The organism is Pseudonocardia sp. ICBG601 (genome assembly GCF_020496245.1).
The window spans coordinates 2,880,548-2,995,890 of record NZ_JAHLJA010000148.1 but is presented as its reverse complement, the minus strand read 5'-3'; the positions used below and the strand labels follow the sequence as shown (position 1 = coordinate 2,995,890).

Genomic DNA, 115,343 nt, shown 5'->3' with positions numbered 1-115,343 from the left:
GCCAGGGTGGCGACGACGGTCCGGGACAGGCCCAGCAGCCGGGACAGCCCGGCGTCGATCCGCATGCCGTCCAGCCCGTCGGGCACCGGCATGCTGCGTACCTCACCCACGTTCGCGACTCCCGTCGATCTCGATGCCGCGCACGGCCATCAGCACCAGCAGGATGCCGCCGCACACGATGCCGGTGTCGGCGATGTTGAACACGGGGAAGACGCTCCCGTCCGGGGAGAAGAAGGCCAGCATGTCCACGACGTGCCCGCGCATCGGTCCGGGTGCGCGGAAGAACCGGTCGACCAGGTTGCCCAGCGCACCGCCGAGGACCAGGCCGAGCCCGATCGCCCAGCCGGTCGAGGCGAGCCGCCGCGCGATCCGGATGATCACGCCGACGACGACCACGGCGACGATCGTCAGCACCCAGGTGTAGCCGGTGGCCATGGACCAGGCGGCGCCCGGGTTGCGCAGCAGCGTGAGGTAGAAGAACCCGTCGATCACGGTGACCGGCCGCTGCCCCTCGAGCGTGGCGACGGCGGCGATCTTGGTGACGAGGTCGAGCGCCAGCCACACCGTGGCGATGCCCGCCAGCAGCGCCACACCGCGCCGTCGTACGGCGGGGTCGATCGGCGCGGTGGGGGGTGGGGGGTCGGCACTCACACCCCTGATTATGCGGGTCGCCCCGACACCGCCGACCGGCCGGTCAGCCGCCCCGCCCGCTCGGCCGGCCCCTGCCCTCGTGCCAGCGGACCAGCTTGCCGCCACGGTCGACGTCGCGGATCCGCTGCTCGGTGTCCTCCCGGTTGTCCCGGGTGCTGACGACGAGGAACTGGTCACCCTCGCGCAGCCGGGTGTCCCCGCCCGGGGAGAACGCCTCGGCGTCGCGCACGACCAGGCTGACCGTGGCCCCGCGGGGCAGCCGCAGCTCGCGCAGGTAGACCCCGTGCAGCCGGGACCCGGGGGGCACCTTCACCTGCAGGAGCTCGGCGTCGACCTCGTCGAGCGGTGCGGCGTCGACCTCGACGCCGCGGGTGTCGGTGCGCGAGACCACCCCGAGCAGCCGTGCCACCCACGGCAGGCTGGTGCCCTGGACCAGGGTGAGCAGCACGACCAGCACGAACACGACGTCGACCAGCCGTTCGTTCTGCCCGCCGCCCTCGGTGACCGCGACGAGGGCGAGCACGATCGGCACGGCTCCGCGCAGCCCCGCCCAGGACAGGAACGCCTGCTCGCGCCAGGGCACCCGGAACGGCAGTGCGGCGGCGGCCACCGACAGCGGCCGCGCGGCGAGCAGGACGACCGCGGCGCAGATCAGCGCGGGCACCACGGCCGCGGGCAGCCGCTCGGGCACCGCGTACAGGCCGAGCAGCACGAACAGCCCGATCTGGGCGATCCACCCGGTGCCCTCGGCGAAGGAGACGACGCCGCTGCGGTGCGGCAGGCGGGCGTTGCCCAGCACCAGCGCGGCGCAGTAGGTGGCGAGCAGCCCCGAGGCGTGCACGCCCTGCCCGGCGGCGAAGGCCAGCAGGCAGGACGCGATCGCCGCGAGCGGGTACAGACCGGTCGACGGCAGCGCGGCGCGGCGCAGCGTCCACGCCGAGCCCAGCCCGAGCAGCACGCCGACGACGGCGCCCGCGACGAGCTCGTAGACGATCAGCAGCGGCGTCGTCCAGCTGATGGCCTCGGTCCCGGCCAGGACGACGACGGCGATCACCACCGGCGCGTCGTTCATCCCGGACTCGAGCTCCAGGGTCCCGGCGAGGCGTTGCGGAACGGCGACCCCGCGCAGCACGGAGAACACCGCGGCGGCGTCGGTGGAGGACAGCACCGCGCCCCACAGCAGCGCGGTGCGCCACTCCAGGTCGAGCAGCAGGTGCAGCAGCCCGCCCGCGACGGCGATCGACACCAGCACCGACAGCGTCGACAGCAGCAGCCCGAGCCCGAGCGCGGGCCGCACCGCCGACCAGCGGGTGGTGAGCCCGCCCTCGGTGAGGATCAGCACGAGCGCGGTGAGGCCGAGGGACTCGGTGAGGCCGGTGTCGTCGAACGGGATGCCCAGCACGGACTCGCCGAGCAGCACGCCGATGCCCAGGTAGAGCAGCAGCGACGGCAGGCCGAGCCGCACCGAGACGCGCACCGCGAGCACGCCGAGCAGCAGCACCCCCGCGGAGATGCCGAGCAGCAGTTCCAGACTCACCGGGGCCCCCTGCTCAGGGCGACCAGGTCAGGGTGACGGCGTCGGTGCGCCGCGGCGGGAGGTCCACCAGCGCGGCGGCGACCTCCCCGACGCGGTCGGCGGGCAGGCAGAGCCGGCGGGTGACCCAGGCGGCGTCGTGCGGCAGGAGGGCCGCCCGGGTCCAGGTCAGGACCTCCGGGTCGACGCCCTGCTGTTCGCGCAGCACCGCGACGGCGTCGTCGTGGGTCGCCGACGGCGGCCGGACCACATCGTGGAAGCGCACCCACAGCGGGTCCAGCCAGGCCAGCGGGTGCTCGGTCAGCATCTCGACCACGACGCCGCCGATCCCGCCCCGGGTGCGGACGGCGCCTGTCAGCGCGGCGAGGAACGGGGGCAGGTCGACGACGTTGTGCAGCACGTGGTGGCAGACGACGACGTCGTGCCGCCCGGCGTCGGCGGCCGCATCGGGCCAGCTGCCGTGCACGGTGCCGTGGGGCAGGTCCCGGGCGCGGGCCGCCGCGGTGAACACCGCCAGCATGTCGGCCTGCCGGTCGACGCCGACCACCCGCGCCACCGGCGACGGCTCGGGCCACGCCGCGCCGAACGCGGCGTCCCCGCCCCCGCAGCCGACGTCGAGCACCGACGCCCCGGCGCAGGTCCACGCGGCGGCACGCTCGGCGATCGCCCGCGCGACCCGGTGCGACGGCGTGACGGCCGGCTCCGCCGGCGGGGTGAAGTCGGCGGGGTCGTGGGTCCACGGGTCGGCGGGGGCGTGGCGGAGGACGCGGTCGGGGATCCCGCGGCCGGTCTGGCGTTCCCACCACCGTTCCGCCGCGTCACCCATGGGGTGAGGATAGGGCCCGGTGGTTCTGCGGAGTCCCGGCCGGTCCCGGTCGGCCAGACTGCCCCCGTGCCCGATCGATCCCGTCCGCCCCGGTGGTGGCTGCCGCTCGTCGTCGCCGTCGCGGTCGTCCCCACCGCGCTGGTGCTGTGGTCGCAGCACGAGCCGCTGCCGTCACCGGCCGAGGGCGCGGCGCTGCTGGTCGAGGCGGCGACGGGCCGGGAGCACTCCGGCGTCACCGCCGACTGCCGGGTCCTGGACGGTGACGACCCGGTCCTCGGCTGCCGGATGCGCGACGACGAGGGCCGCCACGGCTGGGGCACCGTGCGCGTCGACGAGACGTGGGTGGAGGGCTCCCGCGGGCGCACCCCGCAGGACGTCGTGCGGACCCGCTGGGACTTCCCGGTGTCCGCCGACGGCGTCGCGGAGCTGGACGTGGTCGTCCCCGGCGTCGGCCCCGGCCCGACCGGGACCGACACGCTGGCCGGGGTCCTGATGTCCGCCGTGCGCGACCCGCTGCGCGCCGCGGGCCACGACGCGGTGCTCCTGACCCCGCGCTGCCCGCCGGTGCCCGAGGGCGCGACGGTCGCGTGCCGGGTCGACGGGGTCCCGGCGACCGTCGAGGTCACCCGGGTCTCCGGCGCCGACCACCGCGTCCGTCTCACGGTGACACCCCGCCCCTGAGCGGTGGTCGGCGCCGGTACCGGTCAGGCGCGGGCGACCGCGGCCGACAGCGTGACCGACGCGCCGTCGGGGCCGACGACCTGCCCGCTCGACGCGCCGTCCCCGGCGGCGCCGTAGGCGACCGAGGTCGCCAGCACCTCCCCGGCGACGAACGCCTCGTGGGTCCGGACGGCGTCGAGCACCGCGTCGGGCCCGTCGAGGGTCAGCGCGATCCGGTCGGACACGTCCAGGCCCGCGTCGCGGCGGGCCTGCTGCACGACACGCACGACGTCGCGGGCGGTGCCCTCCGCGGCCAGCTCCGGCGTCACCGTGGTGTCGAGGACGACGAGCCCCGCGTTCCCGGGCAGGGCCTGGGTCCGCTCCGGGTCGGCGGCGACGAGCTTCTCGGTGAACTCGCCCGGCTGCAGCGCGATCCCCGCGGCGACGACGGTGTCGCCCTCCTGGGTCCACTCCCCCGCCTTGACCGCGCGGATACAGGTCTGGACGTCCTTGCCCAGGCGCGGTCCGGCGACCCGGGCGTTGACGGCGATCTCGAACCGGCCGTGCGTGGCGACGTCGTCGGTCAGCTCGACCGAGCGGACGTTGACCTCGTCGGCGAGCAGCCCGGTGAAGTCCTCCAGCGCCTTGGCGTCGGTCGCGGCGACGGTGAGCGCGGGCAGCGGCTGGCGCACCCGCACCTTCGCGGACTTGCGCAGCGACAGCGCCGCGCTCGCGACCTGCCGGATCCGGTCCATCCCGGCGACGAGGTCGGCGTCGTGGGGCAGCCCGGCTCCGGCCTCGCGGTGCGAGACCGACGGGTCGGACCCGGCGGGCCAGTCGGTGAGGTGCACCGACCGCTCCCCCGTGAGACCGCGCCAGACGGCCTCGGTGGTCAGCGGCAGCAGCGGCGCCGCGACCCGGCAGGTCACCTCCAGAACGGTGTGCAGGGTGTCGACGGCGTCGCGGCGCACCGCGTCGTCGCTCGACCAGAACCGCTCGCGGGACCGGCGCACGTACCAGTTGGTGAGGGTCTCGGCGTGGTCGCGGATCCGGTCGCAGGCCCCGGCGATGTCGTAGGCGTCCATGGCCGCGGTGACGCCGTCGACGAGGTCGGCGGTCTTGGCCAGCACGTACCGGTCGAGTACGTGCGGGCTGTCGGTGCGGAACGTGCCGCGCTCCCCGCCGGCGTAGAGCGACAGGAAGTACCAGGTGTTCCACAGCGGCAGGATCGCCTGGCGGACGCCCTCGCGGATGCCCTGCTCGGTGACGACGAGGTTGCCGCCGCGCAGGATCGGGCTCGCCATGAGGAACCACCGCATGGCGTCGCTGCCGTCGCGGTCGAAGACCTCGTTGACGTCGGGGTAGTTCTTGCGCGACTTGGACATCTTCGCGCCGTCGTCGCCCAGGACGATGCCGTGCGCGACGCAGTTGCGGAACGCGGGCCGGTCGAACAGGGCGGTGGCCAGCACGTGCAGCGTGTAGAACCAGCCGCGGGTCTGGCCGTTGTACTCGACGATGAAGTCGCCCGGGTAGTGGTGCTCGAACCAGTCGCGGTTCTCGAACGGGTAGTGGACCTGCGCGAACGGCATCGAGCCGGACTCGAACCAGCAGTCGAGCACCTCCGGCACCCGGCGCATGGTCGAGCTGCCGGTGGGGTCGTCCGGGTTGGGCCGGGTCAGCTGGTCGACGTAGGGCCGGTGCAGGTCGGTCGGGCGCACGCCGAAGTCGCGCTCGATCTCGTCGAGCGAGCCGTAGACGTCGGTGCGCGGGTAGCGCGGGTCGTCGGACTGCCACACCGGGATCGGGCTGCCCCAGTAGCGGTTGCGGGAGATGCCCCAGTCGCGGGCGCCCTCCAGCCACTTGCCGAACTGGCCGTCGCGCACGTGCGCGGGCGTCCAGTCGATCTCCTGGTTGAGCTCGACCATCCGGTCCCGGAACCGGGTGACGCGCACGAACCAGGAGTCGACGGCGCGCTGGATCAGCGCGTTGCCGCAGCGCCAGCAGTGCGGGTACGGGTGGTCGTAGGTCTCGTGGCGCAGCAGGACGCCCTGCGCGTGCGCGTTGCCGTCCTTGAGGTCGCGGATGACCTGCGGGTTCGCGTCGAACACCTGCATGCCGGCGTAGGGCGGGACCTCGGTGGTGAACTCGCCGCGGGAGTCGACCGGGTTGACGACCTCGATGCCGGCCGCGTCGGTGACCTCCTTGTCCTCCTCACCGAAGGCGGGGGCGATGTGGACCAGCCCGGTGCCGTCCTCGGTGGTGACGTAGTCCGCGGCCAGCACGCGGTGGGCGTTCTCGCGGCCGGTGAAGAAGTCGAACGGCGGGGTGTAGCCCGCGCCGAGCAGGTCGGACCCCTTCACCCGCGCCAGGACCGGCGGCTCCTCCCCCAGCTCGCGGGCGTACGCGGCGACCCGGGCCTCCGCGAGCAGCCAGCGCTCGGAGTCCGCCTCCACCACCACGTAGTCGACGTCGGGGTGCACGGCCATGGCGAGGTTCGACGGCAGGGTCCACGGGGTCGTCGTCCAGACCAGGGCGAGGACGCCGTCGGTCTCCGGGCGGTCCGGCGTCGACAGGCGCAGCCCGACGGTGACGGCCGGGTCCTGCCGGTCCAGGTAGACGTCGTCCATCTTGGTCTCGGTGGCGCTCAGCGGCGTCTCGCAGCGCCAGCAGTACCAGAGCACCCGGAAGCCGGAGTAGACGAGCCCCTTGTCCCACAACGACTTGAACGCCCAGAGGACGGACTCCATGTAGTCCAGGTCCAGGGTCTTGTAGTCGTTGTCGAAGTCGACCCAGCGGGCCTGGCGGGTCACGTAGTCGCGCCACTCGCCGGTGTAGCGCAGCACGGAGGTGCGGCACGCCTCGTTGAACGCGGCGACGCCCATCTCATCGATCTCGGACTTGTGCTTGATGCCGAGCTGGTTCTCGGTCTCGACCTCGGCGGGCAGGCCGTGGGTGTCCCAGCCGAAGCGGCGCTCGACCCGGTGGCCGCGCATGGTGCGGTACCGCGGGACGACGTCCTTGACGTAGCCGGTCAGCAGGTGGCCGTAGTGCGGCAGACCGTTGGCGAAGGGCGGGCCGTCGTAGAAGACGTACTCGTCGGCCCCGTTCTCGCCGGCGGGGCGCCGGTCGACGGAGGCGCGGAAGGTGTCGTCGGTGTCCCACGACGCGAGCACGTCCTGCTCGAGCGTCGGGAACGACGGGTGCGCCGGGACGTCGGGATAGCCGCTCACGTGTGTCGCTCCTCGTGCGTGCTCTCGCTTCGCACGGGGACGACGACGGCTCTGGAGAGCCGTGCCGCGGTACCACCCCGCTTGCCCGTGCACGGGTGCACGGGCCTCTCGTTCGACGGCGATGACGGGCCGCACCCGTCCGGTTCTACTCCGGCCGGGGGCCGTTTCTTCCGGAGGCTCCCCGGTGATGGCCGGATCGGTGCCTGTGGAACCAGGGTAGCGCGCAGCCGCGCCCCGTTATTCCGTGGGGCGCGCCGCGCCGCTGGTCAGCGGGCCTGGGCGGGGTGGCGCTCGCCGAGGGTCCGGTTCGGTGCGCACCAGCCGCACGGGGTGAACCCGAGCTCGACGGCCTCGCTGACGGGCAGCGGGATCACCGGGCGTCCGGTGAGCGCGCGGCAGGTCTGCACGTGGTAGCGGGGGTGTTCGTCGATGACGAGCACCTCGTCGGGCAGGCGCGCGGCGAGTGCAGCGAGGGTCGGGTCGCGCGGCTCCTCCGGGGAGTCGCCGTCCGTCCCGGTGGGCGCGTCGGCCCCGGCGGTGTCGGCCGGGGTGCCGTTCGTGTCCGCGCCGGATCCGGCGGGCGTGCCCGCGGGTGTCCCGGCCCGGGTGTCGTCGGCCGGGGCCCCGGAGCCCGCGGCCGCGGCGCCCGCGGGCACGGCGGCGTCGGGAAGGCCCGCACCGGACGGGCTGCCCCCGCCCGGACCACCGGGTGCGCCCGCGGCGCGGGTCGCCGTGGTGGCGTCGGCCGCTCCGGGGGTGCGGGTCGCCGTGGTGGCGTCCGCCGCTCCGGGCGTGCGGGTCGCGGTGGTCGCGTCCGCCGCTCCCGGGACGTGGTCCGCCGTGGTCGCGTCCGCCGCTCCCGGAGCGCCGTTCGCGGTGGTCGCGTCCGCCGCTCCCGGGGTACGGGTCGCGGTGGTCGTGTCGGAGGGGCCGGACCGGCCCTCCGGGATGTCCGGCCGGTCGGATCCGGCGGCGGGCGGGGTGCCCGTGCCGGTGCCTCCCGTGCCGTCGGCGCCCGAGCCGGTACCCGACCCCGAGCCGAAGCCCGGGTCGTCGGCACCGTCGTGGGCACCGGAGCGTGCTGCCGGGTCGGCGCCCGACCCGCCGTCGCGTCCGGCTGCCACGGCACCGGCCGCCCCGGCGGCGACCGCGCCTGCGGCTGCCGCCGGCACGGCCGACGTCGTGCCGGCGGCGCCGGTTCCGGTCGGCCGCGAGTCGGTCGCCCGCGTCGTCGCCTCGGCGAGCGGCTCCGCGGTGCCGGGTTCGGCGGGGCCGGACCGTGCCGGGTCGCCGCCACGACCCGCACCGCCCTCCCCGTCCGGTCCCGCCGACGCGTCCGGTCCCGCCGGGGCGCCCGCGTGCGACGCGGCCACCCCACTCGGGTCGGCCGCGTCCTCGGCCCCGGAATCGGTCACCGTGCGTGACGAAAGTCCACCCGATCGAGATGCGCCGGGCGGTCCCTCCGCAGAGCCGGACGGCCTGACGACCGGCATCTGGATGGTCTGGTCGGTCGCGTTCTGCGCCGCCTCGGGCGTACCCGAGGCCGCGCCGCTGTCCGGCCGGACGACCGGCAGGACCTGCGTCGCGGGCTCCATGTCGGCGCCGTAGCGCGCCTCCATGTCGGCCCGGTCGGCCCGGTCCGGCGCCGCGGGGGCACCGGTGCCACGACCGGAGGCGTCGGCCTCCGCCCGGTCACCGGCCTTCACCGCGGCACGGGTCTGCCACCAGTCGTAGGCGAGCACCAGGCCCGCGATCAGGCTGATGACCACCGATGTCCACGCCAGTGCCACCACGTGCAGGAACCATCCTGCGAGCAGCAGCACCAGCGCGATGACCACGAGGATCAGGACCAGCACCAGCATCGGCGAACTCCGTCGGTCGGCAGCGGCACCTGTCCGCTACCCGGTCGTCGTCGGTCGTCCCCGGCGCCTCGGCGGCGCCGTGGGGCGGTCAGCTCCCGGTGTCGGCCCGCTGGCCGTACCCGGAGGCGGCGTACCCGCCGTTCGAGCCCGACCTGGTGGCACCGGTGCCGTCCGACGGGGCAGCGGAACCGCGACCCTCCAGGTCACGCAGCTGCGACTCCAGGTAGGTCTTCAGGCGGGTGCGGTACTCCCGCTCGAAGGTCCGGAGCTCGTCGATCTTCTTCTCCAGAACGGACTTGTCGCGCTGGATGGCGCCCATGATCTCGTTCTGCTTGCGCTCGGCCTCACTGACCAGGCCGGACGCCTTCTCGCGCGACTGGCGCTCGAGCGTCTCGGCCCGCGTGCGGGCGTCGTTGAGCATGGTCTCGGCACGCGAGCGCGCGTCGTTGACCAGGCCGTCGGCCTTCGTCCGGGCGTCCGACAGGAGCTGCTCGGACTTGTTCCGGGCGTCCGACAGCATCGTGTCGGCCTCGTTCTTGGCCTCCGCGGTCAGGCGGTCCGCCATCTCCTGGGCGAGGCCCAGGACCTTGGCGGCCTGCACGTGGTGGTCACCGCCGTCGGCATCGGCGGGGCCGGCACCGGCCAGCTGCGGAGCGGGAGCACCCGCACCACGGCCCATCGGCGACGGGGAGGCGGCCAGGGCCTGGGTCTGCGCCGGAGCCGGCTGGCTCCGTGCCTCCTCCAGGTCGGCCTCGGCATCGCCGAGACGCTGCTCCAGCTGCGCGACCTGGTCGCGCAGGTCGTCGTTCTCCCCGATCAGCCGGGCCAGTTCGGCCTCGACCAGATCGAGGAAGGCGTCGACCTCGTCCTCGTTGTAACCCCGCTTCCCGATCGGGGGTTTGCTGAACGCGACGTTATGAACGTCGGCGGGCGTCAGCGGCATCGGATCACCTCATGCGGTCCTCGGCGGCACTCCCGGGTGACTGGGGCTCATCCCAGGAGCTGTGATCTGACGGCGCTCATCGAGATGAACACCACCAGCAACAGAACCATAATCGACAGGTCCAGTCCTACGCCTCCGATACGGACCACGGGGATCACTCTCCGCAGCAACTTGACCGGAGGGTCGGTCACGGTGAAGACGACCTCGAGCGCCACGGCGGGCGCTCCGGCGGGTCGCCACTGGCGCGCGAACGACCGGACCATCTCGACGACGATGCGGGCCGCGAGCAGCAGCCAGAAGAAGAACAGGATGTAGTAGATCAGCGTCAGGATCGGGTCGGCCACGACTCAATCCTGTCGGAAAGCTCCGCGCTCGGCGAGCCTCCGCGCGTCGTCCGCGGAGACCTCGACGTCGGCCGGGGTGAGAAGGAACACCCGGTCGGTGACCTTGTCGATGCTCCCGCGCAGGGCGAACGCCAGGCCCGCGGCGAAGTCCACCAGGCGTTTCGCGGCGGCGCCGTCCAGATCCGTGAGGTTCATGATGACGGGCACACCGTCGCGGTAGCGCTCGCCGATGGTGCGGGCCTCGTTGTAGCTGCGGGGGTGCAGCGTCGTGATCGACGCCGGTCCCGCGGCGGCCCGGTCGCGCTGCTCCGGCACCGGCGCGGGGGCCACGACGGGCTCGCTCCGCTCCTCGCGTGCCGGGCCCCGGAGGGTCTCCGGGTCCATCGCCAGCGCCCCGCGGACGGCCGCTCCGGCGCCCCCTCCGAGGGGGGTGGGAAGGCTCCCGCGCTCCGGGACCAGCCCGAGCGTCTCCCGCTCGCCGCGTGGATCCTGCCGCACGGCGCGCGCCGGACGGAGGGTCTCCCGCGCCGGGCGGGCGCCCCATCCGTCCTCGTAGCGGACCGCGGTCTCGTAGCGGTCGTCGTCGTAGGACGCCTGGTCGGCGAACCGACCGGCCCCGGCGGACCAACGGTCACCGCGCGGGCCGGCGTGGTGCTCGTGGCCGCCCCGGTAGTGATCCGGTTCGTCCACATAGTCCATCTCGTCGGCCGGGACCATGCCGAAGTACGCCTTCAGCCGGTACATCGCGCTCATCCGCTGTCCCCTCGCAGTACTGCTCGACTCCGTACGCGTCCCAACCGCACGCGCACCCCGCGTTCTGGCGACGGTCTCGCCGACGGTGCGGTGTCCGCCACCTGCTCAGTACCCACACCCACCAGCGATTACTCGGAGGCTATCCGCCGATCCCCCACAAGGGCCGTACCGACACGCACCACCGTCGATCCGTGACCGATCGCCGACTCCAGGTCCCCGCTCATCCCGGCCGACAGGACCGTCGCCCCGGGGTGCCGCCCGACGGTCTCCCGGTGCGCCTCGGCGATCCGCTCGAACGCCGCATCGGGCTCCCAGCCCAGCGGCGCGACGGCCATCAGCCCGGCCAGTTCCAGCCCCGGCAGCTCCGTGACCAGGTCCGTCAGCTCGACGAGCCCCTCCGGGGCGACGCCGCCGCGGTCGGCGTCGCCGTCGACGCTGTACTGCACGAGCACCGGCAGCGGGCCGCCGCGCTCCCCCGCGTCGCGGGCCTTCGCGACCTCCTTGTCGATCGCGCGGGCCAGCCGGGGCGAGTCGACGGAGTCGATCCGTGTCACCCACGGGAGCACCGTCCGTACCTTGTTCCGCTGCAGCCCGCCGACGAAGAACCAGTCCGACACGGCGTCCGGGCGCAGCGCCCGGACCTCGTCCACCTTGGACGCCGCCTCCTGCGCGCGGTTCTCGGCGAAGGCGTCCAGCCCGAGGTCGACCAGCGCGGCCACGTCGGCGGCCGGGATCGTCTTGGTGACGGCGAGCAGCCCGACCTCGGAGGGGTCGCGGCCGGCGGCGCGGCAGGCGTCGGCCACCCGCTCGCGGACGGCGGCCAGTCGGTCGGTCAGTTCGCCGACACGGTCGGCGGTGGGGGTGCGGGGATCGGACACGGCGTCCATCGTTCCCGCCCGCGGGGGCGCCCGCGAGCCCCGCGTGGCGTGGATCGCCGGACCGGGGTGCCGGTCAGCGCGGGTCGAGCCAGGTGAGGGCGGCCTGGCGGCCGCAGCGGCCGTCGCGCCGGTGGCTGAACAGGTCCGGGTCCTCGACGGTGCAGCGCGGGTCGGTCGCGACCTTCGTGACGCCGAGGTCGGCGAGGCGGCGGGTGAGCCCGGCGCGCAGGTCCAGGCCGGCGGTGCCGGTGCGGGTGGTGGACGCGCTGCCCGGCAGAGCGGCGTCGACCTCGGCGCGCATGGCCGGGGGGACCTCGTAGCAGCGGCCGCAGACCGACGGCCCGAGCAGGACCTCCAGCCGTGCGGGCTGCGCGCCCAGTGCGGTCATCTCGGTCACGACGGCGTCGACGACGCCCGCCGCCGCGCCGACGCGGCCCGCGTGGGCCGCCCCGACGACGCCGGCGACCGGGTCGCCGAGCAGCACCGGCACGCAGTCGGCCGCGAGCACCGCGACACCGAGCAGCGGCACGTCGGTGACGACGGCGTCGACGTCGGCGATGTCCGGGGCGACGCCACCGGTGCCGGGGCGGGCCCGCGGGGGCTCGCGCAGCACGGCGACGTCGCGGCCGTGGACCTGGTTCAGGAACACCAGCCCGTACAGGCCGAGCTCACGCACGACGCGGGCCCGGTTCCCGGTCACCGCGGCCGGGTCGTCCCCGACCCCGGACGACAGGTTGAACGAGGTGAACGGGCCCTCGGACCGGCCACCGGCCCGGGTGGTGGTGACCCGGCGGATCCGCGCGCGGCGGGTGCCGCCCGCGCGGGCCGCCGTGGCCGGTGTCGGTGAGTCCGGCACGCAGGTCAGCGCCGCATGAACGGCGGGACGTCCACCTCGTCCTCGACCGGCTCGGCCGGACGCGCCGCGGGGTTCCCGCCGACGGTCCCGTGCTGGGCCGGGGCCGACGTCGGCGAGGCCGGCGCGGACATCGGACCGCTCGGGACGGACGCGCCGTCGCCGCCGTGGTGCTGGGTGTCGCCCTGGCGCGGTGCCGGGGCGGTGGGCTGCGCGGGCGGCAGCGTCCCGGTGCGCTCCGGGGCGTGCGCCGTGGCGGGCAGGTGCGGCGTCGACGGCGTGGTGGCCGTGGTCGCCGCCCAGCGGGCCTGCCCCTGCGGGGCCTGCCCACCGGCCTGCTGCTGGTGCGGCTGGGTCTGCTCGACCTGCTGCGGCGGCGCGGCCTGCGGTGCGGGCTCGGCGGCCTTCTGGGTGGGGCGGTTGAACACCGACGGCTCGAGCTTCTTGTGGGTCGGCGTGCCGCCCTCGAAACCGGCCGCTATCACGGTGACCCGCACCTCGTCGCCGAGCGAGTCGTCGATCACGGTGCCGAAGATGATGTTCGCCTCGGGGTGCGCGGCCTCCTGGACCAGCGACGCCGCCTCGTGGATCTCGAACAGGCCGAGGTCCGAGCCGCCCGCGATCGACAGCAGCACGCCCTGCGCGCCGTCCATCGACGCCTCGAGCAGCGGCGAGTTGATCGCCTTCTCGGCGGCCTGCACCGCGCGGCCCTCGCCGCGTGCGGACCCTATTCCCATCAGCGCCGACCCGGCCCCGGACATGACCGACTTGACGTCGGCGAAGTCGAGGTTGATCAGGCCGGGGGTGGTGATCAGGTTGGTGATGCCCTGGACACCGGAGAGGAGCACCTCGTCGGCGGAGCGGAAGGCGTCCATCAGCGAGACGCCGACGTCGCCGAGCTGCAGCAGCCGGTCGTTCGGGATGACGATGAGGGTGTCGCACTCGTTGCGGAGCGCCTGGATGCCCTCCTCGGCCTGCCCGGCGCGACGGCGCCCCTCGAAGGTGAACGGGCGGGTGACGACACCGATGGTCAGCGCGCCGAGCTTGCGGGCGATCGACGCGACGACGGGTGCGCCGCCGGTGCCGGTGCCGCCGCCCTCGCCCGCGGTGACGAAGACCATGTCGGCCCCCTTGAGGACCTCCTCGATCTCCTCGGCGTGGTCCTCGGCGGCCTTGCCCCCGACCTCGGGGTTGGCGCCGGCACCGAGGCCGCGGGTCAGCTCACGACCGATGTCGAGCTTCACGTCGGCGTCGGACATGAGGAGGGCCTGGGCGTCGGTGTTCACCGCGATGAACTCGACGCCCTTGAGGCCGACCTCGATCATCCGGTTGACGGCGTTGACGCCGCCGCCACCGATGCCGACCACCTTGATCACTGCCAGGTAGTTGTGCGGGGGCGTCATGCGCGGCACCTTCCAGTCGCTCGGGGTCCGGGGTTCGGGTGGGTCAAGCTCCGGGTGCCCCGGGCCTTCGGGTGCGCACGCTAAGTGGATTGCGGTGCCCGGGTCCAGCAGGCGCGCCGCACGACGACAACACCCCGCCCGGGTGGTTCGACCTCGCCGCCGGTGGAAACCCGCACGGTCGTCGGACGGTCACCCCCCGCAACCATCGGGCCGGGTGCGGCGGGTCAGCGCTGCCGGACGGTGACCAGCGACGGGCTGGAGACGTCGTAGACGGCGCCCTCGCGCTGCAGCACCGGCCCGAGGACCCGGGCCCGGGCGGCGGCCTGGTCGGTGTCCGACCACGGGCCCCACAGGACGCGCCGGTCCTCGGTGAGCCCCAGCTCGAAGGTGGATCCGCCCCCGCCGAGGGACAGCGTCTGCACCTGGTCGCGGACCGGGACCGGCAGTGCCTGCAGGACGCCGACCGCGGCGAGGGTGGCGGGGTCGTCCGGGGCGACGCGCGGCAGCTGGAGCCGGGGCAGCTGGACGTCGGGCGGGGCGTCGCGGTAGACGAACCCGGTGACGTCGACGAGCTTCGGTCCGTCCGGGGTGTCGAGCAGCGCGGCCGGGGTGCGTTCGGTCACGGCCACCACCAGGGTGTCCGGCCAGGACCGGTCGACCTCCACCGCGGCGACGCCCGGGATGGCCGACACGCGGGCGGCGACGCCGTCGGTGTCGACCGCGGCGAGCGGCACACCGGTCTGGTCGCCCGCGGCGTCCTCGACGTCGCGGACGGGGATCTGGCGGGTGCCGTCGACCCGCACGGTGGCCACCGGGGGGCCGTACCGGCCCAGCGCCCACCAGCCGGCCGCGGACACCCCGAGGAGCACGACGGCGGCGGTGGCCAGCAGGGCGACGAGGCGACGGCGCCGGTAGCGCGGGTCGCGGCTGCGGGACCGTTCGGCCGCGCGGGCCGCCGTGCGCTCCCGGACCGCGGCGGCCGCGCCGCGTCCGCTCCCCCGGCCCGCCGGTTCGGCCGCCTCGCCGGTGTCGGCGGCCCGGTCGTCGGCGTCCTCGGGGTCGTCGGGCTCGTCGTGGCCGTCGGCGGCGGGGGTCCCGGCGGCGGCACGGCGTTCGGCGGCGCGGCGCTCCCGGATGCGACGGGCGCGCTCGGCGGCGCGCCGCTCCTGCTCGGGGTCACGGCGGCCCGGCGAACGGGCACCGTCCCGGGCCCGGTCGTCGCCGGTGTCCTGCTCGTCGCTGCTCATCGTGCCCCCGCTGTGCCGCCGCCGTGTCGCGCGCTCACCCCTCGCCGGCGAGCTCCCGCAGGATCTCCGGCCCGAGCGCGGTGACGTCACCGGCGCCCATGGTGATCACGACGTCGCCGTCGGTCGCCAGCGCGGCGATCGCCGCGGGTGTCCGCTCCCACGAGGGGGCTCGGTGCACCCGCCCGGCCGGCAACGTCACCGCGTCGGTGATGAGCGCCGGACCGACGCCGGGTTCGGGATCCTCCCGGGCACCGTAGACGTCGAGCACCATCACCTCGTCCGCCAGCGACAGCGACGCGCCGAACTCGGCGGCGAACAGCCGGGTGCGCGAGTACAGGTGCGGCTGGAACGCGACCAGGACGCGGCCGCGCCGCCCGTCGCGGACCGGCGCGGCCTCGCGGGCGGCGCGCAGGGTGGCGGCGACCTCGGTGGGGTGGTGGGCGTAGTCGTCGTAGACCGACACGCCGCGGGCGCGGCCCTTGAACTCGAACCGGCGCTGCACTCCGCCGAACCCGGCGAGACCCTCCAGCAGCACGGCCGGGTCGGTCCCGACGGCGACGCCGGCGAGGAACGCGCCGAGCGCGTTGAGGACCATGTGCTCGCCCGGGACACCGAGGGTGAGCACGTGCTCGGCGTCGCCGGTGCGGAACCGTGCGCGGCAGCCGGTGCCGTCCGGGGTGAACTCGAGCAGCCGGGCGTCGTGCGGGCCGGTCGCGGTGCGGCCGTAGCGCAGCACGGTGACGCCCGACCTCTCCGCCCGTACCGCGACCTCGGCGGACCCCGGGTCGTCGGCGCAGGCGACGAGGGTGGCGCCGGGGACGAGCCGTTCCAGGAACCGCTCGAACACCGCCCGGTAGGCGGCCTCGTCGCCGTGGTGGTCGAGGTGGTCGGGCTCGACGTTGGTGACGATCGCGACCGACGGGGCGAACGCGGTGAACGAGCCGTCGCTCTCGTCGGCCTCGACGACGAACACGTCGCCGCTGCCGTGGTGGGCGCCCGATCCGGACACCGACAGGTCGCCGCCGATGGCGAACGACGGGTCGGCCCCGGCGTGCTGCAGGGCGACGGTGACCATCGACGTCGTCGAGGTCTTGCCGTGCGTCCCGGCGACGGCGACCAGCCGCCGTCCCTCGGTGAGCGCGGCCAGTGCGACCGCCCGGTGGACGACGTCGTAGCCGCGCTCGCGGGCGGCGGCCAGCTCCGGGTTGGTCTCCCGGATCGCGGTGGAGACGACCACGGTGGGCGGGGTCTCGCCGTCGTGGCGCAGGTGGCCGGCGTCGTGCCCGGTCTCGACGCGGGCGCCGAGCGCGCGCAGCGCGGTGACCGTGCGGGAGTCCCGCGCGTCGGACCCGGAGACGGTGGCCCCGCGGGCGAGCAGGATCCGCGCGATCCCGCTCATCCCGGCGCCGCCGATCCCGATGAGGTGGACGTGGTCGGAGAGCACGCTCACCGGCCCGCCACCTCCATGACGATGCGGGCGATCTTCTCGTCGGCCTCGCCGTGCCCGGCGGCGCGGGCGCGGCGGCCCATCGCGAGGGCCAGGTCGGGGTCGGTGAGCATCGGCATCAGTTCGTCGATCGCGCGTTCGCCGTTCATGTCCTCGTCCTGCACGAGCTTGCCGCCCCCGGCCTCGACGACCGGGCGGGCGTTGAGCGCCTGCTCACCGTTGCCGTGCGGCAGCGGCACGTACACCGCGGGCAGCCCGACGGCGGTGAGCTCCGCGACGGTGGTCATGCCCGACCGGCCGAGGACGACGTCCGCGGCGGCGTAGGCGAGGTCCATCCGCTCGATGTAGGGCACCGGCACGTAGCCGGGCCGCGGATCGGCGGGGGTGCCGTTCTTCCCGTACGCGTGCAGGACCGAGATGCCCCGCTCGGTGAAGGCGGGCAGGGACTCGGCGACCGCGTCGTTCAGGGTCCGGGCGCCCTGGGAGCCGCCGAAGACCAGCAGCACCGGGCCGTGCGGCGGCAGGTTGAAGTACGTCCGGGCCTCCGGCCGCAGCGACGCCCGGTCCAGGGTGGTGATCGAGCGGCGCAGCGGCATCCCGACCACCTCCTCGTTCGCGAGCCCGGTGCCGGGCACCGCGACGCAGACGGCGGAGGCGAACCGCGCACCGACCTTGTTCGCGAGCCCGGCGCGGGCGTTGGCCTCGTGCACGACGATCGGCACCCGGCCGCGGGCGCCGAGGTAGGCGGGCAGCGAGACGAACCCGCCGAACCCGACGACGACGTCGGCCTCGGCCGCCTCGAGCACCTCCCGGACCCGCTTCACCGCGCCCCGGACGTTGCCGGGGAGCTTGAACAGGTCGGCGGTGGGCTTGCGGGGCAGCGGCACCGGCGGGATCAGCTCGAGCGGGTAGCCGCGCGCCGGGATCAGCTGGGTGTCGAGGCCCTTCTCGGTACCGAGCGCGGTGACCCGGGCGCCCGGGACGAGCCGCCGGATCGCGTCGGCGACGGCCAGCGCGGGCTCGATGTGCCCGGCCGACCCACCACCGGCGACGACGACCGACAGGCCGCCCCGCACCGGCGCCGGCGCCTGTTCCCCCGCGGGTCGCGTGGTGGCGGGGCCGAAGGTGCGGGTCGCGTCGGGGCCCGTGGGTCCGGGCACGCCGGGACCGGGCACGCCGTCGCCCTGCGGGTTCTGCTGCGGGCCGTTCGGCTGGGGGCCGGGTCCCTGGGGGCCGGGTCCCTGAGGGCCGGGTCCCTGGAGGCCGTGGGGCTGCGGGCCGCCGGGGCCCTGGGGGTCACCCGGGCCCTGCGGTCCGGGTGCGACCGGGCCACCGGGGCCCTGCCGGCCGGGTGCACCGGGGCCGCCGGGGCCGTACGGCCCGGGGGTGCCGGGGGCGGCCGGACCGAACCCGCCCGGGCCGACCGGGCGGAACGGGCCGGTTCCCGCGGGACCCGGGCGGCCGGGGCCCGCGTACCCGGGCCCCTGACGTGCGGGGCCCTGCTGACCCGGCGCCTGCGGACCGGGACCCTGCGGACCCGGGCCGGCGGTACCGGGGCCCTGCTGTCCGGGGCCCTGCGCTCCGGGGCCCTGCTGTCCGAGACCCTGCTGCCCGGGGGCGGCGGGGTGGTGCGGGCCGGTGCCGGTCAGGGCGTTCGGGCCCGCCGGGCCGGGACGCCCGAACTGCTGCGGGCCGGGACCACCGGGGAGCGGGCCGGGGCCGTGCGGACCGGCGCCGGGACGTCCGGGCGCGTACGGACCGGGGGCGAACCTGCCGTGCGGCGGGACCGGGCCACGGGGGCCGGTCGCCGACAGCGCGCCCGGCTCGGGCCCGCTCTGCGGACCGGTGGCGGTGACGCCGGCGTGCTCACGCTCGCCGGGCTGCGCCGGGCGCTGCTGGGCCGACGGGGGCCGGGCCTGCTGCCACCCGGTGCCCGACGGCCCGTCCGCCGAGGCGGCGGCCGGGAGCCCGGCGGCGTCGCCCGCGGGGTGCGCGACGGTCGGCGGCTCGCCGGCCGCCTGCTCGCGGCGGGCCGGGGTGGATCCGGTGGACTCCGGACCCAGGGTCGCCGGGCCGGGCCGCCGGGGCTCCTGCGGGCCGGGCTGCTGCGGGGTGGCCCGACCGGGGTCGGTCGCCGTGGGGTCCTCGGCCGCTGCGGTGCCCCGGCCGTCGGCGACGGGCTGCGGGCCGGTCCCGGCGTCCGGTCCGGTCGTGTCGACCGGGTCCGGGCCGGTGGCGGCGTCGCTGCGGCCGCCGGGGGCCCGGGTGCCGTCGGTACCGGCGCCGGAGGGCGCAGCACCGTTCACGCCGGCGCCGTGCGGGGCCGCCGCGTGCGGTCCGGTGGTGTGCGGCGTGGCGACGGTGGGTCCGGTGTCCGTCGTCGGCGCGCCGGGGACGTGCGGCCCCGGACCGGCGGGTGCGGGGCCGTCCTCCCCCGGGCCGGTGCGCGGCACGCCGTTCATCGGGGCGCCGGTCGAGCCGTGGTCCGCGGGCGCCGGGCCGCTGCGTGCGGCGCTCCCGCGGGGGGTGAACAGGTCGTCGGCCGCGCCGGGACGCGACGGCATCGCTCCGGGCGGCACCGGTCCCCCGGGCCGGCGGCGCGGCAGGCCGCCCGGCTGCTGTCCGGCGTCGTCGGCGGAGCGCGGTGCGCCGTTCAGGCCGCGCGGCCCACCGTCGGGGACGACGCCGTCCGGGCCGTGGGACACGCCGTTCGGGCCCTGCGGAACGCCCTGGTCCCCGCCCTCGGCGGCGCCGCGCGGGACACCGTTGTGCGGGACACCGTTGTGCGGGGCGCCGTTCTGGGGGGCGCCGTTCTGGGGGGCGCCGTTCTGCGGGGTCCCGTTGCGCGGGACACCGTTGTGCGGGGCGTCGTGGCGGTCGGCACCGTTGCGCGCGACGCCGTTCCGCGGGACGTCGGTGCGCGGGCCGTCGTGACGGTCGGCGCCGTCGGGCCCGAGGTCCTCGTGCGCGGCGCCGTTCGCCGGCCGGGCCGCGCCGCGGTCGCCGTGCGCGACGCCGTTCGTCCCCTGCGGCCCGTCCCCGCTGCGCGGGGCGGCGCCCGGGCGGCGGGACTGCGCGTGCGGGTCCCACCCGGTACCGGGCAGCCGCTGCGGACCACGCGGACCCGGCTCCGCGGAGGGCTGCGACGCGGGGACCTGCGCCGACGGGGACTCCGGAGCAGCGGAGGCACCGAACAGGTCGGCACCCGACGGGGACTCCGTGGGCCAGGCCGGGCGACCGCCCGTGCCACCCGCCCCGTCCGGGCCGCCGAAGACCACACCGTCCGGCCGGACCTCGTGGGGCCCGGGAGCACGGCCGCCCATGGTCGGACGCCGGCCGGGCTCCCGGCCCGAGCCGGTGCCGTCGTTCCCGCCGGTCTGATCCGTACCCGTCACGCTCTCGTGCCCCTTGCGTCGTCCGTCGTGTCCGCTCCCACTCCGGTGGGAGCGCCCTAACGCGCCGCCCACCGCGACACCGGTGCCGGTGCGCGGTAGGGCTGCGGCAACGGGAGGCGCAGCAGCTTCGCCAGCCGCCCCTGCCCGTCCTTCCGGAGTGCGGCGACCGCCTCCGGCTCGTGCCGGGCCGCGTTCGTGAGCAGCCCGAACAGGAACATGGTCACCACCAGCGAGGTACCGCCGGAGGAGATCAGCGGGAGCTGCAGCCCGGTCACCGGCAGCAGTCCCACGACGTACCCGATGTTGATCGACGCCTGCACGACCAGGCCCGCCGTCGACGTCGCGACGACGATCCGCAGCCACGGGTCGGTGTTGCGGGCGGCGATCCGCATGCCGGTGTAGGCCAGCGTCGCGAAGAGCGCGAGTACCGCACCCGCCCCGACCAGGCCCAGCTCCTCGCCGATGATCGCGAAGATGAAGTCGTTGTGGGCGTTGGGCAGGTAGTCCCACTTCGCCCGGCCCTGGCCGAGGCCGACGCCGAACAGGCCGCCGTCGGCGAGCGCGTAGAGCGCCTGCGTCGCCTGGTAGGCGGGGCCCAGCGGGTCCGCCGACGACGACAGGAACGCCGTGATCCGGCTGGCCCGGTACCCGGCGGTCAGCCCGAGGATCACCGCGCCGGCCAGGCCGCCGCCCGCGATCAGCGCGAGCAGCTTCACCGGGGCGCCGCCGAAGTACAGCAGCGCGAACATGATGATCCCGACCGAGATCGTCATGCCGAGGTCGGGCTCCAGCACGAGCAGCGTGAAGATCACCAACGTCACCGGGACGACCGGGTTGAGGGCGTGCTTCCAGCGGTGCATCACCGCGCGGCGGGCGGCGAGCACGTGGGCGCCCCACAACGTCAGCGCGATCTTCACGCCCTCCGACGGCTGCAGCGAGACCGGGCCGAACGCGAACCAGGACCGGGCGCCGCCGCGCAGCGCGCCGATCCCCGGGATCAGCACCAGGACCAGCGCGACCAGGCCGATGATCAGCAGCACCGGTGCCGCGGCGCGCAGGCGGCGCGGGGGGACCCGCAGGCCCACGTAGAACAGCACCAGCCCGACCGCGCAGAACATCAGCTGCCGGGTGAACACCGAGTACGACGAGCCGTCGCCGACCGACGACGCCGACAGCACCATCACCAGCCCGAACAGCGTCAGCAGCCCGAAGACGCCGAGGATCAGGTGCAGCGAGGTCAGCGGGCGGCGCAGCCAGCGCCGCAGCCGCCGCACGGCCCCGCGGGTGCCGGTGACGGCGGCCTGGCCGAGCGTGCGGTCCGGCGCGGCCGGGCTCACCGGGACACCCCGGCGGCGGCCAGGCCGGCGACGGCGGCGGCGAACGCGTCGCCGCGGTGGGCGTAGTCGCGGAACTGGTCCATCGAGGCGGCGGCCGGGGCGAGCAGCACGACGTCGCCGGGGCGGGCCAGGCCGGACGCGCGGCGGACCGCGGCCGGCATCGGGTCCTGCAGGTCGGAGGGCGCCATCGGACCATCGTGTCCCGGCGCGACCTCCTCGACCGGGAGGCCGGGCGCGTGTCGCGTCAGCGCCTCGACGATCAGTGTCCGGTCCGTCCCGATCACGACGATCCCCGCCAGCCGGTCGGCGTGCGCGGCGGCGAGCAGGCCGAGCTCGGCCGGGTCGACGCCCTTGAGCAGCCCGCCGACCACCCAGACGGCGCGGGCACCGGGCCGCCGGGCGGCGACGGCGGCCAGCGCGGCCCCGGCGGCGTGCGGGTTGGTCGCCTTGGAGTCGTCGAGGTAGGTGACACCGGCGTGCTCGCCGGCCGGGGCGCTGCGGTGCGGGCCGGGGGTGAACGCCGCCAGGGCGGCGCCGATGTGCTCCGGGTCGACACCGTGTGCGCGGGCCAGCGCGGCGGCGGCGAGCGCGTCGGTGACCCCGGGCGGCCCCGGGGGGACGACGGCGTCGGCGTCGAGCAGCGCCCCGCCGCCGAACGCGCGGTCGGTCAGCACCCCGTCGGCGACGCCGAGCTGGTCCGGTCCGGGCGGGCCGAGGGTGACCCCCACGCGTCGCGGCGCCGGGGACTCCCCGAGCAGCCGTGCGGCCACCGGGTCGTCGATCCCCCCGACCGCGACGTCGCCCAGCAGCGCGCGCGCCTTGGCCGCGGCGTAGGCGTCCATCCCGCCGTGCCAGTCCAGGTGGTCCTCGGCGACGTTGAGCACCACGCCCGCGGCCGGGCGCACCGACGGCGACCAGTGCAGCTGGAAGCTCGACAGCTCGACCGCGAGCACCGCGTGGCCCGCCGCGACCGCGGTGACCACCGGGTGGCCGATGTTGCCGCAGGCGACGGCGTCGACCCCGGCGCGCGCGAGGATGGCGGCGAGCATCTCGGTGGTGGTGGTCTTGCCGTTGGTGCCGGTCACGACCAGCCACGACGGCGGTGTGCCGCGCAGCGCGCCGAGCCGCCAGGCGAGCTCGGGCTCCCCGATGACCTCGACGCCGAGCCCGGCGGCCTCGGCGACCAGCGGGTGGTCCGGCCGGCGCCCGGGCGAGGTGACGACGGTGCGGACCCCCTCGGGGATCCCGCCGCCACGCCACGGCTCGACGCCGTCGGGCAGCGCGGACAGCGCGTCGGCGCGGTCGTCGGACAGGAGCACCCGGGCCCCCGCGTCCACCAGGGCCGTCGCGGCCGCGAGACCGGAGACGCCGGCCCCCGCGACCAGGACGGGGTCCCCGCCGAACGGGCCGCTCACCCGGAACCCGACATGGACAGCCACTCGGAGTAGAAGATGCCCAGCCCCATCGCCGCGCAGATCGCGGCGAGCAGCCAGAACCGGATGATGACGGTCGTCTCGGCCCATCCGGCGAGCTCGAAGTGGTGGTGGAACGGCGCCATCCGGAACAGCCGGCGACGCGAGGTGCGGAACACGATGATCTGCAGCGACACCGACAGCGCCTCGACGACGAACACGCCGCCGATGACGACGAGCAGCAGCTCGGTGCGGGTCACCATGGACAGCCCGGCGAGCAGGCCGCCCAGCGCGAGGGACCCGGTGTCGCCCATGAAGATGCGGGCCGGGGCGGCGTTCCACCAGAGGAACCCGATGCAGCCGCCCATCGCGGCGGCGGCGACCAGGCCGACGTCGAGCGGGTCGCGGACCTCGTAGCAGCCCGCGGTCGCGGCGATCGCGCAGTTGTTGCGGAACTGCCAGAACGCGATGATCACGTAGGTGCCGAGCACCATCGCGGCGGTACCGGCGGCCAGGCCGTCGAGGCCGTCGGTGAGGTTCACCGCGTTCGACCAGGCGGCGACGATCAGGTTGCACAGCAGCACGAACCCGACGACGCCGAAGCTCAGCACCGTGATGTCGCGGACGAACGACAGGCTCTCCGAGGCGGGGGCGAGGTTGCGCTCGTTCACGAAGCGCACCGCGAGCACACCGAAGATCGTCGCGGTCAGGACCTGGCCGACGATCTTGGAGGTCTTGTTCAGGCCGAGGTTGCGCTGGCGGCGGATCTTGAGGAAGTCGTCGAGGAACCCGACGACGCCCAGCGCGGTGGTCAGGAACAGCACCAGCAGCGCCGAGGCCGTGATCGGCTCCCGGGTGAACGCGTGCGAGCCCAGGTAGCCCACCCAGATGGCGAGCAGGATCGCGACACCGCCCATCGTCGGCGTACCGCGCTTGGACTGGTGGCTCTGCGGGCCCTCCTCGCGGATCTCCTGCCCGAAGCCCTGCCGCGCGAAGAAACGGATCAGGTACGGGGTGAGCAGGATCGACACCGCGAGCGCGAGACCCGCGGCCAGGAACAGGCCCCTCACCGGCACACCAGTCCTTCGGTCGTCAGCAGGCCGGCGGCGAGCCGCTCCAGCCCGGCGCTGCGGGAGGCCTTGACCAGCACGACGTCGCCGGGCCGGGTCCGCTCCCGCAGCAGGGTCAGGGCGGCGGGCACGTCGGCGACGTGCTCGGCGCCGGGCCCGTAGTCGGGTGCGCCGACGGCGACCACCCGGGCCCCGGCGGCGCGGGCGTTCTCCGCGGCCGCGGCGTGCTCGGCGGCCGCGCCGTCCCCGATCTCGGCCATCGGGCCGAGCACCGCCCAGGCCCGGCGTTCCGGACCGGCGATCTGCCCGAGCGCGGCGATCGCGGCGCGGACGGACTCGGGGTTGGCGTTGTAGGCGTCGTTGACGACGGTCACCCCGTCGGCGCGGTCGGTGACCTCCATCCGCCAGCGCGACGCCGGCGTCGCGGCGGACAGCGCCGCCGCGATCCCGTCCGGGGTGCCGCCCAGCTCGAGGGCGACCGCGGCGGCGGCGAGGGCGTTGGAGACCTGGTGCTCCCCCACCAGCCGCAGCGCGACGTCGGCCGACCCGGCCGGGGTGACCAGCCGGAACGACGCCCGGCCCGCGGTCAGGGCGACGTCGGTGGCCCGCACGTGCGCGTCCGCCGCGCGGCCGAAGGTGACGACCCGGGCGGGGGTGCGGGTCGCCATGGCGGCGACCAGCTCGTCGTCGGCGTTGAGGACGGCGACGCCGCCCCGGCCGCCGGGCAGGTCACCCGGCGGCAGCGCCTCGACGAGCTCGCCCTTGGCCGTGGCGATCGCGGCGCGGGACCCGAACTCGCCGAGGTGGGCGGAGCCGACGTTGAGCACGACCCCGATCCGCGGCGGCGCGACCGCGCACAGCGCGGCGATGTGGCCGATCCCGCGGGCGGAGAACTCCAGCACGAGGTTGCGGGTGCCGGCGTCGGCGCGCAGCGCGGTGTACGGCGTGCCGAGCTCGTTGTTGAACGACTCCGGCGGCGCGACGGTCGGCCCCAGCGGGGACAGCACCGCGGCCAGCAGGTCCTTGGTGGAGGTCTTGCCCGCCGACCCGGTCACGCCGACGACGGCGAGCCCCGGCAGGGCCCCCAGCACGTGCCGGGCGAGGCGGCCCAGCCCGGCCAGGACGGCGGCGCCGGTCCCGTCGGGGTCGACCGCGCCGAGGTAGGTGTGGCTGTCGCGGACCTCGACCGGCGGCACGACGACCGCGGGGGCGTCGACCTCGCGGCCCGCCAGCACCGCGGTCGCACCGCGGGTGACGGCCTGCGCGGCGAAGTCGTGGCCGTCGGCCCGCTCCCCCGGCAGCGCGAGGAACAGCCCGCCCGGCCCGATCCGCCGGGAGTCGAACTCGACGGCGGTGACCGGCGCGGCGGCGGTCTCCTCGTCGATGCGGTGCAAGCGGCCGCCGGTCACGGCCGCGATCTCCGCCGGCGTCATCTCGATCATCGCCCGCTCGCCTCCACCGGTCCGATCCGTCCTCCTGCCCGTGCGCGGTCCGTGCCGGGTGCCGGCACGCCCTGCCCCGTCGCCCCGCGGCGCGTCACGTCGCCGCCCGGATCGCCGCCACCAGCTCGTCGGTGTCGTCGAACGGGTACTTGACGCCGTTGATCTCCTGGCCGGCCTCGTGGCCCTTGCCGGCGACCACCACCGCGTCGCCCGGGCGGGCCGAGCGGACCGCGTAGACGATCGCGCTGCGCCGGTCGCCGATCTCGATGACGTCACCGCGGGCGGGCTCGCCGAACGCGCCGTCGAGCATCGCGCGGCGGATCGCGCCGGGCTCTTCGCTGCGGGGGTTGTCGTCGGTCACGACGAGCACGTCGGACCGGATCGCGGCGGCGGCGCCCATCAGCGGGCGCTTGCCGGTGTCGCGGTCCCCGCCGCAGCCGAGCACGGTGATCACCCGTGCGTGCGGGCGGACCTGGCGGCGCAGCGCGTCCAGCAGCGCGGCGACGGCGGCCGGCTTGTGCGCGTAGTCGACCACGCCCAGCCAGGGCTGACCGGCGTCGACGCGCTGCATCCGGCCCGGCACCGACGCCCGGGCGAACCCGGCCGCGGCCACCTCGGGGTCGATCCCGTCGGAGTCGAGCACGGCCAGCGCGACGAGCGCGTTCGCGACGTTGTAGCGGCCGGGCAGGCTCAGCGTGACCGGCACCGCGAGCCCGCCGGGGCCGACCGCGGTGAAGGTCTGGGTGCCGTCGGGGTGCGCGGTGAGGTCACGGACCGTCCAGGTGGCGTGCGCGCCGCGCGGGTCGGAGGAGACGGTGACCGCGTCCCGGTGGCGGGCCGCCAGCCGGCGGCCCCACTCGTCGTCGACGCAGACGACGCCGTGCCGCGCGGCCTCCACGCCCGCCCCGCCGCCGTCGAACAGCCGGGCCTTGGCCTCGAAGTAGTCGGTCATCGTGGGGTGGAAGTCCAGGTGGTCCTGGGACAGGTTGGTGAAGGCACCGGCGGTGAACCGGGACCCGCCGACCCGGCCGAGCGCGAGCGCGTGGCTGGAGACCTCCATGGCCACGTCGGTCACGCCGGCCTCGACCATGACCGCGAACAGCGCCTGCAGGTCCGGCGCCTCGGGGGTGGTGAACGCGCTGGGCAGCGCCCGGGCCGGGTGGCCGGGGACCTGGACCCGGGTCCGCACGGTGCCGAGCAGTCCGGTGGCCCGCCCGGCGGCGGTCAGGCCCGCCTCCAGCAGGTGCGCGACGGTGGTCTTGCCCGAGGTGCCGGTCACCCCGAGCACCCGCAGGCGGGCGGTGGGCTCGCCGTAGACGGCGGCCGAGACCGGGCCGAGGACCTCGCGCGGGTTCGGGTGCACCAGCACCGGGAGCCGGGAGTGCCGGATCTCGGCGCGGTCCGCGCCCGCGGCGTCGGTGAGGATCGCGCCGGCGCCGGCGGCGATGGCCTGCGCGGCGAAGTCGGCGCCGTGGGCGCGGGCGCCGGGCAGCGCCGCGAACAGGTCGCCGGGGCGCACCGAGCCCGCCCGCAGGGTGGCGCCGGTGACGGTGTGCGGTCCGGCCGCGGGGTCGAGCAGCGGGCCGGGCCCGCTGCCCGCGGTGCGCGGGTTCAGCTCGGCGCCGGCGAGCCGCCCGAGCAGGGCGACGTCGACCGGGCGCACCTGCGACGGGCGGTCCGGCAGCGACTCGAGGGATCCCGCCACGTCACCCGTCCCCGTCCGGTCGCCCTGCACACCACCCGGCCCGCCACCGAGCGCGGATCCGCCGGTGCTCCGGGAGCGGGCGGTGGCTGCGGTGTGGAGGTCGGGCACAGGGCCGGAGGTTACCGACCGGCGCGGGCCGCCCCTCGTCCCGGTCAGGCGCCCGCGACCGCTCGCGGAGGCGGTCGCGGCGGGCGGCGGAACGTCGACCGGCACACGGCCGTCCGACGAGCCGGATACGGCCATCCGGCGCAGGTTCCGGGCCGGTGGGCGGCTCGTCGGGCGGGGTGCACGGCGGCCCGGCCGGCACCCGTACGGGTGAGCAGCGGCCGGGACCGTCCGACGCAGCCGGACCGCACCCGGCCGCGCCGTCACCTGATCTGCAGGGTCTGCACCGGCTGCGGCACGGTCTGGACCGGCACGGCGTCGCGCTGGGCCAGGTAGGAGGCGATGTCGTGGAACAGCGGCGCCGCGCTCGTCCCGCCCTTCGGGGCGTCGAGCATGATCCCGATCACGAACCGCGGGTCCTGGGCCGGGAGCATCCCGGCGAAGGTGATCCAGTACTGGGAGCGCGAGTAGGCCCCGGTCGCCGGGTCCACCTGCTGGGCGGTGCCGGTCTTGCCCGCCACCTCGTAGCCGGGCACCGCGGCGGCGGGCCCGGTGCCGGACTGGCCGTGCGCCTTCTGGGTGACGGCGGTGAGCATCGTCCGCAGCGTCTGTGCGGTCTGCGGCGACATCACCTGCACCGGCTCGGGGGCCTCGGTCGGCACCCGGACGCCGTCCGGGCCGGTCGTCGCGGCGATGATCCGCGGCGGGATGCGGACGCCGTCGTTGGCGATGGCCTGGTACATCCCGGCCATCTGCAGCACGGTCATCGACAGGCCCTGCCCGATCGGCAGGTTGCCGAAGGTGGAGCCGGACCAGGTCGCGCGGGCCGGGACCCGCCCGCCGCTCTCGCCGGGCAGCCCGACACCGGTCTTCTGCCCGATGCCCATCTTCGCGAGCATGTCCGAGAAGCGGTCCTCGCCGACCTTCTGCGCGGTCATCAGGGTGCCGACGTTGGAGGACTTCGCCAGCACACCGGTCAGCGTGTAGTGGTCGACGCCGTGCTCCCAGGCGTCCTTGATCGTGCGGTCGGCGACCTCGATGCTGCCGGGCACGTCCAGCACGTCGTCGGGCTTGGCGACGCCGGCCTCCAGCGCGGCGGCCATGGTGACGACCTTGTTGACCGAGCCGGGCTCGAACGGCGTGGTGACGCCCTTGTTGCCCAGCGAGTTCGGGTCCGCGGACAGCAGCTGGGCCGGGTCGAACGAGGTGTTGTCGGCGAGTGCGAGCACCTGCCCGGTGGCCCGGTCGAGGACGACGGCCGAGCCGCTGCGCGCGCCGGAGCGGCCCGCGTAGTCGGCCAGCATCCGCTGCACCTGGAACTGCAGGTCGGAGTCGATCGTCAGCTGCACGTCGGAGCCGGACACCGCGGCCTGCTCGGAGCGCACGCTGCCGGGGATGACGGTGCCGCTGCCCTCGGCGGTGTCGGCGATCTGGAAGCCGTCGCGACCGGCGAGCAGCCCGTCGTCGGAGGACTCCAGGCCGATCCGGCCGATCAGCTTCTGCGCGTCGGCGCTCCAGGTCGCGGCGCCGATGATGTTCGAGGCCAGCGTCCCGTTGGGGTACTGGCGCGCCTCGCGGCTCTCCTCGGCGATCTCCGGGAACTCCGTGCGCAGGTCACGGGCGGGCCCGGGGTCGACCGCGGTGGCCATCACGACGTAGCCGCGGTCGCTGTTCAGCGCCCGCTTCAGCTCCTCGGGGTCGCCGTGGGTCACCGCGGCGACGGCGTCGGCCATCCGGTTCTTGTAGGCGACCGCGTCCGCGCCCTTGGTGGAGTTGATCAGGCGCGGGTTGGTGACGAGCGCCTTGGACTCGGTGGAGAACGCCAGCACCGCGCCGTTGCGGTCACTGATCGCGCCGCGCTCGGCCGGGATGACGATCCGGCTGGCGCGCTGCTTCTCCGCGTCCGCGGTCAGCGTGCCCGCCTGCACCGTCTGGACGACCACGAGCTTCGCCCCGGACACCAGCAGCAGGGCGGCCAGTGCCACCCAGGCCAGGCGCAGCCGGAACCGCGGGTCGTCGGCCGGGGACCGGCGCCGACCGCCCCGCGGACCCTGCCCCCGCGGCCGGGGGCGCGGCGGCGCGTAGACCATCAGTTCCCGCCCGCCGCCCGGGTGTCGGCCGGGACCTCGTGCTCGGTGCCCTCACCGGCACCGGCGGCGCCACCCGCGGCGGCGCCCGGAGCGGCGTCACCGCCCTCGGCGGCCGGGTCGGTGGTGGCCGCGCCCGGCTGCTGCGCCTGCGGCGCGGGCGGGGCCTGCGGGGCCGGTGCGTCGGCGGCGGGCGGGGCGGGCGGCGCCGCGGCGACGGCGGCACTCGGCTCCCCGACGACGTCGACGCGTCCGTCCGGTGCGACGACCAGGCGTGCCGGGTCGGTCACCCGGACCATGCCCTGGGCCGCGGCGCGGTCGGCGAGCGAGCCGGGGCTCTGCAGCACCGTGACCTCCTTGCGGAGCGCCTCGGACTGCTCGGTGAGCGACGCGGTCCGCTCCCGGGCCGCCTGCAGCGAGTAGGAGTCGGCCGCCGCGGCGGTCGACAGCCACAGCGTCGCGATCAGGCCCGAGACCAGCAGGACCATCACGACCAGCACGAACTTCGCGCGGCCGGTGTTCTCCCTGGCCGCGCTGCGGCGGCGCTGGTCGGCCACCCGTCGGGCGTCGCCGGGGCCGCGCTGGGCCGGGATCCGCGGGGGTGCCGCGGTACGACGGCTCTGGCGGGTGTCGGGCCGCGCCCGGCCACCGCCCGGGGTGCCCGGGCGCTCGATGACGGGTGTGCTCATCGGGGGGTCCTGCCTCTCCGCCGTGCCGGTACTGCCTGCGTGCTCGGGTCCGTGCCACGGGTGCTCACGGCCCGTCCTCCACGCGTTCCGCCGCGCGCAGCCGCACCGGGGCGGCCCGCGGGTTGCGGGCGATCTCGGAGTCGGACGCCTGCTCGGAGCCCCGGCTGAGCAGCCGGAACTCCGGTCCGTGTCCGGGAAGCTCCACCGGCAGGTCCACCGGGGTCCGCGAGCGGACGCGCTCGGCGAGCACGCGCTTGGTGATCCGGTCCTCCAGCGAGTGGTAGGACAGGACGACGATCCGCCCGCCCGGGGCGAGCGCGTCCAGCGCCGCGGGCAGCGCGTCGCGCAGCACCTCGAGCTCGCGGTTCACCTCGATGCGCAGGGCCTGGAAGGTCCGCTTCGCCGGGTGCCCGCCGGTGCGCCGGGACGCGGCCGGGACCACGCCGTAGAGCAGCTCGACGAGCTCGGTGCTGCGGGTGAACGGGCGCTTCTCCCGGGTCCGGACGATCGCGTTGGCGATCGGTCCGGCGAACCGCTCCTCGCCGTACTCCCGCAGGATCCGGCGCAGCTCGCCGGCGGTGTAGGAGTTCAGGACGTCGGCGGCGGTCGGCCCGGTGGTCGGGTCCATCCGCATGTCGAGGTCGGCGTCGCGGGAGTAGGAGAAGCCACGGGCGTCCTCGTCGAGCTGGAGCGAGGACACGCCCAGGTCGAACAGGATGCCGTCGGCGGCGGGCACGCCCGCCTGCTCCAGCGCGCCGGCGACGTCGTCGTAGACGGTGTGCACCCGGTGCAGCCGGTCGGCGTAGGCGGTGAGCCTGCGGCCCGCGAGCTCGAGGGCCTGCGGGTCGCGGTCCATGCCGACGACAGTCAGCCGGGGGTGCGCGGCCAGCAGCGCCGCCGCGTGGCCGCCCATGCCGAGGGTGGCGTCCACGTAGACGGCGTCGCGGTCGCGCAGGGCGGGGTCGAGCAGCTCGGAGACGCGCTCCAGCAGGACCGGGGTGTGCCGGTCACCGGGCGCGCGCTCGTCGCGCGGGGTGGCGCCGTCGCCGGAAGTACCGTCCACGTCCCACCCCCCGGTGCGCCGTCCGTCCCCGTGTGGTGCGTGCGTGTCGTGCGGGCCGCCCGTCCGGCGGCCGTCCCCGGTCCCGGCCACGGGGGCCGGGACCGGGAGGGTCGATGTCCGTGGGTGTGGCGTGCCGGCTCCCACAACCGGTTCGCTCCACGCCCGAAGACGCGCGGGCTCCACCTCGCCACCCGAACTCCCCAGTCGGGGTGAGCGCCGGCGCCGTCCCCACCCGGGGGCCGTGCCGACCGGACCTGGCACCGGGGAAGGTGTGCCAGGGCCGGGCGATCACGGCACCCGGGTCGGGGCGGCGACGGTGGTGTCGTCCGCTGTCGGTCGTGCTGTCCTGCTCAGGTACTGCCGCCGTCCGTCGTCCCGCCCGCCAGCGGAACTCAGAACAGCCCGGGCAGAACCTCCTCCTGGGCCTTGGCGAACTCGTCCTCGTGCCGCTCCTGGTACTCCTGCCAGGCCTGCGCGTCCCAGATCTCGGCGCGCGTGAACGCGCCGATCACCACGCAGTCCTTGGACAGTCCGGCGTACCGGCGCAGCTCGGACTGGATCGCGATCCGGCCCTGGCCGTCGGGGTTCTGCTCGTCGGTGCCCGAGAAGAGGTTCCGCTGGAACACCCGCGCCGACTCGTTCGTCAGCGGAGCCGCGGCGATCTTGCGCGCCATCTCGGTGAAGGCGTCACGGGTGAACACGTAGAGGCAGTGGTCCTGCCCTTTCGTGATCATGCAGCCGCCTCGCAACTCGTCGCGGAATTTTGCGGGCAGCGTGAGCCGCCCCTTGTCGTCCAGCTTCGGGGTGTAGGTGCCGAGGAACACCGACCCCACCTCCACCTGGGACCCCTGTTCGCCCCAGCGATCACCACACTACCCCACACTCACCCACCGTCAACCCGAGACGGGTGGATCTTCGACCGTTCATCCGATGTTTTCGCAGGTCAGAGACGGTGGGGGACGGTGGGGGCGCGCGACGCGCCACCCGGTCGCGCGACGCCCGGAGGCCGTTTCCGGCCGCTCCGGCCGCACCTGCGCCCCACCGCTCCCCCACCGGCGTCGTCCCTGGTCAGGGACGGTTCCCGGGCCGATCGGGTCGTCCGGGGTGGGGACGGGTGGGGAGCCGGTGGGGGGACCGTGGGGAGCCCGGGTGGGGGGCGGTGGGGGGACCGGCGGACGCGCGGTGGGGCGGCGTGGGGAACCACCGTGGGGCGCCGCGGGGAGGCGGCGTGGGGGACGCCCCGCCGGGGCAGCCGGGCGGGCCCCCGGAGCGCGTCGCGTTCGGCCGTACGGAGCAGCGGCGGGAGGCGGGTGGCGGCGCCCGGTCCCGATCGGGGGACGTTTGACAGACTGGGGTCACCCGAGCCGTCTCCTGAGGAGGCCCGTTGTCGTCGAGCGCGCCGTCCGCGCCCTCCGTGCCACCCGTCCCGTCGCCGTCCGGTGGTCCCCTCCGCCGGGCCGAGGCCAGCGGTGCGCACCCCGGTTACGCGCCCGAGCCGATGGACGCCGTCGCCGTCGCCGACGCGGCGGGCCGGATCGCCGCCGCGATGGCCCGGATCATCGTCGGCAAGCCCGACACCATCCGGCTGGCCCTGGTCGCGATGCTCGCCGAGGGGCACCTGCTCGTCGAGGACGTGCCGGGCGTCGGCAAGACCACGCTGGCCAAGGCACTCGCCCGGGCCGTCGACGGGGCGGTGAGCCGGGTGCAGTTCACCCCGGACCTGCTGCCCGGCGACATCACCGGCTCGTCGGTCTACAACCGGCAGACCTCGGAGTTCGAGTTCCGGCCCGGCCCGGTGTTCGCCAACGTCGTGATCGCCGACGAGATCAACCGGGCCTCGCCCAAGACGCAGTCGGCGCTGCTGGAGTGCATGGCCGAGCACCAGGTCACCGTCGACGGCGGCACCTACCCGCTGGGTGACCCGTTCATGGTCGTCGCCACCCAGAACCCGGTGGAGATGGACGGCACCTACCCGCTCCCCGAGGCCCAGCAGGACCGGTTCACGATCCGCGTCTCGGTCGGCTACCCCGACCCGGCGGCCGAGCTGGCGATGCTCGAGGAGCACGGCTCGACCGACCCGCTGGAGCGGCTGCGGCCGGTGACCGACCTGCGCACGCTGCGGTCGATGATCGCCGGGGTCCGCGGCCTGCACACCGCGGCGGAGGTGCGCCGCTACTGCGTCGAGGTCGTCGGCGCGACGCGACGGCTGCCCGAGGTCCGCCTCGGTGCGTCGCCGCGCGCGACCCTGCACCTGCTGCGGGCCGCCCGCGCCTGGGCGGCGACCGCCGGGCGCGGCTACGTCGTGCCCGACGACGTCCAGGCCGTCGCCGTCCCCGTCCTCGCGCACCGGCTGGTGCTGGGCCCCGAGGGGGTCGCGGCCCGCCGGACACCGGCGGACCTGGTGCGGGCCGCCGTCGCGCGGGTCGCGGTGCCGTCCCCGCCGCGGGGCTGAGATGGCGCCGACCGCGCCGCCGTCCGGGACACCGGCTCCCACCGAGCCCGGTGCCCCGGCGGCACCCGGGTCGTCGGCGCCGCTCGCGGCGGGCGGCGCGCCACGCCGGGAACGGCGGGCCGGGCTGACCGTGCGCGGGCGCTGCCTGCTCGCCGGCGGCGCCGCGATGGTCGTCTCGGCGATCGTGCTCGACGAGCGCGACCTCGTCCGGATCGGGGCGTTCGTGCTGCTCCTGCCGCTGCTGGCACTCCTCGTCGCGCTGCGGTCGCGCCGCTCGCTGCAGGTCGGGCGCACCCTGGAGCCGGCGCGGCTGGAGGCGGGCAGCGGCGGCACGGTCCTGCTGCGGATCGCCGGCGGCGCCCTGCTGGGCGCGCTGCGGATCGCCGACCACGTGCCCGATGCCGCCGGTCCCGCCGACCGCTACCCGCCGCGGTTCACCGTGCACCGGCTCGGCCGGCGCGGCGCCCGGGTCGGCTACCCGGTGCGGCCCGCGGTCCGCGGCGCGTACCGGATCGGTCCGCTGCGCGGTCGCGGCACCGACGCGCTCGGCCTCGCCGAGTTCCGCCACGACCTGCTCCCCGCCGACCGGCTGCTGGTCCTCCCCCGGGTCACCCCGCTGACCGGGCGCCCGGCCCTGACCTCCACCGCCGCCGGGCGCGGCGCCGAGGGCGGCAGCCGTCCCGGCCCCGGCACCCCGGACGTGCTGATCCGCCCCTACCGCCAGGGCGACGAGCTGCGCCGCGTGCACTGGCGCTCCAGCGCCCGGCGCGACGAGCTGATGGTCCGCCTCGACGACCGTCCCGACCCGTCCGGCGTGACCCTGCTGATCGACCGGCGCGACAGCGCCCACCGCGGACACGGGCCCGCCTCCAGCCTGGAGTGGGCGGTGGCGTTCACCGCCAGCGTCGCGGTGCACCTGCTGCAGCGCGGCGAGGCCGTCGCGCTCGTCGACGAGTCCGGCGAGGCCGTCGGCGACGTGCCGCCCGGCGTGACCGGTGCGGACGCCGTCCCCCCGCGGCTGGAGTCGCTCGCGGTGCTGCGGCCCTCGGCGAGCACCGGGTTCACCGCGCCCGGGCCGGGACCCGGGCACCCGGAGGGTGTGCTCGCGGTGCTCGGCGGGACCGCGCCGCAGGACGTCACCGCGCTGGTCTCGGCCTGGCCGCGCGGCGGGCACGCCGTCGTCCTCGACGTCGACACCTGGTCGGCCGCGACGCGGTCCCGCCCGGCGTCGGTCGCGGCGGCCGCGCTGCGCCGCGCCGGGTGGCACGCCACCGTCGTCACCTCCGACATGACCGTCCAGCGGGCCTGGGCGGACGCCTGCGGTTCGCCCGGCATCGCGGGGGCGACCGGATGAGCGCGCCGACCCGGCCCCCCGTCCGGCCCGCGCCGCCGCCCGCCGCGCCCGTCGCCGAGGCCGCACCCGCGGGCCGGACGCCGGGTGCCCCGGCGTGGACGGTCGTGCTGGGACCGGTCGCGACGGTCGTCGCGGTGCTGCTCGCCGGGACGGCGATGAGCTCGGTCGTGCAGGGTGCGGCCTGGTTCGTCCACGCCGCCGTCGCGGTCGTGCTGGTCGCGCTGGTCGGCGGCCTGCTGCTGCCGCTGCGGGCCTGGCTGGTCGCGCCCGGGCAGCTGCTGGCCCTGGTCCTGCTGGTGACCGCGTGGTTCACCGGCAGCGGCGTGCTCGGGGTGCTCCCCGGGCCGTCGGCGTTCGGCGAGCTGTCGGGCCTGCTCGGCGGGGCCGGGCAGCAGATCGACAGCGGCCTGCCGCCGGTCGCGGCGAGCCCGGAGATCCTGCTGCTGGTCACCCTCGGGTTCGGCACGATCGCGATCGCGGTGTTCGGGCTCGCGGTGACCGTGGCCGCCCCGGCCGCGGCCGGGGTGCCGCTGCTGGTGGTGTTCGCGGTGCCGACGGCGCTGCAGCCGGACCTCCTGCCCTGGTGGACCGTGGTGGCGGCGACCCTCGGCTACGGCGTGCTGCTGCTCCTGCGCCCGGACCGGCTGCGGCAGATCCCGGCCGGGGCCGCGGTCGTCGCGGTCGCCGTCGTGGGCTCGCTGCTGGCGGGGCTGCTGGCGTCGTCGGTGGGGACCTCGGGTCGCTTCGACGCCACCGGCGGGACCGGGGGCGACGCCGACGGTTCGATCGGGCTGAACCCGTTCACCTCGCTGCGCGGGCAGCTGACCCGCAGCGAGCCGCGGCCGCTGTTCAGCGTCCGGGGTCTGCAGACCCCGACCTACCTGCGTGCGCTCACCCTGCAGACCTACGTGCCGCAGGAGGGCTGGAAGGCGGGGCGCCCGCTGCCGGGTGTGCCGCTGACCGGGCCGCTGCCCCCGTCGACGTCCGGGCCGGCCGCGTCGCAGGACGTGCAGGTCGAGAACCTGGGCTTCCGCGACTACTGGCTGCCGGTGTTCGGCGACCCGACCCGGATCGCGGTGAACTCACCGAGCTGGGCCTACGACGCCGACGGCGGCATCGTCTACAGCGAGCGCGCGCAGTCCGAGGACGGCTGGACCCAGTCGATGCGGCTGCCGGAGCCGTCGGCCGACCAGCTGCGCGCGGCGTCCGGGCCGACCACGGTCGACCGGGCCTATCTCGACACCGACGGCGTCGACCCGCGGGTCACCGCGATCGCCCGGGAGGTGACCGCCGGGGCCACGACGCCGTTCGACCGGGCGATGGCGCTGGAGGACCACTTCACCGGGCCCGGCTCCCCGTTCACCTACAGCCTGGCGACCGCGCCGGGCGGCAACGGCGACGCCCTGGTCGACTTCCTGACCCGCGGCCGGACCGGCTACTGCGAGCAGTACGCCTCGGCGATGGCGGTCATGCTGCGCGCCGTCGACGTCCCGGCCCGGGTGGCGGTCGGTTTCACCGCGGGCGACGCCGACGGCTCCGGGGCCCGCACGATCACCACCGAGGACGCGCACGCCTGGGTCGAGGCGTGGTTCCCCGGCTACGGCTGGATGACCTTCGACCCGACCCCGCTCGCCGACGGCCGCACCATCGACCCGGCCTACGTCCAGCAGGCCCGGGAGCAGGACGGTGGCACGCCCGCCGCCGAGCAGACCCCGCAGCCCGAGCCGTCCGCGACGCCGCCGCCCCCCGAGGCCGGTGGCCCCACCCCGGAGCCCCCGCCCACCGAGGAGCAGGCGGCCGACCAGCCGCTGGCCGCGACCGGGTCCTGGTGGCCGCTGGTGGTGGCGCTGCTGCTGGCGGCCGCGGTGCTCGCGGTCGTGCTCACCCCGGGCCTGTGGCGCCGGCACCAGTACTCCCGCCGGGCCGGGCTGGCCCGGGCGGGCGGCGACGGCGCTGCCGCGGCGGCGTGGGACGAGGTCCTGGCCGCCTCCCGCGACCACGGGGTCCCGGTGCCGCCCGGGGACACCGTCCGCGCGGCCGCCGACCGCATCACCGAGCGGCACGGCCTGTCCGGGCGCCCCGCCGAGGCGCTGCGGGAGCTGGCGGGCCGGGTCGAGGCGAGCTGGTACGGCGGGATGCTGCCCGAGCCCGGCACGCTCGACGGCCTGGTGGACGAGGTGCGGACGGCGATCGCGGCCGGTGGGACGTCGTTGCGAGCCCGGGTGCTGCCGGCCTCGGTGGTGCCGGAGGCGGTCCGGCGCGGGCGCCGCCCGTCCGACGACGACCCGACCACCGACGACGGCGCCGCCGACACCGACACGGCCGGGGAGCCCGCCGAGCGCGGCTGATCCGCCCGGAGAGCACGGCTGACCCACCCACCGTCCGCGCGATGATCCGCTCCGCGCGTGCGTCCGGACGCGCGCGGGCCGCGGATCTCCGCGCGGGCGCGGGGTTCGCGGCCCGCAGCGCCCCGGATCAGCGCCCGGCGTCCGGTCGGCGGCGTCATCCGGTCGGCAGCGGTATCCGGTCGGAGGCGGCGGCGGTCGGACGGCGCCGGTCCGTCCCGATCGGCGGCTCCCGTCCACCGGGGCACCGCTGGTGCCGACGGCCGGCACACCGGGCAGCCGGTGCCGGACACACGACGGCGGGGCGGACACCGAGTCGGTGTCCCGCCCCGCCGGGCGTCGTACGGGCGGCCGCGTGGGCCGCCCGGTGTCATTCCTGCTCGAAGCGGCGCCGGAAGCGCTCCTCCATACGGCCGGTGAAGCCACCGCCGCTCTCGCCGGACTGATTGTCCTTCGGGGCGGACCCGCCCTGACCGGTCGTCTCCTCGCCGCCGCGACGGGCGCCGATCGAGGTGACCGCCAGCAGCGCGCCGCCGAGCATGGCGAGGAAGCCGACAATGCTCAGGATCGGCAGGTCGCCGAGCCAGAGAGCCCGGAAGGGGATCCCGGCGACGAGCAGCACGAGGCCCACCACGAACAGGACGGCGCCCTGGATGCGGCGGCGCCGGGCGGGCTTGCTCCGCCGGCTACCGCTGACCGAGGACGCGAACTTGGGGTCCTCCTGGTAGAGGGCGCGTTCGATCTGTTCGAGCAGGCGCTGCTCGTGCTCGGAGAGCGGCATGCCTTCACCTCCGGCACACGTAATCGGACGGTAGGCCGCATTCGGCCCGGGCCTCCTCGCCCCGGCCGGTACGACGGGCGCCCCAACCTGGGCGTCTGATGTCCAGAGTACGAGGCGAATCGTGCCGCGACCACCCGGACCGTCCAACCCGCTCGGCTGATCGTCGAGCGGACGGCGTGGCGCGGCGTGTCGTCGCTTCACCCGGACTGTCGCAGACCCACCCGGACGGGGGTGGGCAGCCGGGTGAACGCCGGACGACCGGTCACCGACGGCAGCCGGACGGCGACCGTCGGACACCGGCGGCAGGGACGGGTGTTCAGTACCGCCGGGCGAGCAGATGCAACCGCGGGGCGACCTCGGCGAGGGCGCCGACCTGCGACGCGAGCGCGTCCAGCTCGTCACGCTCGTCGCGGCCCGCCGCCTCACCCTCCTGGCCGGGACCGGGCAGCCACGCCTCGAGGGTGCCGTCACCCTGCAGGATCTCGGTCCGCAGCCGTCCGGTCTCGGCGGTGAGCTCCTGCAGCCGGTGCGCGTCGAACCGGCGCAGCAGCCGGTCGTCGGTACCGGTGCGGCCCTCGGGGTCGGTGAGCAGGGCACGGGCCTCGGCGAGCCGGCCGGTGGCCAGTCGCCCGATGAACGCGCCGTAGCGCCCCACCGTCAGCACCGACACCGCCCCGCCCGGGGCGGCGGCCGCGGCGAGCGCGGCGAGCACCCGGCCCGGGCCGTCGACGACCTCGAGCAGCCCGTGGCCCAGCACGAGGTCGGCGCCGTCGGCCGGGGCGACCTCGGCGAGGGTGTCGACGTCGCCGTTCACCGGGGTGATCCGGTCGGTCACGCCGGCCTCACCGGCGCGCCGGGCCAGCGTCGCCAGCGCGTTGGGACTGGTGTCGACGACGGTCACCGCACAGCCGGCGATCGCCAGCGGCACCGCCCAGGTGCCGCTGCCCCCGCCGACGTCGAGCACCCGGGGCGCGGCCCCGGTGTCCCGGCGGACACGGTCGATCTCCCTGTCCAGCACCCGGAACACGGCGGCCCCGCGCGCTGCTCCGGCCTGCTCGCGTGTCGGCGATCCCACGGCACCGAGACTAGTGGCCCCTGCCGGTGCCCGGCCCGCCCGCCCGCCGGGACGCCCACGACCGGGCGCCCGACGATCACCTGCACTCCGCTCGGCGACCGTGCCGGACCGCACGGTAGGTTGGGTGGGTGCAGGTCGTCGCCACGCTCAGTCTCAAGGGTGGCGTCGGCAAGACCACGGTCGCACTGGGTCTGGCCGGCGCGGCGCAGCGGCACGGCGTCTCCACCCTCGTGGTGGATCTCGACCCGCAGGCCAACGCCACCACCGCGCTCGACCCGGAGCCCACCACGGCGACCGTCGCCGACGTGCTGGACGAGCCGCGCCGCGCGGTCGTCGAGCGGGCCATCGCACCGTCGGCGTGGGGCGAGGGCCTCGACGTGCTGGTCGGCGCGGAGCAGACCGAGCGGCACAACCACCCCGACCCGGGGGCGGCGCAGCTGTACCGGCTGGACCGCGCCCTGCAGCGGCTGGCCGGCGAGCTGATCACCGACGACTCCGGCGGCTCCGAACACACCGAGGAGCGCTACCGGCTGGTGATCGTGGACTGCCCGCCGTCGCTGGGGCAGCTGACCCGCAGCGCGCTGTCCGCCGCGGACCGGGCGATCCTGGTGACCGACCCGACGATGTTCTCGGTGTCCGGCGTGCAGCGCGCGTTCGACGCGGTCCAGACCGAGCGCGAGCGGTCCAACGACCGCCTGCAGCCGCTGGGCGTGCTGGTCAACCGGGTGCGCCCGCGCAACACCGAGCACGAGTTCCGGATCTCGGAGCTGCGCGAGCTGTTCGGCCCCCTGGTGTTCAACAGCGTCCTGCCCGACCGCTCGGCGGTCCAGCAGGCCCAGGGAGCCTGCCTGCCGATCCAGGCCTGGGACACCCCGGGCGCCCGGGAGATCTCCGCGGTGTTCACCGCGCTGCTGGGCCGGGTGCTGCGCAGCGCCTCGCGCCCGGCCGCCTCGGCCTGACCAGGCCCCCTCCCGGTCCGTTCCCCGCTCGCTCCCGCTCTCCTCCCGTCCGCCGATCCGCTCCCCCGGTGCGGCGCGCCGCCCGGCGGACGGACCTCACCGGGGCAGCAGCAGCTGCACCCGGGTCACGAACTGCTCGGCCTGGCGCAGCAGGTCGTCGGCGGCGCGCCGGTCGACGTGCCGCGCGATCCCGGCCTCGGCCTCGATCCGCAGCCGCGAGCACCCGGCGAAGAACGCCGCCCACTCCTCCAGCTCCGGAGCGACCTCGGCGAGGAGCCGCCAGACGTCGCGCGGGGCGCCCCGGCGGGTCCGGGGCCGGGCCCGCATCGCCAGCACCGCCGCCCCGGCACGCAAGGCGGCGAGGTAGGCGGCCGGGTAGCGACGCAGCGGCTCGGTCTCCCGGTGCGCCTCGGCGAGCTGCTCGGCGGCCTGGCGCAGCAGCCCGAGCGCGTCCCGCGACGGCGGGGCGGGCGCGGGCGACCGGAGGGGCGCCGGCCCGGCAGGCCGTGCGGTCTCCGCGGCCGGCCGGGCAGCACCCCCGTCCGACCGGACCGCGCCCCCGGACGGCCGAGCCGCGCCCCCGCCCGCCGGCACGGATGCGCCCGGCAGGGGGATCATCTGCCCCGACCGGCCGGCGGCACCGGTCTCCCCGGCCCGACCCGGCCGGCCGGTGCACCCGGTCCCGGCCGGGTCCGCACCGGTCCGGCCGCTCCCCCGCCGGGACGGCGCCGACCCGGCGGCGGACCCCGTACGGTCGGCGGCGCCCCGTCCCGCGCCCCGGGCCGCGCCGCAGTCCAGCGGCCACAACCCGTCGGCGACGGGCCGCACCCGTCCGGACGGCCGCTCCGGCCGCGCGGCGCCCACCGGGGCGTCGCCCGGCCGTCGCGCCCCGGCGGACCGCGGCGACGGCAGCGCCAGGTCCAGTTCCATCGTCCTGCTCCGCACGCGCACCTCCCGCATCTCCCGCACCTCTCAGTCGACCTTCACCAGGTCCCACACGCCCGGACCGGACCGCATCCGCAGCACCACCTCACGCGGCGGCTCCTGCGGGTCCTGCACCGACCGGGCGAGCACCCGCCAGCAGCTCAGCCGGTCCCCGCCCACCGGCATCGGCGACGGGAACGGCCACGGGGACTCCTCGATCCACTGGTCTCGAACCCCGGTGACCAGGAAATGTTCTCCGCGGCGCGACGGACGCCGCGAGAACTCGACCGGCTCACCGTTCTGCCAGCGCACGTCGATCGCCGCCGGCTGGCGGGACCGGAACAAACGCGAGAAGCCGCCCACTGGCATCACCACGCCCTCCACCCGGTGGCCGGGCCTCGGTTCCCACCACCGGAATCGGTCTCCGGGACGCCCGGCGACGGGGTGCTTCCCCCACTCCGCCCACCGGACGCCCCGGCGTCGAACGCGCGTTCGACATACGCCAGTAGAACGCGTGTTCGATCGCCGCGTCAAGTCGGGTGGCCGGGTGGCACCACTCACCCACCGGCACCGTGGCGGGGTGCCCGGTCCGGACCCGCCGGGACCGGCCGGGCGTGGTGTGATGGGGACATGTACCCGGATACCGACCCCGCCCCGGCGCGGGCGTGCGGTCCCCACCGGGGCCGGTGCTCGCGGTGACCGCCGCACCGTCGCGTGCACGCCTGGTCGGCCTCGGCCGCAGCGAGTTCGCCGACCGGCTGGGCGAGGCGATCGACGTCTACGTCACCGCGATGGGCTACCCGCGGTCGACCGCACGCCAGCGCCGCTCGCTGTGGCTCGAGCACTCCTACCGGCCGGGCTGGCGCTCGGTCGGCTGGCTCGACGAGCAGGACCGGCTCACCGGCATCGGCTACGGCTACTGGGGCGGCCCCGGGCAGTGGTGGTTCGAGGAGGTCCGCCGCGGGCTGCGCGCCCGCCGCGGGGAGCCCGGCGCCGTGAGCGCCGACTGGCTGACCGACTACTTCGAGCTGACCGAGCTGCACGTCCACCCGCAGGCCCAGGGCTCGGGCATCGGCGAGTCGCTGCTGCGGGCGCTGGCCCGCGACGCCGCCCGGGCCCGGATGCTGCTGTCCACCCCCGAGTACGGCCGCGCCACGCCCGGCCGGGCGTGGCGGCTCTACCGTCGTGCCGGGTTCGTCGACGTGCTGCGCGAGCACCTGTTCACCGGGGACCCGCGCCCGTTCGCCGTGCTCGGGCGCGAGCTGCCGCTGCTTCCCACGGATCACCCGACACACGCCCCCGAGTGACGCCGGGACCGTCGTACCCGGGTGGCACGATGACGCCATGCCGCCGCACCGCACCGCGCCACCCGCACGCCGTCGATCCCGGACGCGTGCGCTCGTGCTGCTCGCGGTGCTGGCCCTCCTCGCGCTGACCGGCTGCACCCGGGTCCAGGTGGCCCTCGCCGTGCAGCCGGACGACACCGTCGACGGCACGATCGTCGTCGCGACGCCCGAGGGCGCACCGGACGGCCGCGGCCCGCAGCTGGAGGTCCCGGCCGACCTCGCGGGCGAGGTCGAGCTGTCGCCGTACGACCAGGACGGCTTCGTCGGCACCCGTGCGGCCTTCGAGAACCTGACCTTCGCCCAGATCTCGCAGCTGAACCTGCTCGGCGGGAACGCGTCGGGACGGGCGAACCTGGAGCTGCGCCGGGTCGGGGAGCGGATCGCCGTGCAGGGCCGGGCCGACCTGACCACGATGCCGGTGGACCGGGCCGACGTGCGGCTCGCGATGAGCTTCCCCGGCGAGGTCGTCGAGTCCGACGGCGAGACCGACGGCGGCACCGTCACCTGGGAGTTCGTCCCCGGCGAGGTCTCGCAGATCAACGCCTCGGTGATCTCGACCGATCCGAACGCGCCGTCGATCCTGGGCTGGTCGCTGCTACTGGCCGGGCTCGTCGTCGTCGCGGCGGGGGCCGCCGTGCTGCTGGCCCGGCGCGACCGGAACCCGCCGATCCGGCGCTGAGGGCGCGCCGGACCGGCGGGGGTGGCCGACCGGAACCGGTCAGAGGTCGACCACGACCTTGCCCGTCGTCCCCGCCTCGACGGCCTCGTGTGCGGCGACGACGTCGTCGATCCCGAACCGGGTGACCGGCAGCGGGGTCAGCGCTCCGTGCGCAGCCGCGACGCCCAGCCCGCGGGCCGCGTCGGCCAGCACCGGGCGGGGCACGGTGTAGAGCAGCGCGAACCGCAGAACCGCGTTCGCCCCCATCAGCGCGCGGACCGGGATCGACGGGTCCTGCGGGGTGGCCGCGTAGGAGACGACCGCGCCCCCGTTGCGCAGCACCGCGAGGTCCTGGGCCAGGTTCTGGGCGAGCGAGACCTCGACGATCCGGTCGACCGGTCCGGCGGCGTCGAGGATCGCGGCGCCGGGGTCGTCGTCGCGGTAGTTCACGACGTGGTGCGCGCCGGCGGCCCGGGCCAGCTCGGCCTTCTCCGGACCGGACACGGTGGTCACCACGGTCGCCCCGGCCCAGCGGGCGAGCTGGATGCCGTAGTGCCCGACCGCGCCCGCACCGCCGGTGACCAGCACCGTCCGTCCGGCGACGGGGCCGTCGGCGAACAGGCAGTGGTAGGCGGTCATCGCCGGGACGCCCAGGCAGGCGCCGAGGTCGTCCGGGGCGCCGTCGGGCAGCACGGTGGCCTGCTCGGCCGGCAGCACCGTGTACTGCGCGCAGGTGCCCCACTCGGCGAGCGCGGCGCCGCCGTCGCCGCCCGGCGACGCGAGCCAGGTCCAGACCCGCTGCCCGACCCGCGACGGGTCGACCCCCTCCCCCACGGCGTCGATCTCGCCGACGCCGTCCTGGTGCGGGACGCGGACGCCGTCGAAGGGCCGTGACGTGGTGCCGTCGCGGGTCTTGGTGTCGGTCGGGTTGACCGCCGAGGTGCGGACACGGACCCGGACCTGGCCCGGACCGGGCTCCGGGGTGTCGATCTCACCGACGGTCAGGACGTCGCGGGCGGCGCCCTCACGGGAGTAGCTCACTGCCTTCACCCCGGCCATCCTGCCGTCGCCGGTCCGGGCCCGCACCCGGTGCGGGACGACCGGAATCAGGCGGCGTCGCGGCGCTCCTCGGGCAGGGCGGCGACGGTCTCGCGGGCGGCGGCCCGGCGGGCCTCGGCGCGACGACGCCGCACCCGCCACCCGACGACGCCGGCGACGACCACGACCGCCAGGACCACCCAGCCGGCGATCCCGAAGGCCTTCTCGAACTGCTCGGCGGCCTCGCGCAGCAGGAACCCGGCGGTCACGTGCACGGCCGACCAGACCGTCGCCCCGACGACGACGGCGGGCAGGAACCGCCGCAGCGGCAGCCCGGACGCCCCCGCCGCGGCCGGGGTCATCGTGCGCACCACCGGCAGGAACCGGGCGCCGAGCACCGCCCACGGACCCCAGCGGCGCAGGGTGCGGGCGGCGTCGTCCCAGGCGTCGCGGCCCATCCGGCCGATGATCCGCGACTCGCGCAGCCGCGGGCCGAAACGGCGGCCGATCGCGTAGCCGATCGAGTCGCCGCAGGCGGCGGCGACCGCGACCACCCCGGTGACCAGCACCGCGGCCGGGACGTCCGGGACGGCCATCGCGGCGGCGATGAGCACGGTCTCACCGGGCAGGACCAGCCCGACGCCGATCGTGGTCTCGCCGAGGGTGACCAGCCCCGCGACGAGCACCACCACCCACAACGGGACGGAGGTCAGGAAGTCGATGATCTCGGTGATGGGAGGCTCCTCGGCCGGGGTGACGGGGCCGCGTCAGTCGACGCAGGGCACCCCGTCGGCGGTCAGCTCGGGCTGGGGGTCGGCATCCGGGGTCGGGTCACCCCGGGGCGCCGCGGCCCGTCCGGTCCCGCTGTCCGTCGTGGCCGGGGCCGGTCTCGCCGGCGCGGCGGAGCCCGCGTCGTCGCCGTCCCCGGGATCGGCCGGTGCCCCGGGCGCGGTCAGCCCGGCGAAGAACGCCGTGACCTGCGCCGGGTCGACCTTCACCGCGACGCCCTCGCTGCCGGTCCGGTAGTCGGCCCGGCCGGTGGGGATGGTGCGGAAGGTGACCCGGTCACCGCGCAGCTGCGCGGCGTGGGCGAGCAGCGAGGTGAGGTCCCAGCCCTGGTCGAGCACGACCGCACCGTTGACCGCCTGCATCAGGTCGGCGACGGCCGTCGGGTCGGTGAGGGTGCCCGCCGAGAGGAGCCGGTGGGTCAGCCCCGCGAGGAACGCCTGCTGGCGGCGGACCCGGTCGAGGTCCCCCTCGGGCAGGCCGTGCCGCTGACGGACGAACTGCAGGGCCTGGGCGCCCTGCACGGTCTGCGGGCCCGCGGCGAAGTCGGCGCCGGAGTAGCTGTCGCGCACCGGGGCCTTGAGGCACACCGGGACGCCCCCGAGCGCGCGGGTGATCTCGGCGAACCCGTCCAGGTTGACCTGGGCGTAGTGGTCGATCGAGACGCCGGTGAGCTCCTCGACGGTGCGCACGAGCAGCCTGCTGCCCGCGGCGTTGGCCTCCCGCTCCAGGTCCGGCCCGCTCAGCCCCTGCCGGATCAGGTCCGGCCGGGCGATCGCCGCACCGCGCGCCAGCGCAGAGTTGATCTTGTGTTTGCCGAGGCCGGGGACGTCGACCCAGGAGTCGCGCGGGATCGACACCGCGGACGCGCCGAGGTCGGGGTCGTCCGGGATGCGGACCAGCATCAGGGTGTCGGTGTTGTCCTGGCCGTCGGCGTCGCCCGCGTCCAGGGCGTCGAGGACCTCGCGGGGCAGCGGGTTGCCGCGGGCGTCGACCCGGGAGTCGCTGCCGACCAGCAGGATGTCGGTCGCGCCGTCGGCGACGTGCGGTCCGGTGACGTCCGCGGTGGTCAGACCACTGGTGCCGCCGACCATCGCCCAGCCGGCGCCGGTGGCGAGGAAGACCGCGACCGACAGTGCCGCGACGAGGCCGCGGACGCGGTGCCGCCGCGGGGCGGGGGCGCGCTGCTCGGCGCGCGGCCAGGGGGCGACCGGGCGCATCGGGGTGGTGGGGCGGGCGCCGGGGTCGGCGGGCCGGGACCGCGGGCCGGCCGACGCGGGGCGGTCGGCGGGCCGGCCCGACGGAGCACCGGGGACCGCGCGCGGGGGACGGGGACCGGCGGGGGCGCCGGAGCGGGGCCAGGCGCCCGGCGACCGGGTGTCCCGCGGCGCGGCACCCCGGGTCCCGGTCCGCGGCGCGCCCGGAGCCGGCGGGACGCCGGGGACGCGGGGTGCGCCGGTCCGGCCGGGACGCGGACGGTCGGGGGGCACCGGACCCGGCGGCGGCGTCACGCGATCCCCCGCCCGCGGACGGCGTCCGGCTCACGCCTGCGGTCCTGCGCGGCCACGACGGTCCGGACCACCTCGACCATGCCGGCGTCGGCGATGACGTAGATCTGGTGGCGGCCCTCGCGGCGGGCGCGGACCAGCCCGGCGAGCTTGAGCTTCGCCAGGTGCTGGCTCACCGTCGCCACCGGCTGGCCGAGGGTCGTCGCGAGGGTGCCGACGTCGCGCGGGCCGTCGGCGAGCAGCCAGACGATCTGCAGCCGCGAGGTCGCGGCGAGCATCCCGAACGCCGCGGCCGCGTCGGCCAGCAGCTCGGGGTCGAGGGGCTGCGGGCCCTCGGGGGCGGTCTCCACCGGGCCTCCAGACAGTTGCGTCACTTACGCAACTGTTACCGTACCGGGCGGCGCCGGACGCGGTGCCGGGGACCGGAGGGGCACCGTTGGACCGGACGATCGGGCGCGACGGTGCCGCGGCGCGACCGCCGCCCCCGCCCGCCGGTCCGCCCGCCACGCCCGGCGAGCCCGCACTGCGGCACTGGGCGGGCGCCGACGCGTTCGCGCTGCTCCGGGGCCTGGAGTCCTCGCGCCGCGGACTGTGCGAGGACACCGCCGCACTGCGCCTGCACGCCCACGGCGACAACGCCACCGACGCCGTCCGGCGCCCGGGCGCGGCCGTGTGGGCCCGCCGCGCGCTCGCCGGCCCGTTCTCCGGCCTGATGACCGTGCTCGGGGTGCTGCTCGCCGTCGCGGGCAGTCCCGGCAGCGCGACGCTGGTGCTCGTCGTCGCCGCGCTCGGCGTGGGGCTGCGCCTGTGGCACGCCGCCCGCAGCGACCGGCTGTCGCGGGAGCTGCGCGCGCACGCTGCGACCACCGTGACGGTCCGCCGCCGCCCGGCCCCCGGGACCGCACCGCGGGACAGCGAGGTGCCGCCGGAGGACCTGGTGCCCGGCGACGTCGTGCTGCTCGGCGCGGGCGACCCCGTCCCGGCCGACGCGCGGCTGCTGCACGCCCGGGACCTGCTGGTCGACCAGTCGTCGCTGTCCGGGGAGCTGCTGCCGGTGGCGAAGGCGCCGCCGTCGTCGCGGGAGCCGCGCCCGGCGCCGCGGCGACGGCCGTCGCGGGCCGGGACCGACGACGGCCCGGTCACCGCACACCCGGCGCTGCTGTTCGCCGGGAGCACCGTGGTGCGCGGCACCGCGACGGCGGTCGTGCTGGCCACCGGGGCGCACACCCACACCGAGGAGCTGGCCGGGCGCGGTCGCTGTCCCCGTCCGGAGTCCGAGGTGGACCGGGGACTGCGGTCGGTGCGCCGGGCGCTGGTGCGCTGCATGCTGCTCGCGGCGCCGCTGGTGCTGCTGGTGAACGTCGAGGTGTCCGGCGACGTGCGGCAGGCGCTGCTGTTCGCCGTCGTCGTGACGGTCGGGCTGGCCCCGGAGCTGCTGCCGCTGATCGTCGGGACCACGCTGCTGCGCGGCACGGCCCGGCTGCGCGAGTCCGGGGTGCTGGTGACCCGCCCGGAGGCCATCCACGACCTCGGCTCGATCGACGTCGCCTGCCTGGACAAGACCGGCACGCTCACCGAGGACCGGGTGGTGTTCACCCACTCCGTCGACGTCGACGGCCGTCCCGACCACGCCCCGGCCGACGCGGCCGCGGTCGCGGTGCGCTTCCAGACCACCCCGCGCGACGGCCTCGACGACGCCGTGTCCGCCGCCGACCGGGACGGGTCGGCGCTGCTGGCCCACGGCCTGCTCACCCGGGTCGAGGAGCTGCCGTTCGACCACACCCGGCGGCGCTCGGCGATGGTGCTGCGCGACGCCCACGACCCCGGTGAGCTGGTGATCGTGCGGGGCGACCCGGACACCGTGCTCCCCCGCTGCACCCGGGTGGCCCGCGACGGCGGGCCCGTGGAGCTGACCGCGTCGCTGCGGGCCGCGGCCGCCGACGCCGCGGCCGGGCACCGCGCGACCGGGCTGCGGGTCGTCGCCGTCGCCACCCGCCGGACACCGCTGCTGCGCCCGCTCGGTGCCGGTGACGACGACGACCCCGAGCGCGACCTGCTGCTGCTGGGCTTCGTCGGGATGGTCGACCCGGTGCGGGAGTCCGCGGCCCGCGCGGTGGAGCGCTTCGCCGAGCAGGGCGTCGCGGTGAAGGTCCTGACCGGCGACGACACCGCCGTCGCCGAGCAGGTGTGCGCGCGGGCCGGGATCGCCGTCACCGGGGTGCTCGACGGCGCCGCGCTCGACGCGCTCAACGACGTCGCGCTGGCCCGCGCGGTGCAGCGCACCACCCTGTTCACCCGGCTCGGGCCGCTGCAGAAGGAGCGGGTCGTCGCCGCGCTGCAGGCCCGCGGGCACACCGTCGGGTTCCTCGGCGACGGCCTCAACGACGTCGGCGCGCTGCGGATCGCCGACGTCGGGATCGGCGTCGACGGGGCGGTGCCCGCCGCCCGGGCGGCCGCGGACATCGTGCTGGCCGACCGCAGCCCCGACGTCGTCGTCTCCGCGGTCGAGGAGGGCAGGCGGACCCTGGGCCGCGCCACCCGCTACCTGACCGTGACCGCGGCGCTGAACGTCGGCAACGCCCTGTCGGTGCTGGTCGCCTCGGCGGTGCTGCCGTTCCTGCCGCTGCTGCCCGCGCAGCTGCTGCTGCAGGGCGTGCTGTTCGGGGTGGCCGCGCTGTCGCTGTCGTTCGACCGGGTCGAGCCGGGCTGGACGGCGCGGCCCCGGCGCTGGGACACCCGCGGGATGCTGTGGTTCATGGCAGTCCTCGGGCCGCTGGCCTCGGCGTTCGACCTGGTCACGTTCTGGGCGGTGTGGCGCTTCCTGGGCCTGGACACCCCGCAGGAGCAGGCGGTGTTCCAGGCCGTCTGGTTCATGGAGGGGGTGCTGTCCCAGGTCCTGGTGCTGCTCCTGCTGCGGACCCGGGCCGGGCGCGCCGCGCGGCCGGTGGTGGCGACGGTGACGGCCGTGGTCCTGGCCGGGCTGGCGGTGCCGTTCACCCCGCTCGCCCCCCTGTTCGGGATGGCGGCGCCACCGCCCGCGGTGTGGCCGCTGCTGGCGGCCGTCGTGCTGCCGTTCCTGTTGTGTGTGGCCGCGACGCGGCCGCTGTACCTGCGTCACGTGCTGGGGATCCGCGCCGCGGATCCCCAGCAGGAGAAGGAGAGGATCCGATGACCCCACCCGGACCGACCCAGCTGCTCGTCGTCCTGCTGGTCGTCGTGCTGCTGTTCGGCGCGAAGAAGCTGCCCGACCTGGCCCGCTCGGTGGGCCGGTCCACCCGCATCCTGAAGTCCGAGCTGAGCGAGACCCGCGACGACGGCGCGGCCCGCTCCGAGGACCGGGCCCTCGAGGAGCGGCCCGCCGGGGAGCCGGCGGCCCGGGAGCGGGTCGCGGAGGAACGGACCACCGGCGAGCGCTGACCGTCGCGGGGCCGGGGACGCACGTCCCCGGCCCCGCGGGCCGGTTCAGAGCAGCGAGGACCAGTAGGTCCAGAAACGCTGCAGGATCAGCCCGACGACCACCAGGAACCACAGCACCACCGGCACCGCGTGGTAGCCGGCGATCCGGGCGTACAGCGCACGCGCGCCGCCGCCGAGGGCGTCCAGGGTCGCGAGCAGCGTGTACCAGAAGATCGGGATCGTCACGGCCCACACGACCATGCAGTACGGGCAGAGCGCGCCGATCCGGTACAGGCTCTGGACGATCAGGTAGTGCACGAAGACGACGCCGAGCGCGGACCCGGCCGTCAGCCCCACCCACCACCAGCGCGGGAAGCGGGCCCCGGCCAGCAGGGCCGCACCCGTCGTCACCACGACGGCGAACGCGCCGATCCCGAGCAGCGGGTTCGGGAAACCGAAGAACGCCGCCTGCGGGGTCGTCATGACCGACCCGCAGGACAGCACCGGGTTGATGCTGCACGACGGCGTGTAGGCCGGGTCGATCAGCAGCTCGATGCGCTCGACGGTCAGCGTGAACGCCGAGACCAGCCCCAGCACGCCGCCGACGACGAGCAGCCACGGCAGGAACCGCGGCACCGGCCCCGGCACGGCCGGGGCGCCGGTGGTGACGCGGGAGAACTCCTCGGTCCGCGCCGCGGAGGGGACGCTCACCGGTTCACCGCGGCGTCGAGGGCGTCGGTGATGTCCTGCACCGAGCGGAGCTGCACCTTCTCACCGTTGACGAAGATCGTCGGGGTGCCCTCGACGCCGGCGGCGAGCCCGGCGTCCTTGTCGGCCTGGATCTTCGCGGCGGTCGCCGGGTCGGCGACCGCGGCGTCGTAGGCGTTCAGGTCGAGGCCGAGGTCCTGGGCGTAGCCGCGGAACACCGTCGCCGCGTCCGGGGACTCGGACCAGTCGCGCTGGGTCTGGAACAGGCGCTCGTACATCGGGTGGAACGCGCCCTGGGCGCGGGCGGCCTCACCGGCGAGCGCGGCGGCCTCGGCGTTCTGGTGCATCGGCAGCGGGAAGTTGCGGAACACGAACTGCACGCGGTCGCCGTACTGCTGCACCAGCTGGTCCATGATCGGCTGGACCTGCCCGCAGGCGGGGCACTGGAAGTCGGCGAACTCGACCAGGGTGGCCGAGGCGTTCGGGGCGTCGTTGAGGCGGGCGGCGTCGGCGGTGACGAGGCTGTCGGGCGCACCGGCGGCGGCGCCGGTCTCCGGGGTGCCGGGTCGTGTCGCGAACAGCAGCGCGGCCACGATCAGCGCGAACGCGCCGACGACGGCCAGGGAGATCTTGACGTTGCGGGTCATCGGGAGTCTTCCTCCACGGGGCCCGGCGCGGTGGCCGGGTCGGAACGGGTGCGGGGACGCGGTGGCGGGGTGACCGCACGCCTCAGTTGCGGTCCACGCAGAGGTGCTCCACCGGCGACGGCGCGCACAGCGTCCGTTCCGGTGCGGCGGGCGGCGCGGTGCCGGTGTGCCCGGCCGCCAGGACGGCGACCACGGCGACCGGCAGCAGCGACGGGACGGGCACGTCGTCGTCGCGGCGGGGGGCCTGCTCGCAGTCCCCCGCGTGCATCAGCGTGAGCGGGTGCTGCGAGCAGTCCGAGCCGACGACGACCGCCGGGGTGGCGCCGTGGGCGCCCGGGGCGGTCGCGACGGCGGGGCCCGCGCAGAGCACCAGGGCCAGGACCAGCAACGTCAGCGGGGCGAGGATGCGCACGTGCCTCACCCCACCTCTCCGCTCCGACCACGGCCGGACGCCTCCGGCAGTGCCCACGACGATACCGAGGGGCCCTCGCCGGCCCGGTGCTCCCCCACGGCCCCGCGCGGGTGGTGACCGGCCGCCGCGCCGGGACACCCGGTCGCCGGGCCGCTACGTTCGGTGCGTGAGCTTCCCCGAGCCCGGCGCGGTGTGGCGCCCCGCCGCGACCACCGAACGCGCCGTGACCTCCCCGACCGGCTCGTGGACCCGGTTCGCCGCACCCGGCGCGGAGGTCGGTGGCGGGTTCGGGCTGTTCGAGTCGTGGATCCCGGCGGACTCCCCCGGCGCGCTGCCGCACCTGCACACCGGGTTCACCGAGAGCTTCTACGTCCTCGACGGCGCGCTGCGGGTCATGACCGGCGACACCTGGACCGAGGCCGGACCGGGCGACCTGGTGCACGTCCCGCACCGGGGGGTGCACGCGTTCCGCACCGGCCCGGACAGCGACGCGCGGTTCCTCATCCTGTTCGTGCCCGGCGCACCGCGGGAGCGCTACTTCCGGGGGCTGGCGGAGTTCGCGGCGCGGGCGACGCCGCCGTCGGCGGAGGAGGTCGACGCGTTCGCGCTGACCTGCGACCAGGTCAACCTGCGCGACCACCCCGGCTTCTGAGGGTGCCGACGGCGTCGAGCACCAGGTCCAGGCCGACGTCGAACTCGTCGCCGAAGTCGTAGTCCGGTCCGATCCGCTCCGCGGCGAACCGCGCGAGGTGCGGGTAGGCGCCCTCGGCGACCCTGTCGAGGATCTGCCGGGCGCCGTCGGCCAGGGCGTCGCCGGCGAACGGGATCGCGGCCTCTTGCAGGGCGAACCCGTACACGAACGCGTCGACCAGCGCGAACGCGTGCCCTGCGGCACGGGTGTCGTAGCCGTCGCGCAACAGCGTGCCGAGCACGGCGTCGTGATGTGCGAGCGTCGCCGGGCCGGGGCGGCGACGGCTGTCCAGCAGGGGCGTGACCCAGGGGTGGCGGGCCAGCGCCGTCCGCGCCGATCGGCAGCGGCGGGTCAGCTCGGGCCGCCACGGCCGACCCGGCACCGGCGGGTCGATCTCGCCGAAGACCGTGTCGACGAGCCCGTCGAGGATCTCGTCCTTGTTCGCCACGTGGTGGTAGACGGCCATCGGTGCGCTGCCCAGCCGCCCGGCTACGGCGCGGATGGTGAGCGCCGCGATGCCGTCGGCGTCGGCGACCTCGGCCGCGGCGGCGAGCACCCGTTCCCTGCTGAGCTGTCGCCGCGTCACGTCGACTCCTTGTGCGTCTGTCCCGGTCTCCGTACCGTACAACGTACGTTTCGTACTAAGTACAGGAGTGCGCGATGCGGGCTGTGGTGCAGGAGCGGTACGGCACGGGCGGGGTCTGGCGCGTCGGGGAGCTGCCCGTGCCGGAGCCGGGGCCGGGGGAGGTTCTGGTGCGGGTCGCCGCGGCGGCACTGGACCGCGGCACGTGGCACCTCATGGCTGGGCTGCCGCTCGCGGTGCGCCCGGCCGTCGGCCTGCGGGCACCCCGGGTCCGGGTCCCCGGCCGCGACCTGGCGGGTGACGTCGTGGCGGTCGGTCCCGGCGTCGACGGGTTCGGCCCCGGTGACCGCGTGTTCGGGACCACCCCCAGCGGCAGCCTCGCCGAGTACGCCGTCGCCCCGGCCGACCGGCTCGCGCACGCCCCGGACGGGTGCGGCCCGGAGCTCGCCGCGGCCGTGCCGGTGTCGGGGCAGACCGCCTGGCAGGCGGTGCATCGGGTCGGCCGGGTCACGCAGGCCTCGTCGGTGCTGGTTCTGGGCGCGTCCGGCGGAGTGGGGACGTTCGCCGTGCAGATCGCCCGGGCCGCCGGCGCGACGGTGACCGCGGTGTGTCGCACCGGGTCGGTCGGACTCGTCCGGTCCCTGGGTGCAACCGACGTCGTCGACCGGACCACGACCGACGTGTTCGGCCTGGGCCGCCGGTTCGACGTCGTCCTCGACATCGGCGGCACCCCGTCCGCGGCCCGGCTGTGCTCGGTGCTGGCGCCCGGCGGGACGGCGGTACTCGTCGGCGGCGAGCGCCCGGACGCACGGCTGACCGGCGGCTACGGCCGGCTGCTGCGCGCGGCCGCGCTCTCCCCGTTCCTGCGCGGGCGGCGGCTCGCCGTGCTGGTGGCCGACGAGAACGCCGCCGACCTCGCCGCCCTGCGCGGGCTCGTCGAGGCCGGGGAGCTGACGCCGGTGGTCGACCGGACCGTCGGCCTCGACGACGCGGACGCGGCGATCGAACGGCTGGCCGCGGGCCGGGTGCGGGGCAAGATCGTGGTGCGGGTGGCCGGGCCGTCCGCCCCGGACACAGCGGGCACCGGGGCGTCAGGGCGGCCCGGGGTCAGCTGACCAGGCCCGCCCGGAACGCCAGCGCGACGAGCTGCACCCGGTCACGCGACTGCGTCTTGGCGAGCAGGTGCCCGATGTGGGTCTTCACCGTCGCCTCGGAGACGACGAGGTCGGCCCGGATCTCGGCGTTGGACCGGCCGTTGCCGACGAGGACGAGCACCTCCCGCTCCCGTGGGGTCAGGTCGGCGAGCGCGGCGACGGCGTCCACCGACGGCTCCGCGGCGGCCGGCTCGGGCGCGGTGAGCAGCGGCCGGGTGGCGCGCAGCAGCCGCCGGGTGGAGACGGGGTCGACGACCGAGTCGCCGCGGTGCACGGTGCGGACGGCCTCGATGAGGTCCTGCGGGGACACGTCCTTGAGCAGGAAGCCGCTGGCACCGGCGGCGATGGCCTCGGTGACGGACTCGTCGAGGTCGAAGGTGGTGAGCACCAGGACCCGCACCCCGGGGTGCTCGGCGACGACCCGGCGGGTGGCGGCGATGCCGTCGAGGCGGGGCATCCGCACGTCCATCAGCACGACGTCGACCTCGGTGCGGTCCAGCTCGGCGAGCGCGGCCTCGCCGTCACCGGCCTGGGCGACGACGGCGAGGTCGTCGCAGGAGTCGAGCACCATCGCGAAGCCGGTGCGGACCAGCTCCTGGTCGTCGACGAGCATCAGTCGTACGGGGTTCACCGTTCTCCTCGGGCCGGGGGTGTGAGGGGCAGGCGCAGCCGGACCGTCCAGCCGCCGTCGGCGTGCGGGCCGGCCTCGACCGAGCCGCCGTGCAGGGCGGCGCGCTCCCGCATGCCGGTCAGGCCGTGGCCGCCGCGCGGTGGGGTGGGGACGGGGCCGCGGGCGCCCTCGTCGTGGACGCGCACGGTCAGCTCGTCGGTGGTCCACCGCAGGTCGACGTGGGTCGGCACGCCGGGCCCGGCGTGCTTGATGACGTTGGTCAGCGACTCCTGCACGATCCGGTAGACGGTCAGGCCGGGGCCGGTCGGGAGCTCCCGCGGGGTGCCGATGGTCCGCAGGTCGACCGGCAGCCCGCCGGTGCGGACCTGCTCGACGAGTGCGGGGACGTCGCCGGCGCCGGGCTGCGGACGCGCCGGGTCGGTGTCGCTGTCGTCGTCCGGACCGGTGCCGCGCAGCATCGACAGCAGGCCGCGGACGTCGGACAGCGCGGAGCGGCCGGTGGTCGCGATGCCGGAGAGCACCTCGACGGCCTTCGCCGGGTCGCGCTGCGCGGCGAACTGGCCGCCGTCGGCCTGGGCGATGATCCCGGACAACGAGTGGGCGACGACGTCGTGCACCTCGCGGGAGATCCGCGACCGCTCGGCCAGCAGCTCGAGGCGGACCTCCTGGCGGCGGCTCTCCTCCAGCAGCCGGTTGCGTTCGCGCAGGTCCAGGGTGCGGCGGTGCGCGGCGCGGCGCAGCGACCCCAGCAGCCACACGGTCAGCGGGGCCATGGCCATCGCACCGAGCAGCGTCAGCACGACCAGCGGCGTCATGTCCGGGGAGGCGAACAGGGCCGCCGGGCCCCGCGCCAGGAACGGCCCGAAGACCCCCACGGTCAGGACGACGAGCGCGAGCAGCCCCGCCCAGCGCGGCCCGTAGGCGACGGCCGAGTAGCCCATGACCAGCGACGGCAGCAGGAACGCCGCCATCGTGCCGGGCAGGGCGAAGGTGCAGACCAGGGCGACGGCGGCGGTCGCGATCGCGGCCGGCATCGGGTACACCCGGCGCAGCGACACGGGCAGCGCGGCCAGCACGGAGACGACCAGGGCCGCGACCTGCATGTCGGACCGGACCCCCTTGCCCTCCAGCGTCCAGCTGATCGCGACCCAGATGAGCAGGGCGGCCAGCACGGCGTCGACGACGACGGGGTTGCGCCGGCCGAGCACCACCGCGCGTTCGACGAGGGTCGGGGCCTCCGACGGGGTGGAGCGCAGGGTGGGCAGGCTGCGCAGGGAGTCCCGCACCCGTGTCGTGATGCTCATCGCGCCTCCCCCCGCTCCGGCTCCGATGATCCCCGGTACCCGATCGTGTCGGCCGCCCGGCCCGTCGTCGTGCTGTCCATGTCCCCAGCCTCGCGCGGGGTGGCCCCGCCGGGCATCGGAGCGGGGTCCGATCCCCGGTCTCCGACCGTGGGCGGAGAACCGGCCGCGCGCACGGAGACGCTGTGCACCAGCGCTTCCAGCGGACCGCGCCCGACGAGCCCGCGCCAGGCCCACGCGCAGGCCACGGACAGGCCCGCGACCAGCGCCGTCGCCGCCCACGGCGCGGTCTGCGGCCACTCGCCGAGCGCGGCGAGCAGCGCGATGTGCCCGGCGTAGAGGGTCAGCGCGAGCGCGCCGGTCGCGGTGAGCGGGGCGAGCAGCCGACCCCCGTACCGGGCGGCGAGCAGGCACAGGCCGAGCACGGCGACGGCGACCCCGGCCGCCCCGACGACGTCGAACGGGCTGCCGCTGTGCGGGGTCGCGGCGAGCAGCCAGGCGGGTGTGGTGGTGGCGACCGTGCCCAGGGCGCTGCCGCCGAGCAGCTGCAGCGCGAGCTCGACGGGGACACCGAGCCGGTCGGCGACGGGCGCGACCGACGCGAGGAGCGCGTCGCGGCCGCCCAGGACGTCCAGCGCCAGCCAGGACCCGCCGTAGCCGAGCACCGCACCGGCGGCCCCGCCGGCGACCAGCCGGGTGCCCGCCGTACGCAGGTCGAGCCGGCCGACCGCCATCCCGAGCAGCAGGAACGGCATCCAGGTCAGGACCGGGTAGGCACCGCTGAGCAGCACCGTGTCGAGCGCGTGCGCGAGCCCGGCGGGCGAGGTGAGGTCGGACAGGTGCACGGTCGCGCCGAGCACCGTCTGCCCGTCGGCGTCGGTGGTGGACCCGAACCGAGCGCGCAGTACCCAGGACAGCAGCGGCCCGGCGACCGCCCAGACCGCGGCGGCGACCGCCAGCGCCCGGGCCGGGGCGAACAGCACCGGCAGGAGCAGCCAGAACAGCACCCCGTAGACGACGAGGATGACCATCGGCCCGCTGCTGATCTCGGCCAGGAGCAGCCCGAGGACCACCAGCAGCAGCCCCCGGACCGCGATCCGGCGGCGCAGCCACACCCGGTTCCGCGCAGTCGGCGCGGCGAGGACGGGCGCGGCCATCAGGGCCAGCGAGACCCCGCCGAGCACCGCGAACAGCACCGCCGCGCGCCCGTTCACCGCCTGGACCAGCCAGGACGATCCCGCGGCGACGGCGACGTGCGCGACGATCATGCCGAGCACGGCGAGGCCGCGGGCGGCGTCGACACCGGTCACCCGGGGGCGCGCGAGACGGTGCCGGCCGGGACGGTGCCGGCCGCGCGGCCACGACCCGCTGTCCGGTCCGGCGGGTGGTGCCGACGATGGGCCGGGGGCCCGGTCTGTCGTAGTCATGCCGCAACGGTGCGGGCCGGGGCGGCCCGGGCGCGTCGGAGCGGGGAACGATCTGCGCCGTCCGACCACGGTCGTAGGGCCGCCGTCGTGGGCGCCCCCTTCTCCGTGACGGTCGACGACGAGCGCGCCCGGCCCACCGCGTTCGTCGAGGAGTACCGGGCGCTGCTCGACGGTCCGGCCGAGGAGCAGGCGCGACGGCGGCCGGTCCCGTCGGCGACGACGCTGACCGGGCTGGTGCGCCACGCCGCGTTCCCGGAGTCCGTCCGGTTCGGGACGGCCGGGTCCGGCGCGTCGAGCGATCACGGTGCGCCGGCTGCACCTGCAGGTCCTGCGCACCGCTGCGGGCACGCCGACATCCTGCGGGAGCAGGTGCGGGCGGCGGGCCGGGTCGCCCGCCGCCCGCACCTCTGTTGGTCCTCCGGGGTCAGGACCCTGATGGGGTCGTGGTGCCGCGGCCGCCGGTGCTGCCGCTGTCGGCGCCGCCGCCGGTTCCGGTGTCGCCGTCCCTGCGGCCGCCGTCGCTGCCGCGGCTGTCGGCGCTGCCCGCCTGCGGGGTGCCGGTCGACGGGCCGCCGGTGCCCGCGCCGTCGTCCGGTCCGGTGCCGGTCGCGTCCGGGGCACCGTTCCCGGTGCCCGTGCCGGATCCCGGCCCCGATCCCGGTGCGGTGCCCGGTCCGGTGCCCGGTCCCGAGGTGGGGCCGGATCCCGCCGTGGGCTCGGGGCCCGGCGCGGTGCCGGGTCCGGCGCCGCCGTCGGAGGGCTGACCCGCGCCGGAACCGCCGGGGTCCGACGGGCTCGTGCCCGCACCGGGTGTGCCGGGCCCGGCCGGGCCCGTGCCGCCCGGTGGGGTGCCGGGCATCCCCGGGGTCGTGCCCCCGGCCGGGGCGCCGGGCGCTGCCGGGACGGTCCCGGAACCGCCGGGCGCCGGAGCGACCGGGCTACCCGGGCCGCCCGGTGCTGCAGGGCCACCCGGGGCCGGTGCACCCGGTGCCGGCGGAGCGGCGGGTGCCGCCGGGGCACGCCCGGCGCCCGGCGCCGGGCGCGGTGCCGGGGGATCGGCCCGCCGCTCCCCCGGGCCCGCGGACGGGTCCGGGCGGGACGCGCGGTCGGTGTCCGGGTCGGACCGGTGCCGCTCCGGCGACACGGCCCGGTCGCGCTCCCCGGCGCCGGAGGAGCCGTCGGGCACGGGGACGAGAGGAGCCGGGGCCCCCGGGAGGCCGGCGGTCACCCCGTCCGGGCGGGTCACCGCCGTCGGGTCGGTCGCGCCGGGCCAGCCCGCGCCGTCGCTCTGCTGGGAGGCCAGCGCGACCGCGCCCGCGGCCGCACCGGCGGCCGCGAGCAGCGACCCGACCAGCACCACGGCCGTGAGCCGGGGGATCGGGCGCGGCGTGACCGCGGGGACACCGTGCAGGGTCGGGTCGGGGCCGGTCGTGGGTGGCCGGGGCGGGACCGCGTCGGGGGCTGGGACGGCCGTGGCTCCGGTCGCGCCCGTCCCGGTGCTGCCCGGCGCGGCGGCCGCGGGTGCCTCGCTCCCGGTCGACGGGATCAGGTCCGGGTCGGAGGGCACCGTCGTCCCGCTGTCCGGTCCCGCAGAACCGCTGTCCGGTCCCGCAGAACCGCTGTCCGGTCCCGCGGAACCGCTGTCCGATCCGGTGGAACCGCTGTCCGGCACCGGGAGTTCTGGCCTCGCGACGCCCGGGGGCGCACCGTCCGGCACGACGGCGCCGGACGGTGGGGCACCCGGGGGCTCCGCGCCCGGATCCGGCGCCTGCGGGTCCGGGTCGGCGGACCCCGGCGCGACAGCCGGGTGGGCCGGCGCCGGCACGGCGGACATCGGGGCGGCGGGCATCTGGACGGCGGACATCTGGACGGCGGACATCTGGACGGCGGGCGCCGGACGCGCGGTCGCCGGGTCGGCGGCGTCGGATGCGGCGACGTCCGATGCGGCGACGTCCGATGCGGCGACGTCCGATGCGGCGACGTCCGATGCGGCGACGTCCGATGCGGCGACGTCCGATGCGGCGACGTCCGATGCGGCGACGTCCGATGCGGCGACGTCCGATGCGGCGACGTCCGATGCGAGGGCGTCCGGCGATGCGGCGTCCGGCGCTGCGGGATGCGGCGCCGCGCGGTGCGGCGGGCCGGCGTGCGGCGGGACCGCGCCCAGAGCTGCGGCGCCCGACGAGGCGACCTCCGGTGCGGTGCCCCCCTGATCTGCGGCGGCCGAGGCCGCGACCCCCGGCGCAGCGGCGTCCGACGTCGCGGCGTCCGACGCCGCGGACCCCGGTCCCTCGGAGCCCAGGGTTGCCCGGACCGGAGTTGCCCGAGCCGGGCTTGCCGGGGCGAAGGTGTCCGGGGCCGGAGGTACCGGGGCCGGGGTTGCGGCGCCCGGGACAGCGGACACCGGGTCGGCAGGGGGCGGACCGCCGGACATCGGAGCCCCGGGCACCGCCCGGCGCAGCGTCCCTCCCGCCCCGAAGGCCTCGATGCCCGGAGGACCGGGCTCGTCCGCGGGCGATGCGACGGGTGGGGCCACCCCCAGGAACGGCGACGTCGGCCGCAGCGGGGGCCGCGGAGGCGGCGGCCGGGACGGTCGGCGCGCCGGCCGTCCCACTCGGTCACCGGTGGCGGGGTCGGCGCCGGTGTCTGGACGCCTCACCGCCCCTGCGTCGTCCGCGACCTCACCATCGGTGTGGTCGGCGTCCCCCTGCCTCGACACGAGGCCCCCTCTCCGCACGGCGTGCGCGCGATTGTCGAGCCCCCGGACACCGCACTCCAGGCACCGCGACGGACGTGCACCCGTCCGAGGGCGTGGACCGCACGGCCGGGTGACTCCGTCCGGACGGGCCCGCCGGCCTCGGACCGTCGGTGCACCTCCTGCGACGCACGGTGATCGGTAAGGGTGGCCTTCGCCTCGGATGCTCGTCCGGGGCGCGCGATACCGCCGGTTACAGGTACGTTCGGTCACGATTCAGTGGGCCGTCCGGGTGAGTCCGGGCTGTTCGTCGCGGTGAGGAGGGGAGGTCGGGTGTCCGTGGCCGACCGGAGAGTGACCGTCCCGCACCACGGTGCGGAGCGGTCGACGACGACCGCCGACCCCCTGCGCGAGGCCCTGCGCTCCCGTCACGACCGCGCCGCGACCGACGTGCGCGCCGCGGGACGCAGCGGCGACATGCCCGCGCTGCTGGACGCGACCCGTCGCGTCCAGCAGGTCCTCACCACCGCCCGTCGCGACCTCGGCCCGGACGACGCCGACACGCTCGTCGCCGAGGGGAGCCTCGCCGTCGCGCTGCTGCTGGGCTACGACCGCACCGGCGGGCTGGAGATCGCCACCCGCAACCTCGCCGCCCGCGAGACGCTGCTGGGCCCGGACCACCCGGCGTCGCTCGCGGCCGCCGACGCCCTGGCCGCGGCCCACCGGGTGACCGGCGACGCCGAGGAGGCGGTCCGCCGGCACGAGGACGTGATCACCCGGCGGGCGCGGGTGCTCGGCGGGACCCATCCCTGCACGATCGCGTCCCGGGCCGCGCTGGCGCTCGCCCGTGCCGACACCGGCGACCTGCGCGGCGCGGCCGGGCTGCTCGCCGCGACGCTCGAGGTCGCCGAGCGGGTGCTCGGCACCGGGCACGCGGTGACCGACGACGTGCGGGAGCTGCTCACCGACTGCCGCGCCGCCGCCGACGCCACAGCCGACGCCACGGCGCCCACCGATGAGCCCGGCGTGCGACCGGACGCGGAGCCCATCGCCGGGCGGCCCGACGGAGAACCCGCCGACGGGCCCGAGCCGCCCACGGGCGTCCTGCCGCGGATGCGCCCGCCGTCCGGGGAGCCCGAGCCCCCGACCGGCGTCCTCCCGCAGATGCGCCGCCCGCCCCGGGACGCCGAGCCCACGACCGGGGTCCTCCCCCGGACCCCCGACCCGCGCGAGGAGACCCTCCCGCTGTTCTTCGACCGGCCCTCCGGCCCGCTGCCCGTGGTGCGCTGACCCGGCCCGGCGTCACGGACCCGCCGGCGGAGATTGACCATGGGGGCCGGTGTCGTCATCGTGGGCGGGGTCCGACACCGGTGTCGGCGACCAGGAGGTGGACCGGCCCGTGGGCAGGATGGACGACCGGACGGTGCTCGTCACCGGGGCCGGGCGAGGCATCGGCCGTGCCACCGCGCTGCGGCTCGCCGGGGAGGGCGCCCGGGTCGCGGTGACCGACCTCGACGGCGACACCGCCGCCGCGACCGCCGCGGAGCTGGGCGGGGCCGGGACCGCGTACGCCCTCGACGTCGCCGACCCCGACGCCGTGCACGACACCGTCGAGCGGGTCCGCGGCGACCTCGGCCGGATCGATGTGTTGATCAACAACGCCGGCTGGGACAAGGTCGGCGCGTTCGTCGACTCCGACCCGGCCGACTGGGACCGGATCGTGCGGATCAACCTGTTCGGGGTGCTGCACACCGCGCACGCCGTCGTCCCGAACCTGATCGCGCAGGGCTCCGGGACGGTGGTGAACCTCGCCTCCGAGGCGGGCCGCGTCGGGTCCAGCGGCGAGGCGGTCTACTCCGCCGCCAAGGGCGGGGTCATCGCGTTCACCAAGACCCTCGCCCGCGAGGTCGCCCGGCACGGCGTCAACGTCAACTGTGTGTGCCCCGGGCCCACCGACACCGCGCTGTTCGCCGACGTAGTCGAGGGGAACGACCGGCTGCGCGACGCCCTGGTGAAGGCGATCCCGTTCCGCCGCCTGGCCCGCCCCGAGGACGTCGCCGCCACCGTCGCCTTCCTCGCCTCCCCCGACGCCGACTACCTCACCGGGCAGACCGTCAGCGTCAGCGGCGGCCTGTCCATGCTCTGACCGCAGCCCCCGGGAGGACCCCCCATGACCCTCGACCCGAGCACCTACACCCAGCTGCGGTTCGAGCGCCGCGACGACGGCGTCCTGCTCATCACCATCGACAACCCGGCGAAGTACAACGCCGCCGACGAGGTCCTGCACGGCGAGCTCGCGCGGGTCTGGCGGGACGTGTCGTCCGACGCCGCCACCCGGGTCGCAGTGATCACCGGGGCCGGGCGTGCGTTCTCCGCGGGCGGGGACCTCGGCATGGTCGAGCGGATGGCCGGCGACCACGAGCGCGTCGCACACATGCTCCGGGAGATGTCCGAGCTGGTCTGGAACATCATCGACTGCGAGAAGCCGGTCGTGTCGGCGATCAACGGGGTCGCCGTGGGGGCCGGGGTGGTCGTCGCGCTGCTCGCCGACATCGCGATCGCCGCCGAGGATGCGAAGCTGGGCGACGGCCACGTGAAGCTCGGCGTCGCCGCCGGGGACCACGCCGCGATCATCTGGCCGCTGCTGGCCGGGATGGCGAAGGCCCGCTACTACCTGCTGACCGGCGAGATGGTCACCGGCGCCGAGGCCGAGCGGCTCGGGATGGTCGCCAAGGCGGTGCCGCGCGAGCAGGTCCTCGACGAGGCGCTGCGGGTCGCGCACGCCCTGGGCACCGGCTCCCAGCAGGCCATCCGGCTCACCAAGCGGGCGCTGAACTCGTGGCTGCGCAGCGCCGGACCGGCCTTCGAGCAGTCCGCCGCCTACGAGATGTTGACCTTCATGGGCCCCGACGTGGTGGAGGGCGCCGCCGCGCTGCGCGAGAAGCGTCCCCCGAACTTCCCCTCGGCACGGGGCTGAGCCTGGGGCAGGGTGGGTGCACGCGCGTCCCACCACACGCCAGGAGCACCACCGTGACCCTCACCGGATCGCCCGCGGAGACACCGCCCACCGACCCGGCAGGCCGCCCGGCCCTGCACGCCCTGCACGACCGGCTCGCCGCCGCGGTCCGGCCCGCCGCCGTCGCCACCCGGGCGATCGACCGGCTCCGGATGGCGCACGACGCGTCGCACTTCGCCCGCACCCCGGCCGCGGTGGTGACTGCGTCGGGTGCCGCCGAGGTCGCCGCGCTGTTCCGCGCCGCGGGCGGGGTGCCGGTGACCTTCCGCTCCGGCGGGACGAGCCTGTCCGGCCAGGCCGTCACCGACGGCATCCTCGTCGACGTCCGCCGCCACTTCCGCGGCATCGAGATCGAGGGCGACGGCGCCCGGGTGCGGGTCGGGCCGGGCGCGACGGTGCGCTCGGTCAACACCCGCCTGGCCCGGTACGGCCGGATGCTCGGCCCGGACCCGGCCAGCGAGGTCGCCTGCACCCTCGGCGGGGTCGTCGCGAACAACTCCTCGGGCATGGCCTGCGGCACCGCCGCGAACAGCTACGCGCTGCTGGACTCCGTCGAGCTCGTCCTGCCCTCGGGCACCACGCTGGACACCGGTTCCCCCGGGGCCGACGACGAGCTGCGCGCCCGCGAGCCCCGCCTCTGGGCGGGTCTGGCGCGGCTGCGCGACCGGCTCCGCGGCGACGCGGCGCTGCGCACCGAGATCGAGCGTCAGTTCTCGCTGAAGAACACCATGGGCTACGGCCTGAACTCCTTCCTCGACCACCACGACCCGGTGCAGATCCTGGCCCGGCTGCTCGTCGGCTCGGAGGGGACGCTGGCGTTCCTCGCCTCGATCACCATGCGCACCGTGCCGGTGCTCGCCCACACCCGCACCGGGCTGCTGGTGTTCGACGACCTCGCCGCCGCCAACCGCGCACTGCCCGGCCTGGTGGACTCGGGCGCGGCGACGATCGAGCTGCTGGACGCGACGTCGCTGCGGGTCGGACAGGGCGATGCCGACGCCGACCCGCGGCTGCGGGCGCTGACCGTCGACGAGCACGCCGCGTTCCTCGTGGAGTACCGCGGGCACACCGTCGACGAGGTCACCCAGCTCGCCGGGGACGCCTCCGGGCTGATCTCGGGGCTGCCGCTGCGGGGCCCGCGGGAGCTGTCCGCGGACCCGGTCGCGAAGGCCGGGCTGTGGAAGCTGCGCAAGGCGCTCTACGCCAAGGTCGCGGGCGCCCGCCCGCCGGGCACCGCGGCGCTGCTGGAGGACGTCGCCGTCCCCGTCCCGGACCTGCTCGCGACCTGCGAGGGCCTGATCGCGCTGTTCGCGAAGCACGACTACGACCACGCCGTGATCTTCGGGCACGCCAAGGACGGCAACGTCCACTTCATGCTCACCGAGGACCTCGACGACTCGGGCACGGCGGGCGGCCGGGACCGCTTCGGCCGGTTCACCGACGACATGGTCGACCTCGTGCTGGCCCACGGCGGGACGCTCAAGGCCGAGCACGGCACCGGCCGGATGATGTCGCCGTTCGTCCGCCGCCAGTACGGCGACGAGCTCTACGAGGTCATGCAGGAGATCAAGCGGCTCTGCGACCCGCAGGGGATCCTCTCCCCCGGCGTCGTCCTCGACGACGACCCGACCGCGCACCTGGCCGGCCTCAAGTCCGCCCCGGCCGTCGAGTCCGAGGTGGACCGCTGCGTGGAGTGCGGGTTCTGCGAGCCGGTCTGCCCCAGCCGCGACCTGACCACCACCCCGCGCCAGCGGATCGTGCTGCGCCGCGAGATGGCCGCCGCCCGGGCCGCGGGCGACGAGGCCCTGCTCGCCGAGCTGGAGGCCGACTACGCCTACGACGGCGTCGACACCTGCGCCGTCGACGGCATGTGCGGCACCGCCTGCCCGGTCCTGATCAACACCGGTGACCTGGTGCGACGGCTGCGCGGCGAACGCGACCACGGCGCCGCGGGCGCGGGCTGGACCCTCGCGGCCAAGCACTGGGGCGCCACCACCCGGGCCGCCGGGCTGGCCCTCACCCTCGCGCAGGCCGTGCCCGGCGCCGCACCCGTCTCGGCGGCGCTGCGCCGGGTCGCCGACCCCGAGCAGGTCCCGCAGTGGAGCCCCGACCTGCCCCGCGGCGGCGGGAACCGGGTCCCCGGCGGGCTCGTGTCCACCGACGCCGACCTCGTCCTGTTCTCCTCCTGCACCGGCGCCATGTTCGGCTCGGCGGGCACCGGCGCGGGCGAGGCCTTCTCCCGGCTCTGCGCACGGGCGGGGCTGCGGGCGAGCGCGCCCGCCGGCCTGGGGTCGCTGTGCTGCGGTACGCCGTGGAAGTCCAAGGGGCTCGCCGACGGCGCCGCCGCGATGGCCGAGCGGGTCCTGCCCGCGCTGTGGACGACGACCCGCGCCGGGGCGGTCCCGGTGGTGTCCGACGCGTCGTCGTGCACCGAGGGGCTGCGGGTGATGGTCGCGTCCGGCCCCGAGCGCTACCGCGGCCTGCGGGTCCTCGACGCCGTCGAGTTCACCGCCGACCGGATCCTGCCCGCGCTCACCGTGCCCGCCCGGCTGGCCCGGCTCGTGCTGCACCCGACCTGCTCGGCCACCCAGCTCGGCCTGCTCGACCCGCTGCGACTCCTGGCCGGGGCCGTCGCCGACGACGTCGTCGTCCCCGACTCGTGGAGCTGCTGCGGGTTCGCCGGGGACCGCGGGATGCTGCACCCGGAGCTGACCGCGGCGGCCACCGCCCCGCAGGCGTGGGAGCTCGCCGGGGTCGAGGCCGACGCCCACGCCTCCTGCAACCGGACCTGCGAGCTCGGCATGAGCCGGGCCATCGGCCGTGACTACGAGCACGTCCTGGAGGTGCTCGAACGCCTCACCCGGGTCCCGGGTCCCGCCTGACCGGTTGGCACGGCGTCCGGGGACCGGCCCGACGACGGTGGACGGGCTCGTCGCGCCGTGCCGGGCCGCCGTGCAGGGCCGGCGCGACCGACAGTGACGAGGATGGCGCGACGCAACGTCCCGTACGGGTGACGAATATGAGCGATCTTCGTGATCCTGACGCGTCTTTTTCGGTCAAGTCCTTGTTTAGACCCCCCGAGACCGGGGATGAATGTCCGTGATGCGCGTTCCGTCGGGGGTGACGCGCACCCGGAAGGAGTCCATGACCGTGACCGTGGTGACAGGTGGGTCCGCGGCGAACGCCGTGATGGCGATCGTCCGGGTCGAGGCACCCGCGGGCGTCGAGGCGGACGTCGTGGAGGCCGAGCTGACCCGCGCCCTGTACACGCACCGCAAGCGTCCGATGACCGTCGAGCTGTCCCTGGCCGACGGCACCGGCCCCTGGCCGCGGCGCGGACCGGCCCGGTACGCCTTCGTCGCGGTGCTGACCATGTCCGGGTGCTCCGAGCCGGAGCGGCTCGCCGCCCGCATCGAGAAGACGGCCCGCAAGGCGATCCGGCGCCGTTTCGGCCGTCCGGCCACCGCCGAGGTCCGCACCGGGATCTCCGGCGCCGAGGCGGGCGCCTACTGGTTCAGCGTCCGGGGCACGCCGCACCGGCAGGTCTGACCCCGCGGCGGGGTCGCGGCGTGAGACGCGACACCGCTGTTTCCGTTCGGGCGCGTCCGTGCCGCATCCTGTGTGCCGCCGCCGGCCCGGGCGGGAGCCGACGAGACGGGGAACGACCACCGTGCTGACCATCCTCACCGCCGAGAACGGCGGTTGACCGCCGCCGCACCGCCTCCCCTCGTGGAGGCCGGCCCGAAGGGGCTCCGCACCGGAGCGCTGGGCCTGTGGGGCAACACCGTCATCGGGCTCGGCGCCACCGCGCCCGCCTACAGCCTGGCCGCGACGCTCGGCTACGTCGTCCTCGCCGTCGGCGAGAAGGCGCCCGCGATGTTCCTCGTCGCGTTCGTGCCGATGCTGTTCGTCGCCGTCGCCTACCGCGAGCTGAACCGCGCGGTGCCCGACTGCGGGACGACGTTCACCTGGGGCACCAAGGCCTTCGGGCCGTGGGTCGGGTGGATGGGCGGCTGGGGCGTCGCGGTGTCGGCGATCATCGTGCTGGCCAACGTCGCCGAGATCGCCGCCGTGTACACCCTGCGCGCGCTCGGGTTCGTCACCGCCGCGGAGAACACGCTGGTCAAGGTCGGCGTCGGGGTGCTGTTCATCCTGGTCATGACCTGGGTCAGCCACCGCGGGATCGTGCTGTCCGAGCGGTTCCAGAACGCGCTGATCGTCTTCCAGATCGTGGTGCTCGCCGTGCTGGCCGCCGGGGCGCTGTGGCTCGTGTACTCCGGCGACGCCGGCCCGCAGGCCGTGCTGCCGAGCTGGAGCTGGTTCGACCCGACCGGGATCTCCGGCTCCGCCGCCGCGCAGGCGCTGATCCTCTGCATCTTCGTCTACTGGGGCTGGGACGCCTGCCTGGCCGTCGGCGAGGAGACCCGCGGCTCGACGAGCACCCCCGGCCGGGCCGCGCTGCTGGCCACGGTGATCCTGCTGGCGATCTACGTCGTCGTCGCCGTCGCGCTGCAGTCCTACGCCGGGTTCGGCGCGACCGGGATCGGGCTGGCGAACCCCGAGCACTCCGAGGACGTGCTCACCCTGCTCGGCGCCCCGATGGGCGGCACGGCGCTCACCGCGGTGCTGCTGCTGACCGTCGCGGTGTCGGCGGCGTCGTCGACCCAGACCACGATCCTGCCCACCGCGCGCGGCGCGCTGGCGATGGCCGTCTACGGGGCGGTCCCGCGCCGCTTCGGCAGCGTCCACCCCCGCTACGCGACGCCCGGGTTCGCCACCGTCGTCATGGGGCTGTCCGCGGTGGTGTTCTACCTGGTGCTGGGGCTGGTCAGCTCCGACGCGCTGCTCGACACCGTCGCCTCGCTCGGCCTGGCGGTGGCGTTCTACTACGGCATCACCGCCTTCGCCTGCGTCTGGTACTTCCGGCGCACCCTGCTCCGCTCGCCGCGTGACCTGCTGCTGCGCGGTCTGCTGCCGCTGCTCGGCGGGGTGGTGATGGTGTGGGCGTTCGTGCAGAGCTCGGTCGACATGCTCGACCCCGCCTACGGCGAGACCTCCTTCGGTCCGGTCGGCGGGGTGTTCGTGATCGGCGTCGGCATGATCGCGCTCGGGGTGCCGCTGATGCTGGCCTGCGCGGTGCGGCTGCGGCCGTTCTTCCGCGGCGAGACCCTCGACGAGGACACCCCGGTGCTCGTCCCGGAGACGGGTGAGCCGCCCTACGGCGGTTCCTAGGCCGCACGGGGTGCGGCGGCCCGGCCGGAGGGACGATGATCGGGCCGGTGAACGCCCGCATCCTGCTCGTCGAGGACGACCGCACGATCGGTGACGTCCTGCGCGGCAGCCTGACCGGGCACGGCTACGACGTCCGGTGGGAGCAGGCGGGCGGCCCGGCGCTCGCCGCGGCCGGGCACACCCCGTTCGACCTGGTCCTGCTCGACCTCGGGCTGCCCGACCTCGACGGCGTCGAGGTGTGCCGGCGGCTGCGCACGCTGCGCCCCGACGCGGTGCTGGTCGTGCTGACCGCCCGGACCGCGGAGATGGACGTGGTGCTGGGCCTGGAGGCCGGCGCCGACGACTACCTGACCAAGCCGGTGCGCCTGGCCGAGCTGCTCGCCCGGATCCGGGCGCACCTGCGGCGCGCCGGCGGCGACCGCACCGAGGACGTGCTGGAGGTCGGGGACCTGCGCGTCGACACCGGGGCGCGCCGCGCCACCGTCGCCGGGCGGGAGCTGGGCCTGCGCACCCGCGAGTTCGACCTGCTCGCCCGGCTCGCGACCGACCCGGGCTCCGCACTGAGCCGCGAGGTGCTGATGACCGACGTGTGGGACGCGCACTGGTTCGGCTCCACCAAGACCCTCGACGTGCACGTGGCCGCGGTGCGCCGCCACCTCGCCGCGCACGACGGCCCCCGGGTCCCGGTGATCACCACGCTGCGCGGGCACGGGTACCGCCTGGAGCTGCCCGGGGACGTCCGGTGAGACGCCGCATCGTGCGCCTCACCCTCGTCGCGGTCGGGGTGACGCTGGTGCTGTTCGGGGTCCCGCTGGCCGCCGGGCTGGAGCGCTACACCGTCACCCAGCAGCGCGAGTCGCTGCAGCGCATCGCGGACTTCGCCGCCCGCTCGGTCTACGACGACGTCGTCCACGACCGGGTCCCGGCCCGGCTGCCCGACGGCCGCGACGACGACACCGCCGTCGCGCTCTACGACGAGGACGGCGACCTCACCACCGGCGACGGCCCGCCGGAGGGCGACGGGGGCGTCGACCGGGTCCTGGACCGGGGACTGTCCTCCTCCCCGCCGGGGCAGCTCGTCGCGGTGTCCCCGGTGACCGACGGCGACGACGTCATCGGGGTGGTGCGCGCGGCCCGCCCGACCTCGGCGGTGTGGTCCTCGCTCGTGCCCCTGTACCTCGGCATGGTCGCGCTGGCCGGGCTGGTGCTGGTCGCGGTGTGGGCGCTCGCGATGCGCCTGGCCGCGCACCTGTCGGCGCCGCTGGAGTCGATGGCCCGCGACGCGGCCCGGCTCGGCGAGGGCGACTTCGGGGTCCGGCCCGCGCCCACCGGCATCGGGGAGCTCGACCGCGTCGGGTCCGCGCTCGGCCACACCGCGGGCCGGCTCGACGACCTGCTGGCCCGCGAGCGGGCGTTCTCCGCGGAGGCCTCGCACCAGCTGCGGACGCCGCTGACCGGGCTGCGGCTGCGGCTGGAGTCCGCGCTCGACGACCCGGCGCTGCTGCGGCCCGCGACCGTCGAGGACGGGCTGGCCTCGGTCGACCGGCTGGAACGCACCATCGACGAGCTGCTGCTGCTCGCCCGCGAACGCAGCCGTGACGCCGTACCGGTCGACCTCGCCCGGCTGTTCGACGAGGCGCAGGCCGAGTGGGGCGACCGGCTGTCCCGCGCCGGGCGGTCGTTCTCGGTGTCCCGCGACGGCGCCCTGCCCGACCCGCCCGCCTCCGCCGCGGCGGTCCGCCAGATCGTCGCCGCGCTGCTCGACAACGCCGTCCAGCACGGGGCCGGCGCGGTCACGCTGACCGCCCGGGAGTCCGGGCCGGACGCCGTGGCCGTCGACGTCGCCGACGAGGGGCCCGGGGTGGCCGAGGAGGACCTGTCGGGCAGCGACGGCCGGCGCGGCCTCGGGGTCGCGCTCGCCCGGCGCCTCGCCGAGGCCGAGGGAGGACGGCTCACCGCACGCCGGTCGCCGTCGGTGGTCACCCTGCTGCTGCCGCTGGAACCGGTCCGGAACGGCCGATCGATTACCTCCTCCTAACCTCCACCTCATCCCCCGTGACACACGGGCTCCCTACCGTCGGTACCGGACGTGATCGACGACGGCCGGTACCGGGAGGCCCGCATGACCACGACGCCCGACCAGCAGATCCGCGACGCGCTCACCGCCGACCCGGTCCTGCGGACCCTCGGGTTCGACCACCGAAGCGTCGGGTCCGCGCCCCCACCCGCCGGGCCGGGCATCGTGCTCGGCTGGTCGGGGCAGTGGGCGGCGTCGGGTTCGGCGGCGCTCGGCACGGTGGTCGTCGACGTCGTCGGCGTCGACGGACGCACCCGCACGGCGGTGCTGGCCCGGGTCGAGGTCGTGCTGTCCGGGCTGCGCGACGGCCCCGTGCGACGGGTCGGGGCCGGGTCCCCCGCGGACGGTGTCACCGTGCTCGCCGGCACCGGCGAGCCCGCCGGCCGGACCGCGGCCGGCGCGACCGTCGGGTAGCGACCGGTCACCGCCCCCATCCGGTGACGGGCCCGGCGGAACGGACACGACGGCGTATCCGCCCTGGTGGGGGGCCGTCACGGCGATCTTGACCTCGCGTACGGTGCGGCCCATGGCTTCCGACACGAGCAGGCCCACGGACGGCAGCACGGCGACCGGTACCCCGGAGACCGACGACGCGGCTGGCTCCGTCGCGACGGACCGGGCGACCACGACCGGCTCCACCGGAACCGACTCCGCCACCACCGACACCCCTGACACCCCCGCCGCCGACACCACCGCGACCCCGGCCGACAGCGCGACGACCGGCACCGCGACGACCGGCACCGGCACGACCACGGGCGGCGCCGCGGCCGCCCCCGTACGGACCGGGTCCGGCACCGCGGCCGACACGACCTCCACCCCGGCCTCCGCCACGACCTCCGGCGGCGGCCTCGCCGGAGCGGGCGCCGTCGTCGCCGCGGGGCTCGGTCTCGCCTCGCTGACCGGCACCTCGGTCGGCGACATGCTGCGCGAGCGCGAGTCGCTCGTCGGGCAGATCCAGGCCGCGACCGGCAGCCCGGGCGACACCATCGAGTCCTTCTACGGCGCGCCCTGGGACGTCGCCGCCGTGGTCAACGGCGTCGTCGCGCTGGTCGCGGTCCTCGTCGGGCTCGTCCTGGTCCTCGGCCCGGCCGCCCGGCCCGCCGCGGGCGCCTGGGTCCGGCCGGTCGCCCTCGGCGGCCTGGTGCTCGGCGTCCTGGGGCTGCTGGTCTCCGGCGGCATGTACCTCGACCTGTTCGCCTCGACGCCGGTGCTCCCGCAGATGCCGGGCATCCCGGGCCTGGGCGGCTGACCCACCCGGTCCCCCGGCCGTGATCGGCGGCGGTTTCCCGCGCTCCCCCGCGGGAAGTCGCCGATCATGAGGATTCTCGTCACCGGAGCACTCGGAAAGGTCGGCGCGGCGACCGTCGCCGCCGCGAGAGCGGCGGGCCACGAGGTCACCGCGTCGGACCAGGCGCCGCCGTCCTACGGCCCCACGGACCCGGACGCGGCGCCCTACGTGCGCGCCGACCTGACCGACCTCGGACGGACGGTCGACCTGGTCGGCCGGGTCCGGCCCGACGCGGTCGTACACACCGCGGGCATCCCGGAACCGTTCCAGGACACCGAGGTCGCGGTGTTCGAGACCAACGTCGGGGCCCTGTTCCACGTCATCGAGGCCGTCCGCACGGTCGGTGTGCCGCGGCTGGTCGTGATGTCGAGCGAGACGGCACCGGGCTACATGACCGGTGACCCGGTGCAGCTGCCCGACCGCCTGCCCGTCGACGAGGAGCACCCCCTGCGCCCGCGGGAGGCGTACGCCCTGACCAAGGTGCTCGGCGAGCAGATGGTCGACGCGCTGGTACGGCGCACCGACAACGCGACGCCGGTGACCGCGGTGTCGATCCGGCCGTCGCTGGTCACCACCCCCGAGGTCTACGAGGGCTACGTCCGCCGCCTGCGCGAGGGCCCGGTCGAGCCCTCGTTCAACCAGTGGACCTTCGTCGACGCCGACGACCTCGGCGATCTCGTGGTGCGCGCCGCCACCGCCGACACCCCGGGCCACGAGGTCGTGTACGCCGCCCAGCCGGACAACGTCCTCGGCGAGCCCCTCGCCGACCTGGTGGCCGCGGCCTACGGCGACGACGCACCCCCGATCGGTGAGCTGGAGCGCCCCGACGCCGGAGCGCTGAGCATCGCGAAGGCCCGGCGGCTGTTCGGCTGGGAACCGCGCGCCGGTCTCGCCGCCCGCTGACCGCGGCGGTACCGACCGGGTCGCCCCGTTCACCCGCTCGATCGCTTCCGCTTCCGGTCGCCGCGGTCGGATCCCTAGGTTCGGCGCGGGTCACCGCCCGGTGGCCCCGTCGCACCCGCCGACCGCGGACGACCGGGAGGGACGCCGTGCCGCTTCGGTCCCCGTTCGTGACGACACTCGTCGCCGTGGTCCTGCTGCTCGTCACCGGCGGCGAGGCCGCGGCCGGGCCGGTGACGACGCCCGAGCAGCGGGCGGCCACCGCGGTCGAGGTCGCACTGCGCCAGATCGGGCTGCCGTTCGTGTGGGGCGGCAACGGGCCGGAGAACGGCGACCGCGGCTTCGACTGCTCCGGGCTGACCGCGTTCGCCTACGGCAAGGCCGGCGTCGTCCTGCCGCGGACCGCGCACGCCCAGTACCGCCGCGGCCCGCGGGTCCCCGCCGGGGCCCCGTTGCGTCCGGGTGACCTGGTCTTCTACGGCACCGTCGACAAGGTCCACCACGTCGGCCTGTTCGTCGGGCAGGACCGGATGGTGAACGCCCCGACGTTCGGGCTGCCGGTGCAGACCTCCTGGTACCGGTGGCGCGGCGACGACTACCTCGGCGCGACCCGACCGTCGCAGGTCACCGACGGTGTCCCGGACCCGGCGGTCCGGGAGACGCCGGACCCGTCGATCCCGGACGAGCCCTGGTTCGACGCGCCCGCCGCGCCGCCGCTGCCCCGCTGAGTGCCCGGCCGGGGGCGGGTCAGGACGCGTCGGCGACCGGCGCGTCGACCGCGACCACCGTGAGGCCGGGCCCCCGGACCAGCCGCAGCGCGCGTGCCGCCGGCGCGGTCGGGTCCAGCACCACCACCAGGGAGGCGCCGGTGGCCCGGGCGCGGTCCGCGGCCGCGCGCAGCATCGCCACGCCGCGCAGCCCCAGGAAGCCCACCGCGTTCAGGTCCAGGACGACGCGGCCACCGGCGGCGGTGTCGACCGCGGCGAGGACCCGTGCCTCGACCGAGGGGCCGGTCGCGAGGTCGAGCTCGCCGGACACGCCGATGACGACGGTCGCGGCGCTGCCGTGTCCGACGTGGACCTGCGGCTCGGCGACGGCGGTGTCGGCGGCCGGGACGGGACGGGGACGAGGGGATGGCGAGGGCGCGGTCATGGGTCCGCCAGAGGAGAGGGTGGGGCCGGTCCCGGCCGGGGACGATCGGCCCGTGGCGCCGTCGGAGCACTGAGCTGTACCGGACGGCCGAACGGTGACGGCCCTGCGGCGCGCCACCCGTGAAGACGAGTGTCGATGGACCGGGAGCGCCTGCGTCGGCAGGACCCGGGTCCGTCACCGTAGCCGCCACCGGCGCCGGGTGTCCAGGGCGCGGCCCGCTCCCCGGCGGGCCGGCGTCCCGGCGGGGATACTCGCGACGATGCCGACAGCACCGGAGTTCCCCCGGGCCTCCGGGCCCCGACCGCCCGCCGGAGCCCGGTGACCGGGCCCGTCGTCGCCCGCCTCTGGCGTCCCGTCCTGCTCGTGGCGCTGGTGGGCGCCGCGGTCGCCGTCGCGGTCGCCGTCGGGGTGCCCTCGGTGGAGCAGCTCCGCGACGGCCTGGCCGGGACCGGGTGGGCGGGACCGCTGCTGTGGGCGGCGCTGTACGCCGGGCTGTCGCTCACCCCGGTGCCGGTCAGCCTGCTCGCCGTGCTCGGCGGGGTGCTGTTCGGGTTCGGCGAGGGGCTGCCCGCCACGCTGGCCGGGAAGTTCGTCGGCGCGGCGGTCGGGTTCGCCCTGGCGCGGCGGCTGGGCCGGGACACGGTGCTGCGGCTGGTCGACCGCTCGGGCCGGGGCGCGGAGCGGATGGCGGTGGTCGACGACCTGGTGCGCCGGCGCGGCCTCCTGGCCGTGGTGGGGGTCCGGCTCGCGCCGGTCCTGCCGTACTCGGTGCTGAACCTGCTGTGGGGGCTGACCGCGGTCCGGTTCCGGCACTACCTCCTCGGCACCGTCCTGGGGGTCACCCCGGGCACGACGGCGCTGGTCGCGGTCGGCGCGTTCGGCACCGACCCCGGGTCGCTGCCGTTCCTGGTGTCGGTCGCCGGGCTCGCGGTCGTCGTGCTGACCGGGCTCGTCCTGGCCCGGCGCCGGCCGGCCCGCTCGCGCGCCGACCCACCCGCGGACGGCTGAGGGCTCAGCCGGGCTCGACCGTCGCGGCGACGGCGCGGTGGTCACCGACGTCGAGCTGCAGCACGGCCGGGTCCCGCCCGGTCAGGGCGCCGAGCGCGATCAGGTGGTCGAGCTGGGCGCGCGGCGTCGCCGCCGGAAACGTCTGCCCGTCGACGAGCCGACGGCCGCCGGTCACCATCGCGGGGAGCGAGCCGGGCAGGTTCAGGTCCCCCGCGACGAGCACCGGGCCGGGCAGGCGCTCGGCCCACCGGCGCAGCGCCCAGAGCTGGCGGACCGCCGTCGGCGGGGCGAAGGACAGGTGGGTCGCCACCACCGTCAGCGTCCCCAGCTCCGCGGCGACGGCGGCGCGCGGCTCGTCGGGGAACCAGGCGAGCCGGGTCCCCCCGCCGACGGCGGGCACCGGCACCGGCAGCCGGGCCCGTCCGGCCCCGAGGCCCAGCACGTGCCAGCGGCGCACCGGCAGCCGGGAGAACAGCGCGACGCCGTAGCGCGGCCCGGGCGCGGGGTCGCCGGGACCGCGCAGGACCGGGGGGTCGAGCGGGGTCCACGACGGCAGCGGGTCCGGGCGCGGCTCGCCGTGCATGGTCGCGGCGGAGCGCCAGTCCACGGCACCGAGCCCGGCCGCGAGCAGCGACGGCTGGTCGTCGCCCGCCGAGCGGGACTGGCCGGTGTCGACCTCCTGCACCGCGACGACGTCGGCGCCCACCCCGGCGACGGCCGCCCCGAGCGCGGGGCCGGTCAGGTACCGCCTGCCCGCCCCACGTCCGGAGGCGAGGTTCAGCGACGCGACCCGCACGGCGGCGGTCAGCGGGCCGCGGCGTGGCGTCCGCGGGCCCCGCGCAGCGCCGGGACACCGGCGAGCAGCCCGCGCTGCGGGATCCCGTCGACCGGTTCGGCGGCCGCGCCCAGCTCGGCGAGCACGTCGTTCGCGGCGAGCACCCCCGACATCGACGAGCGCTCCATCAGCCCGGCGAGGTAGGGCGTCTCCACGAAGTCACCGGCCACCCGCAGGCCGCGCGCGTCGGTCCGCACCCCCGGCCGGGTGCCCGCCGTCCCGGGCGGGAACGCGGGCGCGGTGGCCTCCAGCCGGTCGTGCCGGTCGAGGACGGTCGCGTCCGCGGTCTCGGGCCACAGCACGGCCAGCTCGGCGCGCAGCGCGGCCGCGGCGGACGCCGCGTCGGGCTCGGCGCAGGAGTAGGAGTGCAGCTCCACCACCGATCCGCCGGTCGCGGCGGCCCACCGGGCCGAGGGCTCCTCCAGCCGGGAGTAGACGGTGACCGAGTCCAGGGTCGGCTGCCCGCTGACGGCGCTGAACACCGCCCGGCCCGGGTCGACGTCGCGGTCCAGCCACAGCCTGCTGACCGCGAACGGGGGCGCGACGTGCAGGGCCGCGCACTGCGCGTGCAGCCGCGGCGCCGTCGTCGCCAGCCCGGGTGAGTCGGTGACCACCGCGCGCAGCGCACCCGGGTCGAGGGCGAGCACGAGGTGCCGGGTGGTGGTCGCCCCGGGGCCTTCGACCCGCCAGCCGGCGCCGTCGGGGTGCACCGCGGTGACCCGCGCCCCGGTGCGGACCTCCGCCCCGAGGGAGGTCAGGTACCGCCACAGCGGCTGCCACACGGCGGTGGCGTGGTCGGTGCGCGGGGCGTCGAACGCGATGCCCTCGGGGTTGCCGAGGAAGTAGTAGTGGAACATCGCGACGAGCTCGGCGGCGGACAGGTCGCCCTGGTTGCAGAAGAACGACCGGGCGAACGCCTCGAACAGCATGCTGCGGGTGCGCTCGGTCATCCCGAGCCGGTCGAGGAAGGACGCGGCGTCGACGCCGTCGAGCTCGGCGGTGGTGGTGGCCCGGTCGTAGGCGAGCAGGGCGCGTCCGGCGTCGGGGTCGGCGGAGGTGAGCTCGCGGCGCGACAGGCTCCTGCTGCGCAGCGCCAGCGCGAGCAGGTTGAACGGCGGCGCGGCGGGCAGCCCCGACAGGTCCTCGTCGGGCCACCGCGCGGAGATCACCGGGTAGTGCCCGATCGGGCGCAGGAACGACAGCTGCGGGTCGGCGCGGCGCAGGATCGACCGCCAGGTGTAGTACTGCCGGAAGAAGGCGTGGAAGCCGTGCTCGACCTGCTGGACGGTGCCGTCGGGCAGGGTGCGCGGCCAGGCCCCGAGCCGTCCGCCGAGGTGGTCGGCCGCCTCGAGCAGGGTGACCCGCACCCCGCGTTCGGCCAGCACCACCGCCGCGGACACCCCGGCGATCCCGCCCCCGACGACGACCGCCTCCGACCCGGCGGGCACCTCGCGGGGCAGCAGCGGGTCGGGGGTCACGAGTCGCCGCCGGCGCATGCGCAGGGGCGCGGCGCGGTGGCGCAGCGGATCGGTCACGGGGTCCCTCCGGGACGGTGGGCGGCGCGGTCGCGACGCAGGACGAGCGCGTACGGGACCGCGACCAGCCCCATCAGCACCCCGCCGACCAGGGCCGAACCGGGCAGGCCGAAGAACACCAGGTGGGCGAGCACCGAGGAGGCGTAGACCCACAGGTACAGCGCGGCCGCGGGGCCCGAGCGCCGTGGGCCGTCGGGCAGCGCGCGGTGCAGCGTCCCGACGATCAGCAGCGAGACGACCAGCCAGCCGGCGTAGTTGGTCAGCGGGATGCCGGGCACCAGCGGGAGGCCCGGGTCGGGGCGCGCCCAGACCCAGTGGCCCGCGTCGACCATCTGCGGGTCGAGGAACACGTCCCAGGCGGCCAGCGCGAACGCACCGACGGCGACGGTCCCCGCCCCGCGTTGGGCCAGCGCCCTGCCCACGACGAGCGCGGGCCACGCCATCATCGCCCAGGCCATCGGCACGACCAGCGGGACACCGGCCACCTCGGCGCCGAGGGTCCCGGTGTAGGCGTAGGCGCCGAACGGCCACCCCGTGGCCAGCCCGACGGACTCCGCGACCAGTCCCCCGCCGCCCGCGACGCCGAGCAGCACCAAACCGCCCCGGGTGCCGTGCACCCGGACGACGTCGGCGACCGCGGCCAGGAAGAACACCGCCACGCTCAGCACCGTCACCGACGTCCGCAGCGGGGCGGGGGTGAGCGGGTAGAGGATCTGCACGGTCACCGCTCCGGCGACCAGCACCCAGGCGGGCAGGGTCGTGCGCAGTGCCCGGGGGGCAGCGGCCAACGCCACGCGGGAACCTCCACACGGTCCGGTCGGGGGATGGTCCCACGGTGCCACCACCCGGGCACGCCCGCGCGTCGTCCGCGGCTGCGGCGACGTCGCGCGGCCGGGCCGCCCCCTCCGTAGGGTCGCCTGCGTGCTCCTCCGCCGGCCGCTGCGCGCCGTCCGTCCGCTCGTGGCCGCCGGGTCCGTCCTCGCCGCGGCCGGGACGGTGCAGGCCTGGGTGAACCGGGCCGGGCTGCGTCGCCCGCCCGCCGCGCCGCCGACGGTGGCCGTGCCGGTGTCGGTGCTGGTCCCGGCCCGCGACGAGGCACACCGGATCGCGCCGACGGTGCGGGCGCTGACCGGGCAGCGCGGGCTGGCCGACGTCGAGATCCTCGTCCTCGACGACGGCTCCACCGACGGGACCGCCGACGTCGTCCGTGCCGCGGCCGGCGGCGACCCCCGGCTGCGGGTGCTCACCGGCACCCCGCCCCCGCCGGGGGTGCTGGGCAAGCCGCACGCGTGTGCCGCGCTGGCCGCGGCCGCCCGCGGCGAGATCCTCGTGTTCGTCGACGCCGACGTCGTCCTCGTCCCGCACGCCGTCGCCGCCGCGGTGGCGCTGCTGCGCGACCGGGACCGGCCGCTGGACCTGCTGTGCCCGTGGCCGCGGCAGGTCGCCTCCGGCCCGCTCGGCCGGCTGGTGCAGCCGCTGCTGGCCTGGTCCTGGCTGACGACGCTGCCGCTGGCCGTCGCGGAACGGTCCGGACGGGGGTCGATGGCCGTCGCGAACGGACAGTTCCTGCTGGTCGAGGCGTCCGTGCTGGCCCGGGCGGGCGGCTGGGACGCGGTGTCGGGCGCCGTGCTCGACGACATCGGGCTGGCCCGGGCGGTCCGCGCCGCCGGGGGCCGGACCGGCATCGCCGACGGGTCGCAGGTCGCGTCCTGCCGGATGTACGCGACCGGCGCGGAGCTGCGGGCGGGCTACCGCAAGTCGCTGTGGGCGGCGTTCGGCTCGCCCGCCGGGGCGGTCGCGGTCGGCGCCGGGCTGGTGCTGGTCTACGTGCTGCCCGCGCTCGCCGCGCTGACCGGGTCACGGGCCGGGCTGCTCGGGTACGCCGCCGCCGTCGCCGGGCGGGTGCCCGCCGCGCGGTGGGTCGTCGGGCCCTCGGGCGGCGGCGGCACGGTCGACGCGCTCGCCCACCCGGTGTCGGTGCTGGCCCTGCTCGGGCTGCTCGCGTCGTCGTGGGCGGGCCGGCTGCGCGGCACGCTGAGCTGGAAGGGGCGTGCGCTGTGAGCCGGGTCGTGGTGGCCGGCGCCGGGCTGGGCGGGCTCGCGGCGGCGGCGCGGCTGGCCGCCGCCGGGCACACGGTCACCGTGTTCGAGCGGGCCGACACCCCGGGCGGGAAGCTCGGCGTCGTCACCCGGGACGGGTTCACCTTCGACACCGGCCCGTCGCTGCTCACGATGCCGGACCTGCTCGCCGACCTGTTCGCCGCGACCGGCGGCCCCGCGGACCTGCCGGTCACGCCGGTCGACCCGGCCTGCGGCTACGTCTTCGCCGACGGCACCCGGCTGGACCTCCCGCACGCCGCGGCCGCGGTCCCGGCCGCCCTCGACGCCGCCCTGGGCGACGGCGCCGGCGCCTCCTGGACGGCGCTGCACGAGCACTCGCGACGGCTGTGGGACCTAGTCGGGGAGCCCGTCCTGCGCCGCCCGATCACCACGGCCGCGCTCGCCCGGATGTGCGCGCGGCCGGCCGACCTGCGCGCGGTCGCACCGTGGCGGACCCTCGACGGGCTGGGCGGGCGGCTGCTGCCCGACCCGCGGCTGCGGACCTGGCTGAACCGCTACGCCACCTACTCCGGTTCCGACCCGCGTCGCACACCGGCGGTGCTGGCGGTGACCGCCTTCGTCGAGCAGGAGTTCGGCGCGTGGTGGGTGCCGGGCGGGCTGCGCCGCATCGTCGACGCGGTCGTGGACCGCTGCGTCGCCCTCGGCGTCACGCTGCACCCGGGCACGGCCGTCGACGAGGTCCTCGTGGAGCGCGGCCGGGCCGCCGGGGTCCGGGCCGGGGGCCGCGAGGTGCGCGCCGACGTCGTCGTCTCCGGGGTCGACGCGCACGTGCTGCACGAGCGGCTGCTCCCCCGCGACGTCGCGCGCCGGGCCCGCAGGCGGCTGCGCCGCATCCCCCGGTCGACGGCCGGGTTCGTGCTGCTGCTCGGGCTGTCCGGCCGGGAGCCCGGGCCGGCGCACCGGGTCTGGTTCCCGCGCGACCAGCACGCCGAGTTCGACGCGATCTTCGGGCGCGAGCCGCGCCCGGTGCCCGACCCGACGGTGTACGTGCACGCCCCCGACGACCCCGCGCTGCGCCCCGACGACGCCTCCGAGGGCTGGTTCGTGCTGGTCAACGCTCCCCGGCACGACCCGGGGCGCGGTGTCGACTGGGACGCTCCGGGGCTCGCGGAGCGCTACCGGGACCGGGTGCTCGGCGTGCTCGCCGCCCGCGGCGCCGACGTGCGCGACCGCCTGCGGTTCGCCGAGGTCCTGACCCCGGCCGAGCTGGAGCGGCGCACCGGCTCGCCGGGCGGCGCGATCTACGGCACCGCCTCGCACGGCCCCCGGGCCGCGCTGCGCCGGCCCGCCAACCGCGGCCCGGTGCCGGGCCTCTACCTGGTCGGCGGGTCCGCGCACCCGGGCGGCGGCATCCCGCTGGTGCTGATGTCGGCCGAGATCGTCGCCGGGCTCATCGGCCCGGCGGGGACTCCGGGAACCGCGGCGGCGTCGTCCGGACCACGCCCACCGCGAGCTGCACCAGCCCGATCGCACCCAGGACCGTCCAGGTGAGGGCGAAAACGGTGCCCCACGACACCCCGACCAGCGGCGGGCCGGCCGGGAGCACCGCCGCACCGACTGCGGGCAGGGCGACCACGACCAGCCGGGTCGGCCGCTCGGCGACGGTCACCGCGCCCACCCCCGGCATGCCGACCGACTGCGCGCGGGCTCGCAGGAACTCGTGCACGAACACCAGCGCGAGCGCCGCGAGGATCCAGCCGGGCGGGGCGCCGAGCGCGACCAGCACCGCACCGAGCAGCAGGTCCCCGAGGCGGTCGGCGACGGCGTCGACCACCGCGCCCAGCGGCCGGGCCCGCCCGGTGCGCAGCGCGACGGCGCCGTCGAGGCCGTCGAGCACCCCCGCCGCGACGACGAGCAGGGCCGTCACCGCCGTCCACGGCGCCCCGGCGAGCGCGACCGCCCACGCCCCGGCCAGCACGACCACACCGGACAGCGACAGCACGTCCGGCGGGACCCGGGCCACCGGGCCCGCGGAGAGGACCCGCACCATCCGCAGCCAGCCACGCACCACCGGCGACGGGTGGATCCCGCCGTGCAGGGCGGACCAGCCCTCGTCGTCCCCGGTCGTCATCGGACCAGCGTGCCAGCGCCGCACCGGGGGCGCGCCGTGAACCGGGCGCGCGCGATCGCGCGTCGGCTCGGGAGCACCTTCCCCGGCAGCGACATCGCGCTGTGGGCCGCCGGTGCGACCTACTTCGGGGTGATCGGGCTGGTGCCGCTGGCGATGGTCGCGCTGTGGGGCGTCGGCGCGCTGGCCGGGCCGGAGACGGTGACCACGGCGATGGAGGCGGCGATCGGCGGGCTCCCCGGCGGCCACGGCACGCCGGAGGCGCTGCGCACGCTGGCCGCGGTGTCGCTGTCGATGGCCTGGTGGCAGGCGCTGGTCGTGCTGTTCCCGGCCAGCCTCTACGGCGAGGGGCTGCGCCGCGCGTTCGTCCAGATGTCCGCGACGCGGGACCGGCTCACCGGCTGGCGTGGCCGCGCCGGGCTGCTCGGGGTCGCGGCGGTCGCGCCGTTCCTCGTGCTGGTCGTGCTGGGCGCGGCGCCCTACGTCGGGCCGCTCTACGCCGCGGGTGGCTGGTCGCTGGTGTGGGGCGTCGTCGTGGCGTTCCACGTGGTGTGGGTGACGCTGTCGACCGCGCTGCTCGCGGTGTTCGGCCTGGTCGGGCCCGGGCACCTGCGGCGGCGCGCGCTGGTGCTCGGCGCGTTCGGCACCGGGTCGGTGCTGGCCGGGTTCCTGCAGGGCTTCCTGCTGTTCCTGGCCATCCCGATCGAGTGGTCGGCGCCGTTCGCCGGGCTGCCCGTGGTCGGGACGGTGTCGGCGCTGGCGCTCTGGCTCTACCTGCTGCACATCCTGGTGCTGTGCGGGTTCCGCGCCACCGTGGTGCTCGACGAGGTCCTCGCCGCCCGGGACCGGTGATCCCGGGCGGCAGGGACCCGGCGGGTCACATGCCCATGCCGCCGTCGACCGGCAGGCCGGCGCCGTTGACGAACCGGGCGGCGTCGGAGGCCAGGAAGGCGACCGCGTCGGCGATGTCGGCGACCTCGCCGAGCCGGCCCGACGGGGTCAGCTCGACCACCGCGCCGACCGCGGCCTCCGGGCTCTCGAACAGCCCGAGCCCGGCGGTCTCGACGGCGAGCTTCTGCCCCATCGCGGTCGGGACGAGCCCGGGGTAGACGCAGTTGACCCGCACCCCGTAGCCGAGCTTGCCCGACTCCATCGCCGCGACCCGGGTGAGCCGGTCGACGCCGGACTTGGTCGCCGAGTAGCCGCCGATGGAGGGGAACGCGATGGTCGCGGCGACCGAGGCCACGTTGATCACGGCCCCGCCCCGGCCCGCCGCGCCACCCGGGCGCATGGCGCGGAAGGCGTGCTTGATGCCGAGCATCGTGCCGAGCAGGTTGACCTCGAGCATCCGGCGGACGTCGTCGGGCTCGGTGTCGACGAGCAGCTGGGTGACCTCGACGCCCGCGTTGTTGACGACGACGTCGAGGCCGCCGAACCGCTCCACGGTCTCGGCGACGGCGGCGGTCCAGGAGGCGTCGTCGGTGACGTCCAGGTGCACGAACCCGTGCTGCTCCCCCAGCGACTTCGCGAGCGTGCCGCCCGCCTCGTCCTGCAGGTCGGCGACGACGACCCGGCCGCCCGAGTCGGCCAGCGCGCGGGCCATCCCCTCGCCCAGTCCCTGCGCGCCCCCGGTCACGAGCACGGTGCGTCCGGTCAGGTCGATCTGCGTCACGGCGACTCCAGTGTCGATCGGTGATGTGGGCCACACCCTGCCGCGATCTCTGACCAGTTGTCAAGATATCGTCGGGCGGGCGTCCAGAACAACGGCGTCGGGGGCGCAACGGTCGGTTACAGTGGCTCCCGGGCGGACGACGGGAGGGGGCCGCGTGGCACGGGCGAACCCGGTCGACAAGCACGACGCGCGCCGTCGCGCGCTGGCGGACTCGGCCCTGCAGACCCTCGGCGAGCTCGGCTACGCCCGGGCGTCGCTGCGCGAGATCGCACAGAACTCCCCGTACAGCCACGGCGTCGTGCACTACTACTTCGCCGACAAGCTGGAGCTGATCGTCTACTGCGTGCGGCAGTACAAGGCGGTGTGCGTGACCCGCTACGACGGCGCCGTCGCCGACGCGACGACGGCCGACGGCCTGGTCACCGCGTTCGCGGACAAGCTGTGCGAGACGATCGTCGACGAGGCCCCGATGCACCGCCTCTGGTACGACCTGCGCGCCCAGAGCATGTTCGAGCCGAACCTGCGCGAGGCCGTCGGGCAGATCGACCGCACCCTGGAGGACATGGTGTGGCGGGTCGTCACCCGCTACGCCGACCTCACCGGCACCGCGGTCGCGCTGAGCCCGCACGCCGCCTACGGGATGGTCGACGGCGTGTTCCAGCAGGCCCTGCTGGGGTTCCTCACCGGCGACGACCCGCACGCGCTGGACACCCTGCGCGCCGAGGTCCGCGACCTGCTGCCGCTGACCCTGCGCCCGGTGCCGGTCGGGGCGGGCACCGGGGCCTGAGGGCAGGGCCTCACCGCGACCGCGCGGACAGCCCGCCGTCGACGGGCAGGCAGACCCCGTTGACGTAGGCGGCGCGGTCCGAGGCGAGGAACAGCGCGGCCTGGGCGACGTCGTGCGGCGACCCCATGCGCCCGGTCGGGCTCACCTCGTGCCGGGCGGCCAGCGCACCGGGGTCGTCGACGACCTGCTCACGCACCATCGGGGTGTCGATCAGCCCGGGCAGCACCGCGTTGGCCCGGATCCCGTCGCGGGCGTAGGTCAACGCCAGCGACACCGTCAGCTGGTCGACGCCCGCCTTGGCCGCGCTGTAGGCCGGGTAGACGTAGCCGGTGTCGCGGATCGCGGCCAGCGACGACACGTTCACGATCGCCCCCCGCCCGGCGGCGCGCATGTGCGGCAGCGTGTGCCGGCAGGTCAGGTAGGCGCTGGTCAGGTTCAGCGCGAGCGCCCGGTTCCACCCGGCGAGGTCGAGCTCGACGACCTCGCCGAGCACCGCGGCGCCGACGTTGTTGTGCAGGACGTGCGGCACCCCGAGGGTGTCCACGACCGCGGCGACGGCGCGGGCGACGTCGTCCTCGTCGGTGACGTCGGCGGTCACCGCCAGCGCCGCGCCTCCGGCGCCGGTGATCTCCCCCGCCACCCGGACGGCCTCGTCGGCGTCGCGGTCGACCGCGGCGACGACCGCACCGGCCCCGGCGTAGGCCAGTGCCGCGGCCTCGCCGTTGCTCAGCCCGCGCCCGCCCGACCCTGCGCCGAACACCACCGCCACCCGGCCCTCCAGATCCCGCACCGGACCCTCCCCACCTCGCCGCGTCCTGCCCTGCCGTGCAGCCACGGTGCGCCCACGGTGCAGGCGACCGACACCGTCCGCCGACGAGCACGGCGGCCGTGGAGTGCTCCGTCTGTAGGATCGACGGGTGCTCGGTGACGCGGCGACGGTGCTGATCGACCGGCTCGCCGAGGAGCTGTCCCGGTCGGTCGTCGTCGACGACCCCGCCGTGCAGGTGCTCTACGCGAGCGCGCACTACGGCGACGCCGACCCCACCCGCGTCGCAGCGGTGCTCAACCGTGGCGCGGAGCCCCGCATCCGCGGCTACGTGCTCTCCCAGGGCGTCCTGCGTTGGACCCGGCCCGGGATCATCCCGGCCAGCGACGAGCTGGGCATGCACGCCCGGGTGTGCGTCCCGGTCCGGTGGGAGGGCCGGCTCCTGGGACTGCTGATGGTGATGGACGCCGACAGCTCGCTGACCACCGGCGAGCTCGGGCGCATCACCGCGGTCGCCGGACAGCTGGCCCTGTCGCTGCAGGACCTGGCGTGCACCGCCGACGCCGCCCGGGAGGACGAGCGCCGGGTGCTCGACCTCGTCGGCGACGACCCGGTGGCCCGGGGACGGGCGGCCGCCGCGCTCGCCGCGGAGGGCCGGGCTCCGGGGCCGGGCACGACGGCCGTCGTCGTCGCGGTGCCCGGGGCGGGCGAGCATCACGAGCACGCCGGGATCGCGCTGCGCACGGCCCTGTCCGGGCGCCGCCGGGACGGGACCGACGGATGGCTCACGGCCGTCGTCGGGGGTACCGCGGTCGTGCTCGCCGCGCCGCCGGTGCCCGGCTCCGAGGACCTCCCCTCGCGGGTGGACCGGGTCGTCGACCGCGTCGGCGAGCTGGCCCACGGCCGGTTCCGCTGCGTCGCCGGGATCGGCGACCCGGCCCAGGCCCCCGAGCTGCTGACCGGGTCGGTGACGCGGGCCCGGACCGCGTGCACGGCCGCCGAGCTCGGGCTCCGGCCCCCGGTCGCCCGGTGGACCGGGCTCGGGGCGCTCGGCCCGCTGCTCGCGGTACCGCCGGGCCTGCTGACCGAGGACGTGGTCCCCGACGAGGTGCGCCGGCTGCTCGCCGCCGACCCCGACGGGCGGCTGGTGGCCACCGTCCGCGCCTATCTCGACGAGGCGGGCAACGGCCCGGCCGCGGCCGCCCGGCTGCACATCCACCGGACCTCGCTCTACTACCGGCTCGACCGGGTCACCCGGCTCACCGGCCTCGACGTCTCCGACGGCGCGACCCGGCTGGCGCTGCACCTGGGGCTGGTCGCGCTCGACGTCGTCGCGGCCCGGCATCCCGCGCCCGGCCGGGAGGTTCGACAGTCGGAGCACGGACCGGCCTGATCCCTCGACCACCGGCGGTGGTGACCGGCGCCACTCCCCCCCAGACTCCTCCGCGGACCCGAGGAGGACCCGATGCCCACCTTCACCACCGCCGACGGTGTGACGCTCGACTACCGCGACTCCGGCGGGGAGGGCGTCCCGCTGGTGATGCTGCACGGCTGGGGCCAGACCCAGGCGATGTTCACCCACCAGCTCACCGGCCTCGGCGCGCGGCGCCGCGTGGTCACCTACGACCACCGCGGGCACGGCGTCTCGGACAAGCCGCACCACGGCTACCGCATCGCCCGGCTCGCGCAGGACCTCGTCGAGCTGCTCGACCACCTCGGCCTCGACCGCGCCGACCTGCTCGGCTGGTCGATGGGCGCCTCGGTGCTGTGGAGCCACATCGACACCCACGGCACCGGCCGGGTGGGCAGGCTCGTGCTGGTCGACCAGCCCGCGGCCGTCGCCGCCGTACCGTGGATGTCGGCGCAGGAGCAGGCCGGGTCGGGCGCCATCTTCGACGTCGGCGGTCTGCTCGACCTCGCCGGCAGCCTCGCCGGACCCGACGGGGACACGGTGCGGGAGGCGTTCGTCCGGTCGATGTTCTCCGGCACCCCCGCCGACGACGTCTGGTCCCTGGTCGCCCGGGAGATCACCCACACCCCCGCCCACGCCGGGGTGCCGCTGCTGTTCGACCACTGCGCGCAGGACTGGCGCGACGTGCTGCCCCGGATCGACGTCCCGACACTGGTCATCGGCTGCGAGGGCAGCCACGTGAGCCCGGAGTCGCAGCGCTGGATCGCCGACCGCGTCCCCGGGGCGGCGCTGCACGTGTTCGGGAGCGACGAGGCGAACTCGCACTTCGTGTTCCTGGAGAACCCGGCCGCGTTCGACGCGGTGGTGGAGAAGTTCCTGGGCTGAGCGCCCTCACGGGCCGGGGTCCGCCCCGCCGTGCGCCCGGGCGATGCCGTGGGCCGCGGCGCGCAGCGCCGGGACGAGGGTGCGGGCCCGGCCGTCGTGCGGCTGCACCGTCGACAGCGCCGCGACGACGGCCCCGTCCCGGCCGCGCACCGGGACCGCGACGCCGGTCGCGTCGGGGTGCACGTGGCCGTCGGTGACGACGTGGCCGTCGCGCCGGACGCGGGCGAGCAGGACCCGCAGCCGGGCCGGGTCGGTCACCGTGGCGGGGGTCCGTCGTTCCAGGGGCGCCGCGAGCACGCGTTCCTGCTGCTCGGGCGACGCGTGGGCGAGCAGCACCAGCCCTGAGGACGAGACGTGCAGCGGCAGCCGCCCGGCGATCCGGGTCAGGTTGACCACCGCCCCGGGTGCGGAGAGGCGTTCGAGGAAGATGACCTCGTCGCCGTCGAGGACACCCAGCTGCACGTGGTGCCCGACGACGGCGTGCAGGTCCCCGAGGAACGGCAGCGCCGCGGCCCGCAGGGTCAGCGTCGGCGACGCCCGCTGCCCCAGCTCCCACAGCCGCATCCCGATCCGCAGCCGCCCGGAGCCGGTGCGGGTGAGTAGCCCCTGCTCGACGAGCTGCCCGACCAGTCGCGACGCGGTCGCGACGTGCAGCCCCGAGGCGCGGGCGATCTCGGCGACGCCCAGCTCGGCCCGCCCGGGCTCGAACACCGACAGGATCCGCACCGCCCGGGCCAGTACCGGTTCGCCCGCGACCACGGGTGGAGTCTGCACCTAGGCGGGCGTGACCCGCAGCGGCATCGACGCCCAGGCCCGCATGGTGTTGTTCGGCCGCCGGCGCGGCGGACCGGCGGGCTCGATCGTCGCGACCCGCGCGGCGAGCGCCCGCAGCACCGACTCGGCCTCCAGCCGGGCGACGTGCTGGCCGACGCACTGGTGCAGGCCCATCCCGAACCCGACGTGCCCGGACGGGTCGCGGTCCAGGTCGAACGCGCCCGCGCCGGGCCCCCAGTGCCGCGGGTCCCGGTTCGCCGACCCCAGGAACAGCAGCACCTTGCGCCCGGCCGGGACGCGGACGCCGGCGAGCTCGGTGTCGGTCGCCGTCGTGCGGAAGAAGGTCTGCACCGGTGACTCCCAGCGCACGGCCTCGTCGAACGCGACGCGGGCGAGCCCCGGGTCGGCGCGCAGCCGCGCCCACTGCTCCGGGTGCGTGGCGACGGCGTGCAGCACCGCCGCGAGCCCGGTGACGGTGGTGTCGACCCCGGCCGACAGCAGCGACCGCACGACGAGGGGGGCCTGCTCGGGGGTGATGTCACCGCGGTCGGCGGCGGCCCAGATGTCGGCGCCGAAGCCGTCGGCGGCCAGTGCCTCGCGGGCGCACTGCGCGTTCACCCAGGCCGAGAGCTCCCCGAGGCGCGGCAGCTTCTCCTCCAGCAGCGCGTTGCGCGGACCGAACGCGTTGAACAGCAGGTCGCCGTAGGGCAGCAGGTTCTCCCGGCCCGCCTCGGGCAGCCCGACGGCGTCGGGGAACACGCGCAGCGGGAACGCCTCGGCGATCGCGGGGACGGCGTCGAACTCGTGCCCGCCCGCCAGCACCTCGTCGACGAGGGCCTCGGCGTCGGCGGCCCAGCGGTCCCGCAGCGTGCGCAGCGCACGGGGCCCGAGGACCGTCCCGAGCACCCGGCGGGGCGCGTCGTGGTGCGGCGGGTCGGCCTCCAGCAGCAGCGACGGCGGCCGCCACGGCGCCTCGGTGTGGAAGTTTGCGAGCCCCACCCCGGCCCCGGACCGGAAGGACTGCCAGTCGACGAGCGCGGCCCGGACGTCGGCGTAGCGGCCGAGGGCGAGCACGTCGTGGCGGGTGAGCCGGACCAGCGGGCCGGCCGCGCGCAGCTGCTCGTGGAACCCGAGCGGGTCGGTGAGGACCCCGGGGTCGAACGGGTCGACGTCGGTGGTGGGCACGTGGTCGAGCGCGGCCGTCATGGGCGCTGCCTTCCGGTCGGGTCGGGTCAGAGATCGAGGACCAGACGCGGTCCGCGCGAGCGCGAGACGCAGACCAGCATGCGGTCGGCGGCGGCGCGCTCGTCGTCGTCGAGGACGGAGTCGCGGTGGTCCGGGTCGCCGGCCAGCACGGTCGTCTCGCAGGTCCCGCAGGTGCCCTGCCGGCACGAGGACAGGACATCGACGCCGGCGTCGGCGACCGCGTCGAGGACGCTCCGCCCGGGTGGCACGGTCACGTCGGTCCCGCGGCGGGCGAGGTGGACCGCGAACGCGGTGTCGCGGACCGGGCCGGTCGCGCGCGGGACGAAGCGCTCGGTCCGCACCGTGTGCGCCGGCCACCCGGCCGTGGCCTCGGCCAGCGCCGCGAGCAGCGGGGCGGGTCCGCAGCCGTAGACCCGGGTGCCCGGTGCGGGCCGTCCCAGGAAGCCGGGGAGGTCGAGCAGTCCCTCCTCGTCCTGCGCGACGGTGCGGACCCGGTCCCCGTGGGCCGCGAGCTCCGCGGTGAACGCCATCGACGCCCGGGTCCGGCCGCCGTACAGCAGCGCCCAGTCCGCGCCGAGCAGGTCCGCCGTGGTGATCATCGGCAGGATCGGGGTGATCCCGATGCCGCCCGCGACGAACAGGTAGTGCGGGGCCGGGACCAGCGGGAAGTTGCTGCGCGGCCCGCCGAGCCCGATCTCGTCGCCGACCGCGAGACGGTCGTGGACCCAGGCCGAGCCGCCGCGGCCGGCGGGTTCGCGCAGCACGGCGACGCGGTAGCGGTGGGCGTCCCACCGGTCCCCGCACAGCGAGTACTGGCGGGTGTGCCCGCCGGGCAGGACGAGGTCGACGTGCGCGCCGGGGGTCCAGTCCGGCAGCCGCCCGCCGTCGGCGGCGACCAGCTCCAGCGACACCACGCCGTCGGACTCCCGGTGGCGGCCCGCCACCCGGACCGTGCGGTTCCCGGCACCGGTCACCGTCGCTCCCCTCGTCGTCGAGGAGCCGAGCATCCGCCGCGCGGCCACCGCCCGGGAAGGCGACTCTCGCTCAGTGAGAGGCCGGGTTCAGAGGGTTCCCGCGAGGCTCCGCCCGGCGGCCCGGCCGGAGAAGATGCAGCCACCGAGGAACGTGCCCTCCAGCGCGTTGTACCCGTGCACCCCGCCCCCGCCGAACCCGGCGGCCTCCCCCGCCGCGTAGAGCCCGGGGATCGGTTCGCCGTGGGCGTCGAGGGCGCGGGAGTCGAGGTCGGTCTGGATCCCGCCGAGGGTCTTGCGGGTCAGCACGTGCAGCTTCACCCCGATCAGCGGACCGGCGGCGGGGTCGAGGATCCGGTGCGGCGCCGCGACCCGCCCGATCCGGTCACCGGGCGAGCGGCGGGCGTTGTGGATGCCCTGGACCTGGGCGTCCTTGCTGTAGGGGTTGGCCAGCTGCCGGTCGCGGGCCTCGATCTGGCCGCGGATCAGGGCCGGGTCGAGCGGCGGGGCGTCGGTGAGGGCGTTCATCCCCGCGACGAGCTCGTCGAGGGTGTCGGCGACGACGAAGTCCTCCCCGTGGGTCGTGAACGCCTCGACCGGGCCGGGCGCGCCCCGGCTGAGCAGCCGTTCGCGGAGGAAGGCGCTGCGGCGCCCGGAGGTGATGTCGGGGTTCTGCTCGGAGCCCGACAGCGCGAACTCCTTCTCGACGATCTTCTGGGTGAGCACGAACCAGGAGTGGTCGTAGGGCGCGATGTCCGGGGTGGTGCGCAGGTGGCGCAGGGTGCCGAGGGTGTCGTAGCCGGGCAGGTACGGCGCGGGCAGCCGCCGCCCGAGCGCGTCGAACCACATCGAGGACGGCCCGGGCAGGATGCGGATGGCGTGGCCGGGCCAGACCGGGTCCCAGTTCACGACGCCCTCGGTGTAGTGCCACATGCGGTCGCGGTTGACCAGCCGCACACCCGCGTCGGCGGCGATGTCGAGCATCCGCCCGTCCACGTAGGCCGGCACCCCGGTGATCATCGACGACGGCGGGGTGCCCATCCGCTCGGGCCAGTACCGGCGGACCATCTCGTGGTTCGCGCCGATCCCGCCGGTGGCCAGGACGACCGCGGGCGCGGAGAGGGTGAACTCCCCGGTCACGTCGCGGTTGCTGGGGGCGCCGCGCGGTGAGTCGTCCGGGGCGAGGACGGCGCCGCGGACACCGGTGACGGCGCCGTCGGTGCGGACCAGCTCGTCGACGCGGTGCCGGTGGTGGAAGGTCACGAGCCCGGCCTCCGCGGCGCGCAGCGCGGAGTCGACGAACGGGCGCACGACGCCGGTGCCGGTCCCCCAGCTCACGTGGAAGCGGGGCACGGAGTTGCCGTGGCCGGTCGCGTTTAGGTCGCCGCGCTCGGCCCAGCCGACCGTGGGGAGGAAGGAGATGCCCAGCTCCGTGAGGTAGGAGCGCTTCTCCCCGGCGGCGAACTCGACGTAGGCGCGGGCCCAGCGCGCGGCGTGGACGTCCTCGTCGTCGAGGCGGTCGAACCCGGCGCTGCCCTGCCAGTCGCTCCAGGCCAGCTCGACCGAGTCGTGCACCCGCATGCGGCGCTGCTCGGGGCTGTCGACGAGGAAGATGCCGCCGAAGGACCACCACGCCTGCCCGCCGAGGTCGACCGGCCCCTCCTGGTCGACGACGGCGACCCGGCGGCCCCGCCGGGTCAGCTCGTGGGTCGCGACCAGACCGGCCAGCCCGGCCCCGACGACGATCACGTCCGCGTCCATGCCACTCCCGTTCGTCGCCGGCCCACCGCACCCCGGCAGGGGCGGCCGGTACGCACAGACGTATCAGATCCGGGCCCGGGAACGGGTGACGGGCAGGCCGCGGCGCTCCTGCGCCGCGACCCGCCCGCCGGGGACCCCGGGGTCAGCGCACGACCGTCGTGGTCACCCGGGTCGCGTTGTTCGTGAGCTTCGGGTCACGGACCTGGGAGGGGGCGACGGCTCCCTCGAGGGTCCGCGGCCCGGTCACCGTGCGGTCGGCGGTCACGGTGATCGTGAAGGTCGACGCGGTGCCCGCGGCGATGTTCGGGACCAGGTAGGCGACCGAGCGGTCGTTGCCGCCGACGATCCCGCCCGGGGCGGCGGTGACCTTGAGGCCCTGCGGCAGGGTGACGGCACCGGTGACCCGGGTCGCCGCGGCCGGGCCGGCGTTGCGGAGGGTCACGGTGACGGGGGCGGTGGTGCCCGCCTTCAGCGTGGCGGGCACACCGAGCGCGACCGACAGGTCGGCCTCGCGCGGGATCACCGGCGCGGGGGTCACGGTGAGGGCGAACGTGGTGCTCAGCGTGCCGGCGGTGGCGGTGACCGTCACCGGGCCCGCGGTGTCACCGGCGGTCAGCGCCGGGCTGGTGGCGCCGCCGTCGGCGCCGGTGGTGGCCGTGGCGGTGGCCACGCCGGGGAAGGCGGCGCTGCCGCCGGTCACGGTGAAGGTGACGTCCTGGCCCGCCACCGGGGCGTTGCCCGCTCCGGTGAGGGTGACCGACAGCGGCTGGGCGAAGGCGGTGCGGACCTGGGCGCTCTGCCCGTTGCCGCCGGTCGCGGCGAGCGCGGTCGGGACGACCGGGTTGTCGAAGTCGACCGTGGTGCCGTTGATCCGCAGGTTGTCGACGCCCGAGCGCAGCCCCGGGTTGCCGCTGCCCTGGTTGACCGCGATCCCGCCGACGATGACGGCGTCGGGCAGCGCAGCCTTCACCGCGGCGAAGTCGGCGGTGTAGGTGTCGAAGCCGTACCGGTTGGGCGTGCCGGTGCTGGTGATGGTGCCGCTGGCCCACCAGCCGCCGCTGCCCGCGGGGGTGCTCGACGCGGGCCACGTCTGCCACGCCCCGGTCTGCACCGGGTTGGTTCCGGTGTAGACCGGCTCGAACACCAGGGTCGTGAAGGTCGAGCCGTCCTTCATCGGGTTGACCGGGATGTTCAGGGCGGGTGCCTGCTGCGGGCCGCCCACCTGCTCGACGAGGGTCTGGTACTCGAGGTCGGTGATCTCCGAGAGCTTGCGCCCGTTGAAGGCCTGGGCGTACACGGTGACCTTGTCGTTGCCGCCGGGGGTGTCCAGGCGCAGGTAGCCGCGTCCGGTGCGGGCCCGGGCGTCGTCGACGACGGCGGCGGTGCCGGCGTTGCGGACCGCCGTGCAGTACCCGGTCGGGCTCACCGTCGCGCCACACGCCGGGATCTGGTCGTTGCCGACCCGGACCCCGTCGGCGGCGGTGGCGGTCCCGGCGACGAGCGGGACGCACCCGACCGCCGCCACCAGCGCGGCCGCCAGCAGGCGTCGTCCGCCCACCCGTGCTCCGTGCTCCCCCACCCGACGCGCCATGACTGCCTCCACCGCTCCGCCCGTCCCCGGGCCGTCGTCGCCGGGGCCTCTGTGCTCCCGACGGCCCGTGTGTCGTGGCGGCGGTCACGGTCGCTACACGACCTCATCAGAGCTGATGAGCCGCTCGGAGCATCACCAGGTGAGCCGGTCGGGGCACGGTCGGCTCCCACCGTCGACGCCACGACGACACGCCGTCGGACACGCCGGACCGGTCGTCGGGCACCGGCCACCGGTCCGCCCGCGGGCGGGGCCGACCACCGACCGGACCGGGATTCACAGCGCGTCCACAGCGGTCCGTCCGACGGATCACAGGAGTGCCCTCTACCGTTGATCCGGTCAGTGGGACGAGTGTGGGAGGTGGACGTGCGGACCGACACCCGGCCCGGCAACGGCCCCTCCCGCCCGCGGTGGCACGTCCCCGGGCTGCTGGGCGCCGCGCTCGCGGCGTCCGTCGCCGTCGCGCTCGCGGTTCCGTCGTGGACGCCCACGACACCACCGCAGGTGACGACCGCGGCGGCGGCCACGGCGGCCGGCGCCGCTCCGGCCCCGGCATCGGCCACGGCCCCGGCATCGGCCACGGCCACGACCGGCGCCGCCGACCCGGCCGACCCGGCGGCGGTCGTCCCCGTCGCCACAGGACTGTCCCTCCCGGCCGTCACGGCCCCCGAGGGCACGCCGGTCGCGCGCCCCGCGACCGGCGCCCTGTTCGACGGACCGGCCGAGGCCCCCGGTGACCACTTCTGCTCCGCCTCGGTGGTCGAGTCCGCCACCGGCGACCTCGTCGTGACCGCCGCGCACTGCGTCTCCGACGGCGACGGCACCCCGGCCCGGACGGGCATGAGCTTCGCCCCCGGCTACGACGACGGCACCGCCCCCTTCGGCTACTGGACCGTCACCGCCGCCGCGGTCCCCCCGGGCTGGCTGGAGAGCGGCGACCCCGACTCCGACGTCGCGTTCCTGACCGTCTCCCGGCCCGACGCCCCGCCGATCCAGCAGGTCACCGGCGCCTACCGGCTCGCCTTCGGCACGTCCGGCGCCGGCGGCGACGACACCCCGGTGACCGCGGTCGGCTACAACGACGGCGACGCGGACGCGACGACGGTGTCCGGCACCGCCGGGACGCTCGACGAGGACCAGTGGCAGCTCGACCAGCCCGGCCTCGACCAGGGTTCCAGCGGCGGCCCGTGGCTGACCGGCCCGGACGACTCGGAGATCCTGGCCGTCACCGGTGGCTACCAGCAGGGCGGGGACTCCCCCGACGTCTCCTACGGCGCCGACCTCGGCCCGGCCGCGCAGTCGGCGTACCGCTCGGCCGGGGGCACCGACTGAGCCGGCTCGTCGCCTGGTGGGACCGCCACCAGGTCCCGCTGTACCTGGCCGCGATCCTCGCCGGGGCGCTGCTCGGTCTCCTCGCCCCGCGGGTCGCTCCCGCGCTCGCCGCGTCGGTCACCCCGCTGCTCGCGCTGCTGCTGTTCGCGACCTTCCTCGCGGTCCCGCTCGTCGACGTCGCGCGGGCCCTGACCGGCACCCGTTTCCCGGTCGTCGTGCTGGTGGCGAACGCCGTGGTGGTCCCGCCGGTCGCGATCGGACTGTCGCGATGGGTCGCCGACGACCGCGGTCTACTCGTGGGCGTCCTGCTGGTGCTGCTGACGCCGTGCATCGACTACGTCGTCGTGTTCACCGGGCTCGCCGGCGGCGCCCGCGCGCAGATGCTCGCGGCGACGCCGCTGCTGATGGTCGCGCAGATGCTCCTGCTGCCCGGCTACCTGTGGTTCGCGGCCGGACCGGAGGTCCTCGCCGTGGTCGAGGCCGGGCCGTTCCTGCACGCGTTCCTGGTGCTGGTCCTGGCCCCGCTGGCCGCGGCGGCCCTGGTCCAGGGCCTGCGACGACGGCGCCCGGCCTGCCGCGCGGCCCGTGTCGAGGGCGCCGTCGCCGGGGCGATGGTGCCGCTGATGGTGGCGACCCTGGCCGCGGTCGTGGGCTCGCAGATCGCCGCCGTCGGGGCGCAGGCGCTCACCCTGGTGCGGCTGGTGCCGCTCTACGCGGCGTTCGTCGTCGCGGCGGTGGTGATCGGTCTGCTCACCGCCCGGGTGGCCCGCCTGGACGTGCCGGCCACCCGGGCGGTGGTGTTCTCGGTGACGACCCGCAACTCGCTGGTGGTGCTGCCGCTCGCGCTGGCGCTGCCCGGCGCGCTCGCCCTCGCCCCGCTCGCCGTCGTCACCCAGACCCTGGTCGAGCTCGTCGCCCTGGTCGTGCTGGTGCGGCTGGTGCCGGTGCTCGTCCCCGCCCGATGAGCGGGCGACCCGGTCACCGGGCCGGGCCGCGCCCCGCCCAGCTCCACGCGTACGACGGGTCCTCACACGCCCGTCCGCCCTCACCGAGGGCCAGCGGCCGGAACGTGTCGACCATGACCGCGAGCTCGTCGAAGGACTCCGCGCCGAGCGCTCGCTCGACCGCGCCGGGCTGCGGGCCGTGGCTGTGCCCGCCCGGGTGCAGCGAGATCGACCCCTGCCCGATCCCGGAGCCCTTGCGGGCCTCGTAGTCGCCGCCGCAGTAGAACATGACCTCGTCGGAGTCCACATTGGCGTGGTAGTAGGGCACCGGCACGGCGAGCGGGTGGTAGTCGACCTTGCGCGGCACGAAGTTGCAGATCACGAAGCCGGAGCCCTCGAAGACCTGGTGCACCGGCGGCGGCTGGTGCACGCGGCCGGTGATCGGCTCGAAATCGGCGACGTTGAACGTGTACGGGTACAGGCAGCCGTCCCAGCCGACGACGTCGAACGGGTGGGTGGGCACCACGTAGCGGGTGCCGGTGATCCCGTCGGGCCCGCCGCGGTGCTTCACCAGCACCTCGACGTCGGCCTGCTCGACGAGCAGCGGCGCCCCCGGTCCGTGCAGGTCGCGCTCGCAGTACGGGGCGTGTTCGAGCAGCTGGCCGTAGCGCGACAGGTACCGCTTGGGCGGGGCGATGTGCGACGACGCCTCGATCGCGTAGGCGCGCAGCGGCTCGGACCCGGTGGGGACCCAGCGGTGGGTCGTCGCCCGCGGGAGGACGACGTAGTCGCCCTGGACCACGTCCAGCGCGCCGAACACGGTCTCGACGATCGCCGACCCGGACTCCAGGTAGACGACCTCGTCGCCGACGGCGTTGCGGTAGAGCGGGCTGGTCTCCCCCGCGACGACGTAGGAGATCCGCACGTCGGCGTTGCCGAGCACCAGCCGGCGTCCGGTCACGACGTCGACCGACTTCCAGTCCGGGGTGCCGAGGTCGTGCAGCCGCAGGTGGCGCGGGAGCAGCGGCCGGTTGTCGGTGAGCGACTGGTCGCCCGGGTCCCAGGGGGTGGCGTCGACGATCGCCGACGGGACGCCCGCGTGGTAGAGCAGCGAGGAGTCCGAGGAGAAGCCCTCCTCCCCCATCAGCTCCTCGTAGTAGAGCGTCCCGTCGGGGCGTCGGTGCTGGGTGTGCCGCTTCGGCGGGACGTCACCGGCTCGCCTGTAGTACGCCATCGTGGCCCTCCTCCGGTCCGTTCTGTGCCTGTGCCTGTGTCCGTGGCGGTGGCGCCGTCGTGCCGCGGGCGGTCGCGCGGGCGAGGGCGGCCGCGACGTCGTCGCGGGACGGGGCGGCGAGCACGGCGGCGACGTGGGCGTCCGGGCGGAGCAGCCACACCTCGTCGGGCCGGGCGGCCAGGGTGGCCGTCACCGTCTCCCCGTCTCCGGCTCCGCCGAGGGCTCCGGCTCCGGTGCCCGTGCGGCCGTCCAGTTCCGCGAGGGCGAGCACCCGGACCGGGCCGGGCGCACCGGCCGCCGCTGCGGCGACCGCGTCCGCGTCGGCCAGCGGGCCGGTGAGCAGCAGGAACCCGTCGCGGGCCAGCGCGCGCAGCCGTCCCGGACCGGCCGGGGTGCGCACCGGGGCGTCCGGGACGAGCACCCCCGGTCCCGCGGGCGGGACCTCGCCGCGGGCGGGACGCCCGGCGAACGGGCGACGCGCGTCGGCGGTGGTCAGGGCGGAGTCGACGTACCAGAACGGCTCGGCCAGCCGGCCCGAGTCGACCCGCGCCCGGGCCGCGGGGTCGGTCGCCGCCGCGGCGAGGACCTCGGCGCGGGCCCGCACCCGCTCCGCGTCGCGCGGGACCAGGAAGTCCATCGTCGCGGTGGTGACGGCGACGTTCTCCAGGGCGGCCACGTGCCGCTCGGCGTGGTAGCTCTCCAGGAGCTCCTCCGGCGCCCAGCCGCGGCCGACCCAGGCGATCTTCCAGGCGGCGTTCTCCGCGTCGGCGACGCCGGAGTTCAGCCCGCGGGCACCGAACGGGGACACCAGGTGCGCCGCGTCGCCCGCCAGCAGGACCCGGCCGCACCGCATCCGGTCCACCACGCGCGAGTGGAACCGGTAGACCGAGGACCAGACCACCTCGTGGTCGACGTCGCCGATGACCGCGCGGATCCGGGCGTCCAGCGCGCCGGACGCGGTCTCGGCGTCGAGGTCGTACCCGGCCGGGACCTGCCAGTCGATCCGGAACGTCGAGTCCGGGCAGGGGTGGACCAGCACCTGGCGGCCCGGGTTCGCGGCCGGGTCGAAGTGGAAGCGGCGCTCGGTGGCCCACCCCGGGAGGTCGGCGCGGACGTCGCAGATCAGGAAGCGGTCGTCGAAGCTGGTGCCCTCGAAGGTGACCCCGAGCAACTCACGCAGCGCGTCGCCGCGGGCACCGGCACAGACGACCAGGAAGCTCCCCGCGATCCGCCCACCGCCGTCGACGGTCACCGTGACGCCGTCGGCGGTCTGCTCGACGCCGACGACGTCGTGCCCCCAGCGCAGGTCCACCAGGGCCTCGTCGGCGATCCGCTCGTCAAGGATCTGCTCGGTCCTGGCCTGCGAGAGGTTCACGAACGGCGGGAACGCGGGCCGCCCCGGCTCGGCGAAGGTGTGGGCGAACAGCTCGGTGTCGCGGTGGAAGGTGCGCGCGGTGGTCCAGGTGACGCCCTCGTCGGCGATCCGGCGCCCGGCACCGACGGACTCCCAGACGTCGAGGACGTCGCGCTGCTGGCAGATCGCCTTCGACCCGACCCGGTCCCGCTCCGGGCGGCGGTCCAGCACGACCGTCGGGACGCCGTGGCGGGCCAGCAGCAGCGCGGTGGTCTGCCCGACCGGCCCGGCGCCGAGCACCAGGACGGGCGGCGACGGCCAGGCCGGCGCGGCGGACGTCGACATGGGTTCCCCTCCCCTCGCCGGTGCCTCAGCCCTGCAGCCGGGCCCAGACCTCCTGGTCGCGTTCCGCGGTCCAGATCACCGGACGCTCCACGCCGGACAGCTCGTCCCACAGCCGTGAGACGTCGAACGGCAGGCAGTGCTCGAAGATCGGCCAGTGTCCGTAGTCGTCGACGAGTGCGGCGTGGGTCGCCTCGAACGCCTCCTTCAGCGTGCCGCCGCGCTCCTGCACCGCGCCGACCTCCCGGATCATGACCTGCAGGAACCCGCGGGTCTGGGCGATCGCCGCGTCGACCTCGGCGCGGCCGCGGCTGACCGCGCCGCGCCCGCCGACGAGCTGCTCGGCGCCGAGCGCGGCGAGCCGGTCGAGGGTGTCGCCCGCCCAGTCGCGGTGGAACGCGTCGCCGGTGTAGAGCGCGGCCCGGGCCTCGACGAGGTCACCGGCGAACAGGATCCGGTGCCGCGGCAGCCAGGCGGTGATGTCGCCCTCGGTGTGGCCGCGGCCGTGGAACTGCAGCACCAGCTCGCCGCGGTCACCGCCCAGGTCGAGGGTGAGGCGGTCGGCGAAGGTGAGCGTCGGCCAGGTGAGTCCGGGTACGGAGTCGGCGGCCTCGGCCAGCCGTGGCATCCGCGCGAACTCCGAGGCCCAGTCCTCCATGCCGCGCTCGGCGATCAGGGCCGCGGTCGTCTCGTGCGCGACGACGGTCTGCGCGTCGAACGCGCTCGCGCCCAGCACCCGGACCGCGTGGTAGTGCGACAGCACGAGGTACCGGACCGGCTTGTCGGTGTGCTCGCGCAGCATCGCGAGCCACTTGCGCGCGGCGACCGGGGTGGCGAGGGCCTCGAAGCAGACGACGAAGTCCTCCCCCTCGATCGCGCCGATGTTCGGGTCGCCCTCGGCGGTGAGGGCGTAGACGCCGTCCGCGAGCACCTCGAGGGTCTGCTCCTTGGCGGCGGTGTCGGCGGAGGAGGCGAAGGGCTTGGCCACGGCGGGTGTCCTCTCGGAGCCGGGAGACGGGCGGCGACCGCGGCGACCCGTCGTCGGGACCTCCGACCGGCCGGGCACGCCCGACGATCAAAGGTTGAATCACTTGTGCAGGACCGTAGAGGGCCGCGCCGCCCGGCGCCAGGGCCGATCCGGCGGCGCGCGCCGAGCGGTTCAGGTCCGCCGGTTGATCCAGTCCGCCCGGTGCGCCGCCCGGGCGAGGCGGACGAGCAGGGTGTTCAGGGCGGCGAGGTCGTCGGCGCCGAGCAGCGCCGCCCACTCCGACTCGCGACGGTTGTGGGTGCCGAACGCGGCGACCAGCCGGTCGGTCCCGGCGTCGGTCAGCGACAGGTGCACGGTCCGCCGGTCCCCGGCGGCGGGCGTGCGCCGGACCAGCTCACCGGCGGCGAGGGTGTTGGCCAGGCTGGACACCGCGGCCCGGCTCATCCCGCACAGCTCCGCCGCCCGGCCCGCCTCCTGCCCGCCCGCGACCCACAGCGTGAACAGCAGCCGGAACGCCGACCAGCTCCATCCGGCGGGGCGGTGCACGGTCGACTCGAGGTCGTAGATCAGCGAGCTGGCGATCCGGTGCAGGTTCAGCACCAGCGCCATGGCCGCGCGGTCGGTGCCGGGGAGCCGCTCGCCGGTGCGGGCGAGCGCGACGTCGGTGAAGGCGAGGAAGCCGTCCGCCTCTCCCCGCGGGGCACCGGCCGCCGCGGCACCGGTCGCACGCCCCGACGCGGCGCCGCCCGCGCGGCACGCCGCGGAGCCGTCCTCCGTCGGACCGTCCTCCGTCGGGCCGTCACCGGCGGAGCCGTCCGCGCCTCCTGCAACGAGGCCCGCACCGCGCCCGACGGTCCGAGGCGGGGTCCAGCCCACGACTCCGGCGTCGGCCGGGCCGCCGAGCCCCGCGAGGAACGCGGCGACCACCTCGCCCGGCGCCGCCCCCGCTCCGCCCGACCCCGGCTCGGCCAGTGCCTGCACCCCGTGGAGCAGGGCCAGCAGCTGCTCCACGAGCACCCCGTCCGGAGCCGGGGCGACGATCCCGCCCGCCCGCCGGCCCTCCTCGAACCGGGCCGCCAGCCGGGTCCGCCACCGCGCGGTCACCCCGGCGAGGACCGCGGCCGGCCCGGGCCCGGACGCCGCGACCCGGGCGAACGGCGTCCCGGTGTGCGCGGTGACCTCCTCGCAGAACACGTGCAGCGCCGCCACCCCGGACAGCCCGGCCGCGCGCCGCGCCACCCGGGCGTCGAGGTCGTCGAGGGCCCGCCGGAACGCGCACTCCACGATCGCGGCGCGGCCGGCGAAGTAGTGCGCCGGCGCCCCGTGCGCGACCCCCAGTGCCGCGCTGACGTCCCGCAGCGTGACCGCGTCCGGACCGTGCTCGGCGATCAGCCGCCAGGCGGCGTCGGCGATCTCGCCCCGGCGCTGCTCGTGGTCCACCCGCTTCGGCACGACCGCTCCTCGTGGTTGCTCCCGGTTTTTCTACACCAGGAGAACCATGGTGGCCGCATCCAGATCCGGGCGGTCCTAGTCCATTCGGGCTAACGATAAGTCGTCGTCGCACGTCACCGGGGTCGTGGTGGATCAGTTGAGGCGGGCAACGGGGCCGCTCGCACCCCGTCGCGCAGTGAGGCGCGACCGGGCGGCGCCGGTGGAAGGCTCCCCGATGAAGAAGACGAAGCGAGCCGGTGTGGCGCTCGTCGTCGCCGGCCTGCTCGCCGGTGCGGCGGTCGGCGCCGGGTCGGCGCTCGCGGCGCCCGACGGGCGGGCGGACACGGCGGGTCCCGACCTGCTGCGTGCCCCCGCCGTCGACGCGCCCCAGCTGCAGAACACCGGCATCTGGTCCGCCGACCCGATCGGCGTCTGCATGACCAGCGCCTACCGGCACGGCGAGTACGTGCACCAGGGCTGCGTCTACGACGACGAGGGCGGCGGCAACCAGTACCGCTGGCCCAACGACACCCTGCTGCGCAACTACACCTACCCCGAGGACGCCGCCTACCGGCGCAACGCCGCGGACATCCTCGAGGTCCGCGCGAAGCCCCAGGACGACGCGACCGCGTTCCGGGTCACGATGAACACGATGACCGACCCCGGGCTGCTCGGCCTGACCCTCGCGCTCGGCGGCTCGGACACCCCGCGCGAGGCCCCGCACGGCGCGAACACCGTCATGCCGGCCCAGCTGTTCGTGACGGTGCACGGCAGCGAGGGGGACATCGTCGACGCGGCCACCGGGCGGACCCTGCCGGACGCACCGCAGGTGCACGTCGACGTCGAGCGGCGCCAGGTCGAGATCCGCGTGCCGCACTCCGCGTGGGACCCCGCCGACGGGACGCAGCGCCTCGCCGCCGCGGCCGGGCTGTGGGACCGCGACGCCGACGCCTACCTCGTCCCGCAGGTCACCGCGGACGCGACGCACCCCGGCGGCGCCGTCGTCGGCGACCCGACGCCGTCGGCGTTCTTCGACGCGGCCTTCCGGTTCCACGAGCCCTTCGAGGCGCCCTACCGGAACAACGACCAGAAGCGCGCGATCGCGGACGGCGACCTCTCCGGGTTCTTCGCCGACGTCGACTTCGGGAAGCTCCGCGCCGGCACCGACGACGAGTCCGGTGTCCCCACCTCCGGCTACGTGACCCGGGTCTTCGCCTCGCACTCGGAGAAGGCGCAGGGCCGGCGGCTCCCGTCGGACCCGGGCGGTCCCGCACCGGGCACCGGCCTGCAGCAGGGCGGCATCGCCACCGGCTCCGGCGAGGGCTCGGGCGACCAGCGGCCGAGCCTGTCGTTCGGCTACCCCTGTCGCGACGACTGCGTCCCCGACCTGCCGGGCCGGATGCAGCGCTACACGGTCTACGTCCCCGAGGCCCCCGCGCCGTCGCACGGCTACGCCTCGATGGTCTGGACCCAGGGCTACGCGCTGCGCCCCGGCGACGACGTCGCCGGCGACCGTGACCTCTACCGGCAGTTCGCCGACCGGCCGGGCGACCCCACGATGGTGATCGACGTCGACTTCCGCGGCGCCGACAACTGGGGCTACGGCGAGGGCGGCGCGATCGTCTTCGAGGCGCTGGCCGACGCGCGTCGCCACTACGACCTCGACCGCGAGCGCACCGCGATGGGCGGGTTCTCCTCCGGCGCCTACACCGCGAACAAGCTGTCGCTGACCTTCCCCGACGTGTTCAGCAGGGCGTTCATCTGCGACGGGCTGAACGTGGCACCGTCGCTGCCGGGGGTGAACGGGGTGGCCGACGAGGTCGCCGAGACCGCCGGGGTCGACACCGTCACCAAGCACGAGCCCGGCTCGAAGATCTCCGAGCTGCTACCCAGCCGTCGCAACCAGCCGGTGATGGAGTGGGCGGGGGTCAACGACGACTTCATCCCCTACCCGATCACCCGCGAGCGCGCCGACCTCTACCGGGCCGGGGACTACGACTACGAGTTCGTCAGCCACGTCGGCCTCGCCGCCGAGCACCTGGTGATGTGCAAGAACGGCATGTGGGACCTGGCCGCCCGCTGGATGGGCGACGAGCCGCGCGCGGTCGACCCGCCGCACGTCACCTACGTGCGCAACCCGCTGATGGACGACCCGGAGGCCGGCCTCGTCGGTGACCACGCCTACTGGCTGTCGGGCATCCAGAGCCGCGACCCGCACGAGTTGGGCGCGATCGACGTGGTCACCCGGGGGCAGGGCCGCGCCGACGCGCCGGTCCCGGCGGCCGGGCAGGAGGTCGGTCAGGTCGAGGGGACGTTCTCGCCGGTCAACCCGTACCTGCGGGAGTTCCGCCACCTCGACGCGCCGGTCGACGCCGACGCCGAGAACGTGCTGGAGATCCGCTCGGCCGGGGTCGGCACCGTGACCGTCGACCCGGAGCGCGCCGGCGTCGGCTGCGACGCCCGCCTCGACGTGCACACCGACGGCCCGCTGACCGTCATGCTCGACGGCTGCGGCCGGACCGAGTCCTTCGACGGCAGCGACTCCGGTGGCCTGGCGAAGCCGGCGACGTTCGCACCGGCCGACCCGCTGGCGCCGCTCGGCAACCCGGCGCAGGGCACGCCGCTCCCGCCGGAGGTGGGCAACGCCCCGCAGGCGCCGCTGCAGGAGCTCCCGCCCCTGCGGTTCCCGCCGAACCAGCTCGGCCAGGACCCGGCGCCCGGTGACGGCACGCAGGAGTCCCCGACCGGCTGACCGGACCGACTGAGCACCGTCCGCACGAACACGGGAGCGGGCCCCCGGGACACCCGGGGGCCCGCTCCGGTGGGTCGGGGCGCGGCTCAGGCCTTCAGCAGGGCCTCGGCCAGAGCGTCGGGGCGGGTGAAGCAGCCCTCGTGGCTGCCCGGCACGGTGACCGGGGTGACCCCGAGCCGCTGCGGGAAGCGGTCCCAGCCGTACTCGCCGGGCGGCAGCGCGACGTCCTCGGTCGAGAGCACGTAGGCCACCGGCACCCCGAGCGTCGCCGGGTCGATCGGCTCCACGGTCTCGGTGAAGTACTGCAGCGGCTGCGGCACCAGGAGCTCGTGCACCAGGCGCTGGACCGGCTCGTCGGCGTCGTTCATGAACGCGCCCTGCCACACCTCGAACGGCAGCGCCACGGAGTTGTTGCCCGAGGCGGCGGCCTGGCCCTCGAACAGCTCCCGGTACTGCGGGGGCACCTCGTCGTTGAGCGAGCGGCCCGCGGCGGGCACGAACGCGCTCCAGTAGACGAGCTTGCGCAGCCGGGAGGAGACCCGGTGCGCGGCACCGGTGATCACGTAGCCGCCCCAGCTGTGCCCGACGAGCGTCACGTCGGTCAGGTCGTGCGACTCGATCAGGTCGACGACCGCGTCCACGGTGTCGGACAGCCGGTAGCGGGTCGGGTCGTCACCGTCGTGCAGCCCCGGCAGGGTGGGGGTCAGCACGCGGTGTCCCGCCGCACGCAGCCGCTCGGCGACCGGGCGCCAGGCCCAGCCCCCGTGCCAGGCACCGGTCACCAGCACGAACGTCTCGGACATCGCTCACTCCTCGTCGAGGTCGGAACGGGGCAACGGCCCCCGGCGGGTGAGCCTGGCGGACCGGCGGGTCCCGGAGAAGGGGCCGTGCGGGTCGTGCCGAAAGGGGTCCCGACTGAGACGATCCGTGGAGGAATACCCCCTCGGTATCCGTGTCAGGATCAGAGTCATGGACGAATCAGTGGTGATCGTCGGTGCCGGGATCGGGGGCCTCTCGCTGGCCCTCTCGCTGCACGCCCGCGGCGTCCGGGTCACCGTGCTCGAGCGGGCGGCCGAGCTGCGCGAGGTCGGCGCGGCCGTCGCGTTGTCGGCGAACGGGCTGCGCCCGCTGGACGAGCTCGGCCTGCTGGGCGAGCTGGAGAAGGTGTCCGCCCAGCCGACCGAGCTCATCCACCGCGGCTGGCGCGACGACGAGCGGGTGACCGCCTTCCCGGTCGGCTCCGACGGCAGCTACCGGCGCCGCTTCGGCGCCCCCTACCTGGGCATCCACCGCGCCGAGTTCCAGCGGGTCCTCGCCGGCGCCTGCCCCGGCGGGATGGTGCGGCTCGACTGCGAGGTGACCGCGGTCGACCCGGACGGGACGGTCACGCTCGCCTCCGGGGAGCGCGTCCGGGGCTCGGTCGTCGTCGGTGCGGACGGGGTGCACTCCCGGGTGCGCTCGGTCGTCGACCCCGCGGCCCGCCCCCGCTACACCGGGACGTCGGCCTTCCGCGGGATCGTCGACGTCGCCGACGCCCCGCTGCTGCCCGACCCCGGCGCGATCCAGTTCTGGATGGGCCCGGACGCGCACGTGCTGCACTACGCGATCGGCCCGCACGCCGAGCAGATCAACTTCTTCGCGGTGCTGGAGGGCCCCGACCCCTGGACCGGCGAGACCGGGCCGACCGACACCGACCCCGGCACCCTGGCGCGGGCCTTCGACGGCTGGTCCCCGGGCGTCGTGCAGATGCTGACGGCGGTGCCGCAGTCCCCGCGCTGGCCGCTGTACACGCTGCCCCCGATGACGCGCTGGTCCCGCGGCCGCGTCGTCCTGCTCGGCGACGCCGTGCACACGATGCTGCCGCACCACGGTCAGGGCGCGAACCAGTCCATCGAGGACGCGGCGGTGCTCGCCGACCTGCTCGCCGCCCCCGGTGCGCTCGACGGCGGCCACACCGCGGTGTTCGACCGCTACCAGCGACTGCGCCGGGCGCGGACCCGGTCGATCCAGCGCAGCTCGCTGGTCACCAGCAGGCTGCTGCACCTGCCCGACGGCCCGGCGGCCGAGGCCCGCAACGCGGGGCTGACCGGGCTGGACCCGTGGCTCACCTGGATCCACGGCGTCGACGCGCGGGCCGACACCCGGCCCGTACCGGCCTGACCCGCGATTCAGCTACTCCACCTCTGAATCGGGCCTTTTCCGGTCTTTGTGTCTACAGAGTCGCACGCCTACCGTCAGGTGACGCGCCGGGTGCGAGGGAGGTGACGGGAATGGATCTGCGGCAGCTCCGCTACTTCGTGGCGGTCGCGGAGACGCGGCACTTCGGCCGCGCCGCCGAGCGGCTGCACATGGCCCAGTCCCCGCTCTCCCAGGCCATCCGCCAGCTGGAGAGCCAGGTCGGCGCCACCCTGTTCGAGCGCACCACCCGCCGGGTCGACCTGACCCCGGCGGGGGCGTCGCTGCTGGAGGACGCGCGGCGGATCCTGGCCGGCGTCGAGGACGCCCGGCGCCGCGTCGAGCAGGTCGCCGCGGGCACCGAGGGCGTGGTGACCGTCGGTGCCACCGACCTCGCCGCCTACCGGCTGCTGCCGCGGCTGGCCCGGGTCGCCGCCCGCCGGATGCCCGGTGTGGCGCTGCGGTTCCTGCCCGGGCTGCTCACCGCGGCCCAGGAGGACGCGCTCGACGAGCGCCGCATCGACCTCGCCGTACTGCGCCCGCCGGTGGTGCGCCCGGAGATGTCGGTCCGCCCGATCGCGCAGGAACGGCTGATCGCGGCGCTGCCGGCCACGCACCGGCTCGCCGGGGCCGGGACGGTCGCGCTGGCCGAGCTGCGCGGCGACGACTTCGTCGCCTACGGCGCCCCCGGGTCGGTGGTCGACTCGGTCGCCACCCAGGGCTGCCTGGACTCCGGGTTCCTCCCGCGGCGCCGCACCGAGGCCCGCGACACCCCCATCCTGCTCACCCACGTCGCCGCCGGTGCCGGGGTCGCGTTGCTGCCCGAGTCGGTGCGCGCCCTGGGCACCGAGGGCGTCGTCTACGCCGACCTGGACCGCGAGCTGCGCGTCGACCTGGCCCTGGCCTGGCGCACCGACGACGACTCCCCCGCCCTCGTCCGGCTGCTCGACGTGCTCGCCGAGCGCGTCCACGAGCTGGACCCCCGCCCCGCCACCGTCCCCGGAGGACCGCAGTGAAGATCGTGGCCGTCGAGGCGATCCCGTTCGCCGTGCCCTACCGCAAACCGCTGCGGTTCGCCTCCGGCGAGGTGCACACCGCCGACCACGTGCTGGTGCGGGTGCACGCCGAGGACGGCGTCGTCGGCGTCGCCGAGGCCCCGCCCCGCCCCTACACCTACGGCGAGACCCAGGCCTCCATCCGCGCGGTGGTCGACACCGTGTTCGCCCCGGAGATCGTGGGCCTGAGCGTGTTCGAGCGGGAGCGGATCCACGCCGTCCTGGACCGCACGATCGGCAACCCCACCGCGAAGGCCGCGATCGACATGGCCGTCTGGGACGTCATCGGGCGCCGGCTCGGCGTCGGCGTCTCCGAGCTGCTCGGCGGGTACACCGACCGGATGCGGGTCTCGCACATGGTCGGCTTCGCCCCCGACGACGTGATGGTCGCCGAGGCGCGGCGGATGCGCGACGAGCACGGCGTCACCACCTTCAAGGTCAAGGTCGGCCGCCGCCCCGTCGCGCTGGACACCGGCGCCTGCCGGGCGCTGCGCGAGGCGCTGGGCCCCGACGTGGAGCTCTACGTCGACGGCAACCGCGGCTGGACCGCGTCGGAGGCCGCGCGGGCCCTGGACGAGATGGCCGACCTCGGCCTGACCCTGTCCGAGGAGCTCATGCCCGCCGACCAGGTGCTCGGACGACGCTGGCTCACCGCCCGCACCACCGTCCCGACCGTCGCCGACGAGTCCGCCACCCGCCCCGGCGAGGTGACCCGCGAGCTGCTCGACGGCGCCGCCACCATGATCAGCATCAAGACGGCGCGGACCGGGTTCACCGGCTCGCAGCGGGTGCTGCACCTGTGCGAGGGACTCGGCACCGAGGTGGTCATGGGCAACCAGATCGACGGTCAGCTCGGCACCGCCTGCACGGTCGCCTTCGGCGCGGCGCACCGCCACACCAGCGCCCGCGCCGGGGAGCTGTCGAACTACCTCGACATGAGCGACGACCTGCTCACCGAGCCGCTGCGGATCAGCGGCGGCGAGCTGCGCGTCCCCTCCGGGCCCGGCCTCGGGATCGAGATCGACCCGGACAAGCTCGCCCACTACCGCACCGACACCTGAGCACCGACCCACCACCAGGAGTAGGACATGTCCGAGACCGCCACCGCCGCCGGCTCCGGCGCGAACGCCACCGCCACCTTCGCGAAGAAGGAGCGCAGCGGCGCCGCCGCCGACCCGGCCCGGGTGTCCGCCATCGCCACCGACACCCTGCACGCCCTGCACGAGGTCATCCGCAAGCACCAGGTGACCTACGACGAGTACGACGCGCTGAAGGCGTGGCTGATCCAGGTCGGCGCCGACGGCGAGTGGCCGCTGTTCCTCGACGTGTTCGTCGAGCACGTCGTGGAGGAGGTCGCCAACGCCGACCGCCGCGGAGCCGTCGGCACCATCGAGGGCCCCTACTACGTGCCCGGCGCCCCCGAGTTCGAGTCCGAGGCCACCATGCCGATGCGGGCCGGGGAGAAGGGCACCCCGTTGCTGTTCCAGGGCACCGTCACCGACCTCGACGGCGCCCCGGTCGCCGGCGCGACGGTCGACCTCTGGCACGCCGACGACGAGGGCTACTACTCCCAGTTCGCCCCCGGCATCCCCGAGTGGAACCTGCGCGCGGTCATCCACACCGGCGCCGACGGGCACTTCGCGTTCCACACCATGCAGCCCGCGCCTTACCAGATCCCGACCGACGGCTCGACCGGCGCGTTCGTCGACGCGGCGGGCTGGCACCCGTGGCGGCCCGCGCACCTGCACCTCAAGGTGTCCGCGCCCGGGAAGCAGCTCGTCACCACCCAGCTGTACTTCGACGGCGGCGACTACGTCACCGACGACGTCGCCCAGGCCGTCAAGCCGGAGCTGATCCTGCGCCCCGGCCCGGCCACCGACGGCACCGGCAACGAGGTCACCTACGACTTCGCCCTGGACCCCGCCTGATGGCCCGCTTCGCCGTCCGGATGGAGGTCGACCTCCCCGCCGACATGGACACCGACGCCCGGGCCGACCTGCTGGCGCGGGAGAAGGCCTGGTCGCAGCAGTGGCAGCGCTCGGGTGAGTGGGTGAGCATCTGGCGCTGCGTCGGCGAGTACGCCAACCTGTCGATCTTCGAGGTGCGCGACAACGAGCAGCTCCACGAGATCCTCTGGGGCCTGCCGCTGTTCCCGTACATGACGATGCAGGTGACCCCGCTGGCCACGCACCCGTCGGACATCCACGCCTGAGCCCCCGCCGGGGCGTCCGGACCTGGTGACGGGCGCCCCGGCGGTCCTACGCTGACCCCGCTCGACGCGAGGACGCGATCGGACGGGGGCGGGCCGGTGCCGCAGGACCACGAGCTGTTCTCGACCTCCCCGGCGGACCCGGACACCACCGGGGCCTGGGAGCGGATGCTGTCCGCGACGCACCTGCCCTGGTCGGTCGCGCCGCCGGCGCGGGGGTTCCGGGCGACCGCCCGCCGGGCCTGGATCGACGACCTCGCGCTGGTCGACTGCACCTGCAGCCCCTGCTCGGGCCGCCGCTCCCGGCGGCAGATCGCCGGGACCGACGGCGAGTTCGTCGTCGTGCTGATGACCCTCGCCGGGCGCGAGACGGTCGGCCAGGACGCGACGGAGCGCTGCCTGCGGCCGGGGGACGCCGTCACCTGGGACAGCACCCGTCCCGCGACGTTCACCGTGTGGGAGCGGCTGGTGAAACGCAGCCTGGTGATCCCGCGCGCCGCGCTGGAGGAGGTCGGCGGCCGCTCGCTGTCCCGGGGCGCGGCCGTGCTCGACGGGTCCCGGCCCGCGACGCGCCTGCTGGTCTCCTACCTGGGCACGCTCGCCGACACCGTGGCCGAGCTGGACCGCGGCGCGGTCCGGGCCGCGCGGAACGCGACGCTGGAGCTCGTCGCGGGCGCGCTGCGGTCGGACACCGGGCTCCCCGGGAGCGACGCGGTCCGTCCGGCGCTGCGGGCCCGGATGGACCGCTGGATCGACCGCCACCTGCCCGCCGGGGTCTCGCCGCAGGAGATCGCGGCGGCGCACGGGGTGTCGGTCCGCACCGTCCACCGGGTCTACAGCGCCGACGGCCGCTCCGTGGGCGAGGTGGTCCGGGTCCGGCGGCTGGCCCGGGCCCGGACCGAGCTCGCCGACACCGACCGGCCGGTCTCGGCGATCGCGCACCGCTGGGGCTTCTCCGACACCAGCCACTTCAGCCGCTCGTTCAAGGCCGCCTACGGCACCTCCCCCAGCGCCTGGCGCGAGCGGGCCCGTGACACGCAGGTCCAAGGACCTGTCGCGACGGTTCAAGGCCCCGGCGACGCCGGCGACGAGACTGGGACCACCGCGGCCCCGGGGCCGCACCGACCCCGAGGAGGGCACCATGGCCCGTCGTGATGTGGAGTTCGACGCCGAGGGCGTGACGCTGCGCGGCTGGTTCCAGGAGGCCGAGGGCGCGGGCGGTCCGGCGCCGACGGTCGTCATGGCCCACGGCTACTCCGCGGTCAAGGAGATGTACCTCGACCGCTACGCCGAGCTGTTCGCCGCGGCGGGCCTCAACGCGCTGGTCTACGACAACCGCAACTTCGGCGACAGCGACGGCACGCCCCGCCAGGAGATCGACCCGTGGGCGCAGGTCCGCGACTACCGGCACGCCATCACCTACGCCACCACCCTGCCGGAGACCGACGCCGACCGGATCGGGGTGTGGGGGTCGAGCTACTCGGGCGGGCACGTGCTCGTCGTCGCCGCGATCGACCGCAGGGTGAAGGCCGTCGTCGCCCAGGTGCCGCTGGTCAGCGGCTACGACAACCTGCGGGCGCTGGTCCGCGCGGACTTCCTCGACGGGTTCCGCGCCCAGTTCGACGCCGACCGCCTCGACCGCTTCCACGGCAAGGACCCGGCGATGGTGCCGGTCGTCGCCGAGGACCCGCTGGCCCCGTCGGCGCTGCCCACCCCGGACTCGTGGGCCTGGTTCACCCGGACCCACGAGCTGCGCGCCCCGAACTGGCGCAACGAGGTGACGCTGCGCAGCGTCGAGATGCTCGCCGAGTACAACCCGGTCGACTACATCGCGCAGATCAGCCCGACCCCGCTGCTGCTGCTCCCGGCCCGCAACGACGTCCTCACCCCGACCCACCTGGCGATCGCCGCCTACGAGCGGGCCCGTGAGCCCAAGCGTCTGGAGATCCTCCCCGGCGGCCACTTCGACGCCTACGTCGACGGCTTCACCGCCTCCGGGCACCCGGCCCGGGACTGGTTCGGCGAGCACCTGCTCGGCTGAGCCCGGCCCGGTTTTTACCGTCGGCTTCCCCAGGGCTGTCCGCAGGCTGAGGTGGGGCGACCTAGCGTCAGGGGCACAGCGACGACCGTCCCCGGAGGCCCGATGATCCAGCCGGATCTGCAGCTCGTCGGACCCGCCGAGTTCGCCCGCGACCAGACCCTGCTGCTGCTCGCCGGCGACCCGGCCCTCACCCGGCTCGGTGTCACCTTCGCGACCGTCGTCGCGCTGCCGGGGATCGGCGGGTCGTACGCCGTGCCCACCCGCGCGACCGAGGATGTGCTGGCCCTGACCTGGTCACCGCCGCGCGCCGCGGCCGACGGCACGGTGTGCCAGCGGGTGTGCCTGTCGGTGGTCCCGTCCCGCGACGGGCACCGGCGCCGGGGCGTGGCGGTCCTGCGGGCCGCCGGGCGGGCGCTGCTCGGTGCGGGCGGCTCGGTGCCCGGGGTCGCCGCGATCGGCGTCGCGCGGCCGCACATCCAGCGCTGCGTCGGCGACGGCGTCGTCACGACCGGGTTCGACGTCCTCAGCCGGGGCTGACCCCGGCCCCGCCCGCCCCGGCGGCACCGTCGAGGAAGCCGCGGAGCAGCCACCCGGCCTGCGCGACCGCCGGCTCGGTGGACTCCCCCGGTGACGTGGCGTGGCTGACGACCAGCCGCACCACCCCGTCGACGAGCCGGGGCAGGTCCGCGGCCCCGGCCAGGGCCGGGTGGAGCTCGGAGATCTCGCGCAGCAGCGCCGCCGTCGCCCGGTCGCGCACCACGTCGGGTCGGGCCGTCACCAGCGGGAGGAGGCTCTCCCCCGCGCCCTCGTCGACGGTGAGGATCGACGTCAGGAGCGCGTTGCGCGCCCCGTACTCCAGCACGTCGCGGACCGCGGCCACCACGCCGGCGACGGCGTCCGCGGGGTGGGCACGCATCTGCTCGCACATCACCGCGACGAACCCGTCGGTCTCGCGGCCGACCAGTGCGCTGCCCAGCTCCGCCTTGGTGCCGATCTCGTTGTAGAGGTGCTGGCGGCTGATCCCCGCACGCCCGGCGACGGCGCTCATCGTCAGCGACGACCACCCCGACTCCGTCGTGATGTCCCGCGCGGCGTCGAGGAGCCGCGTGCGGAGGACCTCCCGTCTCTCCCGCCGGAACGCACCCGAGCCCGCCACGCCTGCACTGTACAGAGCGCCCACCAGTGACTGATCTGTTGACAGATTACCCATGATTGTCAACTATTCCTGCGGGCGGTCGACGCCGACCGCGCTCCGTCCGATCAGGAGGCAGCCATGAGCACGGCGGCGGGAACCACACGCGAGGGAGCCGGCGGCGACCGGCCCGCGGACCCCGGGCGGCCCGTACCCACCCCGGGAATCACGCTCCCCGTCGTCGCACTGCCGACCCTGGCGTTGTTCCTGGGCTCGCTCGCGGCCTGGGTGGGGGCGACCGCCCTGGTCCTGACCGGGACCGACCCGTGGCGCTACCTGGTCACGGTGCCGGTGCACGCCCTGGTCACGTTCGCGATGTTCACGGTGCTGCACGAGACCGTCCACCTCGCGGGCGGACGCCTGCGGTGGGTCAACGAGGTGCTCGGCCGGCTGTCGATGCTGTTCGTGGTGGCCTGGGCCGCGTTCCCGATGCTGCGCTACCTGCACATCGAGCACCACCGCAACACCAACGAGGACACCTCCCGCGACCCCGACGCGTGGACCGAGTCGGGCCCGGCGTGGAGCTGGCCGCTGCGCTGGATGACCATCGACCTCTGGTACGTGCGCTTCTACCTGCCCCGGATCCCGAGCAGGCCGCGGGCCGAGGTCGTCGAGCAGGCCGTGGTGTTCCTCGTCGTGGTCTCCGCGTTCGTCGCGACGGCGGTGACCGGCCACGGCTGGGAGCTGCTGATGATCTACCTGATCCCGCAGCGGCTGGGCATCGCGCTGCTCGCCTGGTGGTTCGACTGGCTGCCCCACCACGACCTCGGCGAGACCGCGCAGTCCGACCGGTTCGCCGCGACCCGCATGCGGGTCGGCTGGGAGCGCCTGGTCACCCCGCTGATGCTCGGCCAGAACTACCACCTGGTCCACCACATCCACCCGACCGTCCCGTTCTACCGCTACCAGGACGTGTGGCGCCGGGCGATGTCGGACTGGCTCGACCGCCCGGTCCCGATCACGACGGTCCTCGGCTCGGACCTGTCCCCCGCCGAGTACCGGGCGTGGCGACGGCTGACCTCCCACACCGACCGCGACGCCGACCTCCCGACCCGCCCGCACCCGCTGCGCGTGACCGCGGTGGACCGGCTCACCCCGGACGCGGTCGCGGTCACCCTGGAGGTGCCCGGCGAGCTGCGCGACGTGTTCGCCCACCGCCCCGGCCGCCACGTCACCGTGGGCGCGCGGATCGACGGCGAGCTCGTGCGGCGCAGCTACTCGATCTGCTCCACCGACGGGTCGGCGCTGCGCATCGCCGTGCGCCGCGTCGACGGCGGACGGTTCTCGACGTGGGTGGGCTCCGCGCTCGCCGTCGGCGACACCCTCGAGGTCACGCCGCCCTCGGGGCAGTTCGTCCTGCCCGCCGGCCCCCGCGGGGGCCGCACCGTCGCCGCGGTCGCCGCGGGCAGCGGCATCACCCCGGTCATCGCGATCCTCACCGCCGCCCTCGACGAGGACCCCGACCGCCGCGCCGTGCTGCTCTACGCCAACCGCGACACCGAGCACACGATGTTCGCCGCCGAGCTCGACGAACTCGTCCGCAGCTCCGGGGGCCGGCTCACCGTCGTGCACCACCACTCGCGGTCCGGCGCCGACGGGTCCGCACCGGACGGCACGACGCGCACCGTCGTCCCGGGCCGCCTCGGCGCGGACCGGTTCACCGAGCACCTCACCACGCTGCCGGTGGACGACGCGGACTGGTTCCTCTGCGGGCCGCCGCCGATGCTCGACGAGCTCGTCGGCGTCCTCGACGCCCACGGCGTCACCCCGGACCGGGTCCACCGGGAGTTCTTCGTCGCCCCCACCGGCGACGACACCGACGACGTGCCGACCCGTCCGGCGGTGGTCACCGTGCGCCGCGGCGGACAGGAGACCGTCACCCGGAGCCGGGGCACCGCGTCGCTGCTGGAGACCGCGCTCGAGGCCGGGGTCGATGCCCCGTACCTGTGCGCCGGCGGCATCTGCGGCACCTGCCGCGCGCAGGTCGTCACCGGCACGGTGCACATGCAGCAGAACTACGCCCTCACCGACGACGAGGTGGCCTGCGGCGCGATCCTCACCTGCCAGTCCCGGCCCACCACCGACGAGGTGACCATCGACTACGACCGGTGACCACGCGCATTCCGGCCGATTCCTGACCATTCCTTTACCGGAACGGGGCGACACCGTTCCCGGTCGCGCCGAACGGTACCCACGTTCACCGTACGGGACGACGCGTTCGTCGACCGGCGAACGGAGAACCGCAGGAATGGTGCCGTGAACCGCTGCGGCACAGCGGCCGCAGCGGTCCGGAACTCCCCCAAGGACCGGCAACGAACAGGTAAAACGCCGGGCCTTCCGGTCCGGTGGACATCGGTTGAAGAATGCATGACCCTCCACACGTCGTCGAGCGGGAAAGGACACACCCGGGTCGGGGGTGTTCATTCCACCGGTTAGTCTCCGGCCGTTCGACGACGTTTCTGGAGGGCCTCGGTGTCGCAGTTCGGTCCCGGCACGATTCCCCTGCGTCCGGGCTCCCCGCCGCGGGACCCGTTCGGCGGGGTCACCGTCCGTACACCCGCGGCGCCGGGGCGGCACGCGGTCCACGGGAGCGTCCTGACCGGCGCCCCGCCGGCCCCGCCCCGCACGCTGTGGGACGTCTTCACCCGCACCGTCGCCGACCACCCGCACACCCCGGCCCTGGACACCGGCGGGGTCCGGCTCGACTACGCCGGGCTGCGGGCGGCGGTCGAGCGGACCGCTGCCCGGCTCGCCGCCTGCGGGGTCGGCCGCGGCGACCGGGTCGGGATCCGGGTGCCGTCGGGCACCCCGGACCTGTACGTGGCGATCCTCGCGGTCCTGCGCCGCGGCGCCGCCTACGTCCCGGTCGACGCCGACGACCCGCACGAGCGCGCCCGCACCGTGTTCACCGAGGCCGCGGTGTGCGCCGTGGTCGAGGCCGGCGGGCGGATCGTGCCCGGGCCGGTGCACGCGCGCCGCATCCCCTCGCGCGGCCCGGACGTCCGCGACGACGCCTGGGTCATCTTCACCTCCGGCTCCACCGGCACGCCCAAGGGCGTCGCGGTCAGCCACCGCAGCGCCGCCGCGTTCGTCGACGCCGAGGCGCGCCTGTTCGCCCGGGGCCGTCCGCTCGGCCCGGGCGACCGGGTCCTCGCCGGGCTGTCGGTCGCCTTCGACGCCTCCTGCGAGGAGATGTGGCTGGCCTGGCGGCACGGTGCCTGCCTGGTCCCGGCGCCGCGCGCGCTCGTGCGCTCCGGCGCCGAGTTCGGGGACCGGCTGGTCGAGCTGGGGATCACCGTCGTCTCGACCGTGCCGACGCTGGCGGCGCTGTGGACCGCCGAGCAGCTCCGCGCGATCCGGCTGCTGATCCTCGGCGGGGAGGCCTGCCCCGAGCCGCTGGCGCACCGGCTGGCCCGGGCCTGCCCGGAGGTCTGG

101 protein-coding genes and 1 pseudogene (2 of these 102 running past the window's edge) are annotated in these 115,343 nt (G+C 76.2%); 44 read left to right on the top strand and 58 right to left on the bottom strand.

Going from position 1 to position 115,343, the window contains the following annotated elements:
• The 4 genes in view from KPL57_RS43640 to KPL57_RS43625 are tightly spaced (at most 43 nt apart) and all read right to left on the bottom strand, a layout consistent with a single transcriptional unit that may run on beyond the window.
• A protein-coding gene (locus KPL57_RS43640; protein ID WP_226356240.1) for an RluA family pseudouridine synthase crosses the window boundary here: on the bottom strand, positions 1-92 show its 5' portion. The gene continues 820 nt to the left of window position 1, outside the view; 92 of the gene's 912 nt are visible here — the first part of the coding sequence; its start codon is at positions 90-92; its stop codon lies off the left edge, out of view.
• Between the two features lie 10 nt (positions 93-102).
• Positions 103-651: a signal peptidase II gene (lspA, locus tag KPL57_RS43635; RefSeq protein WP_226356239.1), complete on the bottom strand. Its 549-nt coding sequence runs from the start codon at positions 649-651 to the stop codon at positions 103-105.
• Between the two features lie 43 nt (positions 652-694).
• Entirely contained in the window at positions 695-2,188 is a 1,494-nt protein-coding gene (locus KPL57_RS43630; RefSeq protein ID WP_226356238.1) for a potassium/proton antiporter, read from the bottom strand.
• Between the two features lie 13 nt (positions 2,189-2,201).
• Positions 2,202-3,011, bottom strand: coding sequence for a bifunctional 2-polyprenyl-6-hydroxyphenol methylase/3-demethylubiquinol 3-O-methyltransferase UbiG (locus KPL57_RS43625; protein ID WP_226356237.1), 810 nt, complete (start codon positions 3,009-3,011; stop codon positions 2,202-2,204).
• Positions 3,012-3,077: 66 nt separating this feature from the next.
• Here KPL57_RS43625 and KPL57_RS43620 point away from each other — a divergent pair, with 66 nt between their 5' ends.
• Positions 3,078-3,692: a hypothetical protein gene (locus KPL57_RS43620; RefSeq protein WP_226356236.1), complete on the top strand. Its 615-nt coding sequence runs from the start codon at positions 3,078-3,080 to the stop codon at positions 3,690-3,692.
• Positions 3,693-3,715: 23 nt separating this feature from the next.
• On the opposite strand, the gene ileS is transcribed toward KPL57_RS43620, so the two are convergent.
• The 20 genes from ileS to mraZ form a co-directional block, all read right to left on the bottom strand.
• Positions 3,716-6,901, bottom strand: a complete 3,186-nt coding sequence (gene ileS / locus KPL57_RS43615) for an isoleucine--tRNA ligase (RefSeq protein ID WP_226356235.1) — start codon at positions 6,899-6,901, stop codon at positions 3,716-3,718.
• 266 nt (positions 6,902-7,167) lie between these two features.
• Positions 7,168-8,763: a hypothetical protein gene (locus KPL57_RS43610; protein ID WP_226356234.1), complete on the bottom strand. Its 1,596-nt coding sequence runs from the start codon at positions 8,761-8,763 to the stop codon at positions 7,168-7,170.
• 88 nt (positions 8,764-8,851) lie between these two features.
• Complete coding sequence (locus tag KPL57_RS43605) at positions 8,852-9,706, bottom strand: DivIVA domain-containing protein (RefSeq protein ID WP_073573917.1); 855 nt, start codon at positions 9,704-9,706, stop codon at positions 8,852-8,854.
• 47 nt (positions 9,707-9,753) lie between these two features.
• Positions 9,754-10,050 (bottom strand): YggT family protein, encoded by a 297-nt coding sequence (locus KPL57_RS43600; RefSeq protein ID WP_374203845.1) that lies wholly within the window; start codon positions 10,048-10,050, stop codon positions 9,754-9,756.
• A gap of 3 nt (positions 10,051-10,053) precedes the next feature.
• Positions 10,054-10,803: a cell division protein SepF gene (locus KPL57_RS43595; RefSeq protein WP_226356233.1), complete on the bottom strand. Its 750-nt coding sequence runs from the start codon at positions 10,801-10,803 to the stop codon at positions 10,054-10,056.
• A 128-nt stretch (positions 10,804-10,931) separates the two neighbouring features.
• Positions 10,932-11,690, bottom strand: a complete 759-nt coding sequence (locus tag KPL57_RS43590) for a YggS family pyridoxal phosphate-dependent enzyme (protein ID WP_374203844.1) — start codon at positions 11,688-11,690, stop codon at positions 10,932-10,934.
• A 64-nt stretch (positions 11,691-11,754) separates the two neighbouring features.
• Positions 11,755-12,537 (bottom strand): peptidoglycan editing factor PgeF, encoded by a 783-nt coding sequence (gene pgeF, locus KPL57_RS43585; protein ID WP_226356231.1) that lies wholly within the window; start codon positions 12,535-12,537, stop codon positions 11,755-11,757.
• A 5-nt stretch (positions 12,538-12,542) separates the two neighbouring features.
• On the bottom strand, positions 12,543-13,937 hold the full coding sequence (gene ftsZ / locus KPL57_RS43580) for a cell division protein FtsZ (protein WP_226356230.1): 1,395 nt from the start codon (positions 13,935-13,937) through the stop codon (positions 12,543-12,545).
• A gap of 224 nt (positions 13,938-14,161) precedes the next feature.
• A complete protein-coding gene (locus tag KPL57_RS43575; RefSeq protein ID WP_226356229.1) occupies positions 14,162-15,184 on the bottom strand; it encodes a cell division protein FtsQ/DivIB in 1,023 nt (340 codons plus the stop codon).
• A gap of 34 nt (positions 15,185-15,218) precedes the next feature.
• A complete protein-coding gene (gene murC, locus KPL57_RS43570; protein ID WP_374203872.1) occupies positions 15,219-16,583 on the bottom strand; it encodes a UDP-N-acetylmuramate--L-alanine ligase in 1,365 nt (454 codons plus the stop codon).
• 47 nt (positions 16,584-16,630) lie between these two features.
• Positions 16,631-17,707 (bottom strand): glycosyltransferase, encoded by a 1,077-nt coding sequence (locus KPL57_RS43565; RefSeq protein ID WP_226356706.1) that lies wholly within the window; start codon positions 17,705-17,707, stop codon positions 16,631-16,633.
• Between the two features lie 2,375 nt (positions 17,708-20,082).
• A complete protein-coding gene (gene ftsW, locus KPL57_RS43555; RefSeq protein ID WP_226356227.1) occupies positions 20,083-21,363 on the bottom strand; it encodes a putative lipid II flippase FtsW in 1,281 nt (426 codons plus the stop codon).
• A complete protein-coding gene (gene murD, locus KPL57_RS43550; RefSeq protein WP_226356226.1) occupies positions 21,360-22,778 on the bottom strand; it encodes a UDP-N-acetylmuramoyl-L-alanine--D-glutamate ligase in 1,419 nt (472 codons plus the stop codon). Before murD ends, ftsW begins: the two co-directional genes overlap by 4 nt.
• Positions 22,775-23,845 carry a phospho-N-acetylmuramoyl-pentapeptide-transferase gene (gene mraY / locus KPL57_RS43545; protein ID WP_062404548.1) on the bottom strand — a complete coding sequence of 357 codons (1,071 nt, stop codon included), beginning with the start codon at positions 23,843-23,845 and terminating at the stop codon, positions 22,775-22,777. Before mraY ends, murD begins: the two co-directional genes overlap by 4 nt.
• Positions 23,842-25,287 carry a UDP-N-acetylmuramoyl-tripeptide--D-alanyl-D-alanine ligase gene (murF, locus tag KPL57_RS43540; protein WP_226356225.1) on the bottom strand — a complete coding sequence of 482 codons (1,446 nt, stop codon included), beginning with the start codon at positions 25,285-25,287 and terminating at the stop codon, positions 23,842-23,844. Before murF ends, mraY begins: the two co-directional genes overlap by 4 nt.
• Before the next feature lie 94 nt (positions 25,288-25,381).
• Positions 25,382-26,992 (bottom strand): UDP-N-acetylmuramoyl-L-alanyl-D-glutamate--2,6-diaminopimelate ligase, encoded by a 1,611-nt coding sequence (locus KPL57_RS43535; protein WP_226356224.1) that lies wholly within the window; start codon positions 26,990-26,992, stop codon positions 25,382-25,384.
• Between the two features lie 368 nt (positions 26,993-27,360).
• Positions 27,361-29,187 carry a penicillin-binding protein 2 gene (locus KPL57_RS43530; RefSeq protein WP_226356223.1) on the bottom strand — a complete coding sequence of 609 codons (1,827 nt, stop codon included), beginning with the start codon at positions 29,185-29,187 and terminating at the stop codon, positions 27,361-27,363.
• A complete protein-coding gene (locus KPL57_RS43525) occupies positions 29,187-29,873 on the bottom strand; it encodes a septum formation initiator (protein WP_224402905.1) in 687 nt (228 codons plus the stop codon). The genes KPL57_RS43530 and KPL57_RS43525 overlap by 1 nt, the downstream gene beginning before the upstream one ends.
• 64 nt (positions 29,874-29,937) lie before the next feature.
• A complete protein-coding gene (gene rsmH, locus KPL57_RS43520) occupies positions 29,938-30,936 on the bottom strand; it encodes a 16S rRNA (cytosine(1402)-N(4))-methyltransferase RsmH (RefSeq protein WP_062404542.1) in 999 nt (332 codons plus the stop codon).
• A 392-nt stretch (positions 30,937-31,328) separates the two neighbouring features.
• Positions 31,329-31,760: a division/cell wall cluster transcriptional repressor MraZ gene (gene mraZ / locus KPL57_RS43515; protein WP_043276508.1), complete on the bottom strand. Its 432-nt coding sequence runs from the start codon at positions 31,758-31,760 to the stop codon at positions 31,329-31,331.
• A 674-nt stretch (positions 31,761-32,434) separates the two neighbouring features.
• Here mraZ and KPL57_RS43510 point away from each other — a divergent pair.
• The 3 genes from KPL57_RS43510 to KPL57_RS43500 are packed head-to-tail and all read left to right on the top strand — an operon-like array spanning position 32,435 to position 37,090.
• Entirely contained in the window at positions 32,435-33,388 is a 954-nt protein-coding gene (locus KPL57_RS43510; protein ID WP_062402153.1) for a MoxR family ATPase, read from the top strand.
• Between the two features lies 1 nt (position 33,389).
• Positions 33,390-34,742 (top strand): DUF58 domain-containing protein, encoded by a 1,353-nt coding sequence (locus KPL57_RS43505; RefSeq protein WP_226356222.1) that lies wholly within the window; start codon positions 33,390-33,392, stop codon positions 34,740-34,742.
• Entirely contained in the window at positions 34,739-37,090 is a 2,352-nt protein-coding gene (locus tag KPL57_RS43500; RefSeq protein ID WP_226356221.1) for a DUF3488 and transglutaminase-like domain-containing protein, read from the top strand. Before KPL57_RS43505 ends, KPL57_RS43500 begins: the two co-directional genes overlap by 4 nt.
• A 367-nt stretch (positions 37,091-37,457) precedes the next feature.
• On the opposite strand, the gene KPL57_RS43495 is transcribed toward KPL57_RS43500, so the two are convergent.
• Together KPL57_RS43495 and KPL57_RS43490 are read right to left on the bottom strand one after the other, a co-directional pair.
• Positions 37,458-37,868: a DUF3040 domain-containing protein gene (locus tag KPL57_RS43495; RefSeq protein WP_226356220.1), complete on the bottom strand. Its 411-nt coding sequence runs from the start codon at positions 37,866-37,868 to the stop codon at positions 37,458-37,460.
• 316 nt (positions 37,869-38,184) lie between these two features.
• Positions 38,185-38,943: a bifunctional 2-polyprenyl-6-hydroxyphenol methylase/3-demethylubiquinol 3-O-methyltransferase UbiG gene (locus tag KPL57_RS43490; RefSeq protein ID WP_224402908.1), complete on the bottom strand. Its 759-nt coding sequence runs from the start codon at positions 38,941-38,943 to the stop codon at positions 38,185-38,187.
• Between the two features lie 128 nt (positions 38,944-39,071).
• On the opposite strand from KPL57_RS43490, the gene KPL57_RS43485 reads away from it, so the two are divergent.
• Complete coding sequence (locus KPL57_RS43485; RefSeq protein ID WP_226356219.1) at positions 39,072-39,902, top strand: ParA family protein; 831 nt, start codon at positions 39,072-39,074, stop codon at positions 39,900-39,902.
• 96 nt (positions 39,903-39,998) lie between these two features.
• Here the strand turns inward: KPL57_RS43485 and KPL57_RS43480 are convergent, their stop codons facing one another.
• Both KPL57_RS43480 and KPL57_RS43475 read right to left on the bottom strand, forming a co-directional pair.
• Positions 39,999-40,832 (bottom strand): SAV_6107 family HEPN domain-containing protein, encoded by an 834-nt coding sequence (locus tag KPL57_RS43480; RefSeq protein ID WP_226356218.1) that lies wholly within the window; start codon positions 40,830-40,832, stop codon positions 39,999-40,001.
• Between the two features lie 42 nt (positions 40,833-40,874).
• On the bottom strand, positions 40,875-41,195 hold the full coding sequence (locus tag KPL57_RS43475; protein ID WP_051050348.1) for a hypothetical protein: 321 nt from the start codon (positions 41,193-41,195) through the stop codon (positions 40,875-40,877).
• 326 nt (positions 41,196-41,521) lie between these two features.
• On the opposite strand from KPL57_RS43475, the gene KPL57_RS43470 reads away from it, so the two are divergent.
• The gene (locus KPL57_RS43470) at positions 41,522-42,133 is read left to right on the top strand and encodes a GNAT family N-acetyltransferase (RefSeq protein WP_073574082.1); all 612 of its coding nucleotides are present in this window, start codon (positions 41,522-41,524) and stop codon (positions 42,131-42,133) included.
• A gap of 37 nt (positions 42,134-42,170) precedes the next feature.
• Positions 42,171-42,851, top strand: coding sequence for a DUF3153 domain-containing protein (locus tag KPL57_RS43465; RefSeq protein WP_226356217.1), 681 nt, complete (start codon positions 42,171-42,173; stop codon positions 42,849-42,851).
• A gap of 39 nt (positions 42,852-42,890) precedes the next feature.
• Here the strand turns inward: KPL57_RS43465 and KPL57_RS43460 are convergent, their stop codons facing one another.
• The 4 genes from KPL57_RS43460 to KPL57_RS43445 form a co-directional block, all read right to left on the bottom strand.
• Positions 42,891-43,880, bottom strand: coding sequence for an NADPH:quinone reductase (locus tag KPL57_RS43460; RefSeq protein ID WP_226356216.1), 990 nt, complete (start codon positions 43,878-43,880; stop codon positions 42,891-42,893).
• Between the two features lie 56 nt (positions 43,881-43,936).
• Positions 43,937-44,557 (bottom strand): DedA family protein, encoded by a 621-nt coding sequence (locus tag KPL57_RS43455; protein WP_226356215.1) that lies wholly within the window; start codon positions 44,555-44,557, stop codon positions 43,937-43,939.
• 78 nt (positions 44,558-44,635) lie between these two features.
• The gene (locus KPL57_RS43450) at positions 44,636-45,874 is read right to left on the bottom strand and encodes an LCP family protein (protein WP_226356214.1); all 1,239 of its coding nucleotides are present in this window, start codon (positions 45,872-45,874) and stop codon (positions 44,636-44,638) included.
• 287 nt (positions 45,875-46,161) lie between these two features.
• Entirely contained in the window at positions 46,162-46,512 is a 351-nt protein-coding gene (locus KPL57_RS43445; protein ID WP_226356213.1) for a helix-turn-helix transcriptional regulator, read from the bottom strand.
• An 86-nt stretch (positions 46,513-46,598) separates the two neighbouring features.
• On the opposite strand from KPL57_RS43445, the gene mgtA reads away from it, so the two are divergent.
• The gene (gene mgtA, locus KPL57_RS43440) at positions 46,599-49,334 is read left to right on the top strand and encodes a magnesium-translocating P-type ATPase (RefSeq protein WP_226356212.1); all 2,736 of its coding nucleotides are present in this window, start codon (positions 46,599-46,601) and stop codon (positions 49,332-49,334) included.
• The gene (gene tatA / locus KPL57_RS70750) at positions 49,331-49,579 is read left to right on the top strand and encodes a Sec-independent protein translocase subunit TatA (protein ID WP_226356211.1); all 249 of its coding nucleotides are present in this window, start codon (positions 49,331-49,333) and stop codon (positions 49,577-49,579) included. The genes mgtA and tatA overlap by 4 nt, the downstream gene beginning before the upstream one ends.
• A gap of 45 nt (positions 49,580-49,624) precedes the next feature.
• On the opposite strand, the gene KPL57_RS43430 is transcribed toward tatA, so the two are convergent.
• The 3 genes from KPL57_RS43430 to KPL57_RS43420 all read right to left on the bottom strand — a co-directional run bounded on the left by KPL57_RS43430 (position 49,625) and on the right by KPL57_RS43420 (position 51,325).
• Positions 49,625-50,269 carry a vitamin K epoxide reductase family protein gene (locus tag KPL57_RS43430; protein ID WP_374203843.1) on the bottom strand — a complete coding sequence of 215 codons (645 nt, stop codon included), beginning with the start codon at positions 50,267-50,269 and terminating at the stop codon, positions 49,625-49,627.
• Complete coding sequence (locus KPL57_RS43425; protein WP_062402120.1) at positions 50,266-50,913, bottom strand: thioredoxin domain-containing protein; 648 nt, start codon at positions 50,911-50,913, stop codon at positions 50,266-50,268. The genes KPL57_RS43430 and KPL57_RS43425 overlap by 4 nt, the downstream gene beginning before the upstream one ends.
• An 82-nt stretch (positions 50,914-50,995) precedes the next feature.
• Positions 50,996-51,325 carry a hypothetical protein gene (locus tag KPL57_RS43420; protein ID WP_226356210.1) on the bottom strand — a complete coding sequence of 110 codons (330 nt, stop codon included), beginning with the start codon at positions 51,323-51,325 and terminating at the stop codon, positions 50,996-50,998.
• Positions 51,326-51,491: 166 nt separating this feature from the next.
• Between KPL57_RS43420 and KPL57_RS43415 the strand changes: the two genes are divergently transcribed.
• Positions 51,492-51,977: a cupin domain-containing protein gene (locus KPL57_RS43415; RefSeq protein WP_178375298.1), complete on the top strand. Its 486-nt coding sequence runs from the start codon at positions 51,492-51,494 to the stop codon at positions 51,975-51,977.
• Here KPL57_RS43415 and KPL57_RS43410 read toward each other — a convergent pair.
• Positions 51,949-52,602: a TetR/AcrR family transcriptional regulator C-terminal domain-containing protein gene (locus KPL57_RS43410; protein WP_226356209.1), complete on the bottom strand. Its 654-nt coding sequence runs from the start codon at positions 52,600-52,602 to the stop codon at positions 51,949-51,951. The genes KPL57_RS43415 and KPL57_RS43410 overlap by 29 nt on opposite strands.
• Positions 52,603-52,676: 74 nt before the next feature.
• On the opposite strand from KPL57_RS43410, the gene KPL57_RS43405 reads away from it, so the two are divergent.
• Positions 52,677-53,714 (top strand): NAD(P)-dependent alcohol dehydrogenase, encoded by a 1,038-nt coding sequence (locus KPL57_RS43405; RefSeq protein ID WP_226356208.1) that lies wholly within the window; start codon positions 52,677-52,679, stop codon positions 53,712-53,714.
• Here the strand turns inward: KPL57_RS43405 and KPL57_RS43400 are convergent.
• The 3 genes from KPL57_RS43400 to KPL57_RS43390 are packed head-to-tail and all read right to left on the bottom strand — an operon-like array spanning position 53,707 to position 56,995.
• Entirely contained in the window at positions 53,707-54,384 is a 678-nt protein-coding gene (locus KPL57_RS43400; RefSeq protein WP_226356207.1) for a response regulator transcription factor, read from the bottom strand. The two genes, KPL57_RS43405 and KPL57_RS43400, sit on opposite strands and share 8 nt — an antisense overlap.
• The gene (locus tag KPL57_RS43395) at positions 54,381-55,688 is read right to left on the bottom strand and encodes a sensor histidine kinase (RefSeq protein WP_226356206.1); all 1,308 of its coding nucleotides are present in this window, start codon (positions 55,686-55,688) and stop codon (positions 54,381-54,383) included. The genes KPL57_RS43400 and KPL57_RS43395 overlap by 4 nt, the downstream gene beginning before the upstream one ends.
• The gene (locus KPL57_RS43390) at positions 55,685-56,995 is read right to left on the bottom strand and encodes a heparan-alpha-glucosaminide N-acetyltransferase domain-containing protein (RefSeq protein WP_308253097.1); all 1,311 of its coding nucleotides are present in this window, start codon (positions 56,993-56,995) and stop codon (positions 55,685-55,687) included. Before KPL57_RS43390 ends, KPL57_RS43395 begins: the two co-directional genes overlap by 4 nt.
• Between KPL57_RS43390 and KPL57_RS70745 the strand changes: the two are divergent.
• A pseudogene (locus KPL57_RS70745) lies at positions 56,939-57,382 on the top strand (DUF664 domain-containing protein); the annotation flags it as partial. The gene KPL57_RS43390 and the pseudogene KPL57_RS70745 sit on opposite strands and share 57 nt — an antisense overlap.
• A gap of 154 nt (positions 57,383-57,536) precedes the next feature.
• Here the strand turns inward: KPL57_RS70745 and KPL57_RS70740 are convergent.
• Positions 57,537-59,516: a hypothetical protein gene (locus tag KPL57_RS70740; RefSeq protein ID WP_308253096.1), complete on the bottom strand. Its 1,980-nt coding sequence runs from the start codon at positions 59,514-59,516 to the stop codon at positions 57,537-57,539.
• Positions 59,517-60,146: 630 nt separating this feature from the next.
• Here KPL57_RS70740 and KPL57_RS43380 point away from each other — a divergent pair.
• The 12 genes from KPL57_RS43380 (at position 60,147) to KPL57_RS70735 (ending at position 73,048) form a co-directional block, all read left to right on the top strand.
• Complete coding sequence (locus tag KPL57_RS43380) at positions 60,147-61,097, top strand: tetratricopeptide repeat protein (RefSeq protein ID WP_226356204.1); 951 nt, start codon at positions 60,147-60,149, stop codon at positions 61,095-61,097.
• A gap of 118 nt (positions 61,098-61,215) precedes the next feature.
• On the top strand, positions 61,216-61,953 hold the full coding sequence (locus KPL57_RS43375) for an SDR family NAD(P)-dependent oxidoreductase (protein ID WP_226356703.1): 738 nt from the start codon (positions 61,216-61,218) through the stop codon (positions 61,951-61,953).
• A 24-nt stretch (positions 61,954-61,977) separates the two neighbouring features.
• On the top strand, positions 61,978-62,784 hold the full coding sequence (locus tag KPL57_RS43370) for an enoyl-CoA hydratase/isomerase family protein (protein WP_226356203.1): 807 nt from the start codon (positions 61,978-61,980) through the stop codon (positions 62,782-62,784).
• 53 nt (positions 62,785-62,837) lie between these two features.
• Positions 62,838-65,705 carry an FAD-binding and (Fe-S)-binding domain-containing protein gene (locus KPL57_RS43365; RefSeq protein WP_226356202.1) on the top strand — a complete coding sequence of 956 codons (2,868 nt, stop codon included), beginning with the start codon at positions 62,838-62,840 and terminating at the stop codon, positions 65,703-65,705.
• 262 nt (positions 65,706-65,967) lie between these two features.
• Complete coding sequence (locus KPL57_RS43360) at positions 65,968-66,372, top strand: hypothetical protein (RefSeq protein ID WP_226356201.1); 405 nt, start codon at positions 65,968-65,970, stop codon at positions 66,370-66,372.
• Positions 66,373-66,552: 180 nt separating this feature from the next.
• A complete protein-coding gene (locus KPL57_RS43355) occupies positions 66,553-68,055 on the top strand; it encodes an APC family permease (RefSeq protein ID WP_226356200.1) in 1,503 nt (500 codons plus the stop codon).
• Positions 68,056-68,102: 47 nt separating this feature from the next.
• Complete coding sequence (locus KPL57_RS43350) at positions 68,103-68,801, top strand: response regulator transcription factor (RefSeq protein WP_374203842.1); 699 nt, start codon at positions 68,103-68,105, stop codon at positions 68,799-68,801.
• Positions 68,798-70,093 carry a HAMP domain-containing sensor histidine kinase gene (locus KPL57_RS43345; RefSeq protein WP_226356198.1) on the top strand — a complete coding sequence of 432 codons (1,296 nt, stop codon included), beginning with the start codon at positions 68,798-68,800 and terminating at the stop codon, positions 70,091-70,093. The genes KPL57_RS43350 and KPL57_RS43345 overlap by 4 nt, the downstream gene beginning before the upstream one ends.
• A gap of 84 nt (positions 70,094-70,177) precedes the next feature.
• Positions 70,178-70,546, top strand: a complete 369-nt coding sequence (locus tag KPL57_RS43340) for a hypothetical protein (RefSeq protein WP_226356197.1) — start codon at positions 70,178-70,180, stop codon at positions 70,544-70,546.
• Between the two features lie 112 nt (positions 70,547-70,658).
• Complete coding sequence (locus tag KPL57_RS43335; RefSeq protein ID WP_226356196.1) at positions 70,659-71,381, top strand: hypothetical protein; 723 nt, start codon at positions 70,659-70,661, stop codon at positions 71,379-71,381.
• A 66-nt stretch (positions 71,382-71,447) separates the two neighbouring features.
• Positions 71,448-72,323 (top strand): NAD(P)-dependent oxidoreductase, encoded by an 876-nt coding sequence (locus KPL57_RS43330; protein ID WP_178375307.1) that lies wholly within the window; start codon positions 71,448-71,450, stop codon positions 72,321-72,323.
• A gap of 167 nt (positions 72,324-72,490) precedes the next feature.
• A complete protein-coding gene (locus tag KPL57_RS70735; protein WP_308016722.1) occupies positions 72,491-73,048 on the top strand; it encodes a C40 family peptidase in 558 nt (185 codons plus the stop codon).
• 19 nt (positions 73,049-73,067) lie between these two features.
• Here KPL57_RS70735 and KPL57_RS43320 read toward each other — a convergent pair whose 3' ends face one another.
• Entirely contained in the window at positions 73,068-73,472 is a 405-nt protein-coding gene (locus KPL57_RS43320; RefSeq protein WP_226356195.1) for an STAS domain-containing protein, read from the bottom strand.
• Positions 73,473-73,790: 318 nt separating this feature from the next.
• Here KPL57_RS43320 and KPL57_RS43315 point away from each other — a divergent pair, with 318 nt between their 5' ends.
• The gene (locus KPL57_RS43315) at positions 73,791-74,480 is read left to right on the top strand and encodes a TVP38/TMEM64 family protein (protein ID WP_226356194.1); all 690 of its coding nucleotides are present in this window, start codon (positions 73,791-73,793) and stop codon (positions 74,478-74,480) included.
• A 4-nt stretch (positions 74,481-74,484) separates the two neighbouring features.
• Here KPL57_RS43315 and KPL57_RS43310 read toward each other — a convergent pair whose 3' ends face one another.
• From KPL57_RS43310 to KPL57_RS43300, 3 genes are read right to left on the bottom strand one after another with little or no spacing between them, the layout of a single operon-like run.
• Entirely contained in the window at positions 74,485-75,276 is a 792-nt protein-coding gene (locus KPL57_RS43310; RefSeq protein ID WP_226356193.1) for an endonuclease/exonuclease/phosphatase family protein, read from the bottom strand.
• An 8-nt stretch (positions 75,277-75,284) separates the two neighbouring features.
• Positions 75,285-76,850 carry an FAD-dependent oxidoreductase gene (locus KPL57_RS43305; RefSeq protein ID WP_308253095.1) on the bottom strand — a complete coding sequence of 522 codons (1,566 nt, stop codon included), beginning with the start codon at positions 76,848-76,850 and terminating at the stop codon, positions 75,285-75,287.
• Positions 76,847-77,644, bottom strand: coding sequence for a carotenoid biosynthesis protein (locus tag KPL57_RS43300; RefSeq protein WP_226356192.1), 798 nt, complete (start codon positions 77,642-77,644; stop codon positions 76,847-76,849). Before KPL57_RS43300 ends, KPL57_RS43305 begins: the two co-directional genes overlap by 4 nt.
• A 127-nt stretch (positions 77,645-77,771) precedes the next feature.
• Between KPL57_RS43300 and KPL57_RS43295 the strand changes: the two genes are divergently transcribed.
• A complete protein-coding gene (locus KPL57_RS43295; RefSeq protein WP_226356191.1) occupies positions 77,772-78,911 on the top strand; it encodes a glycosyltransferase family 2 protein in 1,140 nt (379 codons plus the stop codon).
• Positions 78,908-80,461 (top strand): NAD(P)/FAD-dependent oxidoreductase, encoded by a 1,554-nt coding sequence (locus KPL57_RS43290; protein WP_226356190.1) that lies wholly within the window; start codon positions 78,908-78,910, stop codon positions 80,459-80,461. The genes KPL57_RS43295 and KPL57_RS43290 overlap by 4 nt, the downstream gene beginning before the upstream one ends.
• Here KPL57_RS43290 and KPL57_RS43285 read toward each other — a convergent pair.
• Positions 80,361-81,041: a CDP-alcohol phosphatidyltransferase family protein gene (locus KPL57_RS43285; RefSeq protein WP_226356189.1), complete on the bottom strand. Its 681-nt coding sequence runs from the start codon at positions 81,039-81,041 to the stop codon at positions 80,361-80,363. The two genes, KPL57_RS43290 and KPL57_RS43285, sit on opposite strands and share 101 nt — an antisense overlap.
• Before the next feature lie 36 nt (positions 81,042-81,077).
• Here KPL57_RS43285 and KPL57_RS43280 point away from each other — a divergent pair, with 36 nt between their 5' ends.
• A complete protein-coding gene (locus KPL57_RS43280; RefSeq protein ID WP_226356188.1) occupies positions 81,078-81,890 on the top strand; it encodes a YhjD/YihY/BrkB family envelope integrity protein in 813 nt (270 codons plus the stop codon).
• A 25-nt stretch (positions 81,891-81,915) separates the two neighbouring features.
• Here KPL57_RS43280 and KPL57_RS43275 read toward each other — a convergent pair whose 3' ends face one another.
• Complete coding sequence (locus tag KPL57_RS43275; RefSeq protein ID WP_062402044.1) at positions 81,916-82,710, bottom strand: SDR family NAD(P)-dependent oxidoreductase; 795 nt, start codon at positions 82,708-82,710, stop codon at positions 81,916-81,918.
• Positions 82,711-82,864: 154 nt separating this feature from the next.
• Here KPL57_RS43275 and KPL57_RS43270 point away from each other — a divergent pair, with 154 nt between their 5' ends.
• Positions 82,865-83,497 (top strand): TetR/AcrR family transcriptional regulator, encoded by a 633-nt coding sequence (locus KPL57_RS43270; RefSeq protein WP_226356187.1) that lies wholly within the window; start codon positions 82,865-82,867, stop codon positions 83,495-83,497.
• A gap of 10 nt (positions 83,498-83,507) precedes the next feature.
• Here KPL57_RS43270 and KPL57_RS43265 read toward each other — a convergent pair whose 3' ends face one another.
• A complete protein-coding gene (locus KPL57_RS43265; RefSeq protein ID WP_226356186.1) occupies positions 83,508-84,287 on the bottom strand; it encodes an SDR family NAD(P)-dependent oxidoreductase in 780 nt (259 codons plus the stop codon).
• Between the two features lie 127 nt (positions 84,288-84,414).
• Here KPL57_RS43265 and KPL57_RS43260 point away from each other — a divergent pair, with 127 nt between their 5' ends.
• On the top strand, positions 84,415-85,656 hold the full coding sequence (locus tag KPL57_RS43260; RefSeq protein WP_226356185.1) for a CdaR family transcriptional regulator: 1,242 nt from the start codon (positions 84,415-84,417) through the stop codon (positions 85,654-85,656).
• A gap of 72 nt (positions 85,657-85,728) precedes the next feature.
• Entirely contained in the window at positions 85,729-86,559 is an 831-nt protein-coding gene (locus tag KPL57_RS43255; protein ID WP_226356184.1) for an alpha/beta fold hydrolase, read from the top strand.
• Between the two features lie 6 nt (positions 86,560-86,565).
• On the opposite strand, the gene KPL57_RS43250 is transcribed toward KPL57_RS43255, so the two are convergent.
• The 5 genes from KPL57_RS43250 to KPL57_RS43230 all read right to left on the bottom strand — a co-directional run bounded on the left by KPL57_RS43250 (position 86,566) and on the right by KPL57_RS43230 (position 92,829).
• Entirely contained in the window at positions 86,566-87,333 is a 768-nt protein-coding gene (locus KPL57_RS43250) for an IclR family transcriptional regulator (protein WP_226356183.1), read from the bottom strand.
• Positions 87,334-88,539 (bottom strand): cytochrome P450, encoded by a 1,206-nt coding sequence (locus tag KPL57_RS43245; protein ID WP_226356182.1) that lies wholly within the window; start codon positions 88,537-88,539, stop codon positions 87,334-87,336.
• 26 nt (positions 88,540-88,565) lie between these two features.
• The gene (locus KPL57_RS43240) at positions 88,566-89,546 is read right to left on the bottom strand and encodes a 2Fe-2S iron-sulfur cluster-binding protein (RefSeq protein WP_374203871.1); all 981 of its coding nucleotides are present in this window, start codon (positions 89,544-89,546) and stop codon (positions 88,566-88,568) included.
• A gap of 54 nt (positions 89,547-89,600) precedes the next feature.
• Positions 89,601-91,271 (bottom strand): FAD-binding dehydrogenase, encoded by a 1,671-nt coding sequence (locus KPL57_RS43235; RefSeq protein ID WP_226356180.1) that lies wholly within the window; start codon positions 91,269-91,271, stop codon positions 89,601-89,603.
• A gap of 142 nt (positions 91,272-91,413) precedes the next feature.
• A complete protein-coding gene (locus KPL57_RS43230) occupies positions 91,414-92,829 on the bottom strand; it encodes a CARDB domain-containing protein (protein ID WP_226356179.1) in 1,416 nt (471 codons plus the stop codon).
• Positions 92,830-93,219: 390 nt separating this feature from the next.
• Here KPL57_RS43230 and KPL57_RS43225 point away from each other — a divergent pair, with 390 nt between their 5' ends.
• Positions 93,220-94,191 carry a serine protease gene (locus KPL57_RS43225; protein ID WP_226356178.1) on the top strand — a complete coding sequence of 324 codons (972 nt, stop codon included), beginning with the start codon at positions 93,220-93,222 and terminating at the stop codon, positions 94,189-94,191.
• Entirely contained in the window at positions 94,188-95,156 is a 969-nt protein-coding gene (locus tag KPL57_RS43220) for an arsenic resistance protein (RefSeq protein WP_226356701.1), read from the top strand. The genes KPL57_RS43225 and KPL57_RS43220 overlap by 4 nt, the downstream gene beginning before the upstream one ends.
• A gap of 13 nt (positions 95,157-95,169) precedes the next feature.
• Here KPL57_RS43220 and KPL57_RS43215 read toward each other — a convergent pair whose 3' ends face one another.
• From KPL57_RS43215 to KPL57_RS70730, 4 genes are all read right to left on the bottom strand, one after another.
• On the bottom strand, positions 95,170-96,369 hold the full coding sequence (locus tag KPL57_RS43215) for a homogentisate 1,2-dioxygenase (protein ID WP_226356177.1): 1,200 nt from the start codon (positions 96,367-96,369) through the stop codon (positions 95,170-95,172).
• Complete coding sequence (locus KPL57_RS43210) at positions 96,344-98,068, bottom strand: FAD-dependent monooxygenase (protein ID WP_226356176.1); 1,725 nt, start codon at positions 98,066-98,068, stop codon at positions 96,344-96,346. Before KPL57_RS43210 ends, KPL57_RS43215 begins: the two co-directional genes overlap by 26 nt.
• Before the next feature lie 25 nt (positions 98,069-98,093).
• A complete protein-coding gene (locus KPL57_RS43205) occupies positions 98,094-99,053 on the bottom strand; it encodes an MBL fold metallo-hydrolase (protein ID WP_226356175.1) in 960 nt (319 codons plus the stop codon).
• 171 nt (positions 99,054-99,224) lie between these two features.
• The gene (locus KPL57_RS70730; RefSeq protein WP_226356174.1) at positions 99,225-100,505 is read right to left on the bottom strand and encodes a TetR family transcriptional regulator; all 1,281 of its coding nucleotides are present in this window, start codon (positions 100,503-100,505) and stop codon (positions 99,225-99,227) included.
• A gap of 214 nt (positions 100,506-100,719) precedes the next feature.
• Here KPL57_RS70730 and KPL57_RS43195 point away from each other — a divergent pair, with 214 nt between their 5' ends.
• Positions 100,720-103,236 (top strand): hypothetical protein, encoded by a 2,517-nt coding sequence (locus tag KPL57_RS43195; protein WP_226356173.1) that lies wholly within the window; start codon positions 100,720-100,722, stop codon positions 103,234-103,236.
• An 86-nt stretch (positions 103,237-103,322) separates the two neighbouring features.
• Here KPL57_RS43195 and KPL57_RS43190 read toward each other — a convergent pair whose 3' ends face one another.
• A complete protein-coding gene (locus KPL57_RS43190) occupies positions 103,323-104,039 on the bottom strand; it encodes an alpha/beta fold hydrolase (RefSeq protein WP_226356172.1) in 717 nt (238 codons plus the stop codon).
• A gap of 166 nt (positions 104,040-104,205) precedes the next feature.
• Here KPL57_RS43190 and KPL57_RS43185 point away from each other — a divergent pair, with 166 nt between their 5' ends.
• The 8 genes from KPL57_RS43185 (at position 104,206) to KPL57_RS43150 (ending at position 111,253) form a co-directional block, all read left to right on the top strand.
• Complete coding sequence (locus tag KPL57_RS43185; RefSeq protein ID WP_226356171.1) at positions 104,206-105,396, top strand: FAD-dependent monooxygenase; 1,191 nt, start codon at positions 104,206-104,208, stop codon at positions 105,394-105,396.
• Positions 105,397-105,506: 110 nt separating this feature from the next.
• Positions 105,507-106,427: a LysR family transcriptional regulator gene (locus tag KPL57_RS43180; RefSeq protein ID WP_226356170.1), complete on the top strand. Its 921-nt coding sequence runs from the start codon at positions 105,507-105,509 to the stop codon at positions 106,425-106,427.
• Positions 106,424-107,527: a mandelate racemase/muconate lactonizing enzyme family protein gene (locus KPL57_RS43175; protein WP_226356169.1), complete on the top strand. Its 1,104-nt coding sequence runs from the start codon at positions 106,424-106,426 to the stop codon at positions 107,525-107,527. The genes KPL57_RS43180 and KPL57_RS43175 overlap by 4 nt, the downstream gene beginning before the upstream one ends.
• A 27-nt stretch (positions 107,528-107,554) precedes the next feature.
• A complete protein-coding gene (catA, locus tag KPL57_RS43170; protein ID WP_226356168.1) occupies positions 107,555-108,394 on the top strand; it encodes a catechol 1,2-dioxygenase in 840 nt (279 codons plus the stop codon).
• Complete coding sequence (locus KPL57_RS43165) at positions 108,394-108,678, top strand: muconolactone Delta-isomerase family protein (protein ID WP_226356167.1); 285 nt, start codon at positions 108,394-108,396, stop codon at positions 108,676-108,678. Before catA ends, KPL57_RS43165 begins: the two co-directional genes overlap by 1 nt.
• Positions 108,679-108,774: 96 nt before the next feature.
• Positions 108,775-109,830, top strand: a complete 1,056-nt coding sequence (locus tag KPL57_RS43160; RefSeq protein WP_226356166.1) for a helix-turn-helix domain-containing protein — start codon at positions 108,775-108,777, stop codon at positions 109,828-109,830.
• A complete protein-coding gene (locus KPL57_RS43155; protein ID WP_226356165.1) occupies positions 109,817-110,716 on the top strand; it encodes an alpha/beta hydrolase in 900 nt (299 codons plus the stop codon). The genes KPL57_RS43160 and KPL57_RS43155 overlap by 14 nt, the downstream gene beginning before the upstream one ends.
• 102 nt (positions 110,717-110,818) lie before the next feature.
• Positions 110,819-111,253, top strand: a complete 435-nt coding sequence (locus KPL57_RS43150) for a hypothetical protein (protein WP_226356164.1) — start codon at positions 110,819-110,821, stop codon at positions 111,251-111,253.
• Here KPL57_RS43150 and KPL57_RS43145 read toward each other — a convergent pair.
• The gene (locus KPL57_RS43145) at positions 111,240-111,872 is read right to left on the bottom strand and encodes a TetR/AcrR family transcriptional regulator (RefSeq protein ID WP_226356163.1); all 633 of its coding nucleotides are present in this window, start codon (positions 111,870-111,872) and stop codon (positions 111,240-111,242) included. The genes KPL57_RS43150 and KPL57_RS43145 overlap by 14 nt on opposite strands.
• A gap of 117 nt (positions 111,873-111,989) precedes the next feature.
• On the opposite strand from KPL57_RS43145, the gene KPL57_RS43140 reads away from it, so the two are divergent.
• The gene (locus KPL57_RS43140) at positions 111,990-114,020 is read left to right on the top strand and encodes a fatty acid desaturase (protein ID WP_226356162.1); all 2,031 of its coding nucleotides are present in this window, start codon (positions 111,990-111,992) and stop codon (positions 114,018-114,020) included.
• Between the two features lie 360 nt (positions 114,021-114,380).
• Positions 114,381-115,343 carry the beginning of a Pls/PosA family non-ribosomal peptide synthetase gene (locus KPL57_RS43135; protein ID WP_226356161.1) on the top strand. Its footprint extends 3,099 nt past the window's final position, so the window shows 963 of its 4,062 coding nt (coding positions 1-963); its start codon is at positions 114,381-114,383; the stop codon falls past the right edge of the window.

Coding starts and splice junctions, on each gene's coding strand:
- KPL57_RS43625 (WP_226356237.1), bottom strand. CDS start 3,011: ATGGGTGACGCGGCGGAACGGTGGTGGGAACGCCAGACCGGCCGCGGG.
- KPL57_RS43610 (WP_226356234.1), bottom strand. CDS start 8,763: ATGCTGGTGCTGGTCCTGATCCTCGTGGTCATCGCGCTGGTGCTGCTG.
- KPL57_RS43605 (WP_073573917.1), bottom strand. CDS start 9,706: ATGCCGCTGACGCCCGCCGACGTTCATAACGTCGCGTTCAGCAAACCC.
- KPL57_RS43595 (WP_226356233.1), bottom strand. CDS start 10,803: ATGAGCGCGATGTACCGGCTGAAGGCGTACTTCGGCATGGTCCCGGCC.
- KPL57_RS43590 (WP_374203844.1), bottom strand. CDS start 11,690: ATGGACGCCGTGTCCGATCCCCGCACCCCCACCGCCGACCGTGTCGGC.
- ftsZ (WP_226356230.1), bottom strand. CDS start 13,937: ATGACGCCCCCGCACAACTACCTGGCAGTGATCAAGGTGGTCGGCATC.
- KPL57_RS43575 (WP_226356229.1), bottom strand. CDS start 15,184: ATGAGCAGCGACGAGCAGGACACCGGCGACGACCGGGCCCGGGACGGT.
- murC (WP_374203872.1), bottom strand. CDS start 16,583: ATGAGCGGGATCGCGCGGATCCTGCTCGCCCGCGGGGCCACCGTCTCC.
- murF (WP_226356225.1), bottom strand. CDS start 25,287: ATGATCGAGATGACGCCGGCGGAGATCGCGGCCGTGACCGGCGGCCGC.
- KPL57_RS43530 (WP_226356223.1), bottom strand. CDS start 29,187: ATGGTCTACGCGCCGCCGCGCCCCCGGCCGCGGGGGCAGGGTCCGCGG.
- KPL57_RS43525 (WP_224402905.1), bottom strand. CDS start 29,873: ATGAGCACACCCGTCATCGAGCGCCCGGGCACCCCGGGCGGTGGCCGG.
- KPL57_RS43510 (WP_062402153.1), top strand. CDS start 32,435: ATGGACGCCGTCGCCGTCGCCGACGCGGCGGGCCGGATCGCCGCCGCG.
- KPL57_RS43505 (WP_226356222.1), top strand. CDS start 33,390: ATGGCGCCGACCGCGCCGCCGTCCGGGACACCGGCTCCCACCGAGCCC.
- KPL57_RS43500 (WP_226356221.1), top strand. CDS start 34,739: ATGAGCGCGCCGACCCGGCCCCCCGTCCGGCCCGCGCCGCCGCCCGCC.
- KPL57_RS43495 (WP_226356220.1), bottom strand. CDS start 37,868: ATGCCGCTCTCCGAGCACGAGCAGCGCCTGCTCGAACAGATCGAACGC.
- KPL57_RS43480 (WP_226356218.1), bottom strand. CDS start 40,832: ATGGAACTGGACCTGGCGCTGCCGTCGCCGCGGTCCGCCGGGGCGCGA.
- KPL57_RS43475 (WP_051050348.1), bottom strand. CDS start 41,195: ATGCCAGTGGGCGGCTTCTCGCGTTTGTTCCGGTCCCGCCAGCCGGCG.
- KPL57_RS43465 (WP_226356217.1), top strand. CDS start 42,171: ATGCCGCCGCACCGCACCGCGCCACCCGCACGCCGTCGATCCCGGACG.
- KPL57_RS43450 (WP_226356214.1), bottom strand. CDS start 45,874: ATGCGCCCGGTCGCCCCCTGGCCGCGCGCCGAGCAGCGCGCCCCCGCC.
- tatA (WP_226356211.1), top strand. CDS start 49,331: ATGACCCCACCCGGACCGACCCAGCTGCTCGTCGTCCTGCTGGTCGTC.
- KPL57_RS43425 (WP_062402120.1), bottom strand. CDS start 50,913: ATGACCCGCAACGTCAAGATCTCCCTGGCCGTCGTCGGCGCGTTCGCG.
- KPL57_RS43405 (WP_226356208.1), top strand. CDS start 52,677: ATGCGGGCTGTGGTGCAGGAGCGGTACGGCACGGGCGGGGTCTGGCGC.
- KPL57_RS43395 (WP_226356206.1), bottom strand. CDS start 55,688: ATGAGCATCACGACACGGGTGCGGGACTCCCTGCGCAGCCTGCCCACC.
- KPL57_RS43375 (WP_226356703.1), top strand. CDS start 61,216: ATGGACGACCGGACGGTGCTCGTCACCGGGGCCGGGCGAGGCATCGGC.
- KPL57_RS43370 (WP_226356203.1), top strand. CDS start 61,978: ATGACCCTCGACCCGAGCACCTACACCCAGCTGCGGTTCGAGCGCCGC.
- KPL57_RS43360 (WP_226356201.1), top strand. CDS start 65,968: ATGACCGTGACCGTGGTGACAGGTGGGTCCGCGGCGAACGCCGTGATG.
- KPL57_RS43340 (WP_226356197.1), top strand. CDS start 70,178: ATGACCACGACGCCCGACCAGCAGATCCGCGACGCGCTCACCGCCGAC.
- KPL57_RS43335 (WP_226356196.1), top strand. CDS start 70,659: ATGGCTTCCGACACGAGCAGGCCCACGGACGGCAGCACGGCGACCGGT.
- KPL57_RS43330 (WP_178375307.1), top strand. CDS start 71,448: ATGAGGATTCTCGTCACCGGAGCACTCGGAAAGGTCGGCGCGGCGACC.
- KPL57_RS43320 (WP_226356195.1), bottom strand. CDS start 73,472: ATGACCGCGCCCTCGCCATCCCCTCGTCCCCGTCCCGTCCCGGCCGCC.
- KPL57_RS43285 (WP_226356189.1), bottom strand. CDS start 81,041: ATGACGACCGGGGACGACGAGGGCTGGTCCGCCCTGCACGGCGGGATC.
- KPL57_RS43255 (WP_226356184.1), top strand. CDS start 85,729: ATGCCCACCTTCACCACCGCCGACGGTGTGACGCTCGACTACCGCGAC.
- KPL57_RS43245 (WP_226356182.1), bottom strand. CDS start 88,539: ATGACGGCCGCGCTCGACCACGTGCCCACCACCGACGTCGACCCGTTC.
- KPL57_RS43240 (WP_374203871.1), bottom strand. CDS start 89,546: ATGCTCGGCTCCTCGACGACGAGGGGAGCGACGGTGACCGGTGCCGGG.
- KPL57_RS43235 (WP_226356180.1), bottom strand. CDS start 91,271: ATGGACGCGGACGTGATCGTCGTCGGGGCCGGGCTGGCCGGTCTGGTC.
- KPL57_RS43215 (WP_226356177.1), bottom strand. CDS start 96,369: ATGGCGTACTACAGGCGAGCCGGTGACGTCCCGCCGAAGCGGCACACC.
- KPL57_RS43210 (WP_226356176.1), bottom strand. CDS start 98,068: ATGTCGACGTCCGCCGCGCCGGCCTGGCCGTCGCCGCCCGTCCTGGTG.
- KPL57_RS43195 (WP_226356173.1), top strand. CDS start 100,720: ATGAAGAAGACGAAGCGAGCCGGTGTGGCGCTCGTCGTCGCCGGCCTG.
- KPL57_RS43190 (WP_226356172.1), bottom strand. CDS start 104,039: ATGTCCGAGACGTTCGTGCTGGTGACCGGTGCCTGGCACGGGGGCTGG.
- KPL57_RS43185 (WP_226356171.1), top strand. CDS start 104,206: ATGGACGAATCAGTGGTGATCGTCGGTGCCGGGATCGGGGGCCTCTCG.
- KPL57_RS43180 (WP_226356170.1), top strand. CDS start 105,507: ATGGATCTGCGGCAGCTCCGCTACTTCGTGGCGGTCGCGGAGACGCGG.
- catA (WP_226356168.1), top strand. CDS start 107,555: ATGTCCGAGACCGCCACCGCCGCCGGCTCCGGCGCGAACGCCACCGCC.
- KPL57_RS43165 (WP_226356167.1), top strand. CDS start 108,394: ATGGCCCGCTTCGCCGTCCGGATGGAGGTCGACCTCCCCGCCGACATG.
- KPL57_RS43155 (WP_226356165.1), top strand. CDS start 109,817: ATGGCCCGTCGTGATGTGGAGTTCGACGCCGAGGGCGTGACGCTGCGC.
- KPL57_RS43150 (WP_226356164.1), top strand. CDS start 110,819: ATGATCCAGCCGGATCTGCAGCTCGTCGGACCCGCCGAGTTCGCCCGC.
- KPL57_RS43140 (WP_226356162.1), top strand. CDS start 111,990: ATGAGCACGGCGGCGGGAACCACACGCGAGGGAGCCGGCGGCGACCGG.